General features: G+C 59.8%; 108 protein-coding genes and 12 pseudogenes (2 of these 120 cut by a window edge). 77 read left to right on the forward strand and 43 right to left on the reverse strand.

What is annotated here, in order from left to right; translation table 11 throughout:
• The 7 genes from XH85_RS04505 to XH85_RS04535 all read left to right on the forward strand — a co-directional run.
• Positions 1–1,547 carry the 3' portion of a CopD family protein gene (locus XH85_RS04505; RefSeq protein WP_128930929.1) on the forward strand. It extends 388 nt beyond the left edge of the window, so 1,547 of the gene's 1,935 nt are visible here — the last part of the coding sequence; its start codon lies beyond the left edge, outside the window; its stop codon occupies positions 1,545–1,547.
• Positions 1,548–2,379: 832 nt separating this feature from the next.
• Entirely contained in the window at positions 2,380–2,910 is a 531-nt protein-coding gene (locus tag XH85_RS04510; RefSeq protein ID WP_164940686.1) for a copper chaperone PCu(A)C, read from the forward strand.
• A 503-nt stretch (positions 2,911–3,413) separates the two neighbouring features.
• A complete protein-coding gene (locus tag XH85_RS04515) occupies positions 3,414–3,842 on the forward strand; it encodes a transposase (protein WP_128930931.1) in 429 nt (142 codons plus the stop codon).
• Positions 3,839–4,192, forward strand: coding sequence for an IS66 family insertion sequence element accessory protein TnpB (tnpB, locus tag XH85_RS04520; RefSeq protein ID WP_128930932.1), 354 nt, complete (start codon positions 3,839–3,841; stop codon positions 4,190–4,192). The genes XH85_RS04515 and tnpB (XH85_RS04520) overlap by 4 nt, the downstream gene beginning before the upstream one ends.
• Before the next feature lie 68 nt (positions 4,193–4,260).
• The gene (gene tnpC / locus XH85_RS04525; protein ID WP_128930933.1) at positions 4,261–5,850 is read left to right on the forward strand and encodes an IS66 family transposase; all 1,590 of its coding nucleotides are present in this window, start codon (positions 4,261–4,263) and stop codon (positions 5,848–5,850) included.
• Between the two features lie 47 nt (positions 5,851–5,897).
• Positions 5,898–6,173 carry a hypothetical protein gene (locus tag XH85_RS04530; protein ID WP_128930934.1) on the forward strand — a complete coding sequence of 92 codons (276 nt, stop codon included), beginning with the start codon at positions 5,898–5,900 and terminating at the stop codon, positions 6,171–6,173.
• A gap of 101 nt (positions 6,174–6,274) precedes the next feature.
• Entirely contained in the window at positions 6,275–6,394 is a 120-nt protein-coding gene (locus XH85_RS04535) for a DUF736 family protein (RefSeq protein ID WP_245316720.1), read from the forward strand.
• Here XH85_RS04535 and XH85_RS04540 read toward each other — a convergent pair.
• Both XH85_RS04540 and XH85_RS04545 read right to left on the reverse strand, forming a co-directional pair.
• Entirely contained in the window at positions 6,388–7,596 is a 1,209-nt protein-coding gene (locus XH85_RS04540; protein WP_128930935.1) for a type III PLP-dependent enzyme domain-containing protein, read from the reverse strand. The genes XH85_RS04535 and XH85_RS04540 overlap by 7 nt on opposite strands.
• A gap of 767 nt (positions 7,597–8,363) precedes the next feature.
• Entirely contained in the window at positions 8,364–9,134 is a 771-nt protein-coding gene (locus tag XH85_RS04545; protein WP_128937092.1) for a class I SAM-dependent methyltransferase, read from the reverse strand.
• Positions 9,135–9,581: 447 nt separating this feature from the next.
• On the opposite strand from XH85_RS04545, the gene XH85_RS04550 reads away from it, so the two are divergent.
• Complete coding sequence (locus tag XH85_RS04550; RefSeq protein ID WP_164940908.1) at positions 9,582–9,788, forward strand: cold-shock protein; 207 nt, start codon at positions 9,582–9,584, stop codon at positions 9,786–9,788.
• Positions 9,789–9,819: 31 nt separating this feature from the next.
• Here XH85_RS04550 and XH85_RS04555 read toward each other — a convergent pair whose 3' ends face one another.
• A complete protein-coding gene (locus XH85_RS04555; protein WP_128930936.1) occupies positions 9,820–10,161 on the reverse strand; it encodes a hypothetical protein in 342 nt (113 codons plus the stop codon).
• Between the two features lie 283 nt (positions 10,162–10,444).
• On the opposite strand from XH85_RS04555, the gene XH85_RS04560 reads away from it, so the two are divergent.
• Both XH85_RS04560 and XH85_RS04565 read left to right on the forward strand, forming a co-directional pair.
• Positions 10,445–10,729, forward strand: coding sequence for a hypothetical protein (locus XH85_RS04560; protein WP_208758080.1), 285 nt, complete (start codon positions 10,445–10,447; stop codon positions 10,727–10,729).
• 80 nt (positions 10,730–10,809) lie between these two features.
• Positions 10,810–11,223, forward strand: a pseudogene (locus tag XH85_RS04565) (branched-chain amino acid ABC transporter permease); the annotation flags it as partial.
• Positions 11,224–11,257: 34 nt separating this feature from the next.
• On the opposite strand, the gene XH85_RS04570 reads toward XH85_RS04565, so the two are convergent.
• Positions 11,258–12,475 (reverse strand): aminotransferase class V-fold PLP-dependent enzyme, encoded by a 1,218-nt coding sequence (locus XH85_RS04570; RefSeq protein WP_420837866.1) that lies wholly within the window; start codon positions 12,473–12,475, stop codon positions 11,258–11,260.
• 30 nt (positions 12,476–12,505) lie between these two features.
• Here XH85_RS04570 and XH85_RS04575 point away from each other — a divergent pair, with 30 nt between their 5' ends.
• The gene (locus tag XH85_RS04575; RefSeq protein ID WP_164940687.1) at positions 12,506–13,921 is read left to right on the forward strand and encodes a diaminopropionate ammonia-lyase; all 1,416 of its coding nucleotides are present in this window, start codon (positions 12,506–12,508) and stop codon (positions 13,919–13,921) included.
• A gap of 21 nt (positions 13,922–13,942) precedes the next feature.
• On the opposite strand, the gene XH85_RS04580 is transcribed toward XH85_RS04575, so the two are convergent.
• On the reverse strand, positions 13,943–14,425 hold the full coding sequence (locus XH85_RS04580; RefSeq protein WP_128930938.1) for an Lrp/AsnC family transcriptional regulator: 483 nt from the start codon (positions 14,423–14,425) through the stop codon (positions 13,943–13,945).
• Positions 14,426–14,438: 13 nt separating this feature from the next.
• Between XH85_RS04580 and XH85_RS04585 the strand changes: the two genes are divergently transcribed.
• The 7 genes and pseudogenes from XH85_RS04585 to XH85_RS46050 form a co-directional block, all read left to right on the forward strand.
• Positions 14,439–15,668, forward strand: coding sequence for an ABC transporter substrate-binding protein (locus tag XH85_RS04585; RefSeq protein WP_128930939.1), 1,230 nt, complete (start codon positions 14,439–14,441; stop codon positions 15,666–15,668).
• A 67-nt stretch (positions 15,669–15,735) separates the two neighbouring features.
• Positions 15,736–17,472, forward strand: coding sequence for an ABC transporter permease subunit (locus XH85_RS04590; RefSeq protein ID WP_164940688.1), 1,737 nt, complete (start codon positions 15,736–15,738; stop codon positions 17,470–17,472).
• Between the two features lie 129 nt (positions 17,473–17,601).
• Entirely contained in the window at positions 17,602–18,744 is a 1,143-nt protein-coding gene (locus XH85_RS04595) for a M24 family metallopeptidase (RefSeq protein WP_164940689.1), read from the forward strand.
• Entirely contained in the window at positions 18,741–19,868 is a 1,128-nt protein-coding gene (locus XH85_RS04600) for an ABC transporter ATP-binding protein (protein ID WP_128930942.1), read from the forward strand. Before XH85_RS04595 ends, XH85_RS04600 begins: the two co-directional genes overlap by 4 nt.
• 31 nt (positions 19,869–19,899) lie before the next feature.
• Positions 19,900–21,294: a M20 family metallopeptidase gene (locus XH85_RS04605; RefSeq protein ID WP_128930943.1), complete on the forward strand. Its 1,395-nt coding sequence runs from the start codon at positions 19,900–19,902 to the stop codon at positions 21,292–21,294.
• A gap of 28 nt (positions 21,295–21,322) precedes the next feature.
• Positions 21,323–21,502 (forward strand): annotated as a pseudogene (locus XH85_RS47775) (transposase); the annotation flags it as partial.
• A gap of 156 nt (positions 21,503–21,658) precedes the next feature.
• Positions 21,659–21,995: pseudogene (locus XH85_RS46050) on the forward strand (YybH family protein); the annotation flags it as partial.
• 125 nt (positions 21,996–22,120) lie between these two features.
• Here XH85_RS46050 and XH85_RS04620 read toward each other — a convergent pair.
• The 3 genes and pseudogenes from XH85_RS04620 to XH85_RS04630 all read right to left on the reverse strand — a co-directional run bounded on the left by XH85_RS04620 (position 22,121) and on the right by XH85_RS04630 (position 25,005).
• On the reverse strand, positions 22,121–22,747 hold the full coding sequence (locus XH85_RS04620) for a LysE family translocator (protein ID WP_128930944.1): 627 nt from the start codon (positions 22,745–22,747) through the stop codon (positions 22,121–22,123).
• A gap of 16 nt (positions 22,748–22,763) precedes the next feature.
• Positions 22,764–23,411 carry an FMN-binding negative transcriptional regulator gene (locus tag XH85_RS04625; RefSeq protein WP_128930945.1) on the reverse strand — a complete coding sequence of 216 codons (648 nt, stop codon included), beginning with the start codon at positions 23,409–23,411 and terminating at the stop codon, positions 22,764–22,766.
• 1,039 nt (positions 23,412–24,450) lie between these two features.
• Positions 24,451–25,005 (reverse strand): annotated as a pseudogene (locus XH85_RS04630) (glutathione S-transferase).
• Positions 25,006–25,498: 493 nt separating this feature from the next.
• Here XH85_RS04630 and XH85_RS04635 point away from each other — a divergent pair.
• A pseudogene (locus XH85_RS04635) lies at positions 25,499–25,889 on the forward strand (tautomerase family protein).
• A gap of 455 nt (positions 25,890–26,344) precedes the next feature.
• Here XH85_RS04635 and XH85_RS04640 read toward each other — a convergent pair.
• Positions 26,345–28,003, reverse strand: a complete 1,659-nt coding sequence (locus tag XH85_RS04640; protein WP_245473883.1) for an outer membrane protein — start codon at positions 28,001–28,003, stop codon at positions 26,345–26,347.
• 990 nt (positions 28,004–28,993) lie between these two features.
• Complete coding sequence (locus XH85_RS45765; protein ID WP_208758082.1) at positions 28,994–29,293, reverse strand: hypothetical protein; 300 nt, start codon at positions 29,291–29,293, stop codon at positions 28,994–28,996.
• Between the two features lie 449 nt (positions 29,294–29,742).
• Between XH85_RS45765 and XH85_RS04655 the strand changes: the two genes are divergently transcribed.
• Positions 29,743–30,069 (forward strand): DUF736 domain-containing protein, encoded by a 327-nt coding sequence (locus tag XH85_RS04655; RefSeq protein WP_128930947.1) that lies wholly within the window; start codon positions 29,743–29,745, stop codon positions 30,067–30,069.
• Positions 30,070–30,175: 106 nt separating this feature from the next.
• Here XH85_RS04655 and XH85_RS04660 read toward each other — a convergent pair whose 3' ends face one another.
• A complete protein-coding gene (locus XH85_RS04660) occupies positions 30,176–30,592 on the reverse strand; it encodes a hypothetical protein (RefSeq protein WP_164940690.1) in 417 nt (138 codons plus the stop codon).
• A gap of 165 nt (positions 30,593–30,757) precedes the next feature.
• Entirely contained in the window at positions 30,758–30,991 is a 234-nt protein-coding gene (locus XH85_RS04665; RefSeq protein WP_036046501.1) for a helix-turn-helix domain-containing protein, read from the reverse strand.
• A gap of 231 nt (positions 30,992–31,222) precedes the next feature.
• On the opposite strand from XH85_RS04665, the gene XH85_RS04670 reads away from it, so the two are divergent.
• The 14 genes from XH85_RS04670 to XH85_RS04730 all read left to right on the forward strand — a co-directional run bounded on the left by XH85_RS04670 (position 31,223) and on the right by XH85_RS04730 (position 41,974).
• Complete coding sequence (locus XH85_RS04670) at positions 31,223–31,486, forward strand: DUF2285 domain-containing protein (protein ID WP_128930949.1); 264 nt, start codon at positions 31,223–31,225, stop codon at positions 31,484–31,486.
• A gap of 115 nt (positions 31,487–31,601) precedes the next feature.
• On the forward strand, positions 31,602–31,811 hold the full coding sequence (locus tag XH85_RS46055; RefSeq protein ID WP_164940691.1) for a transcriptional regulator domain-containing protein: 210 nt from the start codon (positions 31,602–31,604) through the stop codon (positions 31,809–31,811).
• A complete protein-coding gene (locus XH85_RS04675; RefSeq protein ID WP_245473884.1) occupies positions 31,720–32,388 on the forward strand; it encodes a DUF2285 domain-containing protein in 669 nt (222 codons plus the stop codon). Before XH85_RS46055 ends, XH85_RS04675 begins: the two co-directional genes overlap by 92 nt.
• Before the next feature lie 202 nt (positions 32,389–32,590).
• A complete protein-coding gene (locus tag XH85_RS04680; RefSeq protein WP_128930950.1) occupies positions 32,591–32,842 on the forward strand; it encodes a helix-turn-helix transcriptional regulator in 252 nt (83 codons plus the stop codon).
• A 12-nt stretch (positions 32,843–32,854) separates the two neighbouring features.
• Positions 32,855–33,973 (forward strand): replication initiator protein A, encoded by a 1,119-nt coding sequence (locus tag XH85_RS04685; protein ID WP_128930951.1) that lies wholly within the window; start codon positions 32,855–32,857, stop codon positions 33,971–33,973.
• Positions 33,970–34,608: a ParA family partition ATPase gene (gene parA / locus XH85_RS04690; protein ID WP_128930952.1), complete on the forward strand. Its 639-nt coding sequence runs from the start codon at positions 33,970–33,972 to the stop codon at positions 34,606–34,608. Before XH85_RS04685 ends, parA begins: the two co-directional genes overlap by 4 nt.
• Positions 34,605–34,868 (forward strand): hypothetical protein, encoded by a 264-nt coding sequence (locus XH85_RS04695; protein ID WP_128930953.1) that lies wholly within the window; start codon positions 34,605–34,607, stop codon positions 34,866–34,868. The genes parA and XH85_RS04695 overlap by 4 nt, the downstream gene beginning before the upstream one ends.
• The gene (locus XH85_RS04700) at positions 34,855–35,373 is read left to right on the forward strand and encodes a DUF2840 domain-containing protein (RefSeq protein ID WP_128930954.1); all 519 of its coding nucleotides are present in this window, start codon (positions 34,855–34,857) and stop codon (positions 35,371–35,373) included. The genes XH85_RS04695 and XH85_RS04700 overlap by 14 nt, the downstream gene beginning before the upstream one ends.
• Positions 35,370–35,915, forward strand: a complete 546-nt coding sequence (locus XH85_RS04705) for a S26 family signal peptidase (RefSeq protein ID WP_128930955.1) — start codon at positions 35,370–35,372, stop codon at positions 35,913–35,915. The genes XH85_RS04700 and XH85_RS04705 overlap by 4 nt, the downstream gene beginning before the upstream one ends.
• Before the next feature lie 34 nt (positions 35,916–35,949).
• Positions 35,950–36,285: a DUF736 domain-containing protein gene (locus tag XH85_RS04710; RefSeq protein ID WP_128930956.1), complete on the forward strand. Its 336-nt coding sequence runs from the start codon at positions 35,950–35,952 to the stop codon at positions 36,283–36,285.
• Positions 36,286–36,289: 4 nt separating this feature from the next.
• Positions 36,290–37,198, forward strand: coding sequence for a lytic transglycosylase domain-containing protein (locus tag XH85_RS04715; RefSeq protein ID WP_128930957.1), 909 nt, complete (start codon positions 36,290–36,292; stop codon positions 37,196–37,198).
• A 585-nt stretch (positions 37,199–37,783) separates the two neighbouring features.
• A complete protein-coding gene (locus tag XH85_RS04720; protein ID WP_128930958.1) occupies positions 37,784–39,523 on the forward strand; it encodes a relaxase/mobilization nuclease domain-containing protein in 1,740 nt (579 codons plus the stop codon).
• A gap of 32 nt (positions 39,524–39,555) precedes the next feature.
• Positions 39,556–41,535, forward strand: coding sequence for a conjugal transfer protein TraG (locus XH85_RS04725; RefSeq protein ID WP_164940692.1), 1,980 nt, complete (start codon positions 39,556–39,558; stop codon positions 41,533–41,535).
• A 7-nt stretch (positions 41,536–41,542) separates the two neighbouring features.
• Complete coding sequence (locus XH85_RS04730) at positions 41,543–41,974, forward strand: oligosaccharide--protein glycosyltransferase subunit 2 (RefSeq protein ID WP_128930960.1); 432 nt, start codon at positions 41,543–41,545, stop codon at positions 41,972–41,974.
• 1,618 nt (positions 41,975–43,592) lie between these two features.
• Here the strand turns inward: XH85_RS04730 and XH85_RS04735 are convergent.
• The 7 genes from XH85_RS04735 to XH85_RS04765 all read right to left on the reverse strand — a co-directional run bounded on the left by XH85_RS04735 (position 43,593) and on the right by XH85_RS04765 (position 52,282).
• Positions 43,593–43,808, reverse strand: coding sequence for a hypothetical protein (locus tag XH85_RS04735; RefSeq protein WP_128930961.1), 216 nt, complete (start codon positions 43,806–43,808; stop codon positions 43,593–43,595).
• A 121-nt stretch (positions 43,809–43,929) separates the two neighbouring features.
• Positions 43,930–44,865: a glycosyltransferase gene (locus tag XH85_RS04740; protein ID WP_164940693.1), complete on the reverse strand. Its 936-nt coding sequence runs from the start codon at positions 44,863–44,865 to the stop codon at positions 43,930–43,932.
• A gap of 115 nt (positions 44,866–44,980) precedes the next feature.
• The gene (locus tag XH85_RS04745; protein WP_128930963.1) at positions 44,981–45,391 is read right to left on the reverse strand and encodes a hypothetical protein; all 411 of its coding nucleotides are present in this window, start codon (positions 45,389–45,391) and stop codon (positions 44,981–44,983) included.
• A gap of 155 nt (positions 45,392–45,546) precedes the next feature.
• Positions 45,547–46,956 carry an ABC transporter ATP-binding protein gene (locus XH85_RS04750; protein ID WP_128930964.1) on the reverse strand — a complete coding sequence of 470 codons (1,410 nt, stop codon included), beginning with the start codon at positions 46,954–46,956 and terminating at the stop codon, positions 45,547–45,549.
• Complete coding sequence (locus XH85_RS04755; RefSeq protein ID WP_164940694.1) at positions 46,946–47,764, reverse strand: ABC transporter permease; 819 nt, start codon at positions 47,762–47,764, stop codon at positions 46,946–46,948. Before XH85_RS04755 ends, XH85_RS04750 begins: the two co-directional genes overlap by 11 nt.
• Positions 47,757–51,182 carry a TylF/MycF/NovP-related O-methyltransferase gene (locus XH85_RS04760; protein ID WP_128930966.1) on the reverse strand — a complete coding sequence of 1,142 codons (3,426 nt, stop codon included), beginning with the start codon at positions 51,180–51,182 and terminating at the stop codon, positions 47,757–47,759. The genes XH85_RS04755 and XH85_RS04760 overlap by 8 nt, the downstream gene beginning before the upstream one ends.
• Entirely contained in the window at positions 51,179–52,282 is a 1,104-nt protein-coding gene (locus tag XH85_RS04765) for a hypothetical protein (protein WP_128930967.1), read from the reverse strand. The genes XH85_RS04760 and XH85_RS04765 overlap by 4 nt, the downstream gene beginning before the upstream one ends.
• A gap of 1,052 nt (positions 52,283–53,334) precedes the next feature.
• On the opposite strand from XH85_RS04765, the gene XH85_RS04770 reads away from it, so the two are divergent.
• The 23 genes and pseudogenes from XH85_RS04770 to XH85_RS04875 all read left to right on the forward strand — a co-directional run bounded on the left by XH85_RS04770 (position 53,335) and on the right by XH85_RS04875 (position 75,274).
• Entirely contained in the window at positions 53,335–54,393 is a 1,059-nt protein-coding gene (locus tag XH85_RS04770; RefSeq protein ID WP_164940695.1) for a glycosyltransferase, read from the forward strand.
• Entirely contained in the window at positions 54,393–55,613 is a 1,221-nt protein-coding gene (locus tag XH85_RS04775) for a glycosyltransferase family 4 protein (RefSeq protein WP_164940696.1), read from the forward strand. Before XH85_RS04770 ends, XH85_RS04775 begins: the two co-directional genes overlap by 1 nt.
• Positions 55,606–56,493, forward strand: coding sequence for a dTDP-4-dehydrorhamnose reductase family protein (locus XH85_RS04780; protein ID WP_128930970.1), 888 nt, complete (start codon positions 55,606–55,608; stop codon positions 56,491–56,493). The genes XH85_RS04775 and XH85_RS04780 overlap by 8 nt, the downstream gene beginning before the upstream one ends.
• Positions 56,486–57,532: a polysaccharide biosynthesis protein gene (locus tag XH85_RS04785; RefSeq protein WP_128930971.1), complete on the forward strand. Its 1,047-nt coding sequence runs from the start codon at positions 56,486–56,488 to the stop codon at positions 57,530–57,532. Before XH85_RS04780 ends, XH85_RS04785 begins: the two co-directional genes overlap by 8 nt.
• The gene (gene wecB, locus XH85_RS04790) at positions 57,529–58,665 is read left to right on the forward strand and encodes a non-hydrolyzing UDP-N-acetylglucosamine 2-epimerase (RefSeq protein ID WP_128930972.1); all 1,137 of its coding nucleotides are present in this window, start codon (positions 57,529–57,531) and stop codon (positions 58,663–58,665) included. Before XH85_RS04785 ends, wecB begins: the two co-directional genes overlap by 4 nt.
• A gap of 271 nt (positions 58,666–58,936) precedes the next feature.
• Positions 58,937–60,313 carry an O-antigen ligase family protein gene (locus XH85_RS04795; RefSeq protein WP_128930973.1) on the forward strand — a complete coding sequence of 459 codons (1,377 nt, stop codon included), beginning with the start codon at positions 58,937–58,939 and terminating at the stop codon, positions 60,311–60,313.
• Between the two features lie 154 nt (positions 60,314–60,467).
• Positions 60,468–60,977 carry a hypothetical protein gene (locus XH85_RS04800; protein ID WP_128930974.1) on the forward strand — a complete coding sequence of 170 codons (510 nt, stop codon included), beginning with the start codon at positions 60,468–60,470 and terminating at the stop codon, positions 60,975–60,977.
• An 866-nt stretch (positions 60,978–61,843) separates the two neighbouring features.
• Positions 61,844–62,116, forward strand: coding sequence for an acyltransferase family protein (locus tag XH85_RS47780; protein WP_420837867.1), 273 nt, complete (start codon positions 61,844–61,846; stop codon positions 62,114–62,116).
• Between the two features lie 475 nt (positions 62,117–62,591).
• Positions 62,592–63,014 (forward strand): IS66-like element accessory protein TnpA, encoded by a 423-nt coding sequence (gene tnpA / locus XH85_RS04805; protein WP_128930975.1) that lies wholly within the window; start codon positions 62,592–62,594, stop codon positions 63,012–63,014.
• Positions 63,011–63,364: an IS66 family insertion sequence element accessory protein TnpB gene (tnpB, locus tag XH85_RS04810; RefSeq protein ID WP_128930976.1), complete on the forward strand. Its 354-nt coding sequence runs from the start codon at positions 63,011–63,013 to the stop codon at positions 63,362–63,364. Before tnpA ends, tnpB (XH85_RS04810) begins: the two co-directional genes overlap by 4 nt.
• 69 nt (positions 63,365–63,433) lie before the next feature.
• A pseudogene (gene tnpC / locus XH85_RS04815) lies at positions 63,434–65,024 on the forward strand (IS66 family transposase).
• Position 65,025: 1 nt separating this feature from the next.
• Positions 65,026–65,376 carry an acyltransferase family protein gene (locus tag XH85_RS47785; RefSeq protein ID WP_164940697.1) on the forward strand — a complete coding sequence of 117 codons (351 nt, stop codon included), beginning with the start codon at positions 65,026–65,028 and terminating at the stop codon, positions 65,374–65,376.
• A gap of 237 nt (positions 65,377–65,613) precedes the next feature.
• Complete coding sequence (gene trbB, locus XH85_RS04825; protein WP_164940698.1) at positions 65,614–66,564, forward strand: P-type conjugative transfer ATPase TrbB; 951 nt, start codon at positions 65,614–65,616, stop codon at positions 66,562–66,564.
• Positions 66,561–66,902, forward strand: coding sequence for a TrbC/VirB2 family type IV secretion system protein (locus XH85_RS04830; protein ID WP_128930978.1), 342 nt, complete (start codon positions 66,561–66,563; stop codon positions 66,900–66,902). Before trbB ends, XH85_RS04830 begins: the two co-directional genes overlap by 4 nt.
• Positions 66,902–67,177: a VirB3 family type IV secretion system protein gene (locus XH85_RS04835; RefSeq protein ID WP_164940699.1), complete on the forward strand. Its 276-nt coding sequence runs from the start codon at positions 66,902–66,904 to the stop codon at positions 67,175–67,177. Before XH85_RS04830 ends, XH85_RS04835 begins: the two co-directional genes overlap by 1 nt.
• 7 nt (positions 67,178–67,184) lie before the next feature.
• The gene (gene trbE / locus XH85_RS04840; RefSeq protein WP_128930980.1) at positions 67,185–69,623 is read left to right on the forward strand and encodes a conjugal transfer protein TrbE; all 2,439 of its coding nucleotides are present in this window, start codon (positions 67,185–67,187) and stop codon (positions 69,621–69,623) included.
• Entirely contained in the window at positions 69,620–70,378 is a 759-nt protein-coding gene (trbJ, locus tag XH85_RS04845) for a P-type conjugative transfer protein TrbJ (protein ID WP_128930981.1), read from the forward strand. Before trbE ends, trbJ begins: the two co-directional genes overlap by 4 nt.
• A 10-nt stretch (positions 70,379–70,388) precedes the next feature.
• Positions 70,389–70,709 (forward strand): putative entry exclusion protein TrbK-alt, encoded by a 321-nt coding sequence (trbK-alt, locus tag XH85_RS04850; protein ID WP_128930982.1) that lies wholly within the window; start codon positions 70,389–70,391, stop codon positions 70,707–70,709.
• Positions 70,706–72,058, forward strand: coding sequence for a P-type conjugative transfer protein TrbL (trbL, locus tag XH85_RS04855; protein WP_128930983.1), 1,353 nt, complete (start codon positions 70,706–70,708; stop codon positions 72,056–72,058). Before trbK-alt ends, trbL begins: the two co-directional genes overlap by 4 nt.
• Positions 72,059–72,061: 3 nt before the next feature.
• Positions 72,062–72,751, forward strand: a complete 690-nt coding sequence (trbF, locus tag XH85_RS04860) for a conjugal transfer protein TrbF (protein WP_128930984.1) — start codon at positions 72,062–72,064, stop codon at positions 72,749–72,751.
• Entirely contained in the window at positions 72,748–73,827 is a 1,080-nt protein-coding gene (gene trbG / locus XH85_RS04865) for a P-type conjugative transfer protein TrbG (RefSeq protein WP_128937097.1), read from the forward strand. The genes trbF and trbG overlap by 4 nt, the downstream gene beginning before the upstream one ends.
• Positions 73,818–75,020, forward strand: coding sequence for a TraB/TrbI/VirB10 family type IV secretion system protein (locus tag XH85_RS04870; protein WP_128930985.1), 1,203 nt, complete (start codon positions 73,818–73,820; stop codon positions 75,018–75,020). Before trbG ends, XH85_RS04870 begins: the two co-directional genes overlap by 10 nt.
• The gene (locus XH85_RS04875) at positions 75,017–75,274 is read left to right on the forward strand and encodes a DUF2274 domain-containing protein (RefSeq protein WP_091878502.1); all 258 of its coding nucleotides are present in this window, start codon (positions 75,017–75,019) and stop codon (positions 75,272–75,274) included. The genes XH85_RS04870 and XH85_RS04875 overlap by 4 nt, the downstream gene beginning before the upstream one ends.
• Here XH85_RS04875 and XH85_RS04880 read toward each other — a convergent pair.
• On the reverse strand, positions 75,238–76,155 hold the full coding sequence (locus tag XH85_RS04880) for a LysR family transcriptional regulator (protein WP_128930986.1): 918 nt from the start codon (positions 76,153–76,155) through the stop codon (positions 75,238–75,240). The genes XH85_RS04875 and XH85_RS04880 overlap by 37 nt on opposite strands.
• Positions 76,156–76,659: 504 nt before the next feature.
• A complete protein-coding gene (locus XH85_RS04885; protein WP_128930987.1) occupies positions 76,660–77,364 on the reverse strand; it encodes a GntR family transcriptional regulator in 705 nt (234 codons plus the stop codon).
• 131 nt (positions 77,365–77,495) lie between these two features.
• Here XH85_RS04885 and XH85_RS04890 point away from each other — a divergent pair, with 131 nt between their 5' ends.
• From XH85_RS04890 to XH85_RS04920, 7 genes are read left to right on the forward strand one after another with little or no spacing between them, the layout of a single operon-like run.
• Positions 77,496–78,662, forward strand: a complete 1,167-nt coding sequence (locus tag XH85_RS04890) for a mandelate racemase/muconate lactonizing enzyme family protein (protein ID WP_050992058.1) — start codon at positions 77,496–77,498, stop codon at positions 78,660–78,662.
• Between the two features lie 19 nt (positions 78,663–78,681).
• A complete protein-coding gene (locus XH85_RS04895) occupies positions 78,682–78,867 on the forward strand; it encodes a hypothetical protein (RefSeq protein ID WP_036046003.1) in 186 nt (61 codons plus the stop codon).
• A gap of 58 nt (positions 78,868–78,925) precedes the next feature.
• Entirely contained in the window at positions 78,926–80,479 is a 1,554-nt protein-coding gene (locus XH85_RS04900; protein WP_128930988.1) for an ABC transporter substrate-binding protein, read from the forward strand.
• A 43-nt stretch (positions 80,480–80,522) separates the two neighbouring features.
• Positions 80,523–81,509 (forward strand): ABC transporter permease, encoded by a 987-nt coding sequence (locus XH85_RS04905; protein WP_128937098.1) that lies wholly within the window; start codon positions 80,523–80,525, stop codon positions 81,507–81,509.
• Positions 81,503–82,423, forward strand: coding sequence for an ABC transporter permease (locus XH85_RS04910; protein WP_128930989.1), 921 nt, complete (start codon positions 81,503–81,505; stop codon positions 82,421–82,423). Before XH85_RS04905 ends, XH85_RS04910 begins: the two co-directional genes overlap by 7 nt.
• Positions 82,420–84,252 carry a dipeptide ABC transporter ATP-binding protein gene (locus XH85_RS04915; RefSeq protein WP_245473885.1) on the forward strand — a complete coding sequence of 611 codons (1,833 nt, stop codon included), beginning with the start codon at positions 82,420–82,422 and terminating at the stop codon, positions 84,250–84,252. The genes XH85_RS04910 and XH85_RS04915 overlap by 4 nt, the downstream gene beginning before the upstream one ends.
• Positions 84,253–84,306: 54 nt before the next feature.
• The gene (locus XH85_RS04920) at positions 84,307–85,890 is read left to right on the forward strand and encodes a GMC family oxidoreductase (RefSeq protein WP_128930990.1); all 1,584 of its coding nucleotides are present in this window, start codon (positions 84,307–84,309) and stop codon (positions 85,888–85,890) included.
• Positions 85,891–86,379: 489 nt separating this feature from the next.
• On the opposite strand, the gene XH85_RS04925 is transcribed toward XH85_RS04920, so the two are convergent.
• On the reverse strand, positions 86,380–86,655 hold the full coding sequence (locus tag XH85_RS04925) for a helix-turn-helix domain-containing protein (RefSeq protein WP_128930991.1): 276 nt from the start codon (positions 86,653–86,655) through the stop codon (positions 86,380–86,382).
• A gap of 353 nt (positions 86,656–87,008) precedes the next feature.
• On the opposite strand from XH85_RS04925, the pseudogene XH85_RS47535 reads away from it, so the two are divergent.
• Positions 87,009–87,230 (forward strand): annotated as a pseudogene (locus XH85_RS47535) (ArdC-like ssDNA-binding domain-containing protein).
• Positions 87,231–87,799: 569 nt separating this feature from the next.
• Here the strand turns inward: XH85_RS47535 and XH85_RS04935 are convergent.
• From XH85_RS04935 to XH85_RS04950, 4 genes are all read right to left on the reverse strand, one after another.
• Complete coding sequence (locus XH85_RS04935; RefSeq protein ID WP_128930992.1) at positions 87,800–88,102, reverse strand: DUF2285 domain-containing protein; 303 nt, start codon at positions 88,100–88,102, stop codon at positions 87,800–87,802.
• A 1,483-nt stretch (positions 88,103–89,585) separates the two neighbouring features.
• Complete coding sequence (locus XH85_RS04940) at positions 89,586–90,440, reverse strand: hypothetical protein (RefSeq protein WP_128930993.1); 855 nt, start codon at positions 90,438–90,440, stop codon at positions 89,586–89,588.
• A 197-nt stretch (positions 90,441–90,637) separates the two neighbouring features.
• Positions 90,638–90,919 (reverse strand): DNA -binding domain-containing protein, encoded by a 282-nt coding sequence (locus XH85_RS04945; protein WP_128930994.1) that lies wholly within the window; start codon positions 90,917–90,919, stop codon positions 90,638–90,640.
• A gap of 76 nt (positions 90,920–90,995) precedes the next feature.
• Complete coding sequence (locus tag XH85_RS04950; RefSeq protein ID WP_208758139.1) at positions 90,996–91,325, reverse strand: hypothetical protein; 330 nt, start codon at positions 91,323–91,325, stop codon at positions 90,996–90,998.
• 1,051 nt (positions 91,326–92,376) lie between these two features.
• Here XH85_RS04950 and XH85_RS04955 point away from each other — a divergent pair.
• The 3 genes from XH85_RS04955 (at position 92,377) to XH85_RS44715 (ending at position 93,140) form a co-directional block, all read left to right on the forward strand.
• Complete coding sequence (locus XH85_RS04955) at positions 92,377–92,601, forward strand: hypothetical protein (protein WP_128930996.1); 225 nt, start codon at positions 92,377–92,379, stop codon at positions 92,599–92,601.
• A 111-nt stretch (positions 92,602–92,712) separates the two neighbouring features.
• Positions 92,713–92,898, forward strand: coding sequence for a hypothetical protein (locus XH85_RS04960; RefSeq protein ID WP_097669356.1), 186 nt, complete (start codon positions 92,713–92,715; stop codon positions 92,896–92,898).
• Between the two features lie 80 nt (positions 92,899–92,978).
• Positions 92,979–93,140: a hypothetical protein gene (locus XH85_RS44715; protein WP_164940701.1), complete on the forward strand. Its 162-nt coding sequence runs from the start codon at positions 92,979–92,981 to the stop codon at positions 93,138–93,140.
• Positions 93,141–93,423: 283 nt separating this feature from the next.
• On the opposite strand, the gene XH85_RS04965 is transcribed toward XH85_RS44715, so the two are convergent.
• A complete protein-coding gene (locus XH85_RS04965) occupies positions 93,424–94,653 on the reverse strand; it encodes a hypothetical protein (protein ID WP_128930997.1) in 1,230 nt (409 codons plus the stop codon).
• Positions 94,654–94,712: 59 nt separating this feature from the next.
• Positions 94,713–95,018 carry a DEAD/DEAH box helicase family protein gene (locus XH85_RS04970; RefSeq protein ID WP_208758083.1) on the reverse strand — a complete coding sequence of 102 codons (306 nt, stop codon included), beginning with the start codon at positions 95,016–95,018 and terminating at the stop codon, positions 94,713–94,715.
• Positions 95,019–95,024: 6 nt separating this feature from the next.
• Between XH85_RS04970 and XH85_RS04975 the strand changes: the two genes are divergently transcribed.
• Complete coding sequence (locus XH85_RS04975; protein ID WP_245473887.1) at positions 95,025–95,564, forward strand: hypothetical protein; 540 nt, start codon at positions 95,025–95,027, stop codon at positions 95,562–95,564.
• 75 nt (positions 95,565–95,639) lie between these two features.
• On the opposite strand, the gene XH85_RS47540 is transcribed toward XH85_RS04975, so the two are convergent.
• Positions 95,640–95,873 carry an HNH endonuclease gene (locus XH85_RS47540; protein ID WP_338025607.1) on the reverse strand — a complete coding sequence of 78 codons (234 nt, stop codon included), beginning with the start codon at positions 95,871–95,873 and terminating at the stop codon, positions 95,640–95,642.
• Here XH85_RS47540 and XH85_RS04985 point away from each other — a divergent pair.
• A complete protein-coding gene (locus XH85_RS04985; protein ID WP_128930998.1) occupies positions 95,867–96,322 on the forward strand; it encodes a hypothetical protein in 456 nt (151 codons plus the stop codon). The genes XH85_RS47540 and XH85_RS04985 overlap by 7 nt on opposite strands.
• 417 nt (positions 96,323–96,739) lie before the next feature.
• On the opposite strand, the gene groL is transcribed toward XH85_RS04985, so the two are convergent.
• The 3 genes from groL to XH85_RS05005 all read right to left on the reverse strand — a co-directional run bounded on the left by groL (position 96,740) and on the right by XH85_RS05005 (position 100,067).
• Positions 96,740–98,380, reverse strand: a complete 1,641-nt coding sequence (gene groL, locus XH85_RS04990) for a chaperonin GroEL (protein WP_128930999.1) — start codon at positions 98,378–98,380, stop codon at positions 96,740–96,742.
• 88 nt (positions 98,381–98,468) lie between these two features.
• Positions 98,469–98,783: a co-chaperone GroES gene (gene groES / locus XH85_RS04995; RefSeq protein WP_097669362.1), complete on the reverse strand. Its 315-nt coding sequence runs from the start codon at positions 98,781–98,783 to the stop codon at positions 98,469–98,471.
• Between the two features lie 1,101 nt (positions 98,784–99,884).
• Complete coding sequence (locus tag XH85_RS05005) at positions 99,885–100,067, reverse strand: zinc ribbon domain-containing protein (protein ID WP_128931000.1); 183 nt, start codon at positions 100,065–100,067, stop codon at positions 99,885–99,887.
• Positions 100,068–100,212: 145 nt separating this feature from the next.
• On the opposite strand from XH85_RS05005, the gene XH85_RS46065 reads away from it, so the two are divergent.
• Entirely contained in the window at positions 100,213–100,410 is a 198-nt protein-coding gene (locus XH85_RS46065; protein WP_128931001.1) for a hypothetical protein, read from the forward strand.
• Between the two features lie 611 nt (positions 100,411–101,021).
• Here the strand turns inward: XH85_RS46065 and XH85_RS46070 are convergent.
• From XH85_RS46070 to XH85_RS05030, 4 pseudogenes are all read right to left on the reverse strand, one after another.
• Positions 101,022–101,153: pseudogene (locus XH85_RS46070) on the reverse strand (non-homologous end joining protein Ku); the annotation flags it as partial.
• 64 nt (positions 101,154–101,217) lie between these two features.
• Positions 101,218–101,286, reverse strand: a pseudogene (locus tag XH85_RS46075) (hypothetical protein); the annotation flags it as partial.
• Between the two features lie 34 nt (positions 101,287–101,320).
• Positions 101,321–101,449, reverse strand: a pseudogene (locus XH85_RS46080) (non-homologous end joining protein Ku); the annotation flags it as partial.
• A 108-nt stretch (positions 101,450–101,557) separates the two neighbouring features.
• A pseudogene (locus XH85_RS05030) lies at positions 101,558–102,033 on the reverse strand (Lrp/AsnC family transcriptional regulator).
• 1,153 nt (positions 102,034–103,186) lie between these two features.
• Here XH85_RS05030 and XH85_RS05035 point away from each other — a divergent pair.
• Entirely contained in the window at positions 103,187–103,534 is a 348-nt protein-coding gene (locus XH85_RS05035; protein WP_208758084.1) for a hypothetical protein, read from the forward strand.
• A 68-nt stretch (positions 103,535–103,602) separates the two neighbouring features.
• On the opposite strand, the pseudogene XH85_RS05040 reads toward XH85_RS05035, so the two are convergent.
• The 4 genes and pseudogenes from XH85_RS05040 to XH85_RS05050 all read right to left on the reverse strand — a co-directional run bounded on the left by XH85_RS05040 (position 103,603) and on the right by XH85_RS05050 (position 106,838).
• Positions 103,603–104,111 (reverse strand): annotated as a pseudogene (locus XH85_RS05040) (Lrp/AsnC family transcriptional regulator).
• A 54-nt stretch (positions 104,112–104,165) separates the two neighbouring features.
• Positions 104,166–104,318 (reverse strand): hypothetical protein, encoded by a 153-nt coding sequence (locus XH85_RS44720; protein ID WP_164940702.1) that lies wholly within the window; start codon positions 104,316–104,318, stop codon positions 104,166–104,168.
• A gap of 294 nt (positions 104,319–104,612) precedes the next feature.
• Positions 104,613–105,956, reverse strand: coding sequence for an LLM class flavin-dependent oxidoreductase (locus tag XH85_RS05045; protein ID WP_128931004.1), 1,344 nt, complete (start codon positions 105,954–105,956; stop codon positions 104,613–104,615).
• 45 nt (positions 105,957–106,001) lie between these two features.
• Complete coding sequence (locus tag XH85_RS05050) at positions 106,002–106,838, reverse strand: class I SAM-dependent methyltransferase (RefSeq protein ID WP_128931005.1); 837 nt, start codon at positions 106,836–106,838, stop codon at positions 106,002–106,004.
• A gap of 374 nt (positions 106,839–107,212) precedes the next feature.
• On the opposite strand from XH85_RS05050, the gene XH85_RS05055 reads away from it, so the two are divergent.
• From XH85_RS05055 to XH85_RS05075, 5 genes are all read left to right on the forward strand, one after another.
• On the forward strand, positions 107,213–108,652 hold the full coding sequence (locus XH85_RS05055; RefSeq protein ID WP_128931006.1) for an FAD-dependent oxidoreductase: 1,440 nt from the start codon (positions 107,213–107,215) through the stop codon (positions 108,650–108,652).
• 298 nt (positions 108,653–108,950) lie between these two features.
• Positions 108,951–109,877: a TauD/TfdA dioxygenase family protein gene (locus XH85_RS05060; protein ID WP_128931007.1), complete on the forward strand. Its 927-nt coding sequence runs from the start codon at positions 108,951–108,953 to the stop codon at positions 109,875–109,877.
• Positions 109,878–109,899: 22 nt separating this feature from the next.
• Positions 109,900–110,958, forward strand: a complete 1,059-nt coding sequence (locus XH85_RS05065) for an ABC transporter substrate-binding protein (protein ID WP_245473888.1) — start codon at positions 109,900–109,902, stop codon at positions 110,956–110,958.
• The gene (locus XH85_RS05070) at positions 110,955–111,818 is read left to right on the forward strand and encodes an ABC transporter ATP-binding protein (RefSeq protein ID WP_128931008.1); all 864 of its coding nucleotides are present in this window, start codon (positions 110,955–110,957) and stop codon (positions 111,816–111,818) included. Before XH85_RS05065 ends, XH85_RS05070 begins: the two co-directional genes overlap by 4 nt.
• Entirely contained in the window at positions 111,811–112,677 is an 867-nt protein-coding gene (locus XH85_RS05075; RefSeq protein ID WP_128931009.1) for an ABC transporter permease, read from the forward strand. Before XH85_RS05070 ends, XH85_RS05075 begins: the two co-directional genes overlap by 8 nt.
• On the opposite strand, the gene epsC is transcribed toward XH85_RS05075, so the two are convergent.
• The 3 genes in view from epsC to XH85_RS05090 are tightly spaced (at most 48 nt apart) and all read right to left on the reverse strand, a layout consistent with a single transcriptional unit that may run on beyond the window.
• A complete protein-coding gene (gene epsC / locus XH85_RS05080) occupies positions 112,674–113,615 on the reverse strand; it encodes a serine O-acetyltransferase EpsC (protein WP_208758085.1) in 942 nt (313 codons plus the stop codon). The genes XH85_RS05075 and epsC overlap by 4 nt on opposite strands.
• A 48-nt stretch (positions 113,616–113,663) precedes the next feature.
• Entirely contained in the window at positions 113,664–114,236 is a 573-nt protein-coding gene (locus XH85_RS05085) for a flavin reductase family protein (RefSeq protein WP_128931010.1), read from the reverse strand.
• 47 nt (positions 114,237–114,283) lie between these two features.
• Positions 114,284–114,649 carry the final stretch of an acyl-CoA dehydrogenase family protein gene (locus XH85_RS05090; protein ID WP_128931011.1) on the reverse strand. 867 nt of this gene lie beyond the right edge of the window, so the window shows 366 of its 1,233 coding nt (coding positions 868–1,233); its start codon lies off the right edge, out of view — the gene reads right to left on this strand; its stop codon occupies positions 114,284–114,286.

Here is a 114,649-nt window from a genome sequence, read left to right on the forward strand (position 1 = left end):
CGAGTCACTCGGCGGCTGGCGGGACTATTGCAGACCTCGTGATCAATATAGCTCACGTTGTTGCAGCAGCGCTCTGGTTCGGAGGACTGTCAGCCCTCGTTGTCGCAATGGCTCACCAGTCAGTGGCGAGGCCTGAAGGGCCGTCGAGGCGGCTCAGCGGCTTTTCGAACATTGCGCTGCTATTGATGTTGCTCGTGGTCGCGACCGGCGTAACTCTAGCGATTGAAAACGTTGGGACTTGGCCGGGTTTGGTGGCGACTGAGTATGGCTGGCTCTTAATGGGGAAGCTCGCCTGTGTGGGCATAGCCCTGATCTGTGCGGCGTTTGTCCGGCTGAAGCTCTTGCCGTTGCTAAAGTCCGAGAAATCAGTTCCGCCGCTCGCGATGGTCTTGAAGACCGAGCTAGCCTTCGCATGTCTGGTCATACTACTTGCAGGGTGCCTGTCTCAGGCGATTCCATCGAGACATGTCGAGATAATCTGGCCGCTTTCGTTTCGTCTGGATCCAGCGGTTGCGTGGCGGACGATTCCGGGAAGTCGCCTTCTGGCCATTGGCGGCTGCGTTGCGCTGTCTGTGGGGAGTATGGCCGCCTTTGTGCTCGGCCGCGCGGGAATGTGGCGATGGGCGACGATTATTGCTGCCGCTGGAGTTGGCGTCGGAGGTGCTTTCGCGCTGCATGCGTTGTCAGTCCCGGCCTATCCATCGACCTACGCGACGGTTCCAGTGCCGTATGACGCGGAAGCGATCGGCCAGGGATACGATGTATTCCGCGCAAATTGCGTAGCATGCCACGGCCAAAGGGGCAGAGGCGATGGGCCGCTGGCAAATGATTTGAAGCCGCCGCCTGCCGATCTCACCGCGCCGCACACGACCGATCATACGATGGGAGACATGTACTGGTGGGTGAGCTATGGCTTCCCATCCTCGGCGATGCCGGGATTTGCCGACCGTCTCTCGGACATGGACCGTTGGCGGGTAGTCGAGTATGTGATGGCTCTATCACTTGGCTATGAAGCAAGAGTTCTGGGCCCCGAAATCGCGACGGGGCAGCCGTGGCTGCACGCGATCGACTTTCCGACCTGCAGCGGCGTTGCTCCGGCAGACAACTCGAAAGAGGGGAGCGATGGGTCCGCAAAGCTTGTGTCGATCTTCCGGGATGGCGCTCGAATGCAGCACCTGGATCAGTTGATGCAACATGAGCGCGACATCGCACGAGCAGGTGGAGTGATCGTCGCGGTGCTGCCATCTCCTTCCGAAAAGATCGCGTCTGCCGGCGTTCTGAGAAATGTCTGTGTCGTGTTCGACCTGGATCATCGTATTGCCGCTACATGGAATCTCTATCGGCGCACGATGAGTAACCCTGGCTTCCATGACGACGATTTGCCGCCATCGATCATCGAGTTTCTCATCGATAGATTCGGGTTCGTGCGCGCGCGCTGGCGTTCGGATGAGACGGATGGGTTGGCCTCGCCCTCCCAATTGGTCGAAGCCATGACGCAACTCCGAGCTGAACCAGAGATAAACAAGAGAGGCGTTCATGATCATTAGTGTGCAAGTAGATTATCATTTCGCATGCCGTCTGGCTCGTTTTTTGCTTCGGTGACTGAAGCTCGCGGTAAGCGTGACACTCACTCGGGACACCCCGTCGTTCACTTGTGACGGGAGCGCTCTGGGGCCGGCAAGATCTCAGGGCATGACAGGCCATGACAAAGGACCCGACAATCAACCTCCGCGCAGTCTGTGGTCCTGTTGGCATTTGGGTGGCAGCAAGGCATTCGAACCATCAGCTGATGCGCGCCACATCCGAAGGGGCCGGCTGGCGTCATACGGCGGATTGCAGGGCGACCAATCTCGGCGGTCTTCAGGAGCCCAGTCTGTCTACAAATCAGAACCGCAGATGGACTTGCGCTGATGATTCGTGCGCCAGCGTGCTGTCTCCCCGACCGTGCTTACAGACGTCTCGTGGCTACTCCATCCGCAAGCGTCCATCGGCGATCCCTAAACGGTCATATTGTCTGACGACCGAGGCTTTGAGGCGAGTGACAATGGTCGGATACAGCGATCACCTCTGCTCATGTGATCTGTCGGTCCGCAAGCAGGCGGAGAATGCCCAATTCGCAGAGAGCAGCTCCTGCATCGATAACCGGCCCCTCGGCTGTTTTGGTTGGCCCGGACGGCGCCCGTTGCATAGGAAGACTTCTCATTTCGAACGTCAGAAGAACAAAGTCGTAAGATGGTGACGAAAGAGGACCCTCAACTCCGTTGCGGAAATGTCCGATGCAGCGACCGGAAAGATCCAAAAAGGACAATTGCGACACAGGTTCCTGATCGCCTTCTCCGAACATGGGGTGGCAAGCGCAAACGCGAACAGAGGAGGCCCATGATGCGTTGGAAACCTGCGACGTTGATGGCAAGTGCAACGGCGTTGCTTCCGTTGATCCGTGTTGTTGCCATCCTGGCTTTGGTCAGCAGTGCCGCCGCCAGTCATGAGTTGGAGAGCGGAGCACTCCTGATCCAACATCCTTGGGTCGCGGCCAAGGATATGACCCACGCCGCAACGACAGCCTACGTGGTTGAAATCCAGAACAGAGGCGCGAAGCCAGATCGGTTGCTCGGGGCATCACTTTCCGGCAAGAAAGGAATCTTGCAGAAAGCCGTTGCAGGCGCTCGGCCAGCGAGGTTTGCCGCGCAAGATCAGGGCTTCCCAATCGAGCCCGGTGGTTTCGTTCGTCTTCAGCCCAATGGGGCGCGGATCCTGTTTGAGGGACTACACGGCGCACTTAAAGAGGGAGAGATGGTCAAAGGAACGCTGGAATTCGAGAAGGCCGGTACGATAGCGATCGACTTCATGATAGAGCCGGCGAGTCTGGCTGAAGAAGATGATAGGCCAATCCATCACCATCACGACTAAGGCGCCAGGAAAGGGGGGAGCAGCGCCGACAGCAAACGAGACAGGATGAGACTCCGCCGATTTGGTTGGCAATCGCGTCATCACACCTTGATCCTCGAGGTAGGCGATGAACAGCTTGGCTCACTCGACTCGACCGCGTCCTTGTTGAGGTCGCCGCGGAAGCGCGGCCGATGTCCCGCTTCGATCGAGGCGACCGAGGCGGCGTGCGCCTCACGGATCGCAGGAAGCGTGAACCTTCCCCGCGCGCCCAGTGCGTCCAACTTGCAAGCAGCCGCATCCTCTCGACGATGGTAAGTGGCGTATATCGGCGCCCACGGAGCCATTGAGCAAAGTCGGCCGCGTGGTCTGCGGCCATTCCCGCCTTCAATCGGTCGTAGACCGCGTTCTTACGGACATAAACACCTGTTGGCATGTCGCCCCCTTCGTAAGCGCTCAGCCCCTACCCTAGCTCCGGGATTGGATTAGATGTGCGAAGAAGCCTCCGGCTTGAACGGAGGTTTGGGATGGGATTGGACGGCAAAAAAGACGCCCATTTGGACAGCTCAACAGTTGGGTCTGGAGCAGTCAGCCGGCTTGAAGTGCTTGAGGGACCGTCCGGGCGTCGTGTGCGTTCAGATGCCGAGTGGGCTCGGATCGTCGGCGAAAGTCTGCTGCCCGGCGCTCAGGTGGCGGAGGTAGCGCGCAAGCACGGAGCGACGCGCTGGCAAATTTACGATTGGCGACGACGCTTCCGACAGCGCGGCGAATTACCGTCGTGCGAGGCTCCGCAGCCGCCGTTCGCGCCGCTGGTCGTGGACGGGCCGTTAGAGGAGCGTCACGTTCCGGCAGTCAAGCTCGAGATTGCGATTGGCGACGTCGTCGTGCGGACGGACGCGGCGATAGATGGGGAGCAGCTGTCTCGATTGATCCGCGCGGTGCGGGCGTCACGATGATTGTCCCCGGCTCCGAACTGAAGATTTACATCGCGACGCGGCCCGTCGACTTCCGCTGTGGGCACGATGGGCTTGCTGCGAAGGTGCAGGAGATGCTTGGTCTCGATCCGTTCAGCGGTGCAGCCTTCGTGTTCCGGTCGAAACGGGCGGACCGGATCAAGATTCTGGTGTGGGATCGAACGGGCCTGGTGCTGGTGCATAAACGCCTTGAGGGTTGCAAGTTCGTGTGGCCAAAGATTGCGGACGGCGTGATGCGGATATCGCCGGCGATGTTCGCCGCGCTGTTTGAGGGCCTGGATTGGCGGTTGGTCCGCCCGGAGGAAGCGCGGCGTCCACAGATCGCTGGATAAGTGCGGCAGAATGACTCTGTGCCGAGTTGGGCATGGCGCCGTCGGCGCAGATGTGCTCGACATGGCGCATGAGCACCGCGACGCTTCGCGACGAGAATGAACGCCTGAAGGCGCTTTTAGCGCAAACGCAGGCAGCATTGAGCGAACATCAAGCGGCGCTGGCAACGTCGGAAGAAGCGCGGCGCCGGTTGGAGGTCATTCTCGGGGAACTACGCCGAGAGAAGTTCGGAGCGAAGTCCGAGAAGCTGCGGCCAGATCAATATCATTTGCCGCTCGAAGACGTGGAGATCGCGCAAGGCGTCCTGGACGCGGCACAAGAGAAGGCTGCGGCGGTCATCAGGGGCCGATCGCATGCTGGATCGGATCAGGACCGTCATCGCAATCGGGGCTGCTTGCCCGCCCATTTGCCGCAGGTGGAGCGGATCCTCGAGCCTGCGAGCACGTTCTGTCCGTGCGGTTGCGGCGCGATGACGAAGATCGGCGAGGACGTCAGCAAACGCCTTGACGTGATCCCGGCACAATGGCGCGTGCTGGTCACGCGTCGCCCGAAATACATCTGCCGCCGCTGCTCCGGCCCTGTCGTGCAGGCGCACGCACCAGAGCATGTCGTGCCTGGTGGACTACCGACCGAAGCGGCGATTGCGCAGGTGATCGTCTCCAAGTTTGGCGACCATACGCCGTTTTACCGTCAGGCCGAGATCTATGCGCGCCAGGGGATTCGACTTGATCGGGCGACACTGGGCAACTGGTCCGGTCGCGCCTGCTTCCATCTGCAGCCCGTTGCCGACCGCATGCGCTGCCATCTGGCAGCGGCGGATCGCCTGTTCATGGATGAAACCGCGGCGCCGGTGCTCGATCCCGGGCGTGGTCAAACGAAGAAGGGTTACTTCTGGGCGATCGTCTCCGACGACCGCGGCCATAGCGGCCCAAGTCCGCCGATCGTGCTGTTCCGATATGCCCCCGGTCGCAGCGGCGCCTTCGCTGAGCAGTTCCTGGACGGCTTCACCGGACGCTTCCTGCAATGCGATGCCTACGACGGCTATGATCGGCTGATCGAAGTCGCTCGACCGCAAGGACCCTGGACGCTCGTACACTGCTGGAGCCATTTGCGCCGGCGCTTCGTCAAATTGGCCCGCAACAGTAAATCGCCGATCGCCGAGGCCGCCGTCCGGCAGATCGCACAGCTCTACGGCATCGAAGCCATGGCACGCGGTTCATCGCCGGACATCAGGCTGGCCGCGCGCAAGGAACGCTCGCTGCCCCTCGTCGAGGCGTTGAAGCCGTGGTTCGAGAAACAGCTGTCGATGATCTCCAGCGGCTCGACGCTCGCTGATGACATCCGCTACGCGCTCAATCATTGGCAGGGGCTGACGCGCTTCCTCGATGACGGGCGGCTCGAGCTCGACACCAATCCGGTTGAAAACGCGATCCGGCCGATCTGCTTGACCAGAAAAAACGCACTCTTCGCTGGTCATGAGGTCGGAGCCGAAAACTGGGCCTTGCTCGCATCCATCGTGGCGACCTGTAAGCTCAACGACGTCAACCCGGTCGCCTACATCGCCGAAACGCTCACGGCGATCATCGCCGGCCATCCCCAAAGCGAAATCGACGACTTAATGCCATGGCGATTCCGCAAAACGTCAAGCCAGCATCAATAGGGTGGCGGCTAAGCGCTTACCCCCCTTCTGCATGTGGAGGCTGGACTATGGTCGAGGTGGTTGCTGTTCTGACCTCAATCAGCGGTTGTGCCAGGCGCATTCGTGTCATGCGTGTCCGACTGGAGCCGGGGCGGTTTTCCGGGCGTGCCGTTTGGCCCGCGTCCATACCGGCCTTTTTCTGGCGGATCACGCGCCACAATACGCTCGCTGCGCTCGCCGACCTTTACCCGCAATGGCTTGTTCGCGATCTTCTTCCCCCTGCCGCTAAGCGGCGGCATTCCTCGCGAGGCAACAAGATCGCTCAGCCCGCCATCCTCCGCTGACGCTGGGGGCCAAGAGGCTGCGGGTCAGTCGTTGCGGCGCTCAGAGATCGCCATCAAGGCCGCGATGGTCGCGGGCTTGAACACAGCACAGGAGATCCACCATGTCCCAGATCGGTTCGTTCACCCGCACCAACGATGGCACCTATACCGGCACCATCAAGACGCTCGCGATCGATGCCAAGGCGCGCCTCGTCCCTAGTATGTTCATGAACAACTACTGAATGGCGGCGGGCAACATGGTAAGTTCATCCCGTCCTACAGCCACGATCTGATCAACCGAAAACCCGTTGAATCGCGCCATATCCGTATAAGCGCCCACATTCTGGAATTCAATCCAATCCCCTTCGCTCAAATCGCGTGGCAGTGAATACGAGAATCCAAGCCTGTCCATGCTGTCGCAAGTTGGGCCAAAGATGATGAAGTCCTGCCACTCCTCAGTCTGGATCGGCTGTCCCCCACGCCAAGCGCAGGCGGGGAGCAGAAAACATTGTCGGGAAGGTGAGAGCCCGCTGTAGATGCCCGCGCCGCAGTAGAGCGCCTCGCCTTTTCTTAAGATCACGCGGCAAAACAAAGAGATGCTATCATGAACCAGTGCTCGTCCGGGCTCACACAACAGTTCAACGCGCTTTAGTGCATCCGTTCCGCGCACCAGTTTCGTGATCTCGGAGAGCATGCGCAAGGGAGAGTGATAGGGAACGTTCAGATAATGGCCGGGAAAGCCGCCACCGATATCGAGCGCTGTGGGGGCCGGAGAAACAGCTTCTATCATGTCGACGGCCGCCCGAATGCCATCCAGATAGGGATCGACAACGATCGTTTGGGAACCTGGGTGAAAGGACAACCCCGTGGTCCAGCGCGATTGCGCGTTGACGAGATCCAGCAGACGGCTCGCTTCGGCGGGCGAGGCACCAAACTTGCCGTTTAGGTCTAAGATGGCGCACGTCCTGCTACACTTGAACCGGACGTAGATTCGTAGTTCCGGATCATGCGACGGCAAGACTTCGAGGAGCTTCCGCAGCTCGGCTTCGCAATCGATGACATAGTCGCGAACTCCCAGATCGCGGAACGTCCGTTCGATATCGCGACGAGATTTCACGGGATTCATGAACCATGAACGGGCCCCGGGAATAGTGGAATGGACAAGGTGGGCTTCGGCCAGCGACGCTACGTCGAATCCGGCCACTCCGGCGCGAGAGACCGCGTGAAGAATTTTGGGCAACGGATTCGCCTTCACCGCATACAGCACGCGTCCCGAGAAATGCTCAGTAAATTCGCGCGTGACGGATGCAAGACGCCCCTCATTGAGCGTATAGAAGGCGTCAACTTCCGCCCTTTCCAATGACCTTACCAAGCTCATATTGGACCATTCCTCTCGCGCCAGACGCGGAGTAGCCAGCGCCGTTGTTGCCTGCTGCGAGAGCAATGACTATGCCAGCGCTCCTCGCGCAGTAAACCGCCTGGTTACACTTTGAAACAGTTTGCCATGCGCAACGGCGCGCGATGTCTTGGATCTTACAGCTTTTGTACACGGCTGTGAAAAACCAGACAAAGATCGAGGAGCCGACGCATCCGGATCGTGCATCACGGCCTTAATCTCTGGTTGAAGTTCGCTCTGGCCTAAGACAAGGACCAGGCTATGAACCGGGGCAGCGGCCGTCAGTTTGAGGCCAACTAGACCAGGGTCGGACTCAATTGATCCGCCAAGTGGGGGCGGCTGCCGGTGAGGAGAGCCGAATGGATACCCACAAGAATGTGCCTCTGACGCCGAAAGGTCGAGAGGCAATGGTGCGGAGCGTGAGCGAAGGCGGCTCTTGCCCTTGGTGCGAACTCGATATGACGCCCAGGGCCCGCGGATGTCATCTGGGGTCGAAAGACAACACCGATTCACGAGCTCGGGCGGTCGATATGCTGCCGGCATTCTCTGAGCTACAACGCTATCCTTTCAACCGCAGGCATCTGGTGCGCTGCGCGCTAACAAAACACCGATCATCCAAAACCCGTCAGCGACGCCGAGCGCGATCGCTGGCGTTGTCCGCGGGGCTTCATGGACGACAAAGATTGTAATGGGCCCACGTACAGGTTCACGGCTGCGCCGTAGTGATCCAGCTTTTGAGATGGTGGGTCGCGCGAACCCGCTTCTGGTTCATGCGGAGCACAAGGTGCTCCACATAGTTGATCGAAATGTTCTAGTCAGACCGGATATTGCAAAGGCTTCGAAGCACTACCGGCGATCGATTTGGACGCAGACACAATCAGCATCATGGGACGCTCCAGTTCTTCGGTCAATTGCGGCACCCGCTGGATCTGCTCGCGTGTCGGGGCAAACTCCTCGACCTGCCGAATTTGAAAGCCCGCGCCGATCAGCGTGTTCAGCGTAGTGCCAAGTGTCCTGTGGTACTTCAGAACGCCCTTAGCGAACCAATCCGTCCGACGTTCACCCTCGACGGAATATCGATTGACCGGCCAAGTCTTGCGGCCCTCCTCATCGAAAATCCAGTGCGGATGTTCCGCTGCCGTGAAGATCGGATGCTCAATCGTAAAGACGAAATGCCCGTCAGGAACCAGTGCCTTGCGGATCACCCGCACGAGGCGGCCAAAATCCTGAACATAGTGAAAGGTCAGTGCGCTGTAGGCGAGGTCGAAAGCCGCCTCAGGTAGGTCCAGTGTGTCGAGATTGGCGATGCGATACTCGATGGCCGTGTCCGCTGTGTCCGCCCTGGCGCGCTCGATCATGTTCTGCGACAGATCGAGACCAAGAACCGAGGCCGCGCCCTGCTCGCGCATCCAGCGCGAGGCCCAGCCGAAGCCACATCCCAGATCGACGACAAGTTTTCCGCCCAGATCGGGCAGCATGGCCCGGATCGCGGGCCATTCAGGAGCGCCGTCCAGCCCATGCACCTGTCGGGGCAACTGGCTGTAGCCAGCGAAGAAATCGGGATCGTCGTAAATATTCTGCGCCATCTCTTCGGCCTTTCGCTCTGCCCCGGACGGTTCCTGCAGATCAAAACAGAATTGTCGCGGTGGGCTGCGACGCGTCATGACCCTACTCAAATCAAGCTGCACAAAAGGCATCTTGAATTGGCCGGACTTCTCGCGCCGAAAACGAAAAACCCCGGCATGAAAGCCGGGGCTCCCGTGATGCCACGGCGTACATCCGGCCGCGACAACCAAGCCACACTTAGCACGCGGTTTTCGAAGAAAATGTGACCTTTGCGTCGTCGTTCTTGAATATGGGCCGATTTCAAGGTGCTTGTACTTCGCACGACCATCACGCCGGGCATTGTCTTTCTGTCCAAGGCCTACGACCAGGCGAGACAACGGATCCCTTGCCACTTCGAGCAGAGACCTGCCGCAGGGTCGTTGATTGATTTAGATGAGAAGGTGTTTTTTCTTTTTGGAGCAAATGACCTGGCGTTAGGGACTGTTAAGTGGTTCAATCCGACGAAAGGCTATGGATTCATTGCGCCGGACGATGGTGGCAAAGATGTTTTCGTGCACATCTCTGCGGTAGAGAAGGCGGGCTATACCTCGCTTGTTGAAGGCGCGAAGGTCAGTTACGAGCTGGTGACGAACCGCAGCGGCAAGCAAGCCGCAGAAAATCTCCGCCTAGGATGAGGCGGAGCTCGACGTCCTGGCATTCTTTGAGCTAGTCCGAATCTCGCGCTTTTGAGACCTTTGGAAGATATCCCAGTTGGCGCTCGAGGGCGGCCAAAGTCGAGCGGGCTGAATCCAAACGTGCGGTCGCCTCAGTTAGGTTGGCCCACGCTTCGTTCTGCCGCGAGACAGCTGCCGAGCCGATCTTAATGCTATTCTTAAGACACCGCGTGTCTTGGCTGCGTAAGGCGCGCCCCAATTCAGGCAGTATCCTGGTCAGCGCTCGATGCGCGGAACGTTCTTTTCGCTCCAGGACGTCGACCACGGCGAGGGCCTCGCGATAGTGCCGTATCGCTTCGATGGTTCTGTCTTCGAGGTTGCTATTGTCGCTCATCCGATACTTTTCTTCCTCGAGCTCTTAACGGGGATCGTCCTGCATGAGATTCTCCCTGGGCTGCGCGGCTAATATGTCGTGACCTCTGCGCCGTCCGGGGAAAGGCCTGTCGACGGTCGATAGCGTCACATTGAAAGGGCGGATCAGGCATCCAGCGTGCTCGCGATTCTTGTCTTTGAGCTACACTCAGAGCGGCCGAGCGTCGAGGCTCGACCGATCATCGCAGAGTGGCAGTTTCGTGGCAGTCCTTGGGCGGCATAGACCAAACGGCGACGGATCACAGATGCGGCCAGCCGCCCTCGTCAGCGGGGCGTCCAGCCGACCCGCGATCGCGGAAGCGGAGACGCGGGCGCCGCTCTTTTTCGGCCACGTTGACGGTCCGTCGCCTGCCGCGCGAGTGACAGTCGATCGACCGGCGCACGACAGGTCGGCGGCTGTTCCCGTGCACGATCTCTCGGCGATCGCGCCGCAGTCGGAAGGTCTATTCGTCGCGCTCTCGACAAGGGGACGAGCGCAATGGATGCGCGGCGTCACCATCGTAGTTATGTCGATCGGCGCGCGTCCGTAAGCGCCGATGCTGCAAACATCTGGACTGTTGTCGCGCCACGGCGGCTTGCCACTGCCATGGGTGGGGAATTCGTCCTCGGGCGCATCATCAATTCACCGTTCGGTGAAGTCCTGAAGTCGATCCGCGAGAACGAGCAGCGCGCTATCTCGCTGGGCTACAAGACCGATGAGTACAAGCTGCTGGCGTTCATCCTCTCCGGCACGCTGGCCGGCTTTGCCGGCTCGCTGAAAGTGTTCGTGGCACAGAACGCCTCGCTCACCGACGTGCACTGGTCGATGTCCGGTGAAATCGTGCTGATGACGCTGGTCGGCGGTCTCGGCACCCTCTTCGGCCCCGTGGCCGGCGCGTTCGTGATCATCGCTATGCAGCAATATCTGGCGAGCTTCGGCCAGTGGGTGACGGTGATCCAGGGCGCGATCTTCGTAATCTGCGTGCTCACCTTCCGCCGCGGCATTATTGGTGAAATCGCGCAGCGCTACAGCTGTAAGCTCTGACGATCTGATCCAAGCTTGTCACGCGGAGCGTTCGTCAGCGGCTTATTCGTCGTACAGCTGACACAAGAGTGTTGACCTCTTCGAGCGTATTGTAATAGTGCGGCGAAGCCCGAACAACATGCGGGAGCCTTCTCCTCATTGCGTCCAATGGCGTACTTGTTGGAGGAGAGACTGAGACATTAATTTTTTCACTTTCTAGATAGCGCATGACTTCGCGCGCTTCCACGTCCTGAAGAGTGAATGAGACGATCGAAGCGCGATCTTCTCCGAGGTCGTGAATCGACAAACCGGGGATCGCGCTGAGTGCTGCGCGCAACTCGTTCGCAAGCAGGCGACAACGTCGTTCGATCTTGTTGATGCCTATTGAATGTGCGTAGTCGACCGCTATGCCAAGGCCGAGCCGCGCGGCGTAATTCGCCTCCCAGGTTTCAAACCGTCGAGCGTCGGACCTAAGTTCGTAGCGGTCAGGTCCAACCCAAGGTGCACCGAAGAGGTCTATCATGGCCGGTTCAATGTCCTTCAGAAAATCCTCGCGCATGTAGAGGAAGCCTGTTCCACGCGGACCGCGCAGGAATTTCCGTCCAGTCGCCGTAAGCATGTCGCAACCAAGTGCACGGACGTCGACGGGGATCTGCCCAACCGCCTGGCATGCATCCAGCAGGTAGGGAACATTATGAGCGCGCGCGATGCGTCCCACGGCTTCAGCTGGGTTCACCAAGCCGCCATTGGTCGGTATCCACGTGATGGCGATCAGCCGGACGCGCTCATCAATCATGCGCTCGAGCGCCTCAGGGTCTAAAACCTGATTTGCGTCGTCGGGTATAATTTCGACCCGTGCGCCCGTGCGGCGTGCGACCTGCAAAAACGCAACATAGTTTGCGGCAAATTCTGCGGAGGTGGTGAGAATTCGGTCTGAAGGTCCAAAGCGGAGCGAATAGAAGGCGCGCTGCCATGCCAGAGTGGCATTTTCGGCCAGCGCGATTTCTTCCCGCTTCGAGCCGACTAGTCGAGCTATGCCATCGTATACGCCTTCGAGGTGCTCCGTGCTTTCGGCGCACGCTTCGTAGCCGCCAATCTCGGCTTCGCGCCGGAGATAGGTCATCATGCCGTCCACGACGGGACGTGGCATCAGCGCGGCGCCCGCATTGTTGAGGTGGATTCGATGCGCAACACCCGGCGTATCGCTTCGCAAACGATCGACCTCGGACTCCGAAAGATCCTCCACTGCGGTTTGCTCCCGGATATCCTGCACCAGAGTTCCCCTCTTTCGCGACACGGTAGAATGCCAGATTGCGAGGCGTCAGCCGCCTTCGCAGCAAATCTTCTTGGAATATGCCTGCCAGACGAGCCCAAACCCGCCATTTTAGGGTCAACAATGCCGAATTCCGTCATGGATTGCGCCAAAGATTGCACTAACCGGCTTCGCGGCTCGGCACAGTACCGTCCGAAAAGATCGAACGAACTTGCCAGGAGGATGACCTTGGTACCCCCTTTTGAGGCCGCCGACTCCGCGACACAGACGCTTGCCACTCAACGATCTATCCTATTACGCAGCCGGTCATCGGGCCTGAAACAGGCGGCTTCCTGGTGCGACCGCAACGCAGGAGATGAGCCTCTGCGCCTTCTTCGAGCCTGCCCGCGCTACGCTCCGACCGATTTGATCTCGCTGCCGGGTGCTGCCGAACGACTAGGTCTTGGCGAAATATGGGTCAAGGACGAGACGCAGCGTCTTGGCATAGGCAGCTTCAAGGGGCTTGGCGGAGCCTACGCCGTGCTGAAGCTTGCTATGCGGCATGTCGAGAGGCGGACGGGGCGAGCAATTCTGCCGGCGGAACTGATGGAGCCCGGCGTTCGGGCCATGCTGTCCGAACTCACCTTTTCCTGTGCATCTGACGGCAATCACGGTCGTTCCGTATCAGCCGGAGCGCGGCTCATCGGGGCGCGAGCTGTGGTGTACCTTCACCAAGGCGTGAGTGAAGAGCGTGCCGCTCATATATCACGGCTCGATGCTGAGATCGTACGTGTGCCAGGAGATTATCACGACTCGGTGGAAGCTGCAGCCAAAGCTGCCTCGCAGGACGGTTGGATTGCGGTCCCAGATACCGTCGGTGAAGGAGAAGATGCCACGGCCTGCACGCTTGTGGTTCAGGGCTACTCGATCCTGACCGATGAAATTGTCGCAGCCACCACAGGACAGCAAAAGCCCTTTACACATGTTCTGGTTCAAGCGGGCGTCGGAGGTCTTGCCGCAAGCGTATTCGGGCATGGCTGGGCGCGAGGTCTATTCGGGCCCGATACCCATCTGTGGATCGTGGAGCCGGAACGATCGGCCTGCCTTTATGAAAGCGCGCGAGCCAAGATGCCCGTGCGCCTTCCGGCGGGGCCCGCGACCAACATGTCAATGCTCGAATGCCAAAGCCCGTCCTTGTTGGTTTGGCCGATCATCGAAGACCTGACCAGCGGCTACATCACGGTCGCCGACGAAGAGGCCGCTGACGCGGTACGTTTGCTCAATGAGGGCATTTCAGGCGACCAGCGTCTTCGCGTCGGAGAGTCGGGAGCGGCGGGATTGGCAGGCCTCTTCAGGGCAGCCGAAGAGAAGGACCGAAAGCGACTTGGACTGGATCAGTCCGCCAAGGTCCTGCTCTTTGCGACCGAAAGCCCCACCGACCTGTCGGTTTGGAGCGGCAACCAATAGGCGGGAGCAAGACGCTGCCAATCAGGATACGTCAAGATTGATGCGGGTGGTGAATTTCACCGTCTGCATCGACACATAGGTGTTGAACGACTTGACGTTCTTGTCGGGAAAGAATGCTCGCTCGGTGAAAGCCCCATATTCTTCCATCGAGCCAGTGTTGACGACCAGAATGAAATCAGCCGAACCCGTTACGTAGTAGCATTGCGTAACCTCAGGATAGGCGCTCATCCGATTCTTGAAGGTGTGGAGAAGATCGAGCTGCTCTTGCTCGAGCGCCACGAGCACGATCGAGGTGACCCGTTTCCCGGCGACCGAAGGCGATATGATCGAGACGTCAGACATGATCGCCCCGTTTTCACGCAATCGCCTGAGCCGACGCAGGCAAGACGTTGGGGAAAGTCCCACGCGCTCTGCCAATTCCTCAGAGGTCTGCAGATTATTCTCCTGCAGCAGCATCAGAAGCTTCAGATCGAGGCGGTCGAGGTCCGTGCGCGTGACAGCCATTTAAACTCTCAATTTGCAACTTTCCGGCATTTTGGGTCGCAAAACGGCGAATTCAGCCACTAGCTTGCCAGATTATATGCATGAAGCCGGGTCGAGCAAGTATTTGCCACTACCAACGGAGGCGAAGATGGTGGATGTAGTCAGGCGCAAGCTTCTTCAGGGAACCGCTTTGGCAGGGGGCTTGGCGGCCGCGCGCTCGCTGTTTCCCGCCCCGGCGATTGCGCAGATCCCGAAGGGCACCGGTGAAGTCGTGGTCTATGACGGCGGTGGGTCCTGGGGAGAAGCCAAGCGGATCGCCTATTTCGAGCCGTTCGAAAAGGAGACGGGCATCAAGGTCATAGCTCAACCGCGCACCGATACGGGAGCGGTGCGAGCGAGCGTGCTGGCCGGCGCTCCCCGATACGACGTGACGATTCTTCCTGGAGGCAAGGCCCCGACTTTCGAGCGCGACAATCTTCTGCTTCCGATCGACTATGGCTACTTCGACAAGGCCGATCTCGACGCATTCAGTCCGGTCAAGGTCGGCAAGTTCACCGTGCCCGCGATCATCTATTCGCTGTTCATTGCGTATGATGCATCGAAGTTTGCGTCCGACGCACCGAACTCCTGGGCAGATGTGTGGGACGCGCAAAAATTTGCAGGAAGGCGTTCGCTGATGGCCGGTACCTGGGCCTCGGACGGCGGCACGTTCGAAGCAGCTTTGATGGCCGATGGTGTTGATCCCTCGAAGCTCTATCCACTCGATTGGGATCGCGCTTTCAAGAGCCTCACCCGGGTCAAGCCGAACATCCTGAAATGGTGGAATAACGGTGCGGAAGCTCCGCAGATGATCATTGACAAGTTGATCACGGCGGGCAGCGCCTGGAATGGTCGAGTGTCGGCGGCCAACGAGCAGGGTGCCAAGATCGGCTACACCTGGAATCAGGGAATGCTGCAGTATGACACCTGGGTGGTACTGAAGGGCACGAAGAATGCGGACAATGCGTTCAAGTTTCTCGCGTTCTCCGCACGCGCCGAAAATCAGGCGAAATTCGTTCAGCACATTCTCTATGCGCCACCGAACTCGCGTGCGTTCGAGCATGTGCCGTCTGACAGGGCGAAACTCCTGCCGACCTCCCCCGATGCACGGAAGCTGCAATTCGTGCAGGACTACGAATTCTGGAACAGTGTGAGCTCCAACGGTAAGGCCAACAATGAGATTGCCGTCGCTCAATGGGAGCGTTGGATTTCCGGCGCACGGTAGATCACCCATGGCGGACGCGAGCGTGGCTATGCCGCAAAGGGCGCACATATTGAGACGGGAGGGCCTGGTGCCCATCCTGCTTCTCCTGCCGATCGTGATCCTGTTCTCGGTCGGCTACGTCGTGCCGCTTGCGCAACTCGTGCTCAAGAGCCTGCAGCTCGATGGTGGCTGGTCGCTCAAGAGCTATATCGAGATCGCGAACTCGCCGGCGTTTCTGTGGATCGTCCTGAGGACTCTCGCGCTCGCCGCAACCGTGACAATCGTCTGCCTGCTGATTGCCTATCCGCTCGCTTATGCCATATCAAAATGTCCACCGCGTCCGGCGGCGTTTCTTCTGCTTATTGTCACGCTCCCCTATTTGACGAGTGTCTTGATCAGAACCTACGCTTGGATCGTCCTGCTCAGCCCCAACGGGCCCATTAACCAGCTGCTCCTGCGGCTCGGAGTCATCTCCGAGCCATTGCAAATGGTGTTCAATTCGATCGGCGTCTATATCGGCATGGTCCAGGTCCAGCTGCCGCTTATGGTTTTTCCTCTTTACGCTGTGTTGGCACGGGTTAATCCAAGCCTTGCAAAAGCGGCACAAAGTCTCGGAAGTCCTCCGACCGACGCCTTCCTGAGGGTCACGCTGCCAGCCTCGATGCCGGGCGTGATTAGCGGCTGCACGCTCGTGTTTCTGTCCAGTCTCGGCTTCTATATCACGCCAGAGCTTCTTGGTGGTCCGGACAGCTATCTGATCGCTCAGGGCATCAGCCTGCGCGTGCTGATCCTCGGCAATTTTGATGAAGCCGCAGCCCAGTCATCGATCTTGATGCTCGCGGTCATCACAGTCTTCCTGATTTTTCGTCAGCGAATTGCGGAAGAACTCGACGATCGCCCGCACGACAACGTCTCACCAACCGGCACAACGACATCCGGACTCTCCACGCCGTGGCCGATCCTGGAACAGCTAACGGCGATCCTGCACGGGCCGTCGCTCAGGTTGCATGAGGCTTTCACGGTCGTCCGCCGGCCCTTGCTCTACTTGATGGCGGCGCTAACGCTGCTCCTACTCATATTGCCGTTCGCGGTCGTGATTCCTCTTGCATTCAGCGATGCACCGTATCTCACCTTCCCGCCACCCGGCTATTCACTGCGCTGGTTCTCAAGTCTGCTCAGAAATACGCAATGGCTCAATGCCTTGAGCTTCAGTCTCAAATGGGCAGGGCTGTCTGCCCTGTTAAGCGTGGGTATTGGTGTTCCCGCTGCCTTCGCCCTCGTGCGGTACCGGTTCTCTGCGCGCGTGCCCGTCTATCTCCTCTTGATTTCGCCGCTGATCGTTCCTCATGTCGTCATTGCAGTTTCCCTCTTCTTCGCTCTCGCCGGGTCCTCGCTGATCGGCAATCCGCTGGCATTTGCCCTTAGCTATACGATCATTGGCGCGCCATATACGGTCGTCGTCATGATCGCAGGGCTCAAGCGCTTCAACCGCACACTCGAATTGGCTGCCGCCAGCCTAGGTTCGAGCCCTCTCGTGACGCTGAGAACGGTGACGCTGCCATTGTTGTTGCCGACGCTGGCGAGCGCAGCGATTTTCGCCTTCATCGTGGGGTTCGATGATGTTGTGTTCGGCCTATTCCTGAGCGGACCCACCGCGACGCCTTTGCCCATGAGAATGTGGGACAACATCCGTCTGGAAATCAGTCCCCAGATCGCCGTCATCGCCGTTCTGTTTCTCATCGTGCTCGCGCTGCTGCTCCTTCTGCGCTTGTTCGTCAGCGCGGTCCTTCCAGGCCGTCGGCTGGAGGAGAGCGCCCATCCTTGATGGGGATATGAGTGAATTGCGCTTCCGAAATTGTTCAACACTAACGAGAAAGCCAATGACGACTTTCCTGAAGCTAGCCACTCGACACAATCTTGGCCGATGTTTCGCAATCCCAACGGAGCATCGATCATGAGCCGCGATCTCACATTCTCTGTCGAGGAGTATAAGCGCCGATGTGATGCCGTTCGCCGGCTGATGGCGGAGCGTCGCCTTGACTGCGTCATCTTCGACGAACCCGAGATGATGTCGTGGCTGTCGGGCTATACAGTCTCTGAGAATCTCTGGCGTGCGTGCATCGTGCCGGCATCCTCGGAGCCGTTCCTGCTGGTGCGTAAGCTTGACATGCCGCCGGCGCGGCAGCGCACGTGGATGGACAAACTCGTGGGGTTTGGGGATTGGGACGATCCGCTTGCGGTACTGGTCAGCACCTTGCGGGAAACGGATTCGGCGCCTGCCCGGATCGGCGCGGAGTTTCAATCGAACTCGTTCACCATCCAAAGACTAGAATCGCTTCGCAAGCTCTTGCCGGACACCGAGTTTTGTGACCTTGAGCGCTCGGGGTGGGATCTCAGGCGATGCAAGTCGGCCGAAGAGATCGCGCATATGTCCCGGGCGGGTTCACTTTTGGATGCGGCCTTTGAGGCGACCGTCAGGGAGGTGGCGAGCGGCAAGGGTCAACGTGATATCGCCGCAGCTGCCGCTGCAGCCTACTATCGGCTTGGGTTCGACGATGGGTTTGTTGGGCCTATCAATGTCGGATCAGGCTGGGATTCGTTGCATGGGTTCCTCACAGAGCGGCCGCTGGTCGATGGCGATATTGTTCATATCGAGCTCTTGCCGCGCTTGCGGTTCTATACGGTCCGGATCATGCGATCGGTCATCGTCGGACGAGCAAGCGCCGAGCAGCACGCCGCAGCCCAGGCTCTGATCGAGCTCCAAGATCGGCAAATCGCCGCGCTCCGGCCTGGCGCGATTGCCGCTGATGTCGACCGCATCGTGCGAGAAGGCGTTGTCGCGGCAGGATTGCGCGAGACCTACAACAATATCACGGGGTACACGCTTGGTACCGCTCCGCTCGTTTCCCAGCACACGAGTGACCTATATCGCTGTTTCACGCCTCGTTCGGACTGGGCTATCGAGGAAGGAATGGTCTTTCACATGTACACGTCCGCTGCCGGTCTTGCCTTTAGCGAGTCCGTCGTGGTGACCAGTTCGGGTGGGAAGCGATTGACCTCAATACCGCGCAAGATATTCGAGACGGGGCCGAAATGAGCGTCAGCATAGCAGGGGTGAGCGAAAAAGCGACAGCCGATGCCGCGACGGCCCACAATCAACGGGGTTCCGTGTCGGTCAAGTCGTTGACCAAAATGTTTGGGCCGGTCAAGGCGGTCGACGGCGTCTCATTGTCGATCGAGCCGGGAGAGTTCGTTGCCTTGCTTGGATCGAGCGGGTCAGGAAAATCAACTCTGCTGATGATGATCGCCGGGTTCGAAGCGTCGTCATCCGGCGATATCCTGCTCGACGGCGTACGGATCAATGATGTTCCGAGCTATCGTCGCGGCTTTGGCATGGTTTTCCAGAGCTATGCGTTGTTCCCCCATATGACCATCGCTGAGAACATCGCCTATCCGCTGCGACGCCGGGGCTTGCGTGGCGCAGATGTCGAACGTGAGGTCGCAAAAGCCCTGAAGCTCGTTGCGCTTGACGGATATGGTGCCCGACTTCCAAGCCAGTTGTCGGGTGGGCAGCAGCAGCGTGTCGCTCTGGCCCGCGCACTCGTCTTTCGTCCGCCGCTGCTGCTCATGGACGAACCGCTCGGGGCGCTTGATCGCAAGCTTAGGCAGCAACTCCAAATGGAAATCAAGCTGATCCATAAGGAGGTCGGCAGCACCATCATTTTCGTGACCCACGACCAGGAGGAAGCGCTGTCCATGGCCGATCGCGTTGCCGTTCTCGAGCGAGGCCGCTTGCAGCAGTGTGGGACACCGCGTCAGCTATACGAGCAGCCGACGACCGCCTTTGTCGCGGATTTCATCGGTGAGATGAACTTTCTGCCGGTCGAGTTGCGGCGGTCTGGTGGCGAAGCCTGTGCCCGCAGCGCTGATCTCGGGCTTGAGGTTGTGCAGAAAGCCACTCAGGTGCTCACGTCGGACGACCGAGGGTTGCTGGCCGTTCGCCCGGAGTATGTCGGCCTGACATCCGACGAGGGCGCCACCGCGATGGTTTTGGAATCTGCCTACACGGGCACGAACCAAAGCGTGCTCGTGCAGGTAGGGTCCATTCGATTGACCGCGCGGACTTCAGTGAGCCCCGGACGGCCGCTGTTCCAATCCGGTCAACGCGTCCGCATTGAGATCGAGGCTGCGCATACCCGCGTGTTTCCGGCCGCCCGTTGAGCTCCCTTTGGCGTGCAAGGAGCTAGCCGAAATGAGCCGGAACGCCGCAATCTCGCGTGCGAGAAGCCATTTGGATTGCGGAGACTTCGAGACCGTGCTCTCGCAGCTCGTCGCTATTCCTTCGGAGAGTCAAAACCCAGAGCGAAAGCTTCAGCTTGCCGAGTATCTCGACCAGCTCCGCTGCATGCTTGAACAGCTCGGCTGCGACTGCCAGGTTTTGGCCGCTGCAGGAGCCCAATTCCTTTATGCAGAACGCATAGAGGATCCATCATTGCTGACGGTGCTGGGATATGGGCACGGCGATGTGGTTCGAGGAATGGAAGGATCGTGGGCCGCGGGAAGGTCGCCTTGGCGCCTCGCAAAGCTCGATGATCGCTGGTACGGACGTGGTGCCGCCGACAACAAGGGACAGCATGCCATCAACATTGCCAGCCTCCGTGCTGTGCTCGAGACGAGAGGTCGTCTAGGCTTCAACCTGAAATACTTAATCGAAATGGGCGAAGAGGTCGATTCGCCTGGCCTGCGCGAACTCTGTACGACGCACAAGAAGCGCCTATGTGCCGATCTTTTCCTGGCCTCCGACGGACCGCGCTTGTCCGAGCATCGGCCCACGGTGTTCCTGGGGTCGCGCGGATGTCTCACCTTCGACATCTCGATCGACGCGCGCGAGAGCGCGCATCATTCCGGCAATTGGGGCGGTTTGCTTTCTGACCCTGCAATCCAGCTCGCGCATGCCCTGGGGACGATCGTCTCTCCGAACGGTCGCATTCTGATCCCTGAATGGTTTCCAAATGGGTTGCCCGATTCCGTTCGGAGCACGCTTGGCGATTGTGTCGTTGATGGGGGGCCCGGCGGACCCGAGATCGATCCGGATTGGGGTGAGCCGGGATTGACTCCGGCAGAGCAGGTGTACGGCTGGTGCTCGTTCGATGTTCTCGCTATGAGTTGCGGAAATCCGCAGGCGCCGGTCAACGCCATTCCCCCGACTGCCTGGGCGCGCTGTCAGCTCCGCTTTGTAGTCGGTGTTGATCACGAGGACATTTTGCCCGCGCTTCGGCGACACCTCGCGAAGTCCGGCCTCGACATGGTCCAGGTGGCACCAAGCCCCGACGATGGTGTTTTTCTTGCCACGCGCCTCGACCCTGAGGACCCGTGGGCTAAATGGGCCGAAGCCTCGATCATCCGGACGACGCAGAAAGCGCCGGCGATGTTGCCCAATTTCGCAGGGTCACTTCCGAACGATATCTTTGCCAACCTGCTGGACTTGCCCACGTTATGGGTGCCCCACGCCTATCCTGGATGCCGGCAGCACGCAGCCGACGAGCACCTGCCGACGGGGCTCGCGCGTGAAGCACTGGCTATCATGGCGGGGCTATATTGGGATCTTGGCGAGCCAGGCACTCTGCCGGGATTCCGACGAAGTTGAACTTATCGGTGAGGGGCCGATCGACGGCGTGAGCTTTCGTACCTATGTCGAGAAGGTTCTTCTGCCCGTCCTTCGACCCGGCGATATCGTCGTCTTGGATAACCTCGGCAGCCACAGGAGCAAAGCAGTTCGCCAGCTCATCCGTTCGGTCGGCGCCAAACTCTTCTTCCTGACAAAATACTCGCCCGACCTGAACCCGATCGAACAGGTCTTTGCCAAGCTCAAGCACCTGCTCCGCAAAGCTTCCGCACGAACCGTGGACGCGGTCTGCGCCGCAATCGGCCACGCACTCGATGCCTTCATCCGACGAATGCGCCAACTACCTCAAAAATTCAGGCTATCGAACTTAATGCCATCAGGCTTTAGCATGGACAATCCCATCGGCGGCATTCGCCGTGGCTGGTCCGCCATCCGTGACGGCTATGCAAAGCTGTTCGGAGGGAATGTAACTGTGACGGTGACGTTTTATGACTCTTCGTCCCAGGGCGGCGACGACTGGCACCTTTTCGTCGGGCGAGAGAAAGGCACCTGCGAGACGCCGTCTGCCACCCTCGACTTTGCGCTTCCGAACAACGCGCTGGTTCACGAAAGTAAACGGCGTCTGGAAACAGCTCCACCATCACGGATCGCTCAAAGAGCCGGCTCTGCTGGCCGATTATCAGCGTGTGATCTTCGGCGCTCCGTTGCAGCAGCCAGCGTGAGGCGCTTGGCTATATTCACGGAAACCGGACATAACGAGTCTGACGGCTGTGGGATCGTTGAACCTCAACTCTCCGAGCGATTGATCGCGGTCGAGGGCGACTAGCTTCCCGTTGCGTGTGTGGCATCAAGTTGCACGACGAGCAAATAGTAATGTCGCTCCCAGTCCGCACATGACGGCGCCCGACGCTTGTCGTGTCCTGGCAATGAACGACGGACGCTTTGCGAGTCCGGCCCTCGCTTTCGCGGCCCAATAGGTTACGACCAAGTCGACAGTTGTGTTCAGTGCGACCGAGATGAGCCCAAGTACGATGAACTGCGCGGCGACGTGAGCGGTAGGATCTACAAATTGTGGGATGAAGGCGAGAAAAAATGCGGCGGTCTTCGGGTTAAGCGCTTCGACCACGATGCCTTCGCGAAAGGCGCGATGCGCTCCTGTCGTTTGAACAGCAGTTGGATCCTCGACGCGAGCTTCGCGCCATGTCTTGATGCCGAGCCAGATGAGATATAGGGCTCCCGCGATTTTCAACAAAGTGAACGCCTCCGCGCTTGCCATGACGAGCGCAGATAGGCCGATAGCGCCTCCGAGAACGTGCACGAGCCCGCCGAGACCGAGGCCGACGCTTGATGCCAATCCTTCCGAGCGCCCGCCAGCAAGCGTGCGTGCTGCGATGTAGAAGATGCCTGGCCCGGGCGTGATCGCTACAACGAGGGCCGCTGCCAGGAATAGAAGTGAAGTCTGAAAGCTGAGCATAGTGTCTCCGATCGTGCTAATTGGAGGATCTCTCTCCGCCCTCAACCGGAATGAGCAGTCCCACTTCTCTATCTCGTGGGTCCTCGCTTGCCGTGAGGCCGGCGGCAACGCGCGTGCGGTCAGCTTCAGGACGGTTCTGGCTCATCTTGCGTTTGCCTTCGAACCTGGTGACGGGAATGCGCACCCCAACGATCCCGCGCAACTGTGCGGCGACGAAGTCGGCAGGAGCTTCGTCAACAGTCCAAGGTTTTGCGCGCGGCTTTTCCTGAATGTTTGTGAGGCGCGTGACAACCTCAAGCAAGCGTTCGGGATCGTGAAAAAATTCCACCGGACCATAGGCGTGGACGGCGATGTAATTCCATGTCGGCACCGCTTTGCCGGTTTCTTGCTTGGTGGCGTACCAGGAGGGCGTCACATAGGCGTCGGGCCCCGTGAAGATTGCGAGGGCTTCGCCGATCGGAGGCGAATTCCACTGCGGGTTTGCCCTTGCAACATGCCCGTACAGAACGCCCCGCTCGCCTTCAGTCTCTTCAAGAAAGAGCGGCAGCGGCGTCGCGAGTGGCCCATCTGCGGTGGCCGTGACCAAATTGGCCAGCCGGGCGGAGCGGACATTTGCTCGGATGTTGTCGAGGTCATCGTCTCTGAACGCGGGAGGCACATACAAGGCAGTTCTCCGTTCTGACGTGGGGTCGATTTGATTGTTGGGCGACTGAGCGAGGGTCTAGCTGAGCCTACTCATTTTGCCAACGCCCTTTCATGATAGTAAAGGGCAAGAACTCGACTTCGGGGGCAGATTGAATGGAGGCGCTCGGCGCGAACTATCCATCCTTGATATATACGCGCCAGGCCCGTTGGGCACCAGAATACGAGGCAACACGCGGGTCGCTCCAAAGAATTTCAACGCGTCCGCAAATGTGTACCAAATCGCCGGTCAGAAAATCGATGAAGAGCAGAGCGGCATATGGATGGACTGAAAAGTTGCCCAGCGTGTTGTAATAGAGGTTGCCAGAAAGTCTGGAATCGTGATCTCGCGATCGCCGACCAGGACGAAACCGGTCGGCCCCCACGATGAGATATATCGCAGTCATAGGTGTCTGGCTCCCCATTCTGCGTGCGAATGCAGGATGCCACGAAAACAGTGTCCGCGTTTTGAATGATCCGCTTAAGCGCCTCGTCGAGCTGCTTGAATTCGAATCTCTGCCTTTGATCAGACGAGAACTGATCCGAGGTTATGTTTTGGCGAACCTGAATGTATTTCGGACAATTGCCAAAGCTTTGATGCACATGCACCTCAAAACCCTCAGCGTCCGCGCTTGCAACTCGTCCTTGAGTCGATTTCGCCGCCGGTTGGCCAGGTCTAAGCCTAGCAACCCCAAGTTGGCCCCAACTACGAGATTATCGCTCAAGGGATCGTCCTTAGGTCGGCAAGCCCTGACCAGCAGGCGCCCGACGACATGAAGGCTGTCGGCCCAGTCAAAACCGATGCGCTCGGCAAGCCGTCCCGATCAGCGGATCCGACAAAGACGTAGCCCAAGTTCGCAAAAAACGCCCGGTGCTGTTCGGGCATCTCCTTTCGTATTGCCACTTGCGCACGCTTCCGGATGCCGTCGTCGACACCCGCCCGCTGCTGGACCTCGAGCTCACCTGGGTGAAACGGAGACGAACCGCGTTCCGATGTCATGATTTACCGCTCCAGAAGGCATCTATTGAGGTGCGGGCGGCATTGGCTCGAATCTTGGCAATGCTTCGATACGCTCGAGCCATCGAACGATGTTCGGGTAAGGCTCCAGCGACACGCCACCTTCCGGTGCGGCGCGCGTATAACTGTAGCATGCGACGTCAGCAACTGTCGGCACGTCGGTGGCGACGAACCCTCTCTGTGCCAAATGCTCGTTCATCACCTTGAAGAGCCGATCCGCGATCTCGGTTGACCGCTCACGATCGATCGATCGTCCAAACACGGTGCCGAGGCGAGCGGTTGCTGGTCCGGAGGCGAGAGGGCCGGCAGCGACTGGGAGCCATCGCTAAACCTGCGCGAGTTCAACGGCCTCCACAGGAAGCCAGGTCCTGGACGCATCGTAGCGACTGGCGAGATAGACAAGAATCGCATTCGAGTCAGCGATGATGATGCCATTGTCGTCGATGACCGGAATCTCGCCGAATGCGTTCATTGCCAGAAACGTCGGCGTCTTGCGATCAGGTGGCGGCGTAGCGGCAAACTCGAACGGCAGATCAAGAAGCCTGAGAAACAACTCCACACGATGGCTGTGACCCGACTACTTGCCACCGTAGAGCCGAATTTGCTGGTTCATCGAACTCCTCTCCTGTTTCAGCTTCCTAATAGTTCTGGTCGGATCAGCCGGGAATGCCGTCGCCCGGCAACATATTGTTGCAAAAAGCGCAATGATCGTGCGCATCCATCTTGGCGCACATTTTTTCACCTTTTCTAGCGTGCTCCGGCGAATTGGGCGACCGCTGGCGCCTGCAGCATGCTTCGTCGGCTCTGCCTCGGAGATTTAAACCGAGGAGAGTTCGAGTCATCTGAAGCCGTGATGATGGTCATCTGAATTTCGAATGCGTCCCTCCACCTGATGAAAAAGTTGCAACCGGTATTGCGCGTTTTCACGTGGCAAGATGCTGGTGGCGCATCGAAGAGTCGTGATTGCAATCTACGAGAGTGTGCTAGCGCGCTCGCCGAGAGCGCAAGTCCAAACCACGCGACCCAAACGTCGGTCGCACAAGGGGTTCTCAATGCCATTTCTTAGGTTTGATCTGATCGAGGGATGGAGCGATGGTGAGCTCCAGAAGCTGGTGGACGTCACTCATGAAGTGCTGGTTGAGACCCTGCACGTACCGGCCCGCGACCGCTATCAGGTCGTGCATCTTCATCCGCGGTCTCGCGTAGTTGCGTTCGACACTGGTCTTGGTTTCGAGCGTACCGAGAGGCTGGTCATTCTGCAGTTGACCAGCCGCCCACGGGAGAGGACATTGAAGGTCGAATTCTATCGAGTGCTGGCTGAGAGGTTGTCGTCGGTGCGGAATAGCGCCCACCGATCTCGTTATCAACTTCGTTATCAATGACGACGAGGACTGGTCGTTTGGTTTGGGGCGAGCGCAGTTCTTGACAGGCGAGTTGCATTAGACGGCCAGAGTTACGTCGAACACCGATCCCCATTCCTGTGAACACTTCCCGCGACGCGGCGTCAAATGCGATCTCCCCCGTGCTGGGCTCGTGGAATATGGCCTAATTTTCTGGCTCTGGAGCTTTGATCATGTACCGCACATTGCTGTTCTTCGTTTTGGCGCTGTCTCTGGACCTAATCGGCGTTGCCAGCGCTCAAACGTCTGCTCCACCTGCAAGGTAGGCCGGGTGGTGGGTGCAAGCGTGTCGGCACTGAGGCTTCAGAAGCCGGAAGCGACTCGATAGGCGTGTGGGGCTCGCACCGGCTGGCATTCTTTGCAAGCAAGCTGAGCTCTGCTCGATTCCGAGGTGCTCAACCATCATTATCCACGACGTCGGCGTCGCTGTTTGGCGCCGACGTCGATGCTTACGAGCAGGCCTGGATGGCTCGAGAAGTAGTCTCGAGCTGACCAAGATCAAGTCTTTGAATCGAACTTGTAAGAGGCCTGAAAGAATGTACCCCAGCGCTCCATGCTGTACTTCGCAAATGAGGGCGAGTGCTCGATGCAGCCGTTGCCGCAGTGCATAGACTCGGCGTCCCTTTTGGTCCACATGGCCCAATAGCGACCACCAACGCCGACGCTGATGTTATCCGTGATGAAGTACGACAGAACGCCTTCAAGCTGGACGCCGCCACCACCACTGCCGCGTTGTTCCGTGAAGGTAGTGGCGGGACGCAAGAGGTGATAGTCCCGACCGATGAAATCGGTCCAGGGCAGGTAAGCGATATCAGCGTTCAGCCGCCAGCGCTCGGTCAGCATGGTTTCGGCGCTCAGGCCGATTCGAGGCGCATTCCATTGCGTATCCTCGCTGCCAACGATCCTGTTGTCACCCGGCTTCAGACATCGATGCCGTGGATTGGCGAACTCGACGCAGCCGATCCGGTCCGAGCTCTGGCCGTAATAGGTCGCGCCCACAAATGCACCGACTTTATAGTTTGTACTTCGCAGGAAATCGTAACCGACGTCGGCCGTGTAATATGTGAACCTTCCGTTTGACTGACCTTCGAGGGTGTTTTGGTAGGGCCGTCCGTCGTCGGGCAGCCAATCTTCATTGTTCATTTTGCCTTTGTTGAAGCGCCCGGTACCAAGATTGCTCTTCAGGAAAACTCCCCACGGGCTATCGACACGGCCGAATAACTCCCCGGAGAATCCGTCCAGTCCATGATACGTGAGCCTTGATACCAGCAAACCGGGATCTTGGTCTTGGTCCGCTGCGCTGTGATCCCACTGGAATCTTCCCCGGCTGAGCCAAAGCCGCGAGCCGCCTTCGAATGACCAGCCGGGCGCGTAGGAGATGGGCTGCGCGCTGGCCGGTGCCTTCGTGTACAGTGGCGCATTAGACCACTCTGCGGCCTTTAGGTCGGCGTCGAAATGGTAGTTAAGGCCAATCCTTCCAATGTGGTAGTTGCTGGACAGGCTGGTTGTGTTCGCCGGCAGAATCGCAAACGGCGGAAACTGCACTGTCGAAGCCGTCGCTACGCCCGGTCCGCCAAAGTGCAGATAATCATACTCGACGCTCACCGACCATGCAGGCGTAATCACTTGCTCGATGCCCAGCCCGATGACGCCACCGAGACGACCATACTCGAAATGGGTCTTCTCCTGGGGCGCGTAGCCGGCTTCAAAGTTGTTGACGACATCGCCTCTATTGTTTTGCCAGGCTACGCCTCCCTTGAGATACGCCAGCGTGTGGCCGAGTGCGCCAAAAGCGTAGCCAATGCGGCCAGTCGCGGTGGCGAAGAGGTTGGGACCTGCGATGCAGTTTGCGCTCACAACCAGGCCCGAATGAGCGAGGCAGGTATTGGTGCCCTCGGAAATAACACCGCTGGCATCCAGTTCAACGCCAAACACCCAGCTGCTGTTCTGCCAATTGTAGCCGATCTGGCCACCCGCGAGAAATGCCGGGCTTTCCACGATACCGCCATGGATCGAGGGACCGTAGGGATTGCTGAAGGAGGTTCGGCCGTACCCACCGCCGATGTGCCCGCCGATATAGCCACCCGACCAGTTCCATACGACCAGCGGCAGCTTCGGTTCTGGCTCAACGCGCGCGTTGGCCGCACCGCTGGTCATGACTGCAATCGTCGTGGCACCCAACAGAAGAACTCTCGATTTCATCAAAGGCCCTGCACTTTTCCGGTCCACACCGGCTTCTTAAGATATCGCCAACGGTGAATCGCCGCGGCAGAACTGACACTCGCGACAACGCGTGCCAGATCTGCTCCGAAAGTCACCGCACTGCGATTGGTGATGATGCCCGAATGAAGCAATGCATGTGCCAAACTGAATTCGTATGTTTTGCCGGATCTTCGGAAGAGTTTGTCGTGTCAACTTGCCGACTATCGTCCCAAATTTGACAATCTGAGCTTCCGACAGTCTCTCCAAAGGGCAGATCCAATAGGCGACGTTTATAATTGCGTGAAATAGTTGCGCGCCAAGCGCCGCCAAACGGAAAACAAACAAGGCTTGGGAGTGAGTGGCGATTATGACCCCGGATGCTCAAAAGCAACACACACGATGGAGTGGCCCTCGAAATGGAGAAGAACACAGGACTTTCCTGAAACTGATTGCGCTAGGTGATTTCAAACGGCAGGTGCCCACTTGAAGATCACAAAGGGTCAAATGCCGATTGCAGGAGCCCTTTGAGCGCAAGCGCGCTAATGACAAAAATCGCGCAACTGGATTTGTGACGATCCGGTCGCTGCGCTTCCTGCTATAGTGTCGTTCGCACCGTGGTGGTGGAAGGCGCAGCCGTCAGACTTCTATCTCAGGGAGCCCACCGCCATGATCATCCTCGGATCACCACTCATTATCCTCGTCATGGGCTTGTTCTGTTGACTGGTGTTCATGCTTGCTGCCTCTGCGCTCCCGGTCTTCGTTGGCATGACGATCGCCATGTTGGGCTTCCATACCCGTGCCGGCTTGCTCGGAGGCGCCGCAACTAGCCTCGTGGCAGGCGGACTAACCTTCGTGCGTCGCCCGGCTTGCGCTCGCTCTCGCGCAATGGGCTTGGGTTCGCCTCCTGATCATCGTTCTTTACGTCGCGCCCGCTACCGTCGCGGGCTATAGCGCCACATATGGAATAGCCCTGATGGCGGTGCCTTCACCAATCTGGCAGACGATATTTGCTGTCGCAGGCGCGATTGCCGTCAGCATTAAGGCGTTCATCCGCTTCACGGGAATGGCCGCACCCGGACCTACCGGGCAATGGTAGCGCCTACTGAAGGCGTCGCGTCGACGGCGGGGACTGGACCAGATATCGGCAATGCTCGCGGTCCTCATCGCCGAAATTCGAACGAGAGCGGGCTGGCCGTTGAAGCTCCGATCAACAAGCTTGCGCCCCGGCTTCGTCACGGTGATCATAGCGACATGGACCAAGCGCTCGCATCTAAGGATACGGCGACAATAAATGTGAACGGGCCTCGCGGTCGACGCGTAATCACGGCACCAAACCCGTCCGTTGCTGAAGGGGGAGGGCGCGTGTCACCATCGAACTCACTAGCCGGCTCTCGGTGCGGTCGAACTCGCCACATTCTCCTTGACGTCAGTTCTGTAGGCCGAGCGCACCAACGGCCTCTTCGATGGATTGATCTGCCCGAAGGACGGCTAAGAAGCCTCGATCGCCTATGGCGCAACAGCGGCGTCACAACTTTCATCCCCTGCCGGCTGCGCCGTCATTCCTCGCGAAACAAGAAAGTTCCTCCTTTGCTGTCGAGCCCCTGCGGGGTGCGCCGTCGATCGCCTCCGGCCTGTCGATCACCATCGAGGCCGCAAGGTGCGGGCTCGGAAAACAGAGATCAAGGAGAACTACCATGGCGACCATCGGCACCTTCAAGAAGACTGGCAACAACGAGTTCAACGGCGAAATCGTCACCCTCTCGCTGCAGGCCAAGAACGTCCGGATCGTCCCCGAAACCAGCCGCTCGGGCGACAACGCTCCCAGCCACCGGGTTTACGTCGGCCGTGTGGAGATCGGGGCCGCCTGGTCCAAGCGCTCCAACGAGGGCCGCGACTATCTCGGTCTCAAGCTCGACGATCCGAGCTTCACCGCTCCGATCTTCGCCAACCTCTTCGACGACGAGGACGGTGAGGGCTTCAGTCTGATCTGGTCTCGTCCTAACCGTCGGAACGGCGACTGAGCCGGCCCACAATGCCTCGCCCGGCTGGTCCGGGCGGGGCATCTCTAAGTTTAAGACCAAGCCCGCAGAGTTTCGTGAGCCGGTGCGGATGGCGGATCGATCCCGATCAGCGACGGCGAACCTGGCCGGCCTTGATCGGCCGTCTTTGATTGGTCTCCAATACGGTTTCGACGATGTCTTCCCAGTCAGGACAGATTGCGACCAAGCGATCCAGCACCGTGGGATCTCGTTCGATCTGGCCGAGCGCCTGAGCGCGCCACTGGTCGTTGAAGCTGATGCTCATCAACCCCAAACATTCGACGACCGAACTGTCAGGCGGCAACTGTTCCAAGATCGCCGTCACTATGCCGGTCCATTGTTGAAGTAGACGCCAATGCTCAGCGGCGGGTCCGCTCTCCAACTTCTCTTGAAGGAGATCAATCAGCAAGAGGAAGCGAATCCGCCAAGGTTGGGGCCTGAGGTCCCCGACGTAAGCGTCCACGACTTCGCGGATGTCGGCTGGCAAGTGCTCGCACAGGGTCATAAAGCCCACTCCATCTCACTCAGCACGCCCTCCCATCCCTGGACAGGTATGCGTCTCTGGAGACAGACCAGATTTACGTAAAGTCGCCTATCAACTTATGCGTGACGGCAATGCCGAGTTGATTCATAACGTGCTAAGGCTGCGATGGAGCACAAATTCGTCACATCATCGAGCGCGATGAGGATGAACCGCCGTTCGTTTGATCAGATCGGTTGCTTCGACCCCTAGCGCCTCCGCGATTCGGCCGAGCACGGTTACGCTGGCCGACACATCGGCGCGTTCAATTGCGCCGACGTAACGGACACTTAGCCCGGCACCATCGGCCAACTCTTCCTGCGTCATCTCCTTCTTATGGCGTATCCGACGCAAATTGATCGCCATGACCTCCTTGAGATCCATGGCGACATGGGAACTCGCATCGGAACGATCGTTCCAGGAACGATCGTTCCGATTCGTACCGAGCCGTGCTATTCATATCGTCTGGCTTGGGCCTGGTTTGCCGCTTCCGGGGAGCGCCGCGATGCGATTTGCGCATCACGGCACAAATCGCGTACGACGATTTCCCGGCTTGCAAAGTTCCGGGGCTTAGATGAGTTCTAATCGCTGCATCCATGCTGAGGGGCAATTGCAATGAACGAGGCGCCATTCCAGGACAGCCCGCCAATAACTGATCGCGTCAACGCCTACGACGAGAAACATCTTGCGATCTACGTTAGGTTGTTAATTGCCGAGGAGGAGGGCGCCGACTGGCGTGAGGTGGTCAGCGTGATCTTCGGCCTCGACCCCGCACGCGAACCGGATCGTGCCAAAATCGTCCACGACAGCCATCTCGCCCGTGCGCGGTGGATGTCGGAAGCCGGATATCGGGACCTTTTGCTGCCGCGAATGCAGTGAATTTGCGTCCGATCACACAAATTGCGGCCTCGCGTGATGCAACCTAAGGGTCTAGTTTCTTGTAGCGTCTTTCTGGCTTCGTGGTGCGGGGCACAGAACGAAAGACGAGAAGACCATGCCGACCCAGTATTGGCGGGCGCCCGAGACCATTGAACGCCTGAATCGCCTTGAGCGTCCGGGTTTTGCCCTTGAGTTTCTGCGGCGCAATGCCGACTATCGCCGCGATTTCGTCCGTGCTGAACGCCAGATCGCGCGCGAGGGCGCTGATCCCGAAACCATCCGAACGAGTTTCGCACGTCGATGGAGGTTGCGGTGTCGCCCATGACCCCGCCTCTCCGGTTGGGCCCGAACCAGCCATTTGGCTGCCCGAGGCTTCACCGGGAACACTGATCCTCCAGTCCGCGCCGCCGGAGTTTGAGACCGTTCATCCGATTGATCGCAAGTCTTTCGGACTGGCGACCGTTGAGCAGACGGATGCTGACGGTCGCGAGCTGGTTGTCTCCGACGGCTCGGGCGAGCTCCATGTCCGGTTGCGCGACGAGCAGGCCATGCGCCGCCCCTCCGTGCTTGTGCCGCTCGACAGCATGGGCGAACTGCGCGCCGACGTGGCGCTGCACTTGGCCCGCCGCCTTGCTGGCCAGCGCACTGGTCTTCTGCCGGCGGCGCTGCGGCTGACGTCGTTTCAGAAACGTCGACTGATACAGCTCCTGCACGCCTTCGACGTCTACGACCTGGGCGGCGGCCCGCGAGACGTGGCGGCGAAGGTCCTGGCCTCCGATCACGCGCACCGTCGTTCGGTCGAGTGGAAGGATTCGCACGCCCGCCGTAAGGCGAACCGCCTCATTCATGACTCGATCGCTCTGGTCGAGCGCGGTTATCTGAAACTTCTACGCGGCCTGTGATCGGCCCAATCCCTCAAAAGCCATCGCCCCGATGACTTAACCCGCGCCCGCTGGTAGCGCCTGGCTTCGCCTGGTTGCGATGATGGGGGGACACAAACGTACGTCAATTTTCGTCCACCCCCAACGCCTGAACTCTCCGCCACTCTGGCCCCGACATGCCGCGATTTAGCCGCGGCGCTTCGAGGCAAGACGGAGAACTCCCATGCTCGACAGGGCCGCGCAACTCGCCATCCGCTACGTGCGCACCCCCGAGGCCGCGCGCCTCCTCGGCATCTCGCCGCGCACGCTGGAGAAGTACCGCTGCCATGGCAATGGCCCGACCTTTCGCAAGCTCGGCGGCCGCGTCGTCTACGCCATCGGCGATCTCGAAGCCTGGGCCGATCAGGCCGCCTGCAATTCAACGTCGGATCCTCGCTATCTCGAGGCCCGCGCTGCCGGCAACGCGCATCGCTGAGGCATCCCGCCCATGTCGTCGCGCCGCCTCATCACGCCCAGCGAGCGAAGCAAGCTCGACCCGTTCGTTGTCGCCACTGGCGACGCCAGTCCGCGCGATCAGCGCGACCTGATGGAGCGGCCGTTCTTTTCGCTCGCCAAGGCCAAGCGGACGAGGCCGATCCACTACCAGGCTGGCGACGTGTGTGTCGAAGTCTATGCAGTTCCTGAGCACGGTATGGCGACCATTTGGGATGCCGACGTGCTGATTTGGGCGGCGAGCCAGATTGTCGAGGCCGAGAACCTTGGCCTGAAGACTTCGCGTTTCCTGCGCTTCACACCCTACCAGCTTCTGACCGCAGTTGGTCGGCAGACCGGAGCCCGTGACTACAAGCTCTTGAAGGGAGGACTGGCCCGCCTGCAGGCGACCGTCATCCGCACCAGCATCCGGCAGGGCGAGCATTGGCGGCGCCACCAGTTCTCCTGGATCAACGAATGGGAGGAATGCGCGCGGCGCGACGGCCGCGTGGAAGGCATGGAATTCGTTCTCCCCGACTGGTTCTATCGCGGCGTCATCGATCGCTCGCTCGTTCTCACGATTGATCCGGCCTATTTCAGCCTGACCGGCGGGATCGAGCGCTGGCTGTACCGCGTCGCGCGCAAGCACGCTGGTCGCCAGCCGAGAGGATGGCTGTTTGAGGTCGCGCACCTCCATGCGAAGTCGGGCAGTCTGGTGCGTGTCTCTGATTTTGCGCTGCAGATCCGGCGCATCGCTGCGCGTCAGCCGCTTCCCGGCTATCAGTTGCGCATCGAGCGTGAAGCACGCCGCGAATTGCTGCGCATTGTTCCGGCCAAACTATCCACTCCCCCTGTGGACGGCGCTGTGGAAGCACTCGGGACTTCGCACGCAAACCATGTCGGGATTCCGCACGCAGCCCTATCGGGACTTCGCACGCGTGAACCGCAACCAACGCTTTGGCCGGAAACCGCGATTCCCGGCCTTAACTTAGAGTCTAACTTAGAATCTAACTGTTGTAGTGGGCCGGTACGTCCTGGGGATAATGCCGAGCCCGACGACACTGAACCGCCAACCGAGCACCCAAGCAAACCATCTCTGCCGCTTTCAGGTCGCAAGACGGGAGGCAAGCGATGATCGTCGCCGTACTCAACCAGAAAGGCGGTGTCGGCAAGACCACGCTCGCGCTGCACCTCGCCGGTGAATGGGCGCTCCGCGGAAAGCGTGTAACGCCGCTCGATGCCGATCCCCAAGGCTCGGCATTGGACTGGTCGCGGCAGCGGGCGCGGGAGAACGTCTCGCCGCTGTTCGGCGTCGTTGGCTTCGCCCGGGATACACTCCATCGCGAAGCGCCGGAGATCGCGCGCACTGCCGATCATGTCGTCATTGACGGGCCGCCGCGCATCGCCGGATTGATACGATCGGCACTACTGGCGGCTGACCTGGTGCTGATTCCCGTGCAGCCGTCGCCATTCGACGGCTGGGCGTCGGCCGAGATGCTGGCGCTGCTGCGCGAGGCTCGCATCTACCGTCCGCAGCTCGCCGCCCGCTTCGTGCTCAATCGCTGCGACACGCGCACGGGCATCGCCCGCGCGACAGCGGAGACACTCGCCGATCACGATCCGTCAGTGCTCGCCAGCACCATCGGGCAGCGTGTCGTCTTCGCCGACGCCGCACAGTCGGGTCGGCTCGTCTTCGAGCTTGCCGAGCAGAGCACGGCCTCCGGCGAGATCACCGCGCTCGCGGCTGAAGTTGCGAGGCTCGCGCCATGAGCGGGCGCTCCACCAAGCGCGGCTTCGCGTCGCGACCTGGCGATGCCGAAAGCTGGATCAAGTCCAGCGACGCGTCGCGGCGTCGCATCGATAACACAGCGGCATTGACCGCGCGCCTGACAATCGACGTCACGCCGGCACTGCGCGGCCGCATCAAGGTCGTCGCGTTCCAGCGCGGCGTCACCGTCGCCGACATGCTGCGCGAATTGCTGGCGCGAGAATTCCCACTGATACCGGAGATCCGTCATGAACGACAATGAGGCGTTGCCGCCACGTGCCGTGCCGCCCTCGCATCGACGGAGCGTTGCGCTCACCCATGTCGAACTGACCTGGATCGAGAAGCGGATCGAGCATTGGCTGCGCTTCGGTCATCGGGCCGAGGAGAAGATTCTCGATCGCCGCCGCAGCCTTTCAAGTTTTTCGCCCGGAAGTATTTTCGGCTTCGTTCGCTGGGCATCGAACGACTATGGCACCGTGGTATCGCGCATGGACATCGTGCGCGCCGTGGAGCCCGGCCAGCGCTACCAGACGCTGCCATTCGTTCGGCCCGGCGGTGAAATCCTGCTGCGTGTCGATAGCTGGCCGAAGGTCGAGCGCGTGTTGCAGGCCGTCGACGCCATTGAGGCGCTCTCCATCGATCCGGCTGACGCTGCGCCGGAATACTGGCGGCATCTCCACAACCGTCTCGCTGCCGACCATGTGCCGCGCGCCTACACGCGCGAGCAGCATGTGGCCTGGCTCAAGCGTCGGAGCGTCACGCCATGACCCGCTTCGGCTATCTCATATTGATCTACATTGCGGCGCTGGTCGCCGGCACCTTGGCGTTCCTTCATCCCGCGCCGCGGCTGATCTGGAACGCCACCGCGAGCGCGCCGATAGGGCTCTACGTGCTACATCCGCTCGGAGAGCTGCGCGACTTGGAACTGGTCGAGGTACGGCTGCCGGAGCCGATCGCGAGCTTCCTTGCCGATGGCGGCTTTCTTCCCAAAGGTGTGCCGCTGTTGAAGCACGTGATGGCGCTGCCCGGGCAGACTGTTTGCCGGTCAGGCGACACCGTTTCCGTCGATCATGTCGATGTCGGCACCGCACATGATCGGGACCATCGCGGCCGTCCGCTGCCACGTTGGAGCGGTTGCCATACCCTCGAGCCGGGCGAGGTCTTCCTCATGAACCCGACCGTCCCGGACAGCCTCGACGGCCGCTATTTCGGCGCGCTGCCCGTCACGTCGATCGTCGCGCGCGCGGTCCCGCTTTGGACGGACGAAGCCGCCGACGGCCGCTTCGTCTGGCGTGCCGCCACCCATTGACCCGCTTCCAACCCAGCAACCCAGGAGCTTTCCCATGGCACAAATCGGCCAGTTCACCCGCGATAAGTCCGGCTTCACCGGACGCGTTGAGACGCTGTTCTTCGAGCGGATTCTCACCCTCGTCCCGGCCGAATCCTCAGATGCCGAGAACGCGCCGGACTACCGTATCCGCCTCGGCGATGCCGACGGCCCGGAGATCGGGGCAGGCTGGAAGCGTACCGGCGAAAAGGCCGGCGATTACGTTTCGCTGATCATCGACGACCCGGCGCTGCCGCGGCCGATCCGCGCCAATCTCTTCCAGTCGGGCGACGACAAAGCGGCCTGGACGCTGAACTGGAATCGTCTGCCCCAACGCGCCGAGCGGGACTGACTGAATGCAGGATCCTGTCGCGCGTGCCGGCAACCAGGTGCACCAACGGTCCACCCCCCTGTTCGGGGAAAAGCCGTCTCATAACTCGGGTCCAGGCAACCGTCGGGCGGCCGCCACGCACAGCGGTGGTCAAACCGGCGGTCCGTGCGCGCCGCCGGTAGGCAGTACGACGCCTCGCCATGATGGTGGAGACACGGCGGGCCTTGCCGTTCTCCTCCTTATCGGCCTGCTGGTAATTGGCGGGCCAACGGCAGCAGTATCCGCGCCGAGAGAGCCGGCGCAAAGTCAACCGGCGAGCGTTCACTACGCAGCTCATGTGGCAGAAGCCGCGCAGCGTTTTGGCATTCCGGCTGCATGGATACGCGCCGTGATGCGGGTCGAGAGCAACGGCGATCGGCGTGCCGTCTCACCGAAAGGGGCACTCGGCCTGATGCAACTCATGCCCAAGACCTGGGCGGACATGCGTGCGCGCTATGGTCTCGGGCGCGATCCTTTCAATCCCCGTGACAACATCCTCGCCGGCGCCGCCTTCCTTCGCGAACTGCACGACCGCTACGGCTCGCCTGGTTTCCTTGCGGCCTATAATGCAGGTCCCGGCCGCTATGAGGAGTTTCGCGATAGACACCGTCCACTCCCCGCCGAGACGACAGCCTATGTCGCGGCCATCGTCCCTTTTGTCGATGCGGAGAGGGCATCAGGACCTCTTCCCCTCGCGGCCTTTTCTCGTTCATCCTGGACGCGGGCGCCGCTGTTTTTCGGCCACGTTGATCGTCCGTCTCGTGGCGTGCGAGTGGCGCTCGATCAACCCGCGCAGGGCGGCTCAGCTGCCACTCCGGTGCACGATGTTTCGGCGATTGCGCCGCAGTCGGAGGGCCTGTTCGTCGCGCTCTCGGCCACGGGGCGATCGCAATGACTGCACGGCATCTTCAACGTCAATGTGCGGATCGCGGTACGTCTGCACGCACCCTTCTTGCGGCGGCTGCACATCGGGCAGCTCCTGATATCAGCCGTCAGTTTCCAGGTTCGCTGGCGTCCCGTGACGGACATTCGGTTTGCATTCGAAACGCTGCAACACAATCATGCGGGCGATGCCTTCGGCCCGCGCTCTACTCGTCGCTTCGCTCCTCACCGAGCCACCCTACGGGTGTCTCGGCCCTTCGGGTAACGATCGCTATCGCAAACGCTCGTAAACAGTGGAGGCTTCGCAAGTCAACTGCCAAGTCGCGGCGGCTCTTTCGCAATGAATCGGCCACCAGCCAACGTGTTCGGGCAGGCGCTATTGAAGGATCCACCGCAATGACCCGAACTTGTCGCAAATCGCCGCAAGTACCGACCGGACGATGGCGAGATAAAAGGCCGCAATGTGCGGCTCGGTCGGTCGGTTGTTGTTGCTTTGTTTTTTCGTTGATCCGCCAATGTGGTCCTTTGGCGCGCAATGTGCGCGCCGCCGGCAACTCGTTGCACGGATTCTACATTTCGCACATTGCCGAGGCTCGCCATGGCTGAGGAGAAGGATTTTCAGCCTCGGCCCGGCCGCATCCGCTCCTCGCGGAGCCAGCGCGCTAAGCCCTTTATCGCCCAGGCGCTTGCGGCTGCTCAGCGCGCCGGCGGTGGCATCTCGCGAGCCGGCCACCTCGCCAACCATCGGCATTCGCGCTTCGGCCGGGGCCGGGTCGCCAGCGTGCGGGCAAACCGTCTGCTCACGGGCCGCTCGCGTCTGGTCACGATCAAGACACGTGTTGTCCGGCATAGAGCGAGATCGGCGCCGCTCGCCGCGCATCTCGGCTATCTCCGGCGCGAGGGTGTCACCCGGGACGGGGAGAAGGCTCGTCTGTTCGGCCCTGACACCGACGACGCCGATCCCAAGGCGTTCCGCGAGCGGTGTCAGAATGACCGGCATCATTTCCGCTTCATCGTCTCGCCCGAAGACGCGCCCGATATGGCCGACCTCAAGGGCTTCACCCGCGAGTTGGTCGGTCAAATGGAAAAGGATCTTGGCACCAAGCTCGAGTGGGTGGGTGTCGATCACTGGAATACGCAGCACCCGCACGTCCACATCCTCGTGCGCGGCGTGGCCGAAGACGGCCAAGACCTCATCATCTCCCGCGATTACATCAAGGAGGGGATGCGCGCCCGCGCCCAGGACCTGGTCTCGCAGGAACTTGGACTGCGCTCCGATCTTGACATCCGCCGATCGCTCGAGCGCCAGGTCGAAGCCGAGCGCTGGACCCAGCTCGACCGCCAGCTTGTTCGGGATACAGACCGGCACGGTGTCATCGACCTTGCTCCCGATCCGGCGCGGCAGCCCGATCAGTTCCATGCATTGAAGGTCGGCCGACTGCGGCGCTTGGAGAGCCTTGGCCTAGCTCATCAACTCGGGCCCGGCCAATGGTCCGTGGACGAAGCCGCCGAGACGACGTTGCGCGAGCTGGGCGAGCGCGGCGACATCATCAAGCGCATCCACCGCAGCCTGACCGAACGCGGCATCGAGCGCGGGAGTGCCAGCTACGTGTTGGCAGGCGAAAGCCTCGACGTTCCCATCATCGGCCGCCTCGTCGATCGCGGCCTCGACGACGAACTCAAGGGGAACGCCTATGCCGTGGTCGACGGCGTCGACGGCCGCACCCACCACATCAGGCTGCCGGATCTCGACGCTGCCGGCGATAGCGCGCCTGGCTCGATTGTCGAGCTCCGCAAATTCGAAGACACCCAAGGTCGGCCTCGGGTGGCGCTCGCCGTACGTTCCGATCTTTCGATCGAAGCGCAGGTGACGGCGAGCGGCGCGACATGGCTCGATCGCCAGGCCGTCGCGCGCGATCCGGTGGCGCTCGGTCAGGGCGGCTTCGGTGCCGAGGTCCGCGACGCCATGGAGCGGCGGGCCGAGCAGCTCATCGAGCAAGGGCTCGCCGAGCGCCAGTCCCAGGGACTGGTGTTCGCGAAGAACGTGATCGGCACGCTGCGCCGTCGGGAATTGGAGGCTTTCGGCCAGCAGCTCGCGGCCGAGATCGGCGAGCCGTTCAACCCGTCGGCTGGCGGCGAGTATGTGGCCGGCACCTATCGGCAGCGCTTCGTGCTCGCCTCCGGCCGCTTCGCCATGATCGACGATGGTCTGGGCTTCCAGCTCGTGCCCTGGACACCCTCCCTGGAAAAGCAGCTTGGCCGGCATGTCTCCGGCGTCGCCCGTGCCGATGGCGGCATCGATTGGGGCTTTGGACGCAACCGGGGGCTCGGCCTGTGAGCGATCCTTCCAATCACCGACGTCAGGACGCCATGTCCGCGACCAAGATTCTCTGGGGGCAGGTTCTCACGGTGTTCGCGATCGTCGTGCTGACGATCTGGGCCGCGACGGAGTGGACGGCCTGGCGGCTCGGCTTTCAGCCGCAGCTTGGGCAGCCCTGGTTCGAGCTGCTCCATTTTCCGTTCTATCTTCCGCCCGCCTTCTTCTGGTGGTGGTATGCCTATGACGCCTATGCGCCCTCAATCTTCACCGAGGGTGCTTACATTGCCGCATCCGGCGGCATCATCGCCGCGGCGGTCGCGATTGGTATGTCGGTCTGGCGCGCCCGCGAAGCGGAGAATGCCGAGACTTATGGCTCCGCACGATGGGCGGAGGCAAAGGAGATCGAGCAGGCTGGCCTGCTCGGCCCCGACGGCGTTGTGCTCGGCCGGTTCGAGCGCACCTATCTTCGCCATGATGGACCGGAGCACGTTCTGTGCTTTGCGCCGACCCGGAGTGGCAAGGGCGTGGGCCTCGTCATCCCTTCGCTCCTGACCTGGCCCGGCTCGGCGATCGTCCATGACATCAAGGGCGAGAACTGGCAGCTCACAGCCGGCTTTCGCGCCCGTCACGGCCGCGTCCTTCTGTTCGATCCAACCAACGCGAAGTCGTCGGCTTATAACCCGTTGCTTGAGGTACGCCGCGGCGAGTGGGAGGTGCGCGACGTCCAGAACATCGCCGACATCCTGGTCGATCCCGAGGGCAGCCTCGAGAAGCGAAACCATTGGGAGAAGACAAGTCACGCACTGCTGGTCGGTGCCATTCTCCACGTTCTCTACGCGGAGGAAGACAAGACGCTCGCGGGCGTCGCAGCCTTCCTGTCCGATCCCAAGCGGCCGATCGAGACGACGCTTGCCGCGATGATGCGGACCGCGCATCTCGGTGAGGCCGGTGTCCATCCCGTTGTCGCTTCCGCCGCGCGCGAGTTGCTGAACAAGTCCGGCAACGAACGCTCCGGCGTCCTGAGCACCGCGATGTCGTTTCTGGGCCTCTATCGGGATCCGGTGGTGGCGGAGGTGACACGGCGCTGCGACTGGCGGATCACCGACATCGTCGGCGGAGAGCGAGCGACCACGCTCTATCTTGTCGTGCCGCCGTCGGACATCAACCGCACCAAGCCGCTGATTCGTTTGATCCTCAACCAGATCGGCCGCCGATTGACAGAGGATCTGCAGGCCAAGGCCGGCCGCCGCCTCCTCCTGATGCTCGACGAATTCCCGGCCCTTGGCCGGCTCGATTTCTTCGAGTCCGCGCTGGCCTTCATGGCAGGTTACGGCATCAAGAGCTTTCTGATCGCCCAGTCGCTGAACCAGATCGAGAAGGCCTACGGGCCGAACAATTCGATCCTCGATAATTGTCACGTCCGGGTCAGCTTCGCGACCAACGATGAAAGGACGGCAAAGCGGGTATCCGATGCATTGGGCATGGCGACCGAAATGAAGGCGATGAAGAACTATGCCGGCAGCCGGCTGGCACCTTGGCTCGGCCACCTCATGGTGTCGCGGTCAGAGACTGCCCGTCCGCTGCTAACGCCCGGTGAGATGATGCAGCTGCCGCCATCGGATGAGATCGTGATGATGTCGGGCCTCCATCCGATCCGGGCCAAGAAGGCGCGCTATTACGAGGACCGACGCTTCCAGGAGCGCATCCTGGCGCCGCCGAGGCTGACCAAGGCCAACGACGGCAGGCTGGACGACTGGATCTCACGACCGCTGCCGCCGCGCCCGCCGGAATTAGCGGCGCCGACCGACGACCAGACGGATGACGAAGATCCCAAGACCGCAGATCGGCGGAGGCATCCGGAACTGGATCAAGAGATGGTGGAAAAGAAGGAAACGCTCGACAACGAATTCGTGTCTGACCTCGCCGACGAGTTCGACGAAGATGCCCCAAGGATCAGGCGGATGAATGACATGATGCGGGGTGTCGCGCGCCAAGCGTCCCTCGATCCTGGCGATGATCTCGGATTGTGAGGCAGGCATGATGACGCCGAAGAAGAAAGCCCAGATGTCGGTCTATCTCGATCCTGATGTCATGAAGGCGCTGTCGGCCTACGCGGCCCGCCGTGAGCAGTCGCTCTCACTCATCGCTGAAGCCGCCATTGCCTCCTTCCTGTCGCCGGACGCCGATGAACGGCGTGAAGCCGCCATCGCTAAGCGCCTCGATCAAATTGATCGCCGCATCGCTCGTCTTGAGCGGGATATCGGGATTTCGGTCGAGACCATCGCGCTCTTCATCCGCTTCTGGCTCACGACGACACCGCCACTCCCAGAACCGGCCGCCAAGGCTGCGCGGGCACAGGCCGGAGCGCGTTATGATAATTTTGTCGCAGCGCTCGGGCGCCGGCTGAGTCAAGGGCCGAAGCTGCGACAGGAGATCTTGGAGGATATTCAGGAGAGCGAGCCGACGTGAGAAATAGCCCTCTAGTTCTCCAATGATCGCTCACCGCGTGGCTGGAGATCCAGCCGTGGTGTCGTTTCATGCGCCGCAAGCAGTTCCTGTGCGAGAACCGAAAGTGCGCAGCCGATCTCTTTAACGAACGCGGATGCATCCTTTTCAACATCGGCTTTCCAAGCGTAGAGACCGCGTTGACGGTTCTCGATTTTTCAAGAGTGCGGCCTCAAAGTATTTAGGTCACTTTGCTCTTAACTGGGTGACTTCCGGTCCACCTCACTACTCGGACCTGTCTCGGTGTCGGCTGCCACGTTGCAGGAGGGCCCACCTACAGATGTGGCGACCGCAGCAAGGGATCGATTCTCTATTTCTCTCACCGGGGTGAATTTGCTCCAGGCGGTACTTCTTTGATGCAGCTCTTGAGCTGGTAACACCCAAACGAATGACCGATCAAATTCGCTCGAAATCAGAGGAGCGGCAAGAACCTTCTCAGCGTACGAGAACCGAATTCCGGAATTCCCCAAAAAAAAGCAGGTTCAAAATCGATCCGCTTGTTCGGCGAATTCACACGGCCAAGCCACGTTCGTGAAGTCGATTCCATTTCGAATGTTGTCATCGACGGTATGTTGCTCTGAAAACCACACGGATTCGCAATTCATTCTGACGCAATGAGTTGCGAATGAAGTTCATGAACTCGTTCAACTGCTCGTCCAATTCCAGTGTGAGATATGCATCCGCGCCGCGCCCCAGGAGCCCATCTATTGTTTCGAGATAATCCAGACAGCAGTTATTAAATTCGTCGTCTCTCGCCTTGCGAGCGGCGGCATCGGATGTGCCCGAGTTGCGGCGAACCGTTCATATCCTTTGAACAAATTCGTAAGCGCTACGCTAATGGGAACGTACACCTCGCCTGTCATCTTTCGCGCATTGTCGAGGTAACCGTATCGGAGTCTATAGAGATAACTAAGCTCGATCTCTTTGACCTTCAGTCTTGCCGCGTATGCATTCACAACTCCCGCGAAGATTGCTCCGAGTGCCGCTGCGCCTATTGTGACGAGCGCGCGTACAATTATCATCCCAGCTCATCCCGCCCCCAACATCATCCTGCGTTCCAAAAGGGACGCCCTCTGGATGCTATCATTGAACAAGCAAAATGAAGACAGCCGGAATGTGGCACCTTGAGATCGCCTTAGTCGCCATTGCTCGCAGCAGACGCGCTCGATAGTTTTGGGGGGTGGTCAAAATGTTCCAGTTCGGTCAACAGGATCGCTTTCAAAACTCGGCGCTCTCTTTCTAGTAATCACTCTTAGTACTATCCGGCGAGCGCTTTCCAAACGCCAATATTGAACTTGCTGCAGGCAGCCCAAAGGAAACAGCAGACTTCATTCTCGGTTTTACCAATAGAGCGGTCGAGTATTTCTCGAAGGCGGGACCTGGAAAGTCTGAGGTTGAAAGGATCGAGATCCATCCCGATGACAAGCCGCTAATCATGTAATTCATATCGAACCGCATTTGGAATCTCTATCGTGGCACGCAGGTTGCGCCTGTACTGATCGAATCAGTTCGTATTGCGTTCGAGCGGTGGCTACGCGTGTCGAACCACTCCAGTTCGAAACGGCCCGCGGTACAGCGAGCGTCATCCGTAGGTCGCGCGAAAAAATGGCATCATCTTTTCGAGGATTTCGAAGCCGTGACGCTTGATTTCCCAAGTGAGGGCATCGTCGAAACCTGGGGCGTGACGATGAATAGTCTCTCTATCCACCACAACCCTGATGGGAGCCCCGCCAACCGTAACCCAACCGGCCAGCGCGTTGCCATCCCACTCCACGCCACTGATTTGCTCGCTCGTCATTGTCCTACCCTTATCCAATTTCCGGTAATAATCGAAACGCCGTCGGTCACGTGAGTATCACTGCTAGAGCATCTTAGTCATCTTCTAAGGTGGCGCCGTCGTCGGCATCTCGGGACTCTGCTCAAAGCAGGCCACGCATCGATTTACGATCGATACCAGACGAACAAACCAGAAGTCGAACCAAAGAACGTGTGGCATAGGACGCGAATTGACGTGACAAAAGGGTTCTCGGGTTGAGGCGAATTGCTTGCGCAAAACATTGCGCGGAAAGCGTTTTACGATTTCCTGTCGCATGGAGAAATCCGGCGAGCGCCAAGGCGCTGGCGCGAGATTGCCTTTCACACATCCGAACGCTTGCCGGTAGGTCAGATCTGTTAAAGAACTCGTTGATCAGCTTCATGGGCTCATTTGCCATTTCGTGCGAGCTCGCTTTTTTCGTCGTGGAGCCTGGATGGACACGGAAATCTGCGAGGTAGTGTGGAACGCGTGCAAAGGGGCCGAGCAGCGAAAGACGAAAATAGAAATCCATATCCGGGATTTGTCGAAAGGAGTTGGACCAGCCGCCACAGCGGCTCCAGGCCCGCTTGCGTACGAGCGCGCCGGGGCCCGGCAAACATCGAAAGTCGGCTATCAACCGTCGCTGCTCATAGGGAGGGGCTAAAACACGACGAATTACTGCTCCACGTTCATCAATCAAATGGAAGTCGGGATATACGAGACACGCAAGCTCATCGCGCACCATCGTATTCACTAGGATCTCTATCGCCGAGGTGTGGAGGCGATCGTCCGCACCAAGATACGCGATTAGGTCGCCGGTCGTTTGGCAGAAGCCTCGGTTAATAGCCGCGCTCTGCCCAGCGTTTGGCTGGAATACCGACGTGATCGCGTTTCCGTACGAACGAAGCACGTCGCGTGTTGCATCAGTCGAGCCATCATCAACCACCACAACTTCCACGGTAGAATAGGACTGGTGGAGCGCGCTGTCGATCGCCTCTTCGATGAACTTGGCTGCATTGTGCGCAGGTATGATTACAGAGACGAGTGGGCGCGAAGTCATTAGACTGGCAGCACTGACTGGATAGAGCAGCGCTGAGCAGCCGCCCGGCTCGATCGCTGCGTAGCCGACTGCTCTCTTTGCGGCAAGTGTGTTGCCTGCTGGAACGATTGGGATCTTAGCATCTGTCGGATTTAACGGAGATCGTGGTGATATCGTTGAGGGTATATCCATCCTTTAAGACAAAGGTGGTGCCCGCGAGGACCCATGCAGCGGTGTTCGCTGCTCCCATTGAGCCGCCGCTGGTAAATAGGACCTCTCTGCCCTTCTTATCTCTGACGAAAATCTTAACAGATTGAACGCCAGTCGAAGAAACGTTCCAGGTGATCTTCGCTATTCTCGGCGCGTCGCATTCCCGCAAGGATGGTGGATCGACGACCAGAGTCGCAGATGCGATAGAGTTTTGGATAGTTGGCTTGGCGTCGTTTTGCTGAGCGAAATACTCTAAGGAGATCAGAGTGCCGAAAAAGGAGCCGACGAGAATGGCGGCGGCTCCGAGCGTTTTAAATACGATTTTGATCTCCTTCATTCGTTTTCCATTTTGACTTTCGTCCAAAACAGCTGCCGCAAGCGAACTAGCGACAACAGCCAGCCTCAATGATTGGGAATCAACTTGTCTCCTGGTCCTGCAGGCTCGCCGCAAATAACCGCGACGAGAATAGGTTGCAGTGCCTCTCGTTGCCGTTAGGTGGTCGTAGCTGTGTTGTCTACGAGGGAAGTATCGATGCTGGTTAAACCCCGATTGAGTCCAGTCATTGTAATGGATCGCATCGGCACGGCGACCATGACGCCATTGCGGTAAGGCGAGTTAACGGCAAAGATGAGCGCGTCGTGCAGCCAATGGTGCTGGACGTGATTCTCGAGCGTTCCCGATGCAATCGCCGCTGTGATCGCGTACTCGCCTGACTGCAGGCAGGGCAACTCGAACACGAAACTAATCTCGATCGTCTGGCCTTGCGTAATTTCGAGTTCTTGTCCTTTGTACGCTAGGTACGTGTTGTCGCCGAGCAAGGGTTGTCCGAGACGGTCCTTGATGTGGAAGCCCACGATTGGCTCAATGACGTCAACGAGAGCTTCGACTTTGATGGCTACGCGTACCTCTTCGCCGCCCTCAATCCAACCGAGATCGCGACCGTCAGGTTTTGTCAGGCGCACATCGGTGATTTTGGCGTCTCCGCTGCCGAAGGACGCAGAAGTTTCGTTGAATTCAAAGATCTCGAGCGATTGCGTGATTGCCGGGGCCTCGGCCTTCTTACCCGAAACCTTTGTGCGGCCCGAATGAACGGCTGCAGGTGTAAGCCCGATTGACTGCGCATAGACGGTGGCCATATAGGCCTCGCACACTTCCTTGGCGTCACCCGCGGCTTTCACCGTGCCAGCGTCGAGCCAGATCGCTTTGCTGCAAAAGCTCATCACCGATCCGATATCGTGCCCGCAGAATAGTACTGTACCTTGCTCTCTGAATCCCCGGAGCCAACGCATGCACTTCTGCTGGAAGTACGCGTCGCCGACGGACAATGCCTCGTCAACAATCAGCAAGTCGGCGTCCACATGCGCGATCACTGCGAATGCAAGCCGCATTGCCATGCCACTGGAGTAGGTCTTCACCGGCTGCTCAATAAAATCGCCGATGTCCGCAAACGCTATGATGCTTGGAAGCTTGGCCTCGATTTCAGGACCCGAGAGACCGAGCACGCTGGCATTGAGATAGATGTTCTCGCGGCCTGTGAAGTCCGGGTTAAAGCCGGAGCCAAGTTCGAGCAACGCTGCGACGCGGCCTTTTACAACAGCCGAACCGCTGCTGGGCGCCAGCGTGCCACACACGAGTTGCAGCAGGGTCGACTTGCCGGCCCCGTTACGACCAATCACACCCACGGTCTCGCCTGGTCCAACGGTGAAGGTTACGTCCTGCAAAGCCCAGAACTCCCGATAGTAGCGGGATGGCGTCAGGGTTTTGCCGACGACGCGGGCAAGCGGCGCGGCGGCACGTTGTAATCGGGGAACTATCGATTGCTTGAGACGATCGGGCGGAGAGTCGAAAACCTGATAACATTTGCTCAGCCGTTCGACTGTCACGAGGGCCTTAGAGGACATCGGCGAATCCTTTCCGCGTCTTCTGAAACCATGCGTAGCCGAGCCAGGCGAGCGCCGCCCCCGCGAGAGTAAAGATCGCGAGGCCCTGCCAGTCTGGCGGCTCCCCGTAGAGGGCAACCCCGCGCGCCTGTTCCACCGCAAAGGTGACCGGATTGAGGTACAACACCGTCCGGTACGGCTCAGGCACCGCAGTGATTGGATAGAAGATCGGGGTCATAAACATGCTTGCCATGGTGATGAGGCCCGTCAGCTGCATGAGGTCGCGCAGATAAACGCCGACCGAGCTGAGGAAGTAGACAAGGCCCAGCACAGCGAGCAGATAGGGCAGCAGCACCAACGGCAGGAGCGGCAGCGTCGGCGAAAATGTACCTGACATTGCGAAATGCACGATGACGACGATTGCCAGTCCGATTGAAGCCGTGACCAGAGCGTTCAGAACGGCAACAATCGGCAGAATCTCGAGCGGAAAGACCACCTTCTTGACGAACGAGGGGTTGCCAAGAACGATGGTAGGAGAGCGTGAGAGGGCTTCGGAAAAAATGCCATGCACGACCATGCCAATCAGGAGGGTGACCGTGAATGTCGCTTTCTGTGCCTGCTCCACTCCCCATCGAGACTGAAACACGACCCCGAACACGAACAGAAATACCAACGCCATGACAAGAGGCGTAACGACTGCCCATAGAACGCCCATGATTGATCCGCGATACTTCGCGCTGAACTCGCGCACCAGGAGGCGACCGATCAAACCTCGGTAGCTGAGCAGCGTTCCGACCATGCGGCGAGGTGAAATCGAATGATCAAGCATGCTGGCGGTCTTTCGCATCGCCGGCGGGCAGAGGTGCTGGCATGTCGTTGCCTTCTGTTGCGGCCTTCCGCCAGAACACGGCGGCGCCGTCTACCGGCTCTAGCCGCGACGCGATTCCGTGCTTTGCTCGGAAATCGTCGACCGCCTTGCGGCAAGGCTCCAAGATGTAGTCATCGACGATCACAAAGCCTCCAGGCGAAAGCTTGCCATAGAGCGCGTCGAGCGCCTGAATCGTTGACTCGTACATGTCGCCATCGAGCCGTAGCAGCGCCAGCCGCTCAATCGGAGCCGAGGGAAGGGTGTCTTTGAACCAACCCTCAAGGAAGCGAACCTGATCGTCGAGCAGGCCGTAACGGTGGAAATTCTGCTTCACCTCATCGAGCGGGACGGCGAGCGCGTCAAAGCTGTAATGCTTATCGCCGCGATCTTCTGGAAACGCCTCGTCGTCAGGAGGAGGCAATCCGCGGAACGAGTCTGCCACCCAAACCGTGCGACCGACGGCGTCGCGTGCAGCTAAAATGCCGCGCATGTAGATACAAGCCCCGCCGCGCCAAACCCCGGTTTCGATCACATCTCCTGGAACGCCCTCATCAATCACGCGCTCAAGCAGAGAACGCAAGTTACGCATGCGTACCACGCCGATCATCGTCAATGCCTGCTTCGGCCAGTCACGGCCAATCATACGAATGTTCGGATCGAACTTGGGATCTGACCAGGGGCTTGCAGCTGGATCTTCAGTCAAAAGGCCGACCAAGGCGCTCTCGAGCAGATCGAGATAGGCGCGGCCAATGGTGCCGACACTCTTGCCTACAAGGGTCGGCTTGATCAAAGATCGAAGTTGATACTCCAGCAACGACAATCTGCCGGTTATCAAGGCGGACTGATTGCTGTTGGCTATGTGCAGTGCCGCCGCCTGCCCCTTCAGTGCGCTGTTCTCGTCGAGCAACGCGGCTTGCCCTTCGCGCAGCCTTGCAACTTCGAGCTTGTGGTCCGAGGCCGCCTGCACCAGCAGCGCAATCTGCTGAAAATGCGCCGTCCGCGTCACCGAGTGTTCCTCGACGGATTGCTCCAGCCGGGCGATCCGCTCGATATGAGCTATCTGCGATTCCTGACGCTCAGCGAGCGACTTCTCGAGCACTGCAATCGTTTTCACGTGCGCCGCAGCGCTCGCCTGATATTCGAGAATCGCCTGTTCAAGCCTCGCGATCTGCCCGACGTGTGCCGTATGCGTGGCTTGGTTGTCGGCCACCATTTTTTCCAGCTTGGCAATCTGCTCAAGGTCTGCGGCGCGGAGCGCCCGATGCTCCATGGCGATCTGTTCAAGGCGGGCAATCTGCCCGACATCTGCCCTGTGCGCATTCTGCTGCTCAGCGAGCTGCGTCTCCAGGCTCGCAATCCGCTCAACATGGGCCGCGCGCGTGGCCTGATGCGCGACAACGTCCTGCTCCAACCGGGCAATCTGGTCAAGTTGAACGGTGCGTGTGGCTTGCTGCTCGCCAAGCACCTGCTCCAAGTGTGCAGCCAGTGCACGGTACTCAGGCGAAGTCAGGACAATCTGCTGCTCGATGCTTCTTGGCACGAGAGCGCGGTAGATGGCGTGCCGCGCCCGACTAAATAATCTACGCGCGAAGCCCGCTTGCGCTCTTATAAAGTAGCGCGCGCGGCGAAGCTGCGCTGCGACTGCAGTCGCCCCCGGAACCTTGCGCACGACGTGCCGAATGAATTTTTCGGCAACATATTGGCGAGGCATCAAGGAGACGATCCGGCGCCAGTTGTGAGCGACAAAGCGTAGATCACTGGTCTGACCTCGCGAGACTGCCACCCGGCACATTGTCAAGAATAAGCTTGTCTCGAATTCATCTCCCAGCTGAGACACTCCCCGCGCCATGCACACGCCCATTCGGGCAGCGTAGGCATCAGCGACGTTCCAGGCATAGGCAGGCTTGATATTTATGACGGAAAGACGAAAGGGAAGTTCGAAGAACAGTCCGTCGCCGATTAACTTCGAAAAGAAATCCATGTCCTCGCATATGTGCATATTCTCATTGAACCGTGCGTCGGTCGCCTTGAACATGAACGACGGCGTCGGAAATATCCTGTCAAGGGTGAGCAAGTAATCACGCGAGCTGTAGAATAGCTTCTGCTTAGGTGTAAAATCCTTGATGTCGAGCGCATTCTGCGAGTAAGCAGTCGAGACCGCCTTGCAATCAAACCCAAGTATGGCCGCTACTTGATAATCAATCTTTTTCGGATGCCAAAAGTCATCGGCATCAAGTAGTGCGATGTACTCGCCATTGGCAGCATCTAATCCGCAGTTGCGCGCATACGAAGCCCCTCTTCGCGCCGATGCATCGACTACTTTCAGCTCCCGACCGTGGGTCCGAGCAATAGAATGAACTTCGTGGAGGGCTTCGTCGCTCAAGCGAGCATTCGCCGCCAGTAGGACCTCAAGATTAGCATACGTCTGTTCGACGACGGATTTGACGGCACTCAGCAAGAGTGAATCGACCCGCAAAAACGGCACAATGACGGACACGAGCGGTTGTTCTTGCGGCCGCGGAACTTGCGAGTCGATTGCCAACCGCAACTCGCTGAAAACCTTCTCGCGTGCTGCCGGGTAGGGCGACTGCCACAAATGGTTGGCGAGCTTTGCCCAGTATTCAGCGGGGGAGTGTTCGTACGAGAATACACCGATTGAGGAGGCGTCGTCGATGAAACGTGACCACAACTGGTCGGACTCTCGCATGGCGAGATCGTGTTTTGCGAGAGTGTCTTGCTGTGGGTGTACGCGCGCGGTGACGAGGACGTCGTCATGATAGACAATGCTAAATCGTCGCAACAAACGATAGAAGAGATCGTAATCCTGCGTGGTCCGCAACGACTCATCGAACAGGCCGATTTCATTGAACGCTTTGCTGGGAATCAGGAGGCAGTTACCGTTTATCGCTCCGCGAAAGAGCCCATACAGTGGCTTCGACCCAAACTCTTCTACGTCGTAATAGTGTTGCGGAGAGATCCTGCCGGTCGAATCATCAAGAACGCGATATGAGCAGCACGCTACCTTTGGCGCACCGATCCCCGCAGAGACCACCTCTATCTGGCGTTCGATTTTCGTCGGATCATAGGCGTCGTCATGGCTTAGCCAGGAGAAGTAATCTCCCCGCATTTGCCGGATGCCCCAATTGAAGGCGCTCCCGCATCCTCCGTTTTCCTTTTCGAAGTATCGTATTCGTTCGCCGAACGACAGCGCCACCTCGCGGGTTGCCCCATGGTCTGTGGATCCGTCATTTACGACGATAATCTCGATGTTGCGGTAGGTCTGGTTCAACGCAGATTGAACAGCGTCAGCCAGAAAGTTCGCGCCGTTATAGACGGGGATGACAACAGAGACGAGCGGCTGCAGCAGCATTCGGCTCATACGCGTTCTCCCATCTCGATCGACGCGTTCGAGACGGTCTCACCCTGCGCTGCCGCCCGTAGCCGCTGGGCATTTTGTACGCGTGTCGCCCATGGCAACGGCCGCAACTCGGCTGCATCTTCAAAGCGGTAATATGTCAGACCGCGGTCGTCAAACAGCCGCTTGCATCCTGCCGCGTCGCTTAGACATACGGTGTAACCTCTCAACGCGGCGTATGCCGGAATCCAGTGAACGTTTGCGATACCTGGATAGGCCACGATGGTGTGCTCCGGATCCTCGATGTCCCACCAGTTTTCATCTGTTTCCGGGATGTCAATTTGAGGGGCAATGGACTGTACAATCTCCGATGCCTCGATCGACTGGAACTTCAAGCTGGGACCATAGGCTCTAAAATGAACTTCGTAGTCTCGGACGCGCGGCGTCAGTTCCGTCAGACGGTGAGGCTGGTGTATCCCGTCGAGTGGGCCCGCGTAAATAATATGTAATATTTCCCGATCGTCGCGCGTGCAGCCTCGACCAGTCGACCAAGGCAAGGACCGCGGCATAAACAGACACGGATCCAGAATAGCGACGTCACCCGTATGGCTAAGCTGTTCCGTGAATGCGGTTTTCTCCCGCTCGGATGCTGCCACTATCTCGTCCGCGACGCAGATCGACGATTGCTCCAGCTTGTGCCAGGCCCTAACGTAATCGAACAAGCTGGCGTGGTTTTCGTAGCTGGCTGCAAGCATTTGCGAGTTCATGCCGTGCAGTACGAAACGCAAGCGAACGCCAAGCATCCTTTTGACGATATGCGCGAAAGGGTAATATGAGGGCAGCTCGATCAGATCGATCGGGCCGGCGCCCATCGCCGAACGTAGATGCTCAAACCACGCGGCATGCTGGCTTAGGATTGCTTGCTCCAACAGGTCTGATCCGGCGGGTGTGGCCCCCGCGCCGGTTTGCGTGTTCGGGATTTCTCGAATGCCGCCTGGCGCGGCTGAGCCGGCGCCGAAGCAGCTGTAATTCTCGGCCATTGCCGTTGCTCGCGCCCTGTTGAAATAGAAGTGGCGGGCCGACTCGTTGGCCGCCGAGCAATAGTCACCAATCAAAATGTTCATTTCGAAAATTCTCTAGTTTTACCTAGTTCGAACTTGGGCGGGGTGCCACGAGTTTCACTCGCGCATTTGGTAGGTACGGAAACTCAAGGCAATCATCTGCATGCTCGAACGAAACGAGTGCAACGCGGCTTAACGCTATTCAGGCTATCTGCATCGACAACCGACAAGCGGTGGTGGCCACGGAGTGTGGCAGACACGAAACGGAATAAATAAAGGAGAATCTGATACAGGCGCGCGATTTGCCCGTATCTCGAGGAAAGCGAAGCGTTCCTGCTCAATGATTGCCGCGCTCGTGCGGCGCGACCATGTCTTAGAAGGCACGATCCCAAGGCCCACTGGATATACGAGATCCGACGTCGAGCCGCGGTTCGCCGAACGCCCACCCTCACGTCAAGCCCCCGCTACTCAAGCAAACGCGATGGGCACCCAATATTAGGACGCTAAGTTGCGGTCAACCCCGTGGCGCATCTCGGCGTCGAATGCTGCTGATGCTGAAGAGAATCAGCAACTGATCGCCGCCACGACGTCGCGTAGGGCGATCGCAGCTTTAACAAACATGCCGCGGCTTTCCCGCGCTTTGCGCAGCCTAATGCAGAATTACTGCGCGGTCATCCCAAGAAACGCGCAACGCAACCGCAAGTGTAGCGCTACGCTGAGCGGGCCCGCCAAGTTAGAGGCAACGTGGGATGGCAGCGTTCGTATGAAGCGTACGAATCTGTTGACGGGGCAGCGCACTCGGGTGCGCAATGAGATAGTCCGTACGCTTCGTACGTTGTTGTCGGAGTCGTGCGTCGCAATTTTAGTATGAGTGGCTAACCGAGGAGATGAGTTCAATTCATTCCTCGTGCTCGCTCGGTAGGCGCGACGGTCGAGTGTCGCGAGTACAGAGCTCGCAGAATTAAGAGTGGTTTTTGATTTGTTGGAGATCGCTCACGGGCTCGGCCCTTGTGAGAGCAGATGCTGACTTAAAAGTTTAGGTTAAGTGGAAGATGATGGCGGGGGTGGGCGCCATTACTGGTGTAGTCCGGGATGCAAGCCAAAGCGGCGGTGGCATGGCTGCCGTTGCGTTGTCTTTGCATCATGCATTGCTGGCGCAGCGAGTTGACGCTCACTTAGTCTGCGGACTGGCGCCGGAACAAGATGTCGAACATCTATACGTGGCGGGTCGAACGGTTGGCTCCATCGGAGTGCTTCCAAAGCAATTGCTTTGTGGCGTGATCCATATTCACGGACTGTGGACCCCTTTTGAGTACCTTGCGCAGCTACAAGCAAGGCGTAGCCGAGCCTTTCTGGTTATCAGCCCGCATGGTGCGCTGGCGTCTCGTGCACTGGATCGCAAGCGCCTAAAAAAGCTTGTGGCCTGGACTCTCTACCAGCGTAGAATCGTTCAGCGCGCCCATTTGCTGATAGCAAATTCAGAACAAGAGCACGATCATCTTCGAAGATCCGGGCTTACTCCTCCCATCGCGATCATTCCTAATGGAGTCGATGGGCCGAAGATTCCTGTCACATGGCCGGAGGGCGTCAGCGCGGAGAGGAAGAAGATTGTTTTGTTTCTTGCTCGCCTGTGTCCAACGAAGGGGATTCCCGACCTGCTGGAAGCATGGCGCGGCCTTGAGGATCGCCGCGGTTATGAACTGCATATCCACGGATTTGGCGACGCAATCTATCGTGCCTACCTAGAGGTGCGGATTCGACAGCTTGGTATTGGCGGCCACGTGAAGCTTCTCGGTCCACTCTACGACCGGGAGAAATGGGAGAAGCTTCACATCTCCTCCATCTATGTCCTGCCGTCCTACATGGAGAGCTTCGGGATTACGGTCGCCGAGGCACTTTCAGCCGGCCTTCCTGTCATCACCACCAGCGCAACACCTTGGGCCGGGCTTGCGGAAAAGAATCTGGGTTGGATTGTCGAAAATGACATCGGCGAGTTGCGACAAGCCTTGCAAGAAGCATTGTCGCTGTCTCCATCTCAGTTGAAAGCGATTGCCGATGAGGCGCGGTGCTACGCACAGCAGTTTTCATGGCCTGACATTGCCGCACGATACCTTAGAACTTACGAATGGCTTTGCGATGCCGGGCCCAAGCCTGAATGGGTCAGTTTAGTCTAATGCGTATTTTGATTGTGACTCAGTATTTTTGGCCGGAATCATTTGTTGTGAACGACCTGGTTCGATGGCTGACCAAGGCCGGGCATTCAGTGACGGTCGCGACCGGCAAACCGAACTATCCGACCGGCGAACTCGCACCTGGATATACGCGGGATAATGTCCAATACGAGACGTTCGCTGGCGCTCAAGTCATCAGAATCCCAAGCCGGCCGCGACACAAGGCTACGGCGCTCAATCTCGCCCTCAACTACCTGTCCTTCGCTTGGTCAGGTCTTCTGTGGTTCCCGCGGCTGCTCAAAAGGCACGAGTTTGACGTTATCCTCGTGCTCGCGATGCCGATAACGGCGGCGCTTCCGGCTATTCTTCTGCGCTGGCTCAAACGTTGTCATCTCGCGCTCTGGGTACAGGATTTATGGCCGCAGGTCGTGACATCGACCGGCTTTGTAGATAGCCGCTTCGTCGTAGTCACTCTTCATGTTCTAGTCAGATTCATTTATCGCGCCGCGGACACCGTTCTGGTCCAGTCAAACCAGTTCGTGGGGCCGATAGCCAAGATGATCCCAAAGAAGAGGATATTTGTTCTTCCGAATTTTGCTCCCCCCGGTGACGAAGAAGCTCTTCCATTGCCCCGTGCAATCGCGGGCTTGTTTCCCCGTCGGTTTTCGGTGGTGTTTGCAGGCAATCTTGGCAGAGCCCAGTCATTGTCCACGATCGTCCATGCGGCGCGTATTCTTCGGTTTTACCCTGAGGTCGTGATCGTCATTGCCGGAACGGGCAGCCATGCCGAGACGCTGAGACAGGCAATCGCTGCTGCTGAGCTAACGAACGTTCAAATGATCGGCATGCTGGATCGCCGCATGATGCCTGAATTGTTCAGGCGTGCGGACTGCCTCCTCGTGACTCTTGGCGATCATCCGGCGCTTAACGCAACAATTCCAAGCAAAATACAGGCCTACATGAAAGCGGGGAGGCCGATCGTCGGTGCTGTCAGCGGAGCGGCTGCGGATCTGATCGATAGGGCGGGGGTCGGCCTCACCGTTCAAGCCGGAGATGGCGCTGGCCTCGCGCAAAGCATTATCGCTCTGACGAAAATGCCGGCAACCAAACGGCTGGAAATGGGTCGAGCCGGCCGGGCGTACTACGAACAACACTTTAATGCCGATCAGGTGCTGAGCCGCCTACTGGGAATTCTGCAAAGGGGAATGAGTTGTCATGCCTAAAAGTAAGGTCCTAATCCTGGGCGCCAGCGGAATGTTAGGGGCGGCTGTATTCCGCTCCTTTCTTGGATGCGCCGATTTCGAGGTGGTTGGAACCATAAGGGACAAGGTTGCTCTAGGCTTCTTCTCGTCCGTAGCATCGGCGCGGCTGTTGCAACTGGATGTCCTTGACGAGGACGCGCTTGTCTCGCTGCTCGATCGCGAGCGTCCCGCTACGGTTATCAACTGCATCGGCCTTGTGAAGCAGCTTGCCTCAGCAGCCGACCCGCTGGTCACTCTACCGATCAACGCGCTTTTTCCGCATCGGCTAGCCCGCATCTGCTCCTTGATTGGTGCCCGTTTGATTCACATCAGCACCGATTGCGTCTTCTCCGGATCGAAGGGGAATTACACGGAAGATGATGTCACCGACGCTCAAGACTTATATGGTCGGTCGAAGCTCCTGGGAGAGCTCGTTGACTACGGCCATGCTGTAACGTTGCGCACGTCCATTATCGGTCGGGAGCTCTACAGCGCTCATTCGCTGGTCGAGTGGTTTCTTTCCCAGCAGGGCGCCGTCAAGGGTTACGCAAAAGCCATTTTTTCCGGGCTGCCGACGGCGGAACTCGCCGCAGTTATTCGCGATTTCGTCCTGCCGAGAAAAGAACTCGCGGGACTCTATCACGTCTCTGCGGCGCCGATCTGCAAATTCGATTTGTTGCACCTTCTCGCGCGCCAGTACGGAAAGCGAATTGAAATTCTGAAGGATGATCAGACGAAGATTGATCGTTCTCTGAACTCCGAGAAGTTTCGGAGAGAGACAGGCTATCGAGCGGCTGATTGGCCGGAACTGATCCAGCGATTGTACGAAGCTGATTTGCGTCGAGAGATGAACAATGTTTGACAACAAAACCCTGTTAATTACCGGCGGGACCGGTTCTTTTGGAAATGCCGTCTTGCGTCGCTTTCTCCACACGGAGATTGGAGAGATCCGCATTTTCAGCCGCGACGAAAAGAAGCAAGAGGATATGCGCACGGAGCTTAAGAATCCGAAACTTAAGTTCTTCCTGGGCGACGTGCGAGATTACGGAAACGTCCGTGATGCGATGAAGGGAGTCGACTATATTTTCCATGCTGCAGCGCTGAAGCAGGTGCCCTCGTGTGAGTTCTATCCGATAGAAGCGTTGCGCACCAATGTGATTGGCACAGAGAACGTGCTGCAGGCGGCAATAGAGACCGGCGTGGAGCGCGTTGTCTTCCTGAGCACAGATAAGGCGGTCTATCCCATCAATGCCATGGGACTGTCGAAGGCCATGGCCGAGAAAGTTGTCCTGGCTAAATCGAGGGTGGCCGGCGACACGATCATGTGTATCACGCGATACGGCAATGTTATGGGCTCCCGCGGCTCAGTCATTCCATTGTTCATACATCAGATCAAGAACGGCCTTCCCATCACCGTGACCGATCCCAATATGACGCGGTTCTTGATGTCGCTGGAAGAGTCCGTCGAGCTCGTCGTTCATGCGTATCAGCAAGGCAAGCCGGGCGATATTTTCGTGCAGAAGGCTCCGGCGGCCGCGATGGGTGATCTGGCGCTTGCGCTGAGAGAGCTGTTCGAGGCTGGCAATCCGATCAACGTCATCGGCACTCGGCACGGAGAAAAGCTCTTCGAGACGCTCATCGGACGCGAAGAAATAATGAGAGCCAGTCACTCAAACCGCTATTTTCAAATCCCGGCAGACAACCGGGACTTGAACTACGACAAGTTTTTTGTGGAAGGTGAAGTGGAACTCTCGAAGGTCGAGGACTACACATCTCACAATACTCATCGCCTCACCGTTGAGGGCCTTAAGGAGCGCTTATTGTCCCTCGATTTTGTGCGCGCGGAGCTGGAACGAGCGTCTGATCGGCCGGTTCACGCAGTAGGGCAGCGCCGCAAATGAAGGTGATGACATTGGTCGGAACGCGACCGGAGCTCATCAAAATGAGCCGCGTGATTGCGGAATTCGACGCCGAGCTTGATCATGTTCTTGTCCATTCGGGACAAAACTATGATTTCGAGCTGAACCAGATTTTCTTCGATGAGCTTGGAATCCGCAAGCCCGATCACTTTCTGGGAGTGAACAACGAATCGCCTGCGAAGGCGATCGCGGATGTCATAGCCAAGGCCGATGAGGTTCTGAACACGGAAAAACCGGATGCTTTGCTGCTCTACGGCGACACCAATACTTGTCTCGCTGTGATTGCCGCGAAACGGAAGCAGATTCCCGTCTTCCATATGGAAGCCGGGAACAGATGTTTCGACCAGCGGGTGCCGGAGGAATTGAATCGGAAGGTATTGGATCATCTTAGCGACATCAATCTCGTGCTCACAGAACACGCGCGTCGCTACCTGCTCGCAGAGGGGATCCGGCCGGAGACGATTATCAAGACTGGCTCTCACATGCAGGAGGTGCTTCAGTTCTACATGCCGAAGATCAAGGCGTCGGACGTTCTGACGCGGCTTGGTCTGGAAGAACGAAGGTTCTTCCTCGTGAGCATTCACCGGGAAGAAAACGTCGATAGCGTCGAACATTTGCGCGATATTTTGGGCACGTTACGGGATTTGGCAGCCACGTATGGATACCCGGTCCTGGTTTCCACGCATCCTCGAACCCGTAAGCGGCTCGATGCGCTCGGGGAGATGCAAATCGGTGATCGGATCGTGTTCGCGAAACCGTTCGGATTTATCGATTACATTCGTCTTCAAATGGGCGCACTGTGTGTACTCTCCGACAGTGGTACCATCACTGAGGAGGCATCGCTCCTCAACCTTCCCGCCATAACAATCCGAAATGCGCACGAGAGACCTGAAGGCATGGATGTGGGGACGCTCGTCATGAGCGGCCTGAAGAGCCAGCGCGTCCTGGAGGCCGTGCAGGTCGTAGTCAATCATCATCAAACAAGCGCCCGAACGTTTAAGACAGTTCCAGACTATGAAGCCGGTCCGGTCTCAAAGCAGGTGCTTCGCATCGTGTTGAGCTATGTCGACTACGTCAACAGAACCGTCTGGCACAAGGGTTCAGGCAGAGGATAAGCTTGTCAGGAAAGGGCGGATCAATGAGGAGTCTTCCTCGTCCGATCCGAAGCGTGCCTGTGCAGCTGCAGATGACGTTAGTAGCACGTAATCGGGCTTGCGACTTATCCCTCAGTTTAGTGTGAGCGTCGTTTGATCCCAACAGTTTAGCTGTATGCACATCCATCTTTGATGCGCAGTGAATCGCCGGAATAGACTTCAGTGGCTGCAGTCATCAGCCACCAACCACCGGAGAGGCTTCGAGCTGCCGTTCCCATCCCAAGACTAGAAATTGTTTCTTCCGATGCTCTCATTGTTAGCTCTCAAGCTCAACACCGCGACATCCCGACTTGCGACTGAAGCGTCCCTCGCGTGCACCACCTGGAGCGGCCCCGAGCTGGCCCGCGCGGAAAATCTGCGACGTCGGAAGATTGACGTCGCGGTGCTGGGCCTTGCGGTGGCATTACCTTGGTCGACCAGCGCAACCAGCATACTTGGGATCGCAATTCTTCTTCTCATTTGTCCAACGATCAGCATGAAGCGGCTGCTTGTTGCCGTAAGTCAGCCTGCCGGAGCTTTGCCGATTGCACTCGTTGCTCTTGCCGTCATCGGAACCCTATGGGCAACCGGGGTGCCTTGGCCAGCGCGGCTCGCTGCTCTCGACAAGATGATAAAGCTGCTGCTGCTCCCGCTCCTATTGCTGCACTTCCAGTACAGTCACAGGGCGACATGGATATTCGTCGCCTTTGTCGGATCGAACGTCATTTTGCTAGGGTATTCCTTCCTTGCGTACGCAGCGCCCTCACTTGCTATTGCTGAAAAGGTTGGTTACGCAGGCGTTCCGGTGAGAAATTATATCGACCAAAGCCAGGGATTTGCGTTCGTTGCAATTGCCTTGACAGGTCTCGCCTTCGAGGCGGCATCTTGGAAAAACCGCTATTCAGCTGCGGCGCTTGGAGCGACCGCTAGCCTGTTCTTCGCCAACCTAGCGTTCGTCAATGTCGCTCGGACTGCATTTTTTTACATCCCCATCATGTTGGTCCTGTTGGCGGTGCGCTACATGAACCGAAGAGAACTCGTTACGGGACTGATCGGAGCGGCGATCATTTGCGGGGGACTGTGGCAGATATCTCCTAACCTCCATCGAAAGGTCTCCACGATTTTCACCGAATTGGCTGTTCGGCCGGATGCGCCCATCGGAGAGATTGAGCCTTCGGCGGCCATGAGACTTGAATTTTGGCGCAAATCATTGCGGTTTTTCGAGATGGCGCCCGTCATGGGCCATGGGACTGGTTCGATCCGAGGTCTCTTCCAGCAAGATGCGATCGGTCAGGCAGGAGTGTCGGCCGTCGTCGTCAGCAATCCTCACAATCAGACGCTTGCCGCTGCCGTCCAGTGGGGCAGCGCCGGAATCCTCCTCCTTTGGGCAATGTGGATAGCCCACCTACGGCTCTTCTGGATCAGCGCCCCGGTTGCCTGGATCGGTATGCTGGTGACAGTGCAAAATATCGCAAGCTCGATCTTCAACTCCCATCTGATGGATACGTACGAGGGTTGGCTTTACGTTCTGGCGGTTGGAGTTGCAGGAGGAGAAGTGTTGCGCATTCAGAGTAGCAATCCGGTTCTTCATAACCCCGCGGACCGATCGCAGGCCGCTCAGGTGCAGTGACTTGCGGGCTTGTGGGTTATCAGCGTCGATTCGGAGTTGCCGACGTAACACATCTCTCTCGCCCCGCTTACAAAGGCGCCGCGGCTAAAACTGGATTATTGCGAGTTCATCTGATTCAAGCTTTAGGTTGCCAGATTCACAGGATGGTAGGGAAATGCAGCAATTTCCGGCCCATGACGAATATGAGCATGAAGGCAATTTGCAGAGCAATGCAGAAGATGAGGACTCAGCTAACAGGCCTGGCCGAACACTAGCAGCGTGCTTTATGCTGGCGCTGATCGGGAGCGGATCCGCACTTGGCTGGCATTCGTATGCCAGCGCAATAACGGCGCTCACGAGTCTCAAAGCCGAGAGGGACGCAGACACTTTACAGACGACTGGACAGCTAAGAGAACTGCAGACCTCGCAGGCACGCATCGCTGAAGCTGTTCAGCGCAACCAACAGACGGCCCAAGCTCAACAGGCCGAGATCAGGCGTCTTTCGGGCGAAATCTCGCAACTGGCTGCCGGGCTGGATTCGCTCCGAACCAACGCCCGCAGTATCCAAGCCGCAACACCGCCATCAGCTCCAAAGGCGCGCACCAGGAAGCCTGCATCAAAGCCCGCGGCCCATGAGACTGCACCGCCCGCGCCGCTCTCAATAACCCCCGAGGAGAACCAATAAGATGTTGGCCCGATTTCGGTCGACACAAGGATTCGCTCGAGGCGCGATTTGTCGCCTTGCCATAGAGCCGCGAGAAGCCCTGACCGGACCGGTCTTTAGGTTAGCGTGGCCAGCGAAGCGGAATGCGAGCCCCAGGGGCGCCGGAACACCCAGCCGGATGTGAGCCGCCGCGAAATGACGCGATCGGCCAACGGCTGATCTCGAATGAAAGACGCAGGTCAAGTGAGGCGGCTTTATTTAAGAGGTGGCTCTGGTTGTCGCGAAGGTTCTTTCACCTAGGCGGGGGCGGTCGGCCGCAATGGCTCAGGTGCACGGCTTGGATCCAGCACACGGCCAAGCTCATGCCTCGACCGGAGGACCTGTAAGATCGATTCTAGTGAGGGTTCTTCAGCCATGCGCCGCGTGTTCGAAGAAGCGAGGCCCAGCAATGGAGGCGAATCCAACCGAACCTCGCAGCCGCCAATCCCGCGGCGGGAATCGACTGCGATCCGGAGCGCCTTGCCGTGATCTCTGAAGAACGCCACCTGCTACAACCGCTTCGTGCGCAAGCGGACGGTATCTGGAGCCGACATCATAGATCTGCTTGCACTGGACACCAACGGCCGCACGCCGCCGAAGTCTCTCTCCTTTGGCACTCTCAATTCTACAGAACTCCACAGATTCTCTGCGACCTCGTCCTTGGGCGCCAAACCTCGGCAACAAGGCACTTGCTTGCCCGGACCGGTTGTGCGGTGCTACACCATCGCATTTTGAACGGGGCTGGTAACGATGCGCGGATTCAATTCCGATATCGAAGTCTTGCGCGCTAGTGCGATCGCAATCACTCTCGTTGCACACCTGCCGGCGATTGACACTGACTTGATCACGTGGACCGCATTTTTCTGGCTGGGGGAGGCGTTGATCTATTCTTTGCAATTTCTGGATTTCTGATCGTTGGACAGCTTCTCGAACTTCGAGACAGTGCACATTCGTTTCCAGCCTATGCCCGGATGTTCTGGATGCGCCGAGTATTTAGGCTGTGGCCGGTCGCGCTATTCTGGTCATGCATCACCCTCGGCATAGCTGTCGCAACTCACGAAAAAGACTTGGCCGAACTGTTTAGGACGTGGGTTTTTGCGACGCTCAATCTCGAAAATTAGTATATCAGCGCCTGTTCTCATGCAGCGCATCCTTGCTCCAAAACCGCCCTCTGGACGTATTGGAGCCTCTCTCTTGAGGAACAGTTTTACCTTATAGCGCCATTCGCGATATACGCGGTTCGCAAGGCCAAGGTGCTAGGCGCAATCTTCATCGTGATAGCAGTTGCGCAATTGTTCTCACACCGCCCATGGGGCAGCATCCTTTGGTTCACGAGAAGTGATGCGCTACTTTACGGCTCAACACTAGCTCTCGCCTGGCATGTGCACGGTGACAAGCTCACCCGGGCGTTCGCCATCGCACCTGCCGTGCTTCTACGCTCGGCAATCCTCGTGTCGTTGGCCTGCCTCATAATTCTCTCAAGGGAACAGATATCGACGTATTTCATGGGGCTCACCGTAAGCGCTAAGCGGGAACCCTTGCTTCGGGACTGGAATGGCTGTGCGAAGAAGCCTCCGGTTAGGACGGAGGCTTCGGATGGGATTGGACAGCAAAAAGGACGTCTATTTGGACGGCTCATCGGCGGTGTCGGTGAGCCGGCTGGAGATTCTTGAAGGGCCGTCAGGACGTCGTGTGCGGTCGGAAGCTGAGAGAGCTCGGATCGCCGCGGAGAGTCTGTTGCCCGGCGTCCAGGTGTCCGAGGTAGCGCGCAAGCACGGAGTGACGCGCTGGCAGGTCTACGATTGGCGACGGCGGCTTCGACAGCGAGGTATGTTGCCGCCGTGCGAGGCGTCTCCACCAACGTTTGCGCCGCTGGTTGTGGAAGATGCGTTGGAGGAGCGTCAGGCTCCGGCGGTCAAGCTTGAGATTGCGATCGGCGATGTCGTGCTGCGGACTGACACAGCCATAGATGCTGACCAGCTATCCCGGGTGATCCGTGCGGTGCGAGCGTCACGATGATCGCGGCCGGTGCTGATCTGAAGATTTACGTTGCCACGCGGCCGATCGACTTCCGCTGTGGCCACGACGGGCTTGCGGCGAAGGTACAGGAGATGCTTCGTCTCGATCCGTTCAGCGGCGCAGCCTTCGTGTTCCGATCGAAACGAGCGGACCGGATCAAGATTTTGGTCTGGGATCGAACGGGTCTGGTGTTGGTGCACAAACGCCTCGAAGGTTGCAAGTTCGTTTGGCCAACGATCGCGGACGGAGTGATGCGCATGTCGCCGGCGATGTTCGCTGCCTTGTTCGAAGGGCTGGATTTGAGATTGGTCCGCCCGGAAGAAGCACGGCGCCCGCAGGTGGCGGGATAACTGCGGCAGAATGACTCGGCAGCTATTTTGATCGTGGCACGGGCGGCGGCGATGTGCTCGAAATAGCGCATGAGCATCGCGACACTGCGCGACGAAAACGAACGCCTAAAGGCGCTTCTGGCGCAAACGCAGGCGGCCTTGAGCGAGCATCAGGGGGCACTGGCAGCATCGGAGGAAGCGCGGCGTCGGCTGGAGGTCATTCTCGGCGAATTGCGACGCGACAAGTTCGGCTCGAAATCCGAGAAGCTACGACCAGATCAGTACCATTTGCCGCTCGAAGACGTGGAGATCGCGCAAGGCATTCTGGACGCGGCGCAGGAAAGAGCCGAGAAGGTCATCCAGGGTCGATCGCGCAGCGATCCGGATCGAGGCTCCCATCGCAATCGCGGCTGTCTGCCTGCCCATTTGCCGCGAGTGGAACGGATCATCGAGCCTGCGAGCACGCTCTGTCCGTGCGGTTGCGGCGTCATGACGAAGATCGGCGAAGACGTCAGCAAGCGAGTCGACGTGATCCCGGCGCAATGACGCGTGCTGGTCACACGCCGCCCGAAATACATCTGTCGCCGCTGCTCGGGCCCTGTCGCGCAGGCGCACGCACCGGAACACGTCGTGCCCGGCGGGCTGCCGACCGAAGCGGCTATCGCTCATGTGATCGTCTCCAAGTTTGGCGACCACACGCCGTTTTATCGTCAGGCCGAGATCTATGCGCGTCAAGGCATTCGGCTTGATCGGGCGACTCTGGGCAACTGGTCCGGCCGCGCCTGCTTCCATCTTCAGCCCATCGCGGACCACATGCGCCGCCACCTGGCCATGGCGGATCGCCTGTTCATGGACGAGACCACGGCACCGGTGCTTGATCCGGGGCGAGGTCAAACGAAGAAAGGCTACTTCTGGGGGATCGCGTCAGACGACCGTGGCCACAGCGGTCCAAGTCCACCGATCGTGTTGTTCCGATATGCCCCCGGTCGCAGCGGCGCCTTCGCGGAGCAGTTCCTGGACGGCTTTGGCGGAAGCTTCCTGCAATGCGATGCCTATGACGGATATGACCGGCTGACCGAAGTCGTTCGACCGCAAGGGCCTTGGGCGTCTCGTGCATTGCTGGAGCCATTTGCGCCGGCGCTTTGTGAAATTGGCCCGCAACAGCAAGTCGCCGATCGCCGAGGCCGCCATTCGGCACATCGCCCAGCTTTACGCCATCGAAGCCATGGTGCGCGGCGCATCGCCGGACATCCGGCTGGCCGCGCGCAAGGAGCACTCGCTGCCTATGGTCGCCGCGTTGAAGTCCTGGTTCGAGAAACAGCTGTCGATGATCTCCAGCGGTTCGACGCTCGCCGAGGATATCCGCTATGCGCTCAATCATTGGCAGGGGCTGACCCGCTTCCTCGAAGACGGGCGTCTCGAGCTCGACACCAACCCGGTCGAGAACGCCATCCGGCCGATCTGCTTGACCAGGAAAAACGCGCTCTTCGCCGGACATGAAATCGGGGCGGAAAACTGGGCTTTGCTCGCCTCGATCGTCGCCACCTGCAAACTCAACGACGTAAACCCTGCTGCCTACATCGCCGAAACACTCGAGGCGATCATCGACGGCCATCCCCACAGCAGGATCGAAGACCTCATGCCGTGGCGATTCCGCAAAGCGTCAAGCCCGCATCAATAGGGTGACGGCTAAGCGCTTACGGCTCACCGTATTAGCCGCGGGCTTAACCGTAACGCTTTGCTCGGCAAATCGAGACTTAATCTCAAATTCGAATGCGGCGGCTGCCCTTCGGTTTATAGGCAGTCGATCTTACTCGATCTATCTTGTACACTTTCCGATCTTCCGCCTCATTCGAGACGTCGGAGTTCCATCTGACGTCCTAGCAATCGGCGCAGCTGTTTCGGCAAGCGTATTAGTTGCAGATCTGTCATTTCGCTTCGTCGAAACCCCGGCGCGAGCAATGGGGAGAGCACTTTCCGATCGCGCGGCGCAATATGGCGACGGAACTGCAAGGCGGCAGCTGCGTGGCTAGCTCTAATTGAGCAAGCTATTTCAGAGGTCAGAGTTCGATCAGCACCTATTCGATATAGCAAGTATTTTTTCTCTGCTCTACGCAGGCTCCCTACGACGGCTGAATACTTGTTGAACTAACCCGTTTCCTGCCTTTTCTATCCATCCCCGTCGCCAATCGTTTAGCGCGATTGGTCTTAGGGGGACGATCGTGGCGGGCACTCTACTCCATTCGGAAGCGTTCTCGCGTGGCGCGCGTATGCTGCGCACCGCGCTTGGTCCCGCGATCGCGACATTCCTCGAAGACCCCGCAATCGTCGAAGTGATGCTCAACCCCGACGGTCGGCTCTGGATCGACCGGCTGTCCGGCGGCCTGGAGGATAGCGGACGAACGATGTCCGCCGCCGACGGCGAGCGGATCGTGCGCCTGGTCGCGCACCATGTCGGCGCGGAGGTGCATGCCGAGAAGCCGCGCGTCTCGGCCGAGCTTCCCGAAACGGGGGAGAGGTTCGAGGGGCTTCTGCCGCCCGTCGTGGCGGCGCCTGCCTTCGCGATCCGCAAGCCTGCGGTTGCTGTCTTCACCCTGGATGACTACGCAGCGGCCGGCATCATGACGGCCGACCAGGCGGGCGTGCTCCGCGACGCAGTGGCCGCCCGCAAGAACATCCTGGTCGCCGGCGGCACCTCGACCGGCAAGACCACGCTGACGAACGCACTGCTGGCCGAGATCGCCGGCACCGCCGATCGCGTGGTCCTCATCGAGGATACGCGTGAGCTGCAATGCCGCGCCCCGAATCTGGTCGCGCTACGCACCAAGGATGGCGTCGCGTCGCTGTCCGACCTCGTTCGCTCCTCCCTGCGGCTGCGCCCCGACCGGATTCCGGTTGGGGAGGTGCGGGGCAGCGAAGCCTTGGAGCTCCTCAAAGCCTGGGGCACGGGCCACCCCGGTGGGATCGGAACGATTCACGCCGGCACGGCTCTGGGTGCGCTTCGTCGGCTCGAGCAGCTCATCCAGGAAGCCGTCCTCACCGTTCCCAAGGCGCTGATCGCCGAGACCATCGATCTCGTCGCAGTGCTGCGCGGCCGCGGCAGCGAACGCCGCCTCGCCGAACTCGCCCTCGTCGCCGGCATCGATCCCGCCACCGGCGATTACCGCGTCCAGTCGGCCGAGGCGGGCGGCCAATCCTCGCTTGCCAAGGACCCATCATGATCCAGTTCTCTCCCGTGATCCGTCGCGTGCGAATCCGCTTCACCGGGCTCGCAGCGATTGCCTTCATCTCCGTCGCTTTCGCGCCTGCAGCCTACGCCTCCGGCTCCTCGATGCCGTGGGAAACGCCGCTCAATCAGATCCTGGAGTCGGTGCAAGGGCCGGTCGCCAAGATCATGTCGGTCATCATCATCACCGTGACCGGCCTGACGCTCGCCTTCGGCGACACGTCCGGCGGCTTCCGCCGGCTGATCCAGATCGTTTTCGGCCTTTCGATCGCCTTTGCCGCCTCGAGCTTCTTCCTGACCTTCTTCAGCTTCTCCGGCGGAGCCTTGGTGTGATGGCCGGCATCGTCGATCCGGAGGTGCCGGGCTTCTTCGCGCCGGTCCATCGTGCGCTCATCGATCCGATCCTGATGGGCGGCGCGCCCCGCACGGTTGCCATCGCCAACGGCACGTTGGCGGCCGCGATCGCGCTCGGCCTCCACCTCTGGATTCCCGGAGCTCTGATTTGGGCCGTGGGCCATGCTGCAGCGGTGTGGGCGGCTAAGCGTGATCCGCAGTTCGTGGACGTCGTGCGACGTCACCTCCGCTATCCCTCCTATCTCGGCGCGTGAGGTTTCCATGCTGAATCTCGCCGAATACCGCAGCCGGGCGCATAGTCTCGCCGACTTTCTGCCCTGGGCCGCCTTGGTCGAGAAAGGCGTCGTCCTCAACAAGGACGGGGCGTTCCAGCGCACCGTGCGCTTCCGTGGCCCGGACCTCGACAGCGCAACGCCTGCCGAGCTCGTAGGCGTGACGGCCCGCCTCAATAACGCGCTCCGCCGTCTCGGCTCAGGCTGGGCGATCTTCGTCGAGGCCCAGCGTATCGCCGCCCAGACCTATCCGCACAACACCTTTCCAGATGCCGCGTCAGCGCTGGTCGACCTGGAGCGACGGGACGCGTTCGAGGAGGCAGGCGCGCATTTCGAGAGCCGCTATTTCCTGACCTTCGTCTGGCTACCGCCGGCCGAGGACGCTTCTCGCATCGAGGGCTGGCTCTACGAGGGCCGCGCCCAAAACGGCGTCGATCCTCACGAGCTGCTGCGCGGCTTCGTCGATCGCACCAACCGCGTCCTGCAACTGGTCGAAGGGTTCATGCCCGAGGTGGCATGGCTGGATGACAGCGAGACGCTGACCTACCTGCATTCGACCATTTCCACCCGGCAACAGCGCGTCCGTGTTCCCGAGACGCCGATGCATCTCGACGCATTGCTCGCGGACGAGCCGCTCGCCGGCGGCCTCGAGCCGCGCCTCGGCAGCCACCATCTTTGCACGCTCACCGTGGTCGGCTTTCCGACCGCGACCCATCCCGGAATTCTCGACGAGTTGAACCGGCTTGCCTTCCCCTACCGCTGGTCGACCCGCGCGATCCTGCTCGACAAGACCGAGGCGGTAAAACTGCTGACCAGGATCCGTCGTCAGTGGTTTGCCAAGCGAAAGTCGATCGCCGCCATCGTCAAGGAGGTGATGACCAACGAGGCCTCGACGCTGGTCGATAGCGATGCGGCGAACAAGGCCGCTGATGCCGATCTCGCCTTGCAGGAACTGGGCACGGACGATGTCAGTCAAGCCTATGTCACCGCGACCGTCACCGTCTGGGACGAGGACCGAGGTCTCGCCGCTGAGAAGCTGCGCCTCGTCGAGAAGGTGATCCAGGGGCGCGACTTCACCTGCATGGTGGAGGGGGTGAACGCGCTCGAAGCGTGGCTCGGCTCTCTGCCGGGGCACGCCTACGCCAACGTCCGCCAGCCTCCACTCTCGACCTTGAACCTGGCCCACCTGATTCCGCTGTCGGCGGTCTGGGCCGGGCCGGACCGCGATGAGCACTTCCGCAGCTCCCCGCTCTTCTTCGGCAAGACCGAGGGCTCGACGCCGTTCCGCTTTTCGCTGCATGTCGGCGATGTCGGCCACACCCTGATCGTTGGCCCGACCGGCGCCGGCAAGTCCGTGTTGCTGGCGCTGATGGCGATCCAGTTCCGCCGCTACCGGAAGAGCCAGATCTTCGCCTTTGATTTCGGCGGCTCGATCCGCACGGCGGCGCTTGCCATGGGTGGCGACTGGCACGACCTCGGCGGCAGCCTGTCGAACAGCGCCGAGGATTCAGTCTCGCTTCAACCGCTCGCAAGCATCGGCGATGCGGCGGAGCGCGCCTGGGCGGCCGAATGGGTGACCGCGATCCTCGCCAAGGAGGGCGTCACCATCGATCCGACCGTGAAGGAGCACGTCTGGTCGGCGTTGACCTCGCTGGCGTCCTCGCCGATCGAGGAGCGCACGATCACCGGCCTCACGGTTCTCCTGCAATCGACCGCGCTCAAGCAGGCGCTGCAACCTTATTGCGTCGGCGGCTCCTCCGGCCGCCTGCTCGACGCGGAGGCCGAGCAGCTCGGTTTTGCCTCGGTGCAGGCGTTCGAGACCGAGGGCTTGATTGGCGCCGGTGCTGCGCCTGCCGTCCTTACCTACCTGTTCCATCGCATCGAGGGACGGCTCGACGGCCGGCCGACCCTCCTCATCATCGACGAGGGGTGGCTTGTCCTGGACGATCCGGCCTTTGCGCAACAGCTCAGGGAATGGCTGAAGACGCTACGGAAGAAGAATGCGTCCGTCGTCTTTGCCACCCAGTCGCTCTCCGACATCGACGGCAGCAATATCGCACCCGCAATCATCGAGAGCTGCCCGACGCGCATCTTTCTGCCGAACGAGCGCGCGATCGAACCGCAGATCACCGCCATCTATCAGCGGTTTGGCCTAAACGATCGCCAGATCGAGATCATCGCGCGGGCGACGCCGAAGCGGGACTACTACTGCCAGTCCCGCCGCGGCAATCGGCTCTTTGAACTCGGCCTCGGGCCGGTCGCGCTCGCCTTCTGCGCTGCGTCTTCCAAGGCCGACCATGCCGCCATCGAACGGCTGCTCGCCGAGCACGGCCGCGACGACTTCACGGCCGCCTGGCTCGCGGATCACGAGCTGCTCTGGGCCGCCGATCTCATCCCTGACCTGACAAACCTGGAGGTGCAATCATGACGACTCATGACGTGCGGCGCGCTGGCTTGGCTGCTGCGACCGCTCTCTCGCTCACCTTGTCGATCTCGCCGCTTGTGACGGCGCCGGCCTCCGCGCAGTGGATCGTCTACGACCCCTCCAACTTCAGCCAGAACGTGCTGACCGCGGCGCGCGAGCTGCAGCAGATCAACAATCAGATCCAGATGCTGAACAACCAGGCCCAAAGCCTGGTGAACCAGGGAAAGAACCTGGCCAACCTGCCGTTGTCGACGCTGACCCAGCTCCAGGCACAGGTCGCACGGACCCAGTCGCTGCTGAGCCAGGCCCAGAATATCGCCTTCAACGTTGAACGGATCCAGACCGCGTACTCCAGCACCTACGGCACAGCGGCGGCCACTGGCTCCAATGCGACAATGTTTGCCGCGGCTCAAAGTCGTTGGCAGACCTCGGTGGGCGCTTTCGAAGACTCGCTGAAGGTGCAGGCCGGCGTCGTCGGCAATATCTCGACCAACTCCAGCGCAATGAGCTCGTTGGTCACCGCCAGCCAGTCCGCAAGCGGCGCCCTGCAGGCTGCTCAGGCCGGCAACCAGCTTCTTGCTCTGCACTCCCAGCAACTTTCCGATCTTGTCGCGGTTCTTGCCGCAAAGGGGAGGGCGGACGCGCTGGAGCAGGCGCGCGTGACGGCGACCGAATCGCAAGGGCAGCAACAATACAAGATCTTCTCGACGCGCAGCGGCTATCGGCCCGGCAACGTCACCATGTTCAGCGGCAACTGAGGCCCCGGTCATGGAGCGCCCGGACATCCTTCGCGCAGGCGCGATGATCATCGTGTTTGTGATTTTCCTCGCAGCGCTGCATGTCATCCATCGGCGTCCGGCCGAGCGGCCGGTATCCGACGTCCCCTCTGTCTCCGCTCCCGATGACCTTTCGGCCGAGCTGCTCCGCTGCGCTGAGCTTGGACCCCAGGATGCCGAAGATCCGCACTGCCAGGCGGTTTGGAAGGAGAACCGCGCGCGCTTCTTCGGCAGGCCGGCGCGGCCACTTCTGCCGCAGGCCGCGCCGGCCACACTGCCGATGACGAGCGCTCCGCAGGGAGGGAGGTCGTGAACAACGTCGGCGTTATCGACACCTTCCTCAATACGTTCACGACCTACATTGATTCGGGTTTCGGCCTGATCAAGGGCGAAGTCACGTATCTGTCGTCGACATTGATCGTCATCGACATCACGCTCGCTGGCCTGTTCTGGGCCTGGGGCGCAGATGAGGACATCCTCCAACGGCTGGTGAAGAAGACCCTCTACATCGGCTTCTTCGCCTTCATCATCACCAACTTCACCAAGCTCTCATCCATCATCTTCAATAGCTTCGCAGGCCTCGGCCTGAAGGCCGGCGGCTCGTCGATCTCGACCGCGGATTTCCTTCGTCCCGGCAGGCTCGCACAGGTTGGGCTCGACGCTGGGCAGCCCCTGCTGGACGCAGCAAGCCAGATGATGGGCTTCACCAGCTTCTTTGCGAACTTCGTCCAGATTGCCGTGCTGATGGTGTCCTGGCTCTTGGTGCTGATCGCCTTTTTCATTCTGGCTGTGCAGCTGTTCGTCACGCTGATCGAGTTTAAGCTGACGACGCTTGCCGGCTTCATCCTCATTCCCTTTGCGCTCTTCAACAAGACCGCCTTTCTCGCGGAGAAGGTGCTGGGTAACGTCGTTGCCTCCGGCGTGAAGGTCATGGTGCTCGCCGTGATCGTCGGCATCGGCACTGGGCTCTTCTCTCAATTCACCACAGCCTATGCCGGCGGCCAGCCGACCATCGAGCAGGCGCTCTCAGTCGTGCTGGCAGCGCTCGCCATGCTCGGCCTCGGCATCTTCGGTCCCGGCATCGCCAGCGGTCTTGTCTCGGGGGCGCCGCAGCTTGGCGCGGGCGCTGCCGTCGGCACCGGTCTCGCCGTCGCCGGTACGGCGATGGTCGGCGGCGCGGCGTTCGGTTTGGCCGGAAGGGGAGCGATGGCAGCGAGCTCCGGTGCTGCGGCCGCCGCACGTGGTGGTGCGGCGATGGCCGGCGGCATGTCCACGGCCTTCAGCCTCGCATCGGTCGGCAGGTCTGGCGCCGGCGGCGTCGCGGCCGGTCTCAGTGGCGCAGGTCGTGCGGCGGCTAGTCACGGGACAGTTCCCGTCAGACGCGCCGCTTCGCAAGCGGCGGGGGCAATGAGGGAGAGCTTCGCCTCCGGTGCCCGTGCCGGCGTCGTCAACACGGGTGGCACCTCGACCATGGGAACCATCGGGAGTGGCGAGGCCGCAAATGATGGGGCCGCGTCTCAAGCAGCGAGCCCGCCCGCCTGGGCCCGGCGCGTCAAGCGCAATCAGGCCGTCATTCACGGCGCGCAGACGGCCGCGCAAGCCCTCAAATCAGGCGACAGCCACGGTGGCGGTCACTCCGTCGACCTCTCGGGAGGAGAATAATTGATGTCAGTCTTTCGGCGATCGTCGGTGCGCTACGGCCGTACACCCGAACCCGAAACGCCCTATCAGCGCGCTGCGCAAGTTTGGGACGAACGCATCGGCTCCGCCCGCGTGCAGGCCAGGAACTGGCGGCTGATGGCTTTCGGTTCGTTGATCCTCGCTTCCGGCCTCGCCGGGGGGCTCGTCTGGCAATCCACGCATGGCACCGTCGTGCCCTGGGTGGTGCAGGTCGACAAGCTCGGCGAGGCGCAAGCCGTGGCGCCCGCCGTCGCCGACTACAGGCCGAACGACCCGCAGATTGCCTGGTATCTCGCCCATTTCATCCAGATCGTTCGCTCACTTCCGGCCGACCCGATCATCGTGCGGCACAACTGGCTGCAGGCCTATGATTTCACGACCACGGCGGGCGCGGCGGCGCTGAACGACTACGCCCGCGCCAATGACCCCTTCGTCAATCTCGGCAAGCAGCAGGTCGCCATCGACGTCTCCAGTGTTATCCGTGCCTCGCCCGACAGTTTTCGCGTGGCCTGGGTTGAGCATCGCTATCAAGACGGGGCGCTCGCCGGCACCACACGTTGGACAGCGATCCTCACCATCGCGATTCAGCCGCCCACCGACGCCGATCGGCTGCGCAAGAATCCACTCGGCATCTACGTCAACGCCATCAACTGGTCAAAGGAGCTGGGACAATGACCCCGCCGATTTTCTCGAAAGCCGGCGGTCCGGCTTCGCGTTTCTTCATCGTTCTGCAAAACCGGAGAGTCGGCGATACGTCTCTCCGTAAACCCGCCTTTGCGGCTTTACTGATGTCCGTCTCTGCCCTTGGCGGCTGCGCACACAGTTTCATCCCGCCCGACATTAATTACGATAGCGCTGAGCCGGCAGCGCTCACCACTGATCCGCCGCCGCCGGTCAAGATCGTAGAATTGCCAAAACCCCTGCCGCTGCCTGGGCAGTTAAAACCGCTCGCCGCCGGCAAACGGGTCCCCGAAGCCACTGATCCGAAGGTTCGCGTCAAGCAGGCCAACGCTGCGGCACGGGTGCAACCGGTCCGCAACGGATTCATCAACGCGGTACAGGTCTATCCGTTTTCCGGCGGAGCCCTCTACCAGGTCTATACGGCGCCCGGCCAGATCACCGATGTGGCCCTGCAGGAGGGCGAGCAACTCGTCGGCTCCGGTCCGGTTGCCGCTGGTGACACCGTGCGTTGGATCATCGGCGATACCGAGAGCGGGGCGGGCGCGACCAGGAAGATCCACATCCTAGTCAAGCCGACGCGGCCGGAACTGGTCACCAATCTCGTCGTCAACACCGATCGGCGGACCTACCTGCTCGAGCTGCGCTCGACCGAGAAGACCTACATGGCCTCGGTCTCCTGGCAGTATCCCGAGGACCAACTCATTGCGCTTCGGCGGCAGAATGCGGCTGCTGAAACCGCAGCGCCCATCGCAGCCAGCGTCGATCTCGCCTCGATCAACTTCCGTTACGCGATCGAAGGCGATGATCCGGCCTGGCGTCCGCTGCGCGCCTTTGACGACGGGAACAAAGTCTACATCGAGTTTCCGAGTGGCATCGTTCAGGGCGAAATGCCGCCGCTGTTCGTCATTGGTCCGGCCGGTGGCTCCGAACTGGTGAACTACCGCGTCAACCGCAACTACTACATCGTCGACCGCCTGTTCGCCGCCGCCGAATTGCGTCTCGGCGACAAGGATAGCGAGCGGCGCGTGCGCATTGTCCGCACCGACGGAAGGCCGCGCGCATGGCGATAGATGGCGAAAACGAACATCAGAGCGGCATCCCGCTTGTCGCGCCGCCAGACCTTCGGCTCCGAGGCGAGCGGCCCCGCGTCACACGGCTCTCGCGCAAGGTCCTGATCGGCGTCGGCGCAGTGTCGGCCCTCGCAGTCGCCGGCGCGCTTGGCTATGCCCTCCAGACCGGCAACAAGCCACAGACCGGCCAGGAGTTGCTCAGCACCCAGAACGGGCCTTCGGCCGAGGGCCTCGCCGGGTTGCCGAAGGACTACACCGGTCTGCCGCGTCAGGCGCCGCCGCTCGGGCCTCCACTGCCCGGCGATCTCGGCAAGCCGATCCTCAACGCCGGCGCCGCACCGAACACCATGGCAGCGACGTCAGACCCGGAGACGCAGCACAGATCTCAGGAAATCGAGGCGGCGCGGGTCAGCCGCCTCTTCGCCCAAACTGCTCAGCAACCGCAGAGCACCGGTCAACTCATCCCAAATGCTCCCGCCGGGACCGCGACGACCGCGGCGGCTACACCGCCCGTCGATGCCGGATCCGCCCAGAACATGCAGGACCGCAAGATGGCCTTTCTCACTGCTGCGACGGACAAGCGCACGGTCAGTCCGGACCGGCTCGAGGCCAAGGCCTCACCTTACGTCGTGCAAGCCGGCACCGTGATCCCGGCTGCGCTCATCACGGGCATCCGCTCCGATCTGCCAGGGCAGGTCACCGCCCAGATCACGGAGGCGGTCTACGACACTCCTTCTGGCAAATATCTCTTGGTGCCCCAAGGCGCCAAGCTGATCGGCCAGTACGACAGCTCTGTGGCGTTCGGCCAGAGCCGCATTCTCTTGATCTGGACTCGCATCATCATGCCGGACGGCAACTCGATCGTGCTGGAGCGCCAGCCCGGCGCCGACACCGGTGGTTATGCCGGCCTCGAGGACGAAGTCGACAATCATTGGGGCATGCTGTTCAAGGCCGCCGTCCTCTCGACCATGCTGAGCGTCGGAGCCGAGGCGGGAACGAGCCAGAATGAGAACAACCTTGTCCAAGCAATCCGTAGCGGTGCGTCCAACAGCATTAGCCAGACCGGCCAGCAAATCGTGCAGCGCCAGCTCAACATCCAGCCGACGCTGACCATCCGGCCAGGTTTTCCGGTCCGCGTCATCGTCACGCGCGATTTGGTGCTGGCTCCCTACGGACAAAAAGGTGCGCGATGACGAAGCTCAAGCTTGGACCACTCGAAGACGATAAACCGGTCAAGCTCACGATCGAGCTGCCGGCGGCGGTTTTCAGGGATCTCAAAAGCTACGCCGAGATTCTGACGCGTAGCGGAAGTGCGACGACGCCGACCGAGCCTGCCAAATTGATCGCGCCGATGATCGAGCGCTTCATGGCGACCGACCGCGCCTTTGCGAAGGCCCGGCGAAGTGCTGCTCAACTCTCGCCCGGGTCGGCGGAAAGATCTGGATAGCGTTCACGAATCAAGTCGAGAAACGGACGTACTAATGGATTGCCGTTGGACTGCCGCCAATAGACGCGGAAGCTCAGCCGCGTCGGCCCCTCGGCATCATGTACCTCCCGAAAGGTGACACCGGGATAAGTAGCGCCAGTCGCACTTTCCAGGGCGAGGAGAATACCGAAGTCCATGCCCACCAGGGAGAGAAGCCTGTCGAGCCCCACGTCATGGCGAAGCGGCTTGCAAGGATCGGAAGATCCTAATTTGCTGATGAGAAGCTTGAGGAGTTCCGGTCCGGGGCCACGCTGTGACATCAAAAGCTGTTCGCGCCGCAGTTCGCCCCAGTGAACTACGTCATGACTTGCCAAAGGATGTTTCGCAGGGAGGGCAGCAACAACACGTTCGCTCCAGAGCACCAATGACTTGCCGCTCCAATTCGGATTGGGATCTGCTACGACAGCGACATCGATGGCTGAGCTGGCGAGGTCCGAAATCAGATGCTCGCTCGCTCCGTCGACAAACTGTCTATCGACATCGGGAAAGCGGTGCCTGTGCTCGAGGAGAGTGGCTCGGAGATTGCCGGCTGACAGGGAGGTATGGATCCCGATGGTCAACCGACCGCTCTCGCGACGCGAGCGGGTCTTGAGGCGAGCGGCCATTGCTTCAGATTCGCCTACGATGCGCCGGGCATCCTCGAGAAATTCTCGACCTTCCATCGTTGGTCGCGTGCCTCCGTTGGTGCGCTCGAATAGTTTGCTGCCCAACGTGTGTTCGAGACTTCGTAGGCAGCGACTGAGCGTCGACTGCTTGATTCTAAGCGTCTCTGCCGCTTGACGGATGCTTCGATGCTGGGACGCAGCGATCGCCCAGCGTAGATCTCGAAATTCCACAGCCACGCTCGAAGCCCTATGGTGAGTTGTGGGACCAAGTGTTTTCTTGCCCCTCCATTGTGTTGCGTCAGCTCCTACGACTTCGGCCGGAATACGTATTTCAACACCGAGGTTATTTCAAACGTTAGGATGCGTGATGGAAAAAGACAACTACAGGCTACTCACCGTCTGATGAATTCGGTTCTCTCTCTCTCTCTCTCTCTCTCTCTCTCTCTCTCTCTCTCTCTTCCGTTTTTGCGTCGTTGGGTCAGAGGACAATCAAACAGCACAGTGAGCAGGTGGCTGAAGGACGCGATCCGCGGCTTTCATTCGTACCCTCGGCAGATCTTGGGCCGATCAGCAAGGGCCCGTTTATCGCCCGGTCGATCGTTCCGGCAACGTTCGGCATGGGGACTGGGTTGATAAGCGATACTAACCGGAGGGCCTCGATCCTGCGGCGAATGTCGCCAAATGATCCGGCCCAGCCGGCTGCGCGAATTTTGCGGTCGCTGACTGCAATGCCTTCCCTCCCTAGAGCTTGCGCGAAGCCACTTTGTTGGTCTGTTTGGCTTCCGTCTCCTGAAGGTGCCGAACCAGAAGCTCGCCTGAGGTCTTGTTGTGCTCGCGTGCGTAACGTTCGGAGGCGGCCGCATCGCCCCTGAGCAGCGCGTTGACCATTTTCTCGTGGTTCGCGATGACCATGTCGGGCCGTTCAAGGATTGCGTTTGAAGAGGCCATGTACATGCAAACCTGATGTTCGACTAAGCCGTAATGATCGGCGAGGCGGTTGTGTCCCGAAAGGACAACGATCGTCTTGTGAAGCGCGAGATCACTATCGTTAATCCGCTTCTGGTTGCGGCTTTTTGCGGCGGCCTTCATGTCGTCGTAAGCCGCCTCGATCGGTTGCCTCCGATTCGGGTTGGCGGCAGCGAGCTGTGCGGCCAGGCCCTCGAGGCTGGATCGAAGTGTGTAGAGCTCCCATGCATCCTTGGATGTCAAGCTCGCGACTTCCCAGCCCGAGTAAGGCTTCTGCTTCACCAGGCCCTCGCTCATCAGCCGCTGCAACGCCGCCCTTATCGTACCCCGCGACACGTTGAGCTCCGTGGACAGTTCGGTTTCTGTCAGGCGCTTTCCCGGCGCGAGGCCGCCACTGGTGATCGTCTGGCGGATAACGTCGGCAGCCGCACGGTCCAAACTCCGCTTCTCGACTAATCCCGAGATGATCTTAGCAGCCATTCTTCCTCCAACCGCGTTTGCGGAATGTTCGTTCTGAGTCACGGCGGATATTGGCGAACATTCGCCATTGACACCAGAGAATTCGTGTTGTTTGTTAATTGTCGACAATCAGCAGTTGAGCGGGGCCGTGCTTGCGCATTTCCGAAACCAAGGGCGTTAGCTTCGCCGGTCTGCAGCGCCTTTCGTCGTCAGCCGCCTCTCACAAGATCGTAAAGGCGGATGCGATCCTGGTATCGATTCCGTTCGAATCCGGCGGAGTGCCGCCTTGGAGCTTCGGCGGAGCGCCGAAACTGCAGTTCGACACGCTGTTGGTGAGACTGGAAACCGAACAGGGCATCGTGGGGTGGGGCGAAGCCTTCTCGCGGTGCGAGGACAAGTCGCTCAAGGCGATGATCGAGACGCGCGTGTTACCGCTCGTGATCGGCCGGAGCGCCCTGGAAATCGGCAAGATCAAGTATGATGTGGAATTCCGGCTCCAGAATTTTGGCCGCGTGGGCCCTATCATCTATGGCGTCTCGGCGGTCGACATCGCCCTGTGGGACATCCTCGGCAAGATCTCCGGACTGCCGCTCACCGCATTGCTAGGCGGTGCATTCGCCAGCGAAGTCGAGGTCTATGCCAGTCTGATGCGCTACGGCAATTGCGCCGATGTCGTCAGGGCCACCCGGCAGGCAATTGAGCGCGGATATCGTTACATCAAGTTGCACGAGATCACCGAGGACGAAATCCACGCCGCCGTCGAAGCCGCAGGGGCGCAGGCCGCCGTCATGCTGGATACCAATTGCCCATGGCCGGTGGCGGAGGCGCTCAAATACGATCGGCTTCTCGAGCCTCTCAATCTGTACTGGCTGGAGGAGCCGGTCTGGCCACCAGAGAACTATGCTGGGCTGGCCCGCATTCGTTCAACCGGGCGGCACCACATCGCCGCCGGCGAAAATGCCGGCAGCCTGCATGATTTTGTTGCGATGATCGCCGCAGGGGCCATCGACATTGCGCAGCCTGATGTCGCGAAAGCTGGCGGTATTTCCGAGCTCGTGAAGATCGCATCGCTTTGTCAGGCTGAATCAATCGAATTCGTGCCGCATTGTGCAATCTTCGGCCCCGGCCAGGTCGCGACCATACACCTCAATGCGGCGCAGCGATCAGTCCCGATGCTCGAGCGGCTCTATTGCGACTTCGAGGCCGAGATCTACGGCGGTGCTACGCTTCCGGTCAATGGAAAGGTTGCCGTGCCGACGGGGCCGGGGCTTGGCCTCGACCCTGATCCAGGCGTGATCAACCGCTACCGCGTTGCCTGAAGGACGGAGGCGTTGTGACATGGGCCATAGTTACATTCGTCTCAACAGCGTCGTCGGCGGACCATCACCTAGCCGCGCTGCTGCGCGCAATTGCGCTCTTCGTGAAGGCACGAAGGTTCGCGCAGGCCTGCCTGATCAGCTCGCGGGCGAGATGAAGCAGATCAGCATCGCGCTGGAAAGCGCGGTCCTGGACCAATTTATGTGAAGAGAGCGCTCATCAAGCGCGCTGTTTGCGCGTCTAACCCAAGAAGAGGGGACCCGAAATGGTAACACGGAGAGAGTTGCTTGCAGGAGCCGGAGCAGTTGCCGTGGCTAGCGGAGCGGGTCTCAAACCGCTCCCAGCGAAGGCGGCGCAAAGTAAAACCCTCGTGCTGGCGTCGATGGGCCCGGTCACCGGCAATTGGGATCCGACCTCTCACACGACCCTGGGGCAGTTGAAGTTCGAAAAGTTCGTATTCAATCATCTGACACGCTGCGAAATGCGGGAGGGTAAGTCTGAAGAGCTGACCCCGGACCTCGCCACCAGTTGGAAGCTGATTGATGCGCACACCCTGGAGTTCAAGCTTCGGGACGGCGTCAAATTCCACGATGGCAAGGAGTTCGGTGCTGAAGATGTTAAGGCGACCATGGAGTATGCCTCCAATCCGGCGCGCCCGGCATCCGCCCTCTATCCGGGCCGCGTTGATGTCGAGGTCGTCGACAAACTGACGGTCCGGTTGAAGACCGAAAAACACGGCTACCCCGCGTCTGCCTTCTGGTTCATTTCGAGCTTCCTTCCAATCCTGTCGGCAAAGGATATTGCCGATCCCGCGCTCCTCCAAAAGCGCCCGAACGGCACGAACGCCTTCAAATATGCGGGCACGCAGGGAGACAGAAACAGCCTCGAAGCGAATGATGAATTCTACGGCGGACGTCCCAAGATCGATCGGATCGTCTATGCCTACGTTCCGGACGCCAACACGCGCGCGCTGGGCCTGTTGAACGGCGAATATCACATTGCCGAACGGCTGGAGCCCGAGCAATACGCCTCGTTGTCAAGCAACCCGAAAGTCACCACCCACAGGGCGCTGACGACCGAAAACAAATATTTGCACTTCCGGTGCAACAAGCCTCCCTTCAACGACGCACGCATTCGCCGCGCAGTTTGCCACGCCATCGACCGCGATCAAATCCTGTCGCTGATGGGCGAGGCGGCCACACCGTCTAACTGCTATATTTCGCCGACCAAGTTCGGCTTCACGGACATTCCTGATTATCCCAAGTTCGATCCGGATGCCTGCCAGAAGCTTCTCGCCGAGGCAGGGTTTCCCAAGGGAAGGGGGCTGCCGCAACTCGAATATATCACCTCGATCGGGTTCTATCCGAAGACGAAAGAGTATGGCGAGCTGATCACAGCGATGCTCGCAGAACAGGGGCTTGATGTTCGCCTGACTGTTCTTGAACCGGCCGCGTGGGAGCAGGCGATCTATCGCCGCGCTGACGGCCAGGGCCAGGGCCACATGTGCGACGTCGGCTGGATGACCGGATCGCCGGAGCCGGATCTCGTGCTTCGACCGAACTGGCATTCAAGCGCCGCGCTGATCACCGGGATCAACGACCGGGAAATTGACGCGGTGCTAGACAAGGAACGCGCCGCTACAAACCCGGAAGAGCGCCGCAGCATTTTCAAGAATGAGACGTTTCCCACTCTCGCAAACAAGGTTCCGAGCTTGTCGCTCTTTTCCGCCGTGACCTTCCATGCCGCAGCCAGGAATCTGACGGGGGCATACTATTTCCCCAACGGGCCGATTGACCTGAGCAAGGCGGACCTGAGCTAAAGGGGCCGCAGCAAAAGTCTTTGGGAGGCCAGGAGCCGACATGCTGTTTGCGCTCGACTTCTTCGCTCGGCGCCTTGCACAAGGGTTGGTATTGGTCGTCCTCGTGACGATGCTCATCTTTACGCTGCTGCGCGTCGTTCCCGGCGACCCTGTGCGTATAATGCTGGGGCCAATGGCGTCAGTATCTGTCGCAGAGCAGACCGCCAAAGATATGGGCCTGAGGGATCCAATCCCGGTTCAATTCGGCCGCTATGTCGCGCAAATCCTGACGGGGGATTTCGGGAGCTCTTTCGTCAGAAGCGCACAAGGCGGCAGCACTGGCGGCTCGCGAGGCGGCTCGACTTTCGATGCCGCCAACCGTGCATCCGTTTTGGGCCTCATCACAACCAGTCTACCCTTCAGCCTGCTCCTTGCTGGCCTTGCATTCCTGTTTGCCTTGGCAATCGCGCTCCCGATCGGCATAGCCGCGGGCTTGAGATCAGGACGATGGCCGGATCGGCTTGCACTGCATTTGGCTTCCGTCCTGGTCTCACTCCCCAATGTATGGTTGGCCCTCGTTCTCATCTTTCTCGTCTCCGCCAAGGCCGGATGGCTGCCGGCGATCGGCTATCAGGGGCCGAGCTACGCAATCTTGCCCGCCATTGTTCTCGCGATCGAACTTGCTCCGACCCTCATTCGGTCCGTCTCGGTCTCGGTGAGCGGAAATCTTGTCGAGCCATACGTGTCGCAGGGTGAGATTCGCGGTCTCTCGCGCAGCCGAATGATTGTCGCGCACGTGCTGCGCAATTCGAGCATCCCCGTCCTCAATGTACTCGGGATACAGGCCATTGGGGTTTTGCTTGGTGGTCTGTTCGTCGTCGAATACGTCTTCAACTATCCCGGCGTTGGCCTTTTGATGATCAACGCGGTCTTCCAACGGGATTTCCCAGTTATCCAGGCCATCGCGATCCTCGCCTGTGCGACCTTGGTGATGCTCAATATTCTCGTCGACTTTGCAGCGATGGCGATCGACAGGAGGCTCCAATACTAGCATCGACGGAACTTTCGGCCAGGACCGACAGCCCTGCGGCAACACGAGGTCGCGGCATCGCGGCCAGCATCTTCGTGCAGGCATGGCGAACAACTGAGTTCAGGATTGGATTTGCCCTGTTTTGCCTGCTGATCATCCTTTCTGTCCTGGGACCCTACATTCTCAATCTGTCGCCGACCCAATTCAATGTCAGCAAGAAATTCCTGCCACCGGCACTGCTGGATCATTCGAGCTGGCCTTATCTGTTTGGCACCGATCAACTCGGCCGTGATCTGTTTACCCGCTCCCTCATCGGTCTTCGGAATGCCCTGCTGATCGGCATCACGAGCGTTGCGGGAATGTTCATCCTTGGCTCAGCCATTGGCATGATCTCAGGCTATTTCGGCGGATGGGCCGGCTTGCTCTTGATGCGGATCACAGACGCGCAGATGTCGATTCCCGCGATCATTCTGGCGATCACAGTTCTCGGCGTTTCACGTCCCACTCCGCTGGCCATCATCCTTGTTCTGATTCTTGCCGGCTGGCCGGCGTATTCTCGCGTAGCGCGCAGTGTGACCCTGTCCGAGCGCCGCAAAGAATATGTTCGAGCGATAAAGATTCTCGGCGCCTCAGACGCGCGGGTCCTGCTCGTTCATATCGCGCCCAACATCTTGCCTCCGATCGCCTTTGTCGCAATCCTGGACATTGCCCGCATGATGATTTTCGAGGCTGTGCTGGGCTTTATCGGGATCGGCATTCAGCCGCCCACCCCGACATTCGGCACCATCATCGCTGACGGCACGAAGTACATTTTGAATGCCTGGTGGATCACCACGGTGCCAGGCCTCCTGCTCGCGATCACACTCTGTTGCATCAACATCGTGGGAGGAGCTCTCGAGCGATCTCGCAACAAGATCTTGCTGGGATTCGAATGATATCGCCGGTCAACATTCTTGATGTCCGCAATCTGACCGTCACCCTTGATCTCGGGCCGCGCGGAACGCGCGCCGTGCTCACCGACGTCAATCTGAGTGTCGATGAAAACGAAGTGCTCGGCATCATCGGCGAGAGCGGCTCGGGAAAGACGGTGCTGTCGCGGGCGCTTGTCAGGTGGGTCACCAGCCCACTCGAAATCGAATCGGGCGCTATCAGTTATCGCGGCAACGATCTTCTGAGACTACCCCGGGCAAAAATGCAGGCGCTCCGTGGGCGCAAGATTGCCTACATAGGCTCCGATCCCGCCAGTGCTCTCGATCCAACCCTTCCGGTTGGCCGGCAAATCGTCGAAAAACTCAAATCCATCGAGCCTGATATCTCCAACGGCGAGGCAGAGGGACGTGTCATACGCCTGCTCGATGCCGTAAAAATGCCCGGCGCGAAACAGCGATTTGAGGAGTTTCCGTTCCAGTTCAGCGGCGGAATGATGCAACGCGCCCTGATCGTGGATGCGCTCGTGACGAACCCGGACCTTCTGGTCGCCGACAACATTACGCAACCTCTTGACGTTACCGTCGCTGCTCAAATCCTTCGGCTCCTGCGCGAGTTGCAGCGGGATTTCAAGACGGCGATTCTGTTCGTTTCATCTTCTTTCGGGGTCATCAACGAAATCGCGCACCGGGTTCTTGTTCTCGCAGGCGGCCGCGTCGTCGAGACGCAAAGCGTTCAGCAATTGCTCGCGGCTCCGCAACATGCCTATACAAAGCAGTTGATAGCGGACATCCCCCGCATATGGCAGAGCTCGACTGAAGCCGTTGCAGATGAGGTGTCACCTGCCGCAAATGATGTCATTCTGTCGGTGCGAAACGTCAGCCGGATTTATCCCGCGAGGGATAGAAACAAGCTGTTTGCAAACCAGTTCGTGCACGCGGTGCGGGACGCTTCGTTCGACGTTCGACGAGGTGACAATTTGGCGATCGTCGGCGAATCGGGGTGCGGGAAGTCAACGCTTTCGCGTCTCCTGAGCCGCCTGGAGGTCCCGGATTCAGGGCAGATCTTGTTCATGGGCGAAGATATCGCGTCTATGAAGGCCAAGCGCCTATTGGCGCTCCGAAGGAAATTCCAGCTTCTCCTGCAAGATCCGTTTAGCTCCATTCCGCCTCATCTTTCGATCGGGCGAACCATCGCCGAACCTCTCTACGTCCATGGAGGGTTGTCGCGTTCCGAGATCCGCGATCGGGTTGCGGCGACCATGCAGGAAGTCGGACTGTCTCTCGACCTGTTCGGCAAACTTCCGGTCGGATTGAGCGCCGGGCAGCGTCAACGTGTGAGTATCGCCCGGGCCCTCGTTCTCGATCCCGAGTTGCTCATTCTTGATGAGACGCTATCGGCGCTCGACCAGGTCGAGCAGCGCAAGCTGCTCGCCCTTTTTCAGCGGCTTCAGGACCAACGCGGAATTACCTACATCTACATCTCACACGATCTTGGGATGGTGCGGCGAGCCTGCAATCGCATCGCCGTGATGTATCTGGGGCGCGTGGTGGAACTGGCTGACAATCGGACCACTTTCATCGAGCCGAGACACCCCTATACCCGTGCGCTCTTGAGCGCGGTACCGGCGGTTGAGGAACGTCCTTTCAAGGCTGAGACCTACCTCCTGGAAGGTGAGCCGCCCAACCCAATCCACATCCCAGCAGGCTGCAGTTTTAGACCACGCTGCCCGTTCGCGCTCGATAAGTGCGCCATTGATGATCCGCCGCTCGCGGCACGCGGACGCGATGAATTGGCTGCTTGCCATCTGACAGAAATAGACCCGCACCATCAATGACTTTGCAGGATTGCGCGGCCATCCAATGGCGCTCCTATTCGGAGAGTGAACAGCATGGAGTTTGACTACATTGTCGTAGGATCCGGAAGTGCGGGATGTCCTCTGGCGGCGCGATTGGTTGAGCGAAAACAATCGGTCCTGTTGCTGGAAGCCGGGAAGAAGGAGCGTCTCAATCTGTCTCATGTTCCGGGTGCCCTCGTCTATACGATCGGGAATAGACGGTACGACTGGGCTTACAAGACGGAGCCAGATCCGAGCAGGGGCGGCGTGGTCGAGGACTGGCCTCGTGGCAAGGTGCCGGGAGGTTCATCTGCCATAAATGGGATGATCTTCATCCGCGGGGCCGCGCGGGACTATGACGCTTGGGAGGCGCTGGGCAACAGAGGATGGGGATGGAAGGACGTGTTGCCGTACTTCCGAAAAATGGAGACGGCGGATGAGGACAGAGACAATCAATTTCGCGGAGGGCTCGGACCTCAATGGGTCTCAGCTTTACGTTGGCGTCACCCCATTTCACAGAAGTTTATCGACAGCGTTCAAGCCGCTGGCATTCCCTTCAATGAGGATTTGAATGGTGCCTCGCACGAGGGAGTTGCCTGGAACCAAGGATCGACGCGCGACGGGCGTCGGCTTTCGGCCTTCGAGGCTTTCATAAGGCCAAAGCTGTCAGCAACTGATCTGAAGTTCTTGGATGATACCATCGTTCGCCACATTCTGTTTGACAAGACGCGCGCGAGGGGTGTTGCCGCCACGCATCACGGACAAAACGTCGATTTCGTCGCAAGAAAGGGTGTCATTCTTTCGGCCGGCTCCATCAATTCCCCGCACTTGTTGATGCTTTCCGGTGTCGGTGATCCCCGTCATCTCACAAAACATGGCATTATTCCCCGTGTGGAAAGTCCTGAGGTTGGACGGAATTTGATGGAGCACCCGGGTCTGTATGTCCTTGCCGAACTCGATGTAGAGACCGCGAATGCACTGTCGCATCCGGTAAGGGGAGCACTCGCCTTGGCGGAGTGGGTCTTCAAACGGTCGGGGTTCATGAGCGTGCCGACGGCGCAAGTCCTCGCCTTTCTCAGATCGTCTCCTGAGCTTGCTGAGCCGGATCTGCAATTTCACCTCTTCCCGTTCGGCCTCACCAAGGAGAATGGAAGGCTGAAAACCCCGAGAGCTAACCTGGTGACCATCCTCGTGAACGTCAATTATCCGAAGAGCACGGGTCATCTCGAACTGACATCGAACGATCCTCTCGCTCCAATCGCCATCTTTCCGCGCTTGCTTGAACATCCTGATGATTTTGAGGGAGTTATGCGGGGATTGGATTGGGTCCGGAAGATCTGCTCTATGCCTCCGTTCGGCTCTCATGTCGTCAAGTTCAGGGACGCACCCGTACCAGGGGCCGGGCGGCAGGCAGATGAAGCGTATATTCGGAAAGCGACTGTCCCCTTCTTTCATCCCGTCGGAACTTGCCGCATGGGAACAGACGATCGTGCGGTTCTCACGCCTTCTCTCAGAGTGAGAGGTACTGAGAATTTGTGGGTTGCGGACGCCTCCATCTTTCCTCGTCATATCGCTGGGAATACCAACGCAACGTCTATTATGATCGGAGAGAGGGCAGCAGATCTCATCCATCCGTAGTCGTGATTCCGTAAATCAAAATTGGAGAAAGTCCGTGGCGCGCTTCTATGTGCCAGATAGGAAGGATGGAATAGGCACGCATGCATCCGATATCTGTCGTGCTCACTTCGAGAAATCGTATGACCACAATCGTGCGTATTATCGTAATTGTGCCGCGCGCCACGAAAACTGCCCCCTCATATTGGCTCAGATGACAATGTTACCGAAGCGCACCCTAGTGTCTCCTGAATCAGCTGGCCGCGAGTCTGAGCAGGCCGCGCGCAAGGCGCGGCCTCCAGGGCGCGGTAGCGAGCGAGCGGCTTGCGTCGATTCGGCCAAAGAACCTGTCGGGATTAGATACCAAAGCATATCGTGCAGTCATTATGGCTTCGCGCTATGCCTTCGAAGAGACGTGCCTCATGGGAAAACATTCTGAGCGCTGCATAATCCTGCCGACCGGCGTCGCGTTATCGAGATGGCTTGTGTTGCTCTCCCGTCGCGTATGAATGGCTACCCGTTCTTGCGAAGCAGACGCGGCCGCTTAGGCCGGGGCGAAATCTTGAGAATGCTCGCACAGCTCGGCTCAACAAAGAGATCGGACGGATGAACGCCGAGCGCTTCGGAAATGCGATCGAGAACATCAATCGCCGGATTTTTCGATTGGCGCTCAAGACCGGCCAAGTAGGAACGATCGATCCCCGCCGTGCGAGCCAATCGTTCCTGCGACATACCACGTTTGATGCGGATCCGACGGACGTTCCAGGCCAGTAGCGCACGAGGCTTCATGTCTCGAAGCTTGCCATTCCTCGATCGGTTAAAACACTGGCTATCGCCTACCATTTAGATGAAAGTCCGTGTTCTCGCCGCACAAGGAGAAGTGCGATGTTCCGAACCGAGAAACTGGTCGAGGGGCCTGCGGCCCCCGGGCTGTCAAGGCCAAAAAGCACAGGCCGTGTAGTCCCGGACCAAGCATCCGGGGTCGCAACCCCCCTGCTTTTTTGCCCTGACTGCCACCCCCCGCTCATCGCCGCGCGGCTAGTCGGTTGCATGCCGCAACCCTCAAGCCATGAAAGGCAACGACAAGGAAGCAGACATCTGTCAACGCATCCGACCAAATCGTCCGCGAGGTCGAAGACGGCGTGCGACCCTGGATCAAGCCTTGGAATGCCGGTAATGGCAGCGGGCATATCGCGCGGCCCCTGCGCGCCAATGGCATCCCGTAGCAAGGTATCAATGTTCACATGCTGTGGCCGGAAGCCGTAACCAAAGGCTACCGATCGCCGATTTGGATGACGTTCAAACAGGCGCTGGACCATAAGGCCAACGTGCGCAAGGGCGAACACGGCAGCCTCGTCGTTTAAGCCGACAAGCTTGTCCCCACTGAATCCAATGCCGAGGCTGGCGACGCGGTCCATTTCGTTCATGAAGGGTTACACTGTTTGCCGGTCTCTCACACTTGATCAACCAAACCGCGTGCTGCGCAATTTGACGCTATTCGAGATGTAATTGGCTAAAGCGCAAGGCTTACACGCCGACCGACGTCAAACTCCCCAAGCAGCATTCAAGGGCGCGAACACCCGTATCGGAAATCGCAAAGCTGTTGAAGCGGAGTGCGGCCGCGTTGCGGCAGAAGGGCGTTGAAACTCGGTGTCGCGTTAAGTCATCAGCGATAACCTCGGATTCTTGAATGGCCGTCCGGCTGTCTTGTTTTATTGAATTGAGCTCAAGGATTCTGTGAGCATCGTTTGGTTCACGCTTGGGATCGCGGCGCAACACGATCGGCGCTTTCCGCCGATAGGCGCCGTCGCTTCCTGTCAGGCCGTGGCTAAGAGAATGCCGAGTTCAGCTCACTCAGCCTCACGGAGATGGAAGGGCGGGTGGATAGAGAAAGACCCCCGGCCGTCATTGGTGGTCGGCGGACCAACTGTGGTCACGACAGCTTGCCTTCCCTCAGCTCATGGCCCGTAACACCGCCACGCAATAGCTTGTAACCATACTCGGTCATCCACTTCGCGCGGGCCAAATGGCTGTCGAAAGCGCGCCTAGCACGCGCTGGCTCGCGTTCGGGATCGATATGCAGGATGCTCCGTGACACCTCACGCCAGTCGGCCCCTTCCTTGTCGGCATCCAGCATCCGCGAATAGGTGGCGAGATGTCCCTCATCGTAACGGGTAAGCAGCGCACCGGACGGCGCAATGTCGTCGACGTGGGGACCGCGTGTTGGCTTCTGCATTGGCTAACCTCGGTTGGGGTTACCTGGACTGGCCATTCTTGGCCGATTGGGCTGCTGTGCCTAGTGCCATTTTCTGTATCACGTGATGTCATCCATCAGCCGGCTCGGCAGAAGATCATGCTCTTGCAGGGCGCTACATGCGCATAAAATCCTCTCGTGCGATCGCCGAACGGCCCGCCTTAGTCGCGGGGGCTGGAAGAGGACCCGCAGCAGTGCGAAGCTTGCACACGGTACTTTCGCGGACTCCGTTTGCGACTTCAATTGCGCGATTTGCTCTCGCCAAGTGTCTGCACCGCTCTATCGAAAGTGAGAAGGTGATGAGCACGTACGCGATAACATCCTCTGCCGGGTCCTCGGGCTGCTTCGAAAGTGGTCGCCGACTTCGAACCTGAATGTGTCGGTTGATGTACAGCCTTCGTCGACGGCCTGTCGGCAACGCACTCTTTTTTGTGCGATCGTTTTGCGGCCGGATCAAACGCTCGAACCAAGTAGTGTGTACGCGAGATCATGTATTGCGTTCTCGGTGCGTTTCCGCCGCCTTCCTTGAGGATTTTCTGCACGGCTCGATGGTCGGGCGCTGGAATTCAGCTCGTGCTTCAAGTTGCATCCCGCAAATGTTACAGGATGTATGCCGTCGATCGTCTGTTGCGGGAAAAGCGGACGACCTGCATTTGAAGAAGTTTATTAACTGGGCCAGCCTTACAACCCGAAGGCCGCAGCAAGCTTTAAGCGAACATTTGCGCAGCTTGATGAGCCCGCTGCCGACACCAAGGACTTGGGTCGCCAAGCGTGAGTGCGGGATCTCAAAATAGCTGTCGCGGACGCTAACCTCATCCTGCCAAGCAATTCGTGGTTTCGATAAATTGGAGATTACCGGCGGCGAAGGCCGTCGTAGGCGAGAAGCCGATCGAAGGAGTGGCTCACCCGCCAAGCCCGAGGCCACATATGCGGCAAAGCCACAAGTAATCCCAGAGCAAACTTAGCGGCCTTCTGTTCATACTTGGCCTTCCAGCCCAAGAGCTTGTTCTGAAACCGTCCACTATTGAGAAAAAGAAGAACCGTGAGCGACGCACCACGACGTAAACTGCAAGCTTCCAAGGAAACAGAGGGATCATCGATATCGCCGTCCCCTCAATTGAAAGCGTGAAGCCCAAGGCGACGTAGATTGAGGCCCAGCTTTCTGCGCCGCGCGTCATCCTCGCCTGGCGATGGGGCATATCTGGTAGCTGAAGCGCGACTAAGGGCTTGCCGATCACGCCTGCACCGCCTCCTCGACGGGCACGGTGCGGCTATTCGCCTCGCCAATTCATCTCAGAACTTCGATCCAGCGGGTTCGTCGACGTGTACTATCCGAGGCTTGTGGTGGAACGGGCCGAAGATCTTCAGGACGTTCCGCTCTTCTTCGACCAGCCTTTCGCAAAGATTTGACTGCCACATTCGAGCTCGTTTCGCCCTTGATCTAAGCGCGCGAGCCGCGGCACTATTATCGACGGACCAAATCGTGTGGATCAGAAGCGTCTTTTAATCTGGCTGCGGTTTCGCTCAGAGCAGAGAGCGCAGCTTGCATTTTGTCGGGCTGCGAACCGAGTGTCTTTTGAAGATGCTGCCGGTCGCGCTCGATGGCGCGATCGAGCGAGGAGCCGTATATCGCCGCAATCGCGATCTCCTTAGCCAAGCGCGTATAGCTCTGCCACATGAGATAGAACATCAGCGGCGGGACCTGACAGTTCGCAAGCATCTCATAGCAGCGTGGTCCAGCGTTTTCGATCGCCCACCATTGCTGCGCGAGCACCGCGAGCCGTCGAAAGTCTCGTCTCGTTCGGCTGAACTTGTCAGGGGCGACGCCGGCGATGAAGGCGCAGTGATCGAGCCAATTCAGGCCCGCCATGATCGCAACTGGATAATCGACAACAGGAACGCCCTTGAAGTCGACGACGGTTTCTTCGTGCGGAGCCTGCCTGAGAAAGGCATCCATCATTTCGGCCTGGCGGACGGCGCGGACCAAAAGATCTACGTCGCGCCGCGGCACCATCATCAGGTAGCGGCAGGCTTCGAGCCGCGTGTGCTCCCAGATGGCACGCACGTTCCCGTCGGTGTCGCCCAGTCCACGCTTGCAGGCAGGGTAAACCAACCGGCCTTCATCGGTTTCCTTGAGGTACAGCGGAAGCAGCCTGTCAAGGGCTGACAGGAGCGTCAGAGGTTCGAAGAGATCGCCTATCGCCTTTTCGGCAGAGGCCAGAACTGACTTCTTTGATCGTCCCCATCCGAACATTTTCGGCCGCCCCAGGTCCATGCTGCGCTGAATGCCGATTACAATGGGGCTCGCCTGAAGACGCAAGTCCGCCCATTTCCGGCCGTTGAATGATCCGGAGCCCGCCCGAATCGGTTAGTGGGTTATTAACCGCCGTTCGGCAGGCTTGCTGCCACTGTTATCGCTGCCTAATCAGCCCCCCAGCCCAAGGCAGCGTAAGATGGCCGGCGGTGGATGACCTCCGCCGGCCGTTTTGCTCGAGAGACTGTCCGCGCTCTCTGCCGTTACGGAGCCTTCGAAGGCCTGCCTCGCAGCAGTTGACGGTATCCGCTGTTGGCCATCCACAGCGCGCGCTCAAGATGGGTTTCAAACGCCTGCCGGGCCCGCTTGGGCTCGCGTTCTGGGTCGATACCAAGGACGATCCGCGATACTTCGCGCCAGTCCGCGCCTTCGGCATTCGCGTCGATCAGGCGCCAATACGTGATCATGTGCTCTTCATCGTACACGGTAAGGTCGGACCCGGAGGGCGCCAGATCGACGACAACTGGATTGAGCAGCGGCGGCATTGGCTTCCCCGCGATCATTGGTTGTGACGCCGGGATATTTCCCGGTGTTTGTGTCGGCGGCGTGACCGTTGCAGGATCACCCAAGCAGCCGGCGGCTGACATTGATGATGAAACCGGCCGGTGCGCCGATGATAGCGCCGACTAGGCCATAGCCGGCGGCGCCACCGGGACCGATCATCACCGCGCCGTAGACGAAGCCGATACCTGCACACAAGACAATCATACCGATCAGTGTCTGATCGTTCAGCTCTTCGGTCCGGTTCAGGCGTTGCTCTTTGGAGCTTTGCACATAAGGACCGGCTGGCTCACGCGAGCCGCAATGCGGGCAGGCGACGGCCGAAAACGAGACATTTCCGCCGCAGTCCGAGCAGCCAATCAGTTCCTGTTGTACGCGCCCAACCGTCATGCGTCCCAACGTAGCCGCCTCGCTACCATGGCGCTACAGGCTTTGCCCGCGGTCCACAGTCACTATTCCTCGGTCCGACCGATCGCTTCTAGCAGCTCGCCAGAGGAGGATCGCTGGAGCGGCACTGCCGAGATATTCGACGTGGCCCGCGCCGGCATCCAGGCCGCCTGGGAGGAGCTAGCGGTCGCGCGACGGCCGCCGATTACGAGGCGTGGCGCCGCCAGCGCGACTGGACCGCTTGGGAAGGCCGAATGCACGATCTGGCGCTGCCGCTATCCCACACAGCGGCCGGAAAGGCATTGCGCAATGCTTCTGCAGCGAGGTAGTCACCGATGCTACCCGCCCACGTCCAAACTGCCCATCTGGCTAACCGTCGCATGAAGCATACCGCAGAACGTCCAAGCGCCGATCCGGAAGCAGCGGCCCTCCGGAATAAACTGTTAAAGGTGGGTGCCGATGTTGAAGCCTGACTTTGGCTCGGCAGGCGGATCGAATGGAAGGCGACCGTATCGCGTGGGTCCGCCAACTTGCCGAAGCGACGGTACGAGGGCGTACCCCTTGCCTGTTCGGGGCATTCGAACTCTGATGTCTTCACTGCCGCGACGTATACTTCCAGATCGGCTTGTGAGAGGCCGGGGCGGCCTCGATAACACCCCAGCTGACGAGTGAGCCGCAGATGTCTCGCGTGGCTCGTCGAGCAACGCAGCAGTTGAGCAGCTTCACTTTCCGTCCACATCTGCGAGTTCGGTTTGATTCTGCGCTTCATCGCGCGCACGGTGCACTTTTGTGTGTCGATATAATTAATGGCTCAATACGTGTTATACAAAACAATACAACTTAAACGTTGACATGGCCGAACCGCATTTCCTATTCTCACGATGAGGTCCAGAAAACCTCGTACGGCAGGCGTAATCGTTTTCCCCAAAGTCCTGAGTCCTCGCGCGTATGTCCAGTGGCGCAAGCCTAAAGGCGCGAGGGATCGCCTGTCGTTGCTTATTTCTGGCTCCGGACGACTATCTCGATCTCAGAAAGATCGACGGAGAAAACGAGAGTGAAAGCAGTAACAAAACAGAAGGCAGACAGAGCTTGCGCCAAAGAGTTGAAGATTTTGGCACGGGTCGAAAAGGATCTCGAAAATGCACGCGGCTCCGGAGCGGTTGAAGACGTCTTCCTTGGGCTTGAGGAAATCTACTCGATGCACATGCGCACCGAGCATCAAAGCGTCCGAGCAAGATGCGAAGCCATCTTGCGCGCCGGCAGTTTGCCGAAGGCGTAACTGACGATCGTAGAGCGCTCCGCAGGGAGCGCTCTACGCATTTGAGCAACGCGGCCGGCAAGAGCCGGCATCTGATGGCCCCGGCACGCTCCTAAAACGTGGCAATAACCCGTGCGAGACCTGATCATCGAAGCCTTTGACAGCGTCATCCGCCGCGAGATCGCGGAAGCGGACGACGTTCGCAAGGAAATCGCCCAGCGCGGCGCCTATTGGGCCGGCGACGAGATATGGAAGCTGCGCCGCCAAGTCGCTGCGCTGCGCAAGCGTATCGCCGAGCTTGAAGAAACCGACGCGTGATCTCAGCAGACCGCGAGTATCTCCTCGATGGCCTTTAGAACCGTGGGGTCAATCGCTTCGCGCGGCACCGTGCGCCGGTTATGAGAGCGAGCAACCCGTTCTTCGCCGCGATGAATGCGATCGCAAACCCGCAGGTCGGTGTGGACATCAACGGCGATGTCGGCAGCATGAATGACGACCGGCGCGCCGCCGCGATGGCCTCCTCGATCGTCGCAACGTATCGGGGGACGGCGCCCGGATAGTCGGCCGTCGAAATGGAATTCCGCCCTATTCGAACTGTGGGGGCGGTTTCGGACCAGGCCCAGGTGTCCGCAAGAACGGGGCAAGCCGAAGCCTCTTTCCCTCAGGAACTCCGGGCGACGCATGCAGAAACCCTCCTCCCGGCTTCCTCCGACTCCTCGGGCCGGGAGGAGAAATTCATCGGCGCGAACATCACCCCATGGAGCGGCAACGTCACGAAACCGGAATTCAAGCCTGGCTTCCTTAGAAAGGATTTACAAAAATTGTATCGTTCGCTAGGTCTGCTTAAGAAGTTTGTCGGTTAAACTTCGAACGACGTCCATCAGCGTCCTCTTCCTGACTGGCATACGGGTACAATATTTTCCCGTGCATGACGGAATTCCGTAGCTTGCGCCACGTGGCCAGTTGATCGTGAGTAATCACGTCGGCTTGTGCCAGCCACTTTAAGGTTCGTTCAGTTGACATGCCCTTCGGCCGCAACGCGGCGACGGCGGCCTTCTTCAGTTCGTTGTCACCCTCTAACGCTTCTATTTTCTCGACGAGTGCCGCAGCGGCTTTGGAGTCGGCTTTCTCTTGAGCCACTAGTTCAGTTTTGAGGAACGGGCGAAGTAGCATCGCGAGACCCTCAGTGCATCCCGCTAAAGTCAAGCTCATCACCCATCGTGAAGATCCGGCCACTCGCGCCAGCTCGTCATAGAAGCGAGTGACTTCATTGATCTCCACCTTTCTGGCGTCCGGCGCGAGAGCGATGAATTGCAGCAGCCGCGCATACGTATCGAAAAAGCTCTCTGCCTTCTCGTCCCTCCAGAAGCTAGACCAGCTTGCAACGTCCAAAGCTGGTTGCGGAAGTATGTGGATGATGGCCATGCCGCCGATATTGCGCGCCGCCAGCCTCGGCGCTACGCACTGCCCAAACATGATCCGAAGAGGTTCCGCGATCCAGTTCTCAGTCCAGGTCGGCGGCAACTGATCGGAGTGAGGCACCGTGATCGAGACCACCTTATTCTCCCGTTCATAGGCGAACTTGATCTTGGAGCCGAGGAGATCGATCTCCTTTTGCTGAAGTCGATTGGTCCCCATTACTCGTGCGAGCGGATGAAGATGGTCGGCGTGGAAGATGAACTCCGTGCTCGAATTGGGTGAGTCAAGAGGCTGATCGACCATGAGTGATGTCAACTTGCCTTCGATGATCGACTGATCTCCAAAGGACATGTTTTGCGGCATCGTCCAGCCGCAAAGCCATTCCGTCCCGTCGGCTTCCTTGCCCTCAAGGCGCAAGCGAGACGTGCCGTCGTCCCTGTGTTCGTGGTGGTGATTGATCGCTTGGAGGAGTGGAATCGGTGACCCTGTTGTGGTCATGCTGAAGGAGAAATCCTGAAGCGTGTTCATTTGCACCTTGCAGGGGCCCGCCGCGACGGCCGGGCTCATGCTGGTGCGGCCGATCAGCTTGGCCTCGACGAGCTCCAGCGTCTTCGGGGCCTTTAGGAAGTGGCGCCAGCTATCAAGGGTTGCCATCTCTGCTCTCTCTAAGTGACCGAGGGCGAATTCGCGAGTGATATGGCGACTGTCTCGTCTCAGGTCGCCCAAAAATGGCGCGAAACGGCCCCGCCGAAAAATCGTGAAGCGCGCCAGTCCGCCTCCAGATTGCTGATGTCGAGAGCTTCGGCAACGCCGGTGCGAATAGTCAAGTTCGGCGTGATGACGAGCGTCCGGCCCTTGGCCACGCCGAATGGCAGCGTCGCGATGACGCCGGTCTTGCCACATCCGACGGGGATCTGCAGGATGACCCGCTCGTCTGATGTCTCGAAATGGTTCCGAACTGCGCGATGAGCGCCCTGCTGAGGCTCACGGACCTTCGGGTTCGCCTCGATGTCCGCCATCAGCGTTTGAAACATGTGGTCGGGCTCTTCGGCCGCCTGCTCGGCGCGCCCTTCACTGAAGAGGCTATGACCCGGCCGCTCTTCGAGGACCTTACTGGAGATTACGCGCGTGAGGATGAATGGTCCGGCCCGCATGGCTTCGCCATCGGCGGGATGATGCAGGCCAACACCGCTTCCCTTGCCGAGGAATACTTCACAGCCGCCAATGAGCTTGTGGATGCGAGCAAGGAGAAGCGCATCGCCGACTACCCGATCGGCAACGCAGCCCTGTTCTTATACCGTCATTCTTGCGAACTCATTCTCAAAGCCGCGCTGCCCGCCTCGAAGCGAACTCACGATTTGACTGGCCTTACTGATAACTTCGTGGAGATGATCAAAGAGAAATATGGACAAGATGTTCCTGCTTGGGTCGTGAGGCGAATGAAGGAACTGGCTCCAATCGATCCCAATTCGACCGCATTCCGCTATGGCAACTACAGTACGCCGATTGACGCCGGGGACGCGCCCATCGAGTTCGAAGCCTATGTGAGCCTCTCGCATCTGTAAGCTGCGATGCTGGCGCTTAACACCGCTTTGGTTTCGGCGGTCGCAGAGATCGGGTTTAGCCGTAACGGGCAATGACTAACTGAGTCCGCGCGAGCGCTCGCGGTAATGGGCAAGCCGTCGGCGATGCTCGTCCGTTAGCCAAATCGGCGAATTCCAACGGAGCTCGGCGCACGCTTGCTCGCTGAGACTGGACGAGAACTCGGGCTTTCCCTCGTCGTCGAAGGTAACGAGTCCACGATCGAATGCGGCGTCCCAAAGCGCCGACAGCAGCAACCCGTTATGTACATTGAGCCGTTCGCCCGATGACAAACTTCGCCAATTTTCGAATCATGCAGCCGGAGACCAAAGACCTTGTCTTGGATCTCATGCAAGATGCCGACCGCCAGCGGTCCGCATTCATGTCATTCGTCAATGTTTGGATGGCCTTCAACGGGTGGATGTCAGCGGTCACCGAGCGTGAGACCGATGCCGATATGATCCGCGACCTCTCGGCTAACAGTAGCTTGGCTCATGGCTACGCCGGACTGATGGAGAACTCTCGGGCATTCCATCGTCTTGTCTCTGCTTTCGCAGCGATGTGGCCAGTTCTGAATGTTCGCGACGTGCGCAAAAAGCTGGGCAGCGATGCGTTCTGGAGGCTTCAGCGCGATGAGCTCATCGCAGCTTGCGATGCAGTCTACGCCGCCAAAGAGAGTGGACGCGCCCGGCTTGTGATGTCAGGACAAGTGATCGCCTGGCCCGGCTCGATACGAGCCTGAAGGCAGTCGCTCGCGGCTGCAGCTTTTGCCGAGGCGATAGCGGTACTGCGAATATCTTGAGCGCCGCGTGCTAAGAATCGTCGGAACCAAAGGGCCATCGCCCGAGTTTGTGGCCAGAAAATCGTTCGCGACGGCGCTTATTCAATCCGCCGGTTGACATTCCCGAACTATCGCGCCAACCGAACTACCTTTCGAATCCATCCGGCGACCGCCACTGGCGGCAACGGAGAAATAGATTATGCCGAACTTGGCCGACGATGTTCTCTCCGAACTCGGCAGCGTTAGCGGTTAAGGTGATCGTCATTTCCGGGGCGCGCGTAGCGCGAGCCCTATGACCAAGTGGAAGTTGCGAGAGCGCACAAAAAACCCCGGCATCGCTGCCGGGGGGCGCATTTGGTCGTCGCCGGAACGGCTGGATCAGAAGTCCATGCCGCCCATGCCGCCGCCGGGAGGCATGGCGGGCGCGGGAGCAGCCTTCTTCGGCAACTCGGCGACCATGGCCTCGGTGGTGATCAGCAGCGCCGCCACGGAGGAGGCGTTCTGGACTGCGGTGCGCACGACCTTCGTCGGGTCGATGATGCCCTTGGTGACGAGGTTGCCGTACTCGCCGGTCTGGGAGTCGAAGCCGTAGGAGTACTGATCCTTCTCGAGGATCTTGCCGACCACGACCGAGCCGTCTTCACCGGCGTTGATCGCGATCTGGCGAGCCGGCCAGGACAGCGCCTTGCGCACGATCTCGACACCGGTCTTCTGGTCGTCGTTCTTAGTGCGCAGGCCCTTGAGCGCCTCGGTAGCGCGGAGCAGGGCGACCCCGCCGCCCGGCAGAATGCCTTCCTCGACAGCCGCGCGGGTCGCATGCATCGCGTCATCAACGCGATCCTTGCGCTCCTTCACCTCGACCTCGGTCGCGCCGCCGACGCGGATCACCGCGACGCCGCCGGCGAGCTTGGCCAGCCGCTCCTGGAGCTTCTCACGGTCGTAGTCCGAGGTGGTCTCCTCGATCTGCGCCTTGATCTGGGCCACGCGCGCCTCGATGTCGGCCTTCTTGCCGGCGCCGTTGACGATCGTGGTGTTCTCCTTGTCGATCATCACCTTCTTGGCGCGACCGAGCATGTTGAGCGTGACGTTCTCGAGCTTGATGCCGAGGTCTTCCGAGATCGCCTGGCCGCCGGTCAGGATCGCGATGTCCTGCAGCATGGCCTTGCGGCGATCGCCGAAGCCCGGCGCCTTGACGGCCGCGACCTTCAGGCCGCCGCGCAGGCGGTTCACGACGAGGGTGGCGAGCGCCTCGCCCTCGACGTCCTCGGCGACGATGACCAGCGGCTTGCCACTCTGCACCACGGCCTCGAGCAGCGGGAGCAGCTCGTTCAGCGAGGAGAGCTTCTTCTCGTTGATGAGGATGTAGGCGTCGTCCATCTCAACGCGCATCTTCTCAGCGTTGGTGACGAAGTAGGGCGAGATGTAGCCGCGGTCGAACTGCATGCCCTCGACGACGTCGAGCTCGGTCTCGAGCGACTTGGCCTCCTCGACGGTGATGACACCCTCGTTGCCGACCTTCTTCATGGCGTCGGAGAGGAACTTGCCGATCTCCTGGTCGCCGTTGGCCGAGATGGTGCCGACCTGGGCGATCTCGTCGTTCGAGGTGACCTTCTTGGAGTTCTTCTGGAGGTCCGCAACCACGGCTTCGACCGCGAGGTCGATACCACGCTTGAGGTCCATCGGGTTCATGCCGGCGGCAACCGCCTTGGCGCCTTCACGGACGATCGCGGCGGCGAGCACGGTCGCGGTGGTAGTGCCGTCGCCGGCAGCATCTGCGGACTTGGAGGCGACTTCGCGCACCATCTGGGCGCCCATGTTCTCGAACTTGTCGTCGAGCTCGATCTCCTTGGCGACGGTGACGCCGTCCTTGGTGATGCGGGGAGCGCCGAACGACTTGTCGAGGACAACGTTGCGGCCCTTCGGACCGAGCGTGACCTTCACGGCATTGGCGAGAATGTCGACACCGCGCAGCATGCGATCGCGGGCGTCGACGCCGAACTTGACTTCTTTGGCTGACATAATGGGTTTCCCTGAGTGTTTAGATCGGTCTCACCCTTGGCGGGGCGCCCAGCAGGCGCTCCTCAGGGTGAGCGGTGCGAGCGTTGGATTAAGCGGCCTTCTTCTTGGAAGACACGTCGGTGAGAACGCCCATGATGTCGCTCTCCTTCATGATCAACAGCTCCTGGCCGTCTATCTTGACCTCGGTGCCCGACCACTTGCCGAACAGCACGCGGTCGCCGACCTGGACGTCGATCGGGATCAGCTTGCCGGACTCGTCGCGGCCACCAGGGCCAACGGCGATCACTTCGCCCTGGGAGGGCTTTTCCTTGGCCGTATCCGGAATGATGATGCCGCCAGCGGTCTTCTCTTCTGCGTCGATGCGCTTGACCACGACGCGGTCGTGAAGCGGACGGAATTTCATGCAGTCCTCCTAAGCAATTGCACGAGTTGAGGATTTTTAGATGATTAGCAGTCGTTGCCCGCGAGTGCTAGCACAGGCGAGGCAGAAATAGGACGGGAATTTTGCGGGGGCAAGGGCTTCTAGCAGAAGAAATTGGCACTCCCGCCGCGCGATCGGCTACTCGTTAACGATCGCCATCGCGTCGCAGCCTCGAAATCGAGCTTCTTCAGCACGACATCGAAGATATCCGGTGCGGGCTTGGACTCATCGACGTCCTCTGACCACGTCGCCACATCCACCAGGTCGGCGATAGCCGCTGCGTCGATATATTTTTTTCAATTCGTCTTTCTTGGCGGAGGAGGCAGTGACGATGCGAAGACCGGCGCCCCACGCGCGCCGCAGCAAGACCGCGACCGCCGAGAATGGACGAATGACAGCATCTGCGTCGACTTGAAGCGCTGGACGCGCCACCCGTCGAGCTTCTTTCCGTAGTTCCGCTTCTCGTCCGCGGACAGGAACACCGGACATCGGCGCAACGCGTTAGCTCTTGCGAGGCAGAGCCACAAATCCAACCCCTCTCGCGGCGCTGGATCAGAGCGGGATTAATCGGCAGATTCGCATTTGAAGCAGCGCCACATAGGGGCTCCCTTACCATCACGACTTGCGGACAAGGTCATCGGCTTCTTGCAACGAGGGCAGACGGGAATGGCACTGGAACGCGGCATGTGGGGTCGGTGACGAAGGAGGCGTGCAGAGACTAACTGAGAGGGTCCGCCGGATGCTCGGCGAAATCAGGTGAACCAGACGGGCTCGAAACCGGCCCCGCGGCGAGCCTTTCGACTTGTTCGATAAGTTGGTCTCTGGCCCGTTGATCGCGTATCCGGAAAAAAGCGCGGATCAACCTAAGTCCCTGCAAATCGCTTCGCGCTGAAGGCGCGTTGTCATTCATTTTCCAGCTCCCTGCCCTTTCTGTAGGCGATCCAAGTGGCAAGAGCAACGAGGTTCCGCGTCGCGCATAGGTTGCAGTATAAATTCGGCAAAAAGGAGGAGTCCCTACGAGCAACGACTCCGACAATCGGCCTTGGAGCTCCCCTGGATACCGATGCCAGATTTCGTTCGAGGCTACTTGGCCGGAGGCCGCAGGGGGCTGTCCGCCCACTTGCGGGCGGCGGGATCGCGCAGCGGATCGTCCTGACAGGCGAGACAGACGTAGCGCTGCCGCCGTTCGCCAACATCGTCGGGCACGGCCGTCACGGGCTTGCCGCACGACGGGCACAGCTTCCGGCTCGAGTAGAGCGCAGTCATCGGATTCCCCTGCAGAGGACCATAGTTCCATACGCCCCGCGAACACAAGCGGATCGCCGAAAGTTTGTCCGGCTGCGTCAAATCACTTGACGCGAAGCGCGCGCGCACTGACATTCACTTTCAGTGATGTTGCGGGGGTGGCGTCGTGGAAGAGTTCTACAGAGGCTTCGCGCAGCGGGCGCGCGATCTGGCCGAGAAGGCAGACCCGTTCACCCGGCGGCGCTTGCTTGATCTGGCCCAGAGGTACGACCTCAAGAGCAGACCTGGAGCAAGTCGCGGACGGCCGCCGGCGCCACGCGCAACGCCGCCAACCCTGCTCTTCTCCGGATCCGGCGAAGCCTGACGCGAGACAGCTGGCGCGCCCCCGGCGCAGAGCGGCTTCCATCTTCTCCTTCTGCCTCTCCCAGCGCTCCAGGCCTGCAGCGCGGCCTTCAGAAGGCGCCGCGATTGCAAGATTGTAGAACCTGAGCGAAGTTTTGGTACGTCTTGACTTTTCCCGGTACCGCAGCCGCCTGTTAACTGGAACCAACCTCTTATAGCCAGCGGAGAGACGACAGCCCCCTACCATGCGACGATGGCATGCCGATCCTGGTTTGCAGGCCAAGTCAAGTCCGTCTGATCGGCGTCTCGCGCAGCGCGCTGCAACCAACCCTTCAATCAACCGACGTCTCGCCCGGCGCAGCCTAACACCAGCGACTTTCAGGAGCGTTTCCCGCGCCCGTCGCGCTTGTCCAAACGGCCAGCGTAGCGATCGAAGGCGCGTGCGACCTGCTGATCGACGAAAGCGCGGCGGCCGGTGACTGAACTTCACGCCGTGCATCGCGACGAACTCGAAGCGATCCCCCGATCATCATCTGCAGGATCGGAGGCAGAGCGTCCATGGGCAGCGGACAATCTCGTGACGGGTCTCCTCCTGACTGGATGTCTTAAGCTTTTTCGTCTTAAGGTCTTCGCGGCTTGCTCCTGGCCGACGCCCCGGTGCAGCGCTTCCATCAGGTCAACGACATTGCCGGCAGCTGGTCGCTCCTTCGGCGTGATCGGCTTGCCCACGCGCTTCTGGTTGATGAGATCGATCAGAGCGGTCTCGCAGCCGTAAGGCTCTCGATGTGCGCTTGTTGATCGCGCGGGGATCTATGCGCGCGGCAAAGTCGGCAAGCGAGGTGAACACCCCGTTTTTGGTGCGCTCCTCGATGATCTGCTCGATGGCTTGAAGGCCCATGCCCTTGAGCGCGCCGAGCGCGCAATAGATCGTCGTGGTCCTCGAACTTGTTCGCTTCGAACCATGCGGACTTTTGTTTCACGATATGCTTGGCGAGATCGAGCATGTCCTTCGTGAGTTTGACATCCTGGATCTCGTCGAAATACTCCTCCTCGGAGCGGATTCGTAGCTAGCAAGCATGGCATTAGCCATCGCTCCACCTCCTCCGATCCGACGCATCGCAGGCGAGCCTCGCGATGGCGAGGTAGGGCCTCATCCCGGTTACGTTTGGTCAATCCTCGCACGGAGTCTCAACAGGAATAGCAAAGCCGCTTTTACGCGATCCAATACGACCATCGTCTTGAAGCCCTTGATGTCTGGGTTCACATAGAAGAATCGCCGAGTGAACTCCTCATATTCTTCCATGCTAGTGGCGGTAACGTATAGGACGAAGTCCGCGTCTCCCGTGACGTAGAATCCATTGACGACCTCGGCTGACGATTTGATGGCCTTCTTGAATCTATAGATGATATCTGAACGCTCCCGCTCCATAGTCACTAACACAAGCATTTGAATAGGTCGTCCCACCGCCTTCGGCGAAACGATCGAGACATCGCCCTCGATGATACCTTCCGAACGGAGCCTCTTCAGGCGCCGTTGACACGCGGTGGCAGAAAGCCCAGCAAGTTCGGCGATCACCTCGGAAGTCAGACGGTTATTCTTTTGCACGATCTCAAGGATGCGGGCGTCGATTCGATCATATGGCATTTCGCTTCCAACTCCGGTGAATTTCACCGCAAAGTGGCTGCAGGGCGCAGGAGATCCTCCAAAAAAGTATCACCAAATGCATGGGGTGATTTCAACAATGGCGAATCCCGGAAAAAGACCGGATCCTGGCTGAACTTCTTGAGATCGCCGAAGTGCTGCTTGATGATCGTCTACCTGAAGAGGATCGAGCAGCGCTCCAAGGTGCCCACCAAGCACTCCGGAACCTCCTGGACCCGGACACATGGGAACCGGCGTCCGAGATATTCTTCCGGATCGGTGCTAGGGCGAAGACGGCGGGCACTTCTCAGCACTGACACGCTCCATGACAGAGAAGACGCAAGCGCCATTGCCCAACCCCTCCCACCGTTTCTCCTTGCATAGCAAGAAGCCTGGCCATGAACTCGAGACGGTTCATGGTCAGGTAGCGCGGTCTCCGAGCTAAAGCTCCCGTGGTCGGTCCAACAGCCCACGTTGAAGCGCTGCGGAGACGGCGCCGTGTGTCGTACCGCAACTACGGCTCGGGTCAAGCACCGACCTTCCCTCCATACTCGATCCGTACTGTCGGCCGCACATAGGCTTCGTCGCGCGACCTCGGCGTACCAGACGAGAAGCGTCCGACGGTCGGGATCCGACTCGTCGATGTCGACGCGTCTGCGTCCACTCGTCGCTTCGGCATGGCTTGCGGCAGGGTCCCGGATTGCAAACCAATGACCGTCGAGACCTTGATAACGTATTTGATGCTTCGGCCGATACCTCGGCGAAGCAGCCAACATGACCGCCCGCGCCGATCTGCTACTCGCCATCCGCGAACGAGTGAGTGTATGGAATCTCACGAAGGAAGAGGCCTTCGGCACGTCTGGGTCCCTTCGCCGGTCTGGGCGATGGAAACGGCGAGGAGATGGACAGAGGTTGGGTAGTACGATCGGGTGGCGCGCCAGAAAAAGTGATCTGCCAGAGCGATGAATGAAAGAGAATGAACTGCTGATTCGAGGGCCGCCGGCAGCCACTCCTACCGTCTCCGGCGGAGGCCCTGATGCTGCCATGTACTGATGCAACTAGTGCTTGAGCCCCTGGAGAGGTTGTTATGGCAACCCCCTCGAATTAACTAACGCCGTTCTTCCGCCCTCGCGATGAAGACGCTGAGGAGCAAGAGATGTACGTGACGGGATTCGTCGATGAGGAGGGCGAGTCGTGGGGTACGCTGATCCCACTAGAGGCGGAGATGGTCGAACAAGCCGTTATGGGGCATCAGACATTCGGCGTTTGGTGCAATTCCGACGGCCGCATCCAATCGAAGCCCAGTAGTTACAGGCTATTTGAATTCTTTCTCGAGAAAGGTCAGTTGAAGGAAACGCCTCTCGACGAACTGATTGCCGAGGCCATCGAAGAGGGCAGGAATGAAGCCCATGATGACATTCTCGACATGTTCGAGACCCTGCACGAACGGCTTTTGCGCGCTGCGAGCGCAGTCGCTGACGAGATTGCGCGGCGCAGCCGATGAAATCCAAGCGCGGGAACACTGAGTAAAAGAGGATCTTGGACAGAGCTTTACGACCTGGCCGAGCAGAGCTAGTCCGTCGCCAGCGGCGGAATTGGAAGCGCCGTAATCGACTTGATCTTTTCCATCGCGAAGCGAGAGGTGACGTTCTTGAGCGGTACGGCGTGGATCAGCTTCTTATAGAACACGTCGTAACTCTGCATGTCCGGAATGACCACGCGCAGCATGTAGTCGACATCGCCGGCCATCCGGTAAAACTCCATCACCTCTGGCATGCGCTGACAGCCTCGGCGAAACCTTGCAGCCAGGCATCCGAGTGATCCGCGCTTTCCACGGAAACGAACACCGAGAGGCCAAGGCCGATCTTGTTCTGGTCGACCAGCGCAACGCGCCTCAGGATCACGCCGTCGGCCTCCAGTCGCTGGATGCGTTTCCAGCAGGGCGTTGACGACAGGCCGACCCGGCTGCCGATTTCGGCAACCGAGAGCGAGGCGTCCTGCTGCAGCACCGCCAGGATCTTGCGATCGACGGTGTCGAGGCGGCGGCCGATATCGGCGAGCTGCAGGGCAGCGTCGGTCATGACTAAAACCTTTGTTGTCAGTGGAAGCGTGGCGCCGGCACTTGCCTAAAATTGTTAGCCGTGAGGCCCGAACAAGAAGAGCTCGTAGAGATCGTCGTGTTCGCCGTCCTGGCCGCCTGTCTGGGGCCGCAGCGAGCGTTGGAACCATTCGCGTGCTTGTTCGAGCCAGCTTGCGAAGCTTGAATGCAGCGAGATGACGTAGGTCATGTTCACTCCGGACAACGGTGTAAGGCGAGAACCGGACATGGCTGTTACGGTCGAGATGGTGTTGAACATCGTTGCCCGTCGCCAACGATCAGTTTGGTCGGTTCGTGCTGGCGGCGACGCCTGTTCGAGCAAAAGATTACACGGCGCTGCCCTCGGCTCGGCTTGCCGGGCTGCCGTGCCAGGGCCTCTCCGGGCTACGAATGGGGAGGGAGCCAAGAGGCCGGAGAGGAGAAACAACGTTGTCTTCATGCCTGTTGACTGATCTCAAGTCTGGATCAAAGTGCGGAAACGGTGTCAGGCGATCGCCTTGACCGCGTTGCAGTAGATGCTGGCGGGACGGGCGAGGCCGTAATGCTCGCGCAGGGTCGTGCCGGTGTAGTCCTCTCGGAACAAGCCGCGCTTGCGCAGGATCGGGACGACCTCTTCGGCGAAAACATCGAAGCCGCCGGGCAACCAGGGCGGCATGACGTTGAAACCGTCGGCCGCTCCCCCCTCGAACCAGGTCTGGATGTTGTCGGCGATCTTCTCGGGTGTTCCGGCAATGACCCAGTGGCCGCGCGCGCCGGCGAGGCGCTGCACCAGTTGGCGGATCGTCGGCTTTTCGCGATCGACAATGTCGACCACGAGCTTAAAGCGGCTGGCGACGCCGCGCGCGCTCTTGGTGTCGATCAGGTGGCGAGGGACGGGCCCGTCGAGATCATAGCCGGTGAGATCGAGGCCGATCATCTGGCGCAGCTGAGTTAGGGAATATTCCGGCTGGATCAGCGCGTTGAACTCGTCCTGGAGGCGATCCGCCTCGGTCTGCGTACTGCCGATGAAGGGGCTGATGCCGGGCAGGATCTTGATCTCATCGGGCCCACGGTCGAAAGCGCGGGCCTGGCGCTTTATATCCGCATAGAAAGCCTTGCCAGAGTCCAGGGTCTGGTGCGCGGTAAAGATCGCCTCCGCGAACCGGGCGGCGAAGGCGCGGCCATCATCTGAGGCGCCGGCCTGTACATAGACCGGCCGCCCCTGCGGCGTGCGCGAGATGTTCAGCGGGCCGCGAACGCGAAAATACTTGCCGACATGGTCGAGTGTGTGGATCTTGCTGGTATCGGCGAAGATGCCCGAGATGGGGTCGTTGACCAGCGCGTCGTCCTCCCAGCTATCCCAGAGCCGCGAGATCACGTCGAGATATTCGCGGGCGCGCTCGTAGCGTTCGTGATGCGGGGGGTGTTCGGGTAATCCAAAATTCTGCGCCGCTTGCGGCGCGCTGGTCGTGACGATGTTCCAGCCGGCGCGGCCCTGGCTCAGATGGTCAAGCGAGGCGAACAGGCGCGCGAGATTGTAAGGCTCAGTATAGGTCGTCGACGCGGTTGCGATCAGACCGATGCGCTTCGTCACCGCTGCAATCGCGGCCAGCCAGGTGATCGGCTCGAAACGAAAACGCTGGGCGTAGCGGACGTTGTCGGCCAGCGCCGGCCCGTCGGCGAAGAAGATGGCGTCGAACTTGCTGGCCTCGGCGCGCTGCGCCAGCTCCTGGTAATAGGTGATGTCGAGAATGCGCTCCGCCGACGATCCCTTGTAGCGCCATGCGGCTTCGTGGTGGCCGCCAGGATAGATGAAGAGATTGAGAACAAGTTGCCTTTGGTTGCTCATGGTTCGAATGTCCGGGTGCGATTGCCGTGGGGAGAGGGGGAGCGGCTAGGGAACGGAAGGGATATTTCGCGCTCCCGGCTTTCGCGCGAATACGAAACGCAGGTATCGCTCCAGGCGGAGACCTTCTGGGGTGCGCTTTGCCTCGACCAGCGCAGCAAAGGCTTCGTCGATCACTGCCCGTTCCGCCGGGGAAAAGCCGCCGAGGAAGTTGCCGAATGCGCTAGCTTCGGACCATCCGAGCACCGAATCGACGTCACTGTGCAGATCGATAAGTGAACGAAGATCGCTTCGGTAGTCGACGAAACCGGTCTCGGTGATCAGCGCTTTGAGCTCGTCGTCGGTTGCTCCGAACGCGCGATGCGACTCACCGCTTCTCTCGCCGAATCCAGCCTGTTCGATCGCCCGGCGAAGCAAGGTTCGCGACTCGTGAGGTTTGGTCGGGTCCTGAACGTTCAGCCCGACCCGGCCGCCCGGTTTGAGGACACGTTCGATCTCGCCCAGCGCCTGCCGCTTGTCCGCGATCCAGTGGAAGACGCTGTTCAGGTAGACGGCGTCGAATTCCGCAGGTCCAAAGCGCGATAGGTCCTCAGCGCGGCCGACGTCGAAGGTCAGCGTCTTCGATGCGCGGAGGCGTGCGATGGCAATTCGGTTCTCCAGCGGATCGATGCCAATCACGCGGCCGTCGGGGCCGACAAGCCCCGCGACGAATTCGGTAAGGCGGCCGGTGCCGGCGCCGATATCGAGTACGCGATCCCCGGACTTCAGTGCCAGCGGACCGACGAGGAATTTACCGTGATGAAACTGAAGGATGCCGGCCTGCTCGTAGGTGCGTGCAAGCTCGGGCGTGTCCCGTTCAAGGCTGATGACGCCGGGGTTCGACATCGTGCTTTCCAACCTTTCCAACGAGCCGTTGATACGGCTTGATCGAGACGAACTCTATGTTGCCGGAGAGAGAGATGTCGATGAAATGGATTTGCGTTGTTCTGTACGATGCGAGCATGAATCTAGCGGCACGAGTGTCTGAAATAGATGATGTCACAAACCGATCGTCGCAGTTGCAAGCCGCCGGAGCGGCCCGAACGATTGCCCCGTTCTCTTGGCTCGCGGCACTGACGACGCAAATCTTTCAAAAGGCTGTAGCCTCGCGGTTGGTTCGTTGTTTGAGCTGACAAACAAAACCGATTCCATTTCATTGACTGAGTGTCGTTCGCTTTTACGATTTGATCGCATCTGATGCTGATAAATCCGGGTGTAACATGGTTCAGTCTGATATCGACGCCGCGGCTCGCGAGACCTTGCGTCTGATCGGTCCCGATCCGCAGAACTGGGTCCCGGATCGTCAGGGGACTGATCACAACGTTGCAATCATCGGGGGCGGGCAATCCGGAAGCACTTTCGCCTTTGCATTGCGTCGTGCCGGCATCGGCAAAGTTACGGTGATCGATGCCGCCAGCGACGCTGCCTCGTCCGGCCCATGGTTGAGCAGCGCGCGCATGCACAAGCTGCGCACGCCGAAAAGCTTGCCGGGACCCGAACTCGGCTTACCCGGGCTGAGTTTCCAGGCCTGGTATGAAGCCCGCCATGGGGCGGCCGCATATGAAGCGATCGATCGTATTCCTCGCCTGGATTGGGCCGCCTACCTCGATTGGTATCGCAAGACACTCGGCATTGAGGTGCGCTACCGGACGAAGCTTCTCCGTATCGAGCCAGTGCAGGACCATCTGAGGCTTCATCTCGACGTGGCGGGCGAGGCGAGGACGGAAACCGCCCGCAAGATCATCCTGGCCAGCGGTTTTCCCAGCAACGGCGGTCCATCCGTTCCCGACGTCCTCTCGCACAATCTGCCCAAGGAGCTTTATGCGCACACGTTGGAGGCGATCGATTTCGAGAAACTGCAGGGCAAGTCGGTCGGGGTTCTGGGCAGTGCGGCCTCCGCGTTCGATGCCGCGGCGGTTGCGCTGGAGGCCGGGGCAAGGGAAGTGCATCTATTCGCGCGCCGCGACAAGGTCGCCTCGGAGCCCGTGATCAGGACGCGCGGATACCCGGGTGCATACGACAATTACGGGGCGCTTCCGGACGCGCTGCGCTGGCATCAGGCCATCCGCTTCCGTCGCGCCGGATCAACGCCGCCGCCCGACGCCATCGCGCGCGCGGTCAAGTTCCCGAGCTTCCACCTTCATCTGGCGGCGCCGTGGGCCTCAGCCAAGCCGTTCGGGCGACGGCTGCTTGCAGCCACGCCGCAGGGCGATATTGCACTCGATTTCGTCATCGCGGGGACGGGCTACCAGGTCGATCTCGCGAAGCGGCCGGAGCTCGCCACCTTCTCCGATGAGATCCTGCTATGGCGCGACCGCTTTTCGCCGGCAGCGTACGAGCAGGATGATGCCCTAGGCGCACACCCTTATCTCGGCGCGGGTCATGAATTCCTGGAAAAAGAGCCCGGCCGCGCGCCCTACTTGCGGAACATCCACGTTTTCAACCCCGCGGCGTTCGTGAGCTTCGGCCTGCCGATCGGAGACGTGCCGAGCTTCAAGCGCGATATTCCAGGTGTCGTCGCGCAGATCAGCAGGGATCTCTTCCTTGACGACCTTCCGGCGCATGAGGCGCGAATCAATGGGTCCATCGCCGACGACTTCGAGCCGGCGCTGTATGCGTCGGCCGTCTGGCGTTCGCCGAACACCATCGCGGCGGAATAGAGGAGAGTGCAAGTAGCAACTGGACACGCCATGACCGTGGATGCGTCTGTTTCCTGCTTGCCTCCAACTTTGGAAGCTATTTCCGAAGTCCTTGAGTTAGCATCATGTGGCCGAACAAGAGGCTGCATTGGTGCAGCCTCTTCGGGAAGATCCGCCAGACGCGATCACCGTCAGAGCAGACGACAGTTCGCAAGAGGATCGATCACGACATCACCTGTTCTCTCTCCGCCATCGCTTTCTGCGATCGGCGAATGGCGGAGCCTTGTCCAAATGGGATCGCAGTCTTGGGGAAGATGACATGACGGACGCAAGCACCATCGACAACGTCATTCCACGCGCCGATATCGTCAAGCGCTCGGCACGGATCGGCGCGGAGATCAGGAACATCAAGCTCTCCGGCAATCTGCCGGACCAGACGATAGGGGCGATCAACCAGGTGCTGCTCGAGCATAAAGTCATCTTTTTCCGCGACCAGGGCCACCTGGATGATGCCGGCCAGGAGCGCTTTGCTCACCGGCTGGGCAAGCTGGTGCCGCATCCGACCGTCGGCGCCACCAAGGGTACCGCATCGATCCTGGAACTGGACTCCGCGCGGGGCGGCGGCCGCGCCGACCAGTGGCATACCGACGTCACCTTCGTCGATGCTTATCCCAAGATCTCGGTCCTGCGTGGGGTCGTAATCCCGGAGTTCGGCGGCGACACGATCTGGTCGAACACGGCGGCAGCGTATCTCGACCTGCCAGCTCCCCTCCGCAGGCTCGCGGACGAACTCTGGGCGGTGCACAGCAATGCCTATGATTATGCGGTCAAGACCCGCGCGACCGAGGCCGACCGGAAGCAATTCGAAGAAGTCTTCACGGCGACGGTCTACGAGACCGAGCATCCGGTCGTCCGCGTTCATCCCGAAACCGGCGAGCGCACGCTGGTGCTCGGCAATTTCGTCCAGCGCTTCGTCGGCTTACCGAAATATGACAGCCAGAAGCTGTTCGACCTCTTCCAGTCGCACATCACCGCGCCGGAGAACACCGTGCGTTGGAACTGGCGGCAAGGAGATGTGGTGATCTGGGACAACCGGGCCACCCAGCACTATGCCGTCAACGACTACGGCGACGCCCACCGTGTGGTCCGGCGTGCCACCATCGACGGCGAGGTGCCGGTCAGCATCGACGGCCGCAAGAGCGTGACACGCATCAAGGCGACCAAGCCGCAGGCGAAAGCCGCTTGAAGCGAGCCAGGGAGCAAGCACAATGAGAATCGTCTCTTCCCCCTCGCGTCGCCTGGCCGCTGGCTTACGTGCAAAGGTCCGACAGCTAGCTCTGGCCGGCCTCGCGCTGGCCGGCCTGCTCGGAAGCGCTGTGGCCGAACCGCAGCTCGAGAAGACCGAAATCCGCTATCAGGGCTGGGCTGGCCAGGTGACGTTCGTCGAGCTGGCCGACGACCTCGGCTATCTCGCGCCGCTCAAGCTCAAATGGATCGGCAACACGATCAGCGGTCCGCAGGACATCCAGACCGTCGTCACCGGTGACGTCGACATCGGCGGCGCGTTCTATGGCGCGATCATCAAGTTGATCGCTGCCAAGGCGCCGATCAAGGCGGTGGTCGGCTATTACGGATCGGACGACAACACCTACAACGGCTACTACGTGAAGGAGGACAGCCCGATCCGGACCGCGCGGGATCTGATCGGCAAGAAGGTCGCGGTCAACACGCTCGGTGCGCACCTCGAATTCGTGTTGCGGGAGTACCTCGCCCGCAACGGCTTGACGCCGGCCGAGGCCAAGCAGGTGACGCTGGTCGCGATGCCGCCGGTCACCGGCGAACAGGCGTTGCGGCAAGGCCAGGTCGAGGTGACCACGCTGAACGGCGTGCTGCGCGACAAGGCGCTCGAACGCGGCGGCATCCGCAGGCTGTTTGCCGATACGGATCTGTTCGGAAACTTCACCGGCGGTTCCTACGTGCTGCGGGACAAGTTCATCAAGGACAATCCCAACACCTCACGCAAGCTGATCGAGGGCGTGTCGCGCGCCATCGCCTGGACGCAAACGACCCCGCCGGAGGAGGTCCGCGCCCGCTTCGAGCGCGTCATCGCCGAGCGCAAGCGCAACGAGGACGCAACGCCCATCAAATACTGGAAGAGCACGGGTGTTGCGAGTAAGGGCGGGGTGATTGGCGATGCCGAGCTTCAGGTGTGGATCGACTGGCTGGTCAAGGATGGCCTCTTGAAGCAGGACCAGCTCAAGCCCTCCGATCTCTACACCAACGAGTTCAACTATTTCCGCCCGGACAGGACCGCGGAGGCAAAATGACAACGGCCAAGATCCGCTTCGAGCATGTCCGGAAGGAGTTTTGGGTCCGTGGCAAGGATGGTGGGCCGCCGCAGCGCTTTACCGCGCTGGACGACATCACGCTGGATGTTCGTGCCGGCGAATTCCTGGCACTCGTCGGACCGAGTGGCTGTGGCAAGTCGACCTTGTTGGATCTGCTCGGCGGCCTCGCGACGCCGAGCAGCGGCCGCATTCTGCTCGATGGCAAGCCTATCGAGGGACCGGCACGCGATCGCGGCATCGTGTTCCAGCAATATGCGTTGTTTCCCTGGCGCACGGCCGCGCAGAATGTCGAGTTCGGGCTCGACATTGCGGGGCTTAAGGCACGGGAGCGGCGGCAGAGGGCGCTGCATTATCTCGATCTGGTCGGGCTGGCGGGCTTCGCCGACCGCTATCCGCACGAGCTCTCCGGCGGCATGAAGCAGCGGGTCGCGATTGCCCGCAGCCTCGCCTACGATCCGGAGGTCCTGCTGATGGACGAGCCGTTCGCAGCGCTCGATGCGCAGACGCGCGAGACGCTGCAGGGCGAGCTCTTGCGGATCTGGCGCCGCACGGGAAAGACCATCCTTTTCATCACCCACGGAATCGACGAAGCCGTGGTCCTTGGTCAGCGCGTGGCGGTGATGACCTCGCGCCCCGGCCGCATCAAGCAAGTCATCGATATTCCCGATGAGCTGCACACCGAGACCGAGGACGTCCGCTCGCTGCCCGAATTCGGGCGGGTGCGGCATGACGTGTGGTCCTTGCTGCGCGACGAGGTCTTGAAGGCGCAGGGATCGCAACTGCCCGCCGCGGCTGAAGGCGGGCTCGTCACCAAGGCGAAGGAATTGGCGCATGTCTAATCTGGAGATCCTGACGCTGCTCGAGCTTGCGGAGGGGCGCCCGAAGGATCGGGCCGCGCAGCGTACCGGCGCGGTTGCGACTGAAATCGGCGGCCTGGTGCGGCGGTTCGGCGCCATCGGACAGCGATCGCTCTTGTTGGTGCTGTTCCTGGCGATCTGGGAAGCCGTGCCGCGGCTCGGCCTGGTCGACGTGACCTTCCTGCCGCCGTTCTCCGAGGTGATCGGCGCCGGATGGCAGCTCGCACAGACTGGAGAGCTTTACGACGACGTCGGCGCCAGCCTGTTGCGGGCTCTGAGTGGGTTCCTGATCGCCGTCGCCCTGGTGGTACCATTGGGCCTGTTGACCGGGTGGTATGCTCGGCTCGGCGACGTCCTCAACCAGATCATTGAGATCGCACGCAATACGGCCCCGCTGGCGCTGCTGCCGGTCTTCATTTTGTTGCTGGGGATCGGCGAGCTCTCGAAGGTCACCATGGTGGTCTATAGCTGCGCCTGGCCGCTGCTGCTCAACACGATCGCGGCGGTCCGACAGGTCGATCCGCTCTTGATCAAGTCGGCGCGGACGATGGGAGCGACGCCGACCCAATTGTTCCGGAAGGTGATCCTGCCGGCGTCGCTCCCGACGATCTTCGTTGGCATCCGCCTCGCCAGCGCCTCCGCGATGCTGGTGCTGGTCGCTTCCGAAATGGTAGGCGCGAAATCCGGGCTCGGCTATCTCATCATCAACAGCCAGTACAGTTTCCTGATCCCACAGATGTATTTCGGTATCCTTGGAATCACCGTGATCGGCCTGGTCTTCAACGCCATCCTCGAGGCTCTGGAGCGCCGCCTGATGCGGTGGAAGGCGCCGGCTGCCTAGCCCTGCTTGTTGCGGGCGGTCGCCTGCGTCACGATGCTGTTCCTCGGCACGTCCTGGGTCAGCCAGACATTGCCGCCGATCGTCGAGCCCCGGCCGATCGTGATCCGGCCGAGGATGGTCGCGCCGGCATAGATCACGACGCCGTCCTCCACGATCGGATGCCGTGCATCGCCCTTGATCAGATTGCCCTCATCGTCGGTCGGGAAATGACGCGCGCCGAGTGTGACGGCCTGATAGATGCGGACGTTATCGCCAATGATGGCGGTCTCGCCGATGACCACGCCGGTGCCGTGGTCGATAAAGAAGCCCGAGCCGATGCTGGCGCCGGGATGAATGTCGATCCCGGTCCGGGTGTGCGCGATCGCGGCGATCAAACGCGCCACAAGCTTGGCACCCAGGCCGTGCAGGATATGGGCGAGGCGGTGGTGGATGACCGCGGTCATGCCGGGATAGCCGATCAGGATCTCCGGAAAATTCCTGGCGGCGGGATCGCCGACGAAGGCGGCCTTGAGATCGTTGATGAGAAGGCCGCGCACGGAAGGAAGTCGCGAGGCGAAGGTTCGCGTCAGTTCGACCGCGTCCTCACGCCGGAAGCCGGCGCTGAGCTCGTCGCCGATGAAGAGAGCGCCGCGATGGATCTCGTCGCACAACGAGTCCAGGGCGACACTGAGGGTATTTCCGACGAAATAGTCGATATTCTCGCCATCGAGCTCGGAGCGGCCGTAATGCCGTGGAAACAGCGCTGTGGTAAGGCCGTTGAGGAGCGCCTCCAACGCCTCGCGCGAGGGGGCTTGCCGCGCCTCGCCGTCCCTGCGAATGCTGTGGGTCTCCTCCCGAGAGACGCGCAGCTCCGCGACAATCCGGTCGAGCTGCCATCGCCTCTGTGTCGAGTGCGGCGCGGTGTGACCAAGAGCGGCCGGTGAAATCTCGCGTTTCATGCTGCCTCGCTTCGCGATGCCGGAGGTCGAGCGGCGGCAGGATCGTCGCTACCTGACATGCGCCAGGGGGATGCTGATCTCGGCGAGCAGATCCAGATCGACGTCCTGCTTGATCTCGATGTATTGGCCGTTCCAGTATACCAGCCCCGAGAGCTGGGGCGACAGTTCGAAGCTTAAGATGCTGCCGACGATAATGCCGTGCGAATGTCGTTCGATGATCTCCTCCACCTGACACTCGACCGTCGCCAGTGAGTTGCCGAGCAGGGGAACGCCCGACGCCCCGGGCGTCCAGGATACACCTTCATAGCGCTGCGCACCTTTCAGCCTGCCATTGCTGAACCGGTTCGCCAGCTCCTGCTGGTCGGATCCGAGGATGTTGACGCCAAACACCCGATGCCGCTCGATCGGAGCGAATGAGGAGGCCTGTCGGTTGACGCTGACCAGCAGGCGGGGCGGACTGGCGCTCAGCGACGTCAGCGACGTGACAGTCATTCCCGTGATGTCTTCGTCACGCCCGGCGGTGATGATGCTCACGCCACCGGCGAGACGACGCATCACCGCACGGAACTGGTGTTCGATCTGATTGCTGTCAGTGACGAGATGGATGTCCGACTTTGCCATATTTGTCTCTCCGTGCGTCAGGCCATCGAATGCCGACTCGTTCCTGCTTAGAAGAAGCCCTTCGCCGGCAATGGCGTGCCGTTGATTTCGTGTTCTCCGATCGAACGCGCCTTGTAGGTCGTCGGGTTGTGCGATGACAGCGTCCGCGCATTGCGCCAGTGACGATCGAAGTTTGTGACCTTCTTGGTGGCCGAGGCGCCCCCGACATCGAACAGCAGGCTGCCGCCGCGGATGGCGAAATTGTCGGCGATGATCTTGGCTTTGGCCGAGAGCAGTGCGGCCGTGTGCGCCGCGTCTGTTGCGTTAGGCGCGCCGGCATCGAAGGCGTCGGTTGCGATGTCCAGCGCCTCGGCGGCCGCCAGCACGACCGTCTCGGCCGCAAAAGCGCCGCTGGCGATCTGGCCGATCGTCTG

The organism is Bradyrhizobium zhanjiangense (genome assembly GCF_004114935.1).
GTDB lineage: Bacteria > Pseudomonadota > Alphaproteobacteria > Rhizobiales > Xanthobacteraceae > Bradyrhizobium > Bradyrhizobium zhanjiangense.

Coding starts and splice junctions, on each gene's coding strand:
- XH85_RS04510 (WP_164940686.1), top strand. CDS start 2,380: ATGATGCGTTGGAAACCTGCGACGTTGATGGCAAGTGCAACGGCGTTG.
- XH85_RS04515 (WP_128930931.1), top strand. CDS start 3,414: ATGGGATTGGACGGCAAAAAAGACGCCCATTTGGACAGCTCAACAGTT.
- tnpB (WP_128930932.1), top strand. CDS start 3,839: ATGATTGTCCCCGGCTCCGAACTGAAGATTTACATCGCGACGCGGCCC.
- tnpC (WP_128930933.1), top strand. CDS start 4,261: ATGAGCACCGCGACGCTTCGCGACGAGAATGAACGCCTGAAGGCGCTT.
- XH85_RS04530 (WP_128930934.1), top strand. CDS start 5,898: ATGGTCGAGGTGGTTGCTGTTCTGACCTCAATCAGCGGTTGTGCCAGG.
- XH85_RS04535 (WP_245316720.1), top strand. CDS start 6,275: ATGTCCCAGATCGGTTCGTTCACCCGCACCAACGATGGCACCTATACC.
- XH85_RS04545 (WP_128937092.1), bottom strand. CDS start 9,134: ATGGCGCAGAATATTTACGACGATCCCGATTTCTTCGCTGGCTACAGC.
- XH85_RS04555 (WP_128930936.1), bottom strand. CDS start 10,161: ATGAGCGACAATAGCAACCTCGAAGACAGAACCATCGAAGCGATACGG.
- XH85_RS04560 (WP_208758080.1), top strand. CDS start 10,445: ATGCGGCCAGCCGCCCTCGTCAGCGGGGCGTCCAGCCGACCCGCGATC.
- XH85_RS04575 (WP_164940687.1), top strand. CDS start 12,506: ATGCCAGATTGCGAGGCGTCAGCCGCCTTCGCAGCAAATCTTCTTGGA.
- XH85_RS04580 (WP_128930938.1), bottom strand. CDS start 14,425: ATGGCTGTCACGCGCACGGACCTCGACCGCCTCGATCTGAAGCTTCTG.
- XH85_RS04595 (WP_164940689.1), top strand. CDS start 17,602: ATGAGCCGCGATCTCACATTCTCTGTCGAGGAGTATAAGCGCCGATGT.
- XH85_RS04600 (WP_128930942.1), top strand. CDS start 18,741: ATGAGCGTCAGCATAGCAGGGGTGAGCGAAAAAGCGACAGCCGATGCC.
- XH85_RS04605 (WP_128930943.1), top strand. CDS start 19,900: ATGAGCCGGAACGCCGCAATCTCGCGTGCGAGAAGCCATTTGGATTGC.
- XH85_RS04620 (WP_128930944.1), bottom strand. CDS start 22,747: ATGCTCAGCTTTCAGACTTCACTTCTATTCCTGGCAGCGGCCCTCGTT.
- XH85_RS04640 (WP_245473883.1), bottom strand. CDS start 28,003: ATGACCAGCGGTGCGGCCAACGCGCGCGTTGAGCCAGAACCGAAGCTG.
- XH85_RS45765 (WP_208758082.1), bottom strand. CDS start 29,293: ATGATCACCGTGACGAAGCCGGGGCGCAAGCTTGTTGATCGGAGCTTC.
- XH85_RS04655 (WP_128930947.1), top strand. CDS start 29,743: ATGGCGACCATCGGCACCTTCAAGAAGACTGGCAACAACGAGTTCAAC.
- XH85_RS04660 (WP_164940690.1), bottom strand. CDS start 30,592: ATGACCCTGTGCGAGCACTTGCCAGCCGACATCCGCGAAGTCGTGGAC.
- XH85_RS04665 (WP_036046501.1), bottom strand. CDS start 30,991: ATGGATCTCAAGGAGGTCATGGCGATCAATTTGCGTCGGATACGCCAT.
- XH85_RS04670 (WP_128930949.1), top strand. CDS start 31,223: ATGAACGAGGCGCCATTCCAGGACAGCCCGCCAATAACTGATCGCGTC.
- XH85_RS46055 (WP_164940691.1), top strand. CDS start 31,602: ATGCCGACCCAGTATTGGCGGGCGCCCGAGACCATTGAACGCCTGAAT.
- XH85_RS04680 (WP_128930950.1), top strand. CDS start 32,591: ATGCTCGACAGGGCCGCGCAACTCGCCATCCGCTACGTGCGCACCCCC.
- XH85_RS04685 (WP_128930951.1), top strand. CDS start 32,855: ATGTCGTCGCGCCGCCTCATCACGCCCAGCGAGCGAAGCAAGCTCGAC.
- parA (WP_128930952.1), top strand. CDS start 33,970: ATGATCGTCGCCGTACTCAACCAGAAAGGCGGTGTCGGCAAGACCACG.
- XH85_RS04695 (WP_128930953.1), top strand. CDS start 34,605: ATGAGCGGGCGCTCCACCAAGCGCGGCTTCGCGTCGCGACCTGGCGAT.
- XH85_RS04700 (WP_128930954.1), top strand. CDS start 34,855: ATGAACGACAATGAGGCGTTGCCGCCACGTGCCGTGCCGCCCTCGCAT.
- XH85_RS04705 (WP_128930955.1), top strand. CDS start 35,370: ATGACCCGCTTCGGCTATCTCATATTGATCTACATTGCGGCGCTGGTC.
- XH85_RS04710 (WP_128930956.1), top strand. CDS start 35,950: ATGGCACAAATCGGCCAGTTCACCCGCGATAAGTCCGGCTTCACCGGA.
- XH85_RS04715 (WP_128930957.1), top strand. CDS start 36,290: ATGCAGGATCCTGTCGCGCGTGCCGGCAACCAGGTGCACCAACGGTCC.
- XH85_RS04720 (WP_128930958.1), top strand. CDS start 37,784: ATGGCTGAGGAGAAGGATTTTCAGCCTCGGCCCGGCCGCATCCGCTCC.
- XH85_RS04725 (WP_164940692.1), top strand. CDS start 39,556: ATGTCCGCGACCAAGATTCTCTGGGGGCAGGTTCTCACGGTGTTCGCG.
- XH85_RS04730 (WP_128930960.1), top strand. CDS start 41,543: ATGATGACGCCGAAGAAGAAAGCCCAGATGTCGGTCTATCTCGATCCT.
- XH85_RS04735 (WP_128930961.1), bottom strand. CDS start 43,808: ATGACGAGCGAGCAAATCAGTGGCGTGGAGTGGGATGGCAACGCGCTG.
- XH85_RS04740 (WP_164940693.1), bottom strand. CDS start 44,865: ATGACTTCGCGCCCACTCGTCTCTGTAATCATACCTGCGCACAATGCA.
- XH85_RS04745 (WP_128930963.1), bottom strand. CDS start 45,391: ATGAAGGAGATCAAAATCGTATTTAAAACGCTCGGAGCCGCCGCCATT.
- XH85_RS04750 (WP_128930964.1), bottom strand. CDS start 46,956: ATGTCCTCTAAGGCCCTCGTGACAGTCGAACGGCTGAGCAAATGTTAT.
- XH85_RS04755 (WP_164940694.1), bottom strand. CDS start 47,764: ATGCTTGATCATTCGATTTCACCTCGCCGCATGGTCGGAACGCTGCTC.
- XH85_RS04760 (WP_128930966.1), bottom strand. CDS start 51,182: ATGAGCCGAATGCTGCTGCAGCCGCTCGTCTCTGTTGTCATCCCCGTC.
- XH85_RS04765 (WP_128930967.1), bottom strand. CDS start 52,282: ATGAACATTTTGATTGGTGACTATTGCTCGGCGGCCAACGAGTCGGCC.
- XH85_RS04770 (WP_164940695.1), top strand. CDS start 53,335: ATGGCTGCCGTTGCGTTGTCTTTGCATCATGCATTGCTGGCGCAGCGA.
- XH85_RS04775 (WP_164940696.1), top strand. CDS start 54,393: ATGCGTATTTTGATTGTGACTCAGTATTTTTGGCCGGAATCATTTGTT.
- XH85_RS04780 (WP_128930970.1), top strand. CDS start 55,606: ATGCCTAAAAGTAAGGTCCTAATCCTGGGCGCCAGCGGAATGTTAGGG.
- XH85_RS04785 (WP_128930971.1), top strand. CDS start 56,486: ATGTTTGACAACAAAACCCTGTTAATTACCGGCGGGACCGGTTCTTTT.
- wecB (WP_128930972.1), top strand. CDS start 57,529: ATGAAGGTGATGACATTGGTCGGAACGCGACCGGAGCTCATCAAAATG.
- XH85_RS04800 (WP_128930974.1), top strand. CDS start 60,468: ATGCAGCAATTTCCGGCCCATGACGAATATGAGCATGAAGGCAATTTG.
- tnpA (WP_128930975.1), top strand. CDS start 62,592: ATGGGATTGGACAGCAAAAAGGACGTCTATTTGGACGGCTCATCGGCG.
- tnpB (WP_128930976.1), top strand. CDS start 63,011: ATGATCGCGGCCGGTGCTGATCTGAAGATTTACGTTGCCACGCGGCCG.
- trbB (WP_164940698.1), top strand. CDS start 65,614: ATGCTGCGCACCGCGCTTGGTCCCGCGATCGCGACATTCCTCGAAGAC.
- XH85_RS04830 (WP_128930978.1), top strand. CDS start 66,561: ATGATCCAGTTCTCTCCCGTGATCCGTCGCGTGCGAATCCGCTTCACC.
- XH85_RS04835 (WP_164940699.1), top strand. CDS start 66,902: ATGGCCGGCATCGTCGATCCGGAGGTGCCGGGCTTCTTCGCGCCGGTC.
- trbE (WP_128930980.1), top strand. CDS start 67,185: ATGCTGAATCTCGCCGAATACCGCAGCCGGGCGCATAGTCTCGCCGAC.
- trbJ (WP_128930981.1), top strand. CDS start 69,620: ATGACGACTCATGACGTGCGGCGCGCTGGCTTGGCTGCTGCGACCGCT.
- trbK-alt (WP_128930982.1), top strand. CDS start 70,389: ATGGAGCGCCCGGACATCCTTCGCGCAGGCGCGATGATCATCGTGTTT.
- trbF (WP_128930984.1), top strand. CDS start 72,062: ATGTCAGTCTTTCGGCGATCGTCGGTGCGCTACGGCCGTACACCCGAA.
- trbG (WP_128937097.1), top strand. CDS start 72,748: ATGACCCCGCCGATTTTCTCGAAAGCCGGCGGTCCGGCTTCGCGTTTC.
- XH85_RS04870 (WP_128930985.1), top strand. CDS start 73,818: ATGGCGATAGATGGCGAAAACGAACATCAGAGCGGCATCCCGCTTGTC.
- XH85_RS04875 (WP_091878502.1), top strand. CDS start 75,017: ATGACGAAGCTCAAGCTTGGACCACTCGAAGACGATAAACCGGTCAAG.
- XH85_RS04885 (WP_128930987.1), bottom strand. CDS start 77,364: ATGGCTGCTAAGATCATCTCGGGATTAGTCGAGAAGCGGAGTTTGGAC.
- XH85_RS04895 (WP_036046003.1), top strand. CDS start 78,682: ATGGGCCATAGTTACATTCGTCTCAACAGCGTCGTCGGCGGACCATCA.
- XH85_RS04900 (WP_128930988.1), top strand. CDS start 78,926: ATGGTAACACGGAGAGAGTTGCTTGCAGGAGCCGGAGCAGTTGCCGTG.
- XH85_RS04915 (WP_245473885.1), top strand. CDS start 82,420: ATGATATCGCCGGTCAACATTCTTGATGTCCGCAATCTGACCGTCACC.
- XH85_RS04920 (WP_128930990.1), top strand. CDS start 84,307: ATGGAGTTTGACTACATTGTCGTAGGATCCGGAAGTGCGGGATGTCCT.
- XH85_RS04925 (WP_128930991.1), bottom strand. CDS start 86,655: ATGAAGCCTCGTGCGCTACTGGCCTGGAACGTCCGTCGGATCCGCATC.
- XH85_RS04935 (WP_128930992.1), bottom strand. CDS start 88,102: ATGCAGAAGCCAACACGCGGTCCCCACGTCGACGACATTGCGCCGTCC.
- XH85_RS04945 (WP_128930994.1), bottom strand. CDS start 90,919: ATGCCGCCGCTGCTCAATCCAGTTGTCGTCGATCTGGCGCCCTCCGGG.
- XH85_RS04950 (WP_208758139.1), bottom strand. CDS start 91,325: ATGACGGTTGGGCGCGTACAACAGGAACTGATTGGCTGCTCGGACTGC.
- XH85_RS44715 (WP_164940701.1), top strand. CDS start 92,979: ATGAGAGCGAGCAACCCGTTCTTCGCCGCGATGAATGCGATCGCAAAC.
- XH85_RS04965 (WP_128930997.1), bottom strand. CDS start 94,653: ATGGCAACCCTTGATAGCTGGCGCCACTTCCTAAAGGCCCCGAAGACG.
- XH85_RS04970 (WP_208758083.1), bottom strand. CDS start 95,018: ATGGCGGACATCGAGGCGAACCCGAAGGTCCGTGAGCCTCAGCAGGGC.
- XH85_RS04985 (WP_128930998.1), top strand. CDS start 95,867: ATGACAAACTTCGCCAATTTTCGAATCATGCAGCCGGAGACCAAAGAC.
- groL (WP_128930999.1), bottom strand. CDS start 98,380: ATGTCAGCCAAAGAAGTCAAGTTCGGCGTCGACGCCCGCGATCGCATG.
- groES (WP_097669362.1), bottom strand. CDS start 98,783: ATGAAATTCCGTCCGCTTCACGACCGCGTCGTGGTCAAGCGCATCGAC.
- XH85_RS05005 (WP_128931000.1), bottom strand. CDS start 100,067: ATGACTGCGCTCTACTCGAGCCGGAAGCTGTGCCCGTCGTGCGGCAAG.
- XH85_RS05035 (WP_208758084.1), top strand. CDS start 103,187: ATGTACGTGACGGGATTCGTCGATGAGGAGGGCGAGTCGTGGGGTACG.
- XH85_RS44720 (WP_164940702.1), bottom strand. CDS start 104,318: ATGACCTACGTCATCTCGCTGCATTCAAGCTTCGCAAGCTGGCTCGAA.
- XH85_RS05045 (WP_128931004.1), bottom strand. CDS start 105,956: ATGAGCAACCAAAGGCAACTTGTTCTCAATCTCTTCATCTATCCTGGC.
- XH85_RS05050 (WP_128931005.1), bottom strand. CDS start 106,838: ATGTCGAACCCCGGCGTCATCAGCCTTGAACGGGACACGCCCGAGCTT.
- XH85_RS05055 (WP_128931006.1), top strand. CDS start 107,213: ATGGTTCAGTCTGATATCGACGCCGCGGCTCGCGAGACCTTGCGTCTG.
- XH85_RS05060 (WP_128931007.1), top strand. CDS start 108,951: ATGACGGACGCAAGCACCATCGACAACGTCATTCCACGCGCCGATATC.
- XH85_RS05065 (WP_245473888.1), top strand. CDS start 109,900: ATGAGAATCGTCTCTTCCCCCTCGCGTCGCCTGGCCGCTGGCTTACGT.
- XH85_RS05070 (WP_128931008.1), top strand. CDS start 110,955: ATGACAACGGCCAAGATCCGCTTCGAGCATGTCCGGAAGGAGTTTTGG.
- XH85_RS05075 (WP_128931009.1), top strand. CDS start 111,811: ATGTCTAATCTGGAGATCCTGACGCTGCTCGAGCTTGCGGAGGGGCGC.
- epsC (WP_208758085.1), bottom strand. CDS start 113,615: ATGAAACGCGAGATTTCACCGGCCGCTCTTGGTCACACCGCGCCGCAC.
- XH85_RS05085 (WP_128931010.1), bottom strand. CDS start 114,236: ATGGCAAAGTCGGACATCCATCTCGTCACTGACAGCAATCAGATCGAA.